General features: G+C 54.8%; 68 protein-coding genes (1 of these 68 cut by a window edge). 36 read left to right on the top strand and 32 right to left on the bottom strand.

Annotated features, from left to right (window positions below):
* Window positions 1-392 precede the first annotated feature (392 nt).
* The 3 genes from KJ970_14465 to KJ970_14455 are packed head-to-tail and all read left to right on the top strand — an operon-like array spanning window position 393 to window position 8,612.
* Entirely contained in the window at window positions 393-4,028 is a 3,636-nt protein-coding gene (locus tag KJ970_14465) for a PD-(D/E)XK nuclease family protein (GenBank protein MBU2692121.1), read from the top strand.
* Window positions 4,021-7,908, top strand: coding sequence for a UvrD-helicase domain-containing protein (locus KJ970_14460; protein MBU2692120.1), 3,888 nt, complete (start codon window positions 4,021-4,023; stop codon window positions 7,906-7,908). The genes KJ970_14465 and KJ970_14460 overlap by 8 nt, the downstream gene beginning before the upstream one ends.
* Complete coding sequence (locus KJ970_14455) at window positions 7,905-8,612, top strand: MBL fold metallo-hydrolase (protein MBU2692119.1); 708 nt, start codon at window positions 7,905-7,907, stop codon at window positions 8,610-8,612. Before KJ970_14460 ends, KJ970_14455 begins: the two co-directional genes overlap by 4 nt.
* Before the next feature lie 19 nt (window positions 8,613-8,631).
* On the opposite strand, the gene KJ970_14450 is transcribed toward KJ970_14455, so the two are convergent.
* Window positions 8,632-9,006 (bottom strand): CPBP family intramembrane metalloprotease, encoded by a 375-nt coding sequence (locus KJ970_14450; GenBank protein ID MBU2692118.1) that lies wholly within the window; start codon window positions 9,004-9,006, stop codon window positions 8,632-8,634.
* 761 nt (window positions 9,007-9,767) lie between these two features.
* Here KJ970_14450 and KJ970_14445 point away from each other — a divergent pair.
* The 9 genes from KJ970_14445 (at window position 9,768) to KJ970_14405 (ending at window position 22,559) form a co-directional block, all read left to right on the top strand.
* On the top strand, window positions 9,768-11,915 hold the full coding sequence (locus KJ970_14445; protein MBU2692117.1) for a VWA domain-containing protein: 2,148 nt from the start codon (window positions 9,768-9,770) through the stop codon (window positions 11,913-11,915).
* Window positions 11,916-11,925: 10 nt separating this feature from the next.
* Entirely contained in the window at window positions 11,926-13,026 is a 1,101-nt protein-coding gene (locus tag KJ970_14440; GenBank protein MBU2692116.1) for a VWA domain-containing protein, read from the top strand.
* A 226-nt stretch (window positions 13,027-13,252) separates the two neighbouring features.
* Window positions 13,253-16,258, top strand: coding sequence for a chemotaxis protein CheW (locus KJ970_14435; GenBank protein MBU2692115.1), 3,006 nt, complete (start codon window positions 13,253-13,255; stop codon window positions 16,256-16,258).
* Window positions 16,207-16,722: a chemotaxis protein CheW gene (locus tag KJ970_14430; GenBank protein ID MBU2692114.1), complete on the top strand. Its 516-nt coding sequence runs from the start codon at window positions 16,207-16,209 to the stop codon at window positions 16,720-16,722. Before KJ970_14435 ends, KJ970_14430 begins: the two co-directional genes overlap by 52 nt.
* Window positions 16,723-16,818: 96 nt before the next feature.
* A complete protein-coding gene (cheB, locus tag KJ970_14425) occupies window positions 16,819-17,934 on the top strand; it encodes a chemotaxis-specific protein-glutamate methyltransferase CheB (GenBank protein ID MBU2692113.1) in 1,116 nt (371 codons plus the stop codon).
* A 73-nt stretch (window positions 17,935-18,007) separates the two neighbouring features.
* Window positions 18,008-18,910, top strand: coding sequence for a protein-glutamate O-methyltransferase CheR (locus tag KJ970_14420; GenBank protein MBU2692112.1), 903 nt, complete (start codon window positions 18,008-18,010; stop codon window positions 18,908-18,910).
* An 18-nt stretch (window positions 18,911-18,928) separates the two neighbouring features.
* Window positions 18,929-19,306 carry a response regulator gene (locus KJ970_14415; GenBank protein MBU2692111.1) on the top strand — a complete coding sequence of 126 codons (378 nt, stop codon included), beginning with the start codon at window positions 18,929-18,931 and terminating at the stop codon, window positions 19,304-19,306.
* Window positions 19,303-19,926, top strand: a complete 624-nt coding sequence (locus KJ970_14410) for a hypothetical protein (protein MBU2692110.1) — start codon at window positions 19,303-19,305, stop codon at window positions 19,924-19,926. The genes KJ970_14415 and KJ970_14410 overlap by 4 nt, the downstream gene beginning before the upstream one ends.
* Before the next feature lie 35 nt (window positions 19,927-19,961).
* The gene (locus KJ970_14405; protein ID MBU2692109.1) at window positions 19,962-22,559 is read left to right on the top strand and encodes a methyl-accepting chemotaxis protein; all 2,598 of its coding nucleotides are present in this window, start codon (window positions 19,962-19,964) and stop codon (window positions 22,557-22,559) included.
* A 19-nt stretch (window positions 22,560-22,578) separates the two neighbouring features.
* Here KJ970_14405 and KJ970_14400 read toward each other — a convergent pair whose 3' ends face one another.
* The gene (locus KJ970_14400; protein ID MBU2692108.1) at window positions 22,579-23,796 is read right to left on the bottom strand and encodes a hypothetical protein; all 1,218 of its coding nucleotides are present in this window, start codon (window positions 23,794-23,796) and stop codon (window positions 22,579-22,581) included.
* Window positions 23,797-23,890: 94 nt separating this feature from the next.
* Between KJ970_14400 and KJ970_14395 the strand changes: the two genes are divergently transcribed.
* From KJ970_14395 to KJ970_14385, 3 genes are all read left to right on the top strand, one after another.
* Window positions 23,891-25,633, top strand: a complete 1,743-nt coding sequence (locus KJ970_14395) for a methyltransferase domain-containing protein (GenBank protein MBU2692107.1) — start codon at window positions 23,891-23,893, stop codon at window positions 25,631-25,633.
* Window positions 25,634-25,856: 223 nt separating this feature from the next.
* Entirely contained in the window at window positions 25,857-28,547 is a 2,691-nt protein-coding gene (locus KJ970_14390; GenBank protein MBU2692106.1) for a GreA/GreB family elongation factor, read from the top strand.
* Between the two features lie 46 nt (window positions 28,548-28,593).
* Window positions 28,594-29,328 carry an HAD hydrolase-like protein gene (locus KJ970_14385; GenBank protein MBU2692105.1) on the top strand — a complete coding sequence of 245 codons (735 nt, stop codon included), beginning with the start codon at window positions 28,594-28,596 and terminating at the stop codon, window positions 29,326-29,328.
* Here the strand turns inward: KJ970_14385 and KJ970_14380 are convergent, their stop codons facing one another.
* Window positions 29,329-29,472 (bottom strand): Rdx family protein, encoded by a 144-nt coding sequence (locus tag KJ970_14380; protein ID MBU2692104.1) that lies wholly within the window; start codon window positions 29,470-29,472, stop codon window positions 29,329-29,331.
* Window positions 29,473-29,667: 195 nt separating this feature from the next.
* Between KJ970_14380 and pabB the strand changes: the two genes are divergently transcribed.
* Both pabB and KJ970_14370 read left to right on the top strand, forming a co-directional pair.
* Window positions 29,668-31,239, top strand: coding sequence for an aminodeoxychorismate synthase component I (pabB, locus tag KJ970_14375; protein ID MBU2692103.1), 1,572 nt, complete (start codon window positions 29,668-29,670; stop codon window positions 31,237-31,239).
* A gap of 10 nt (window positions 31,240-31,249) precedes the next feature.
* Window positions 31,250-32,095 (top strand): aminotransferase class IV, encoded by an 846-nt coding sequence (locus tag KJ970_14370; GenBank protein ID MBU2692102.1) that lies wholly within the window; start codon window positions 31,250-31,252, stop codon window positions 32,093-32,095.
* Here KJ970_14370 and KJ970_14365 read toward each other — a convergent pair.
* Window positions 32,092-33,255 carry a hypothetical protein gene (locus tag KJ970_14365; GenBank protein MBU2692101.1) on the bottom strand — a complete coding sequence of 388 codons (1,164 nt, stop codon included), beginning with the start codon at window positions 33,253-33,255 and terminating at the stop codon, window positions 32,092-32,094. The genes KJ970_14370 and KJ970_14365 overlap by 4 nt on opposite strands.
* A 174-nt stretch (window positions 33,256-33,429) precedes the next feature.
* Here KJ970_14365 and KJ970_14360 point away from each other — a divergent pair, with 174 nt between their 5' ends.
* Window positions 33,430-34,983, top strand: a complete 1,554-nt coding sequence (locus KJ970_14360) for a flippase (protein ID MBU2692100.1) — start codon at window positions 33,430-33,432, stop codon at window positions 34,981-34,983.
* Window positions 34,984-34,998: 15 nt separating this feature from the next.
* Here the strand turns inward: KJ970_14360 and KJ970_14355 are convergent, their stop codons facing one another.
* Both KJ970_14355 and KJ970_14350 read right to left on the bottom strand, forming a co-directional pair.
* Entirely contained in the window at window positions 34,999-36,327 is a 1,329-nt protein-coding gene (locus KJ970_14355; protein ID MBU2692099.1) for a formylglycine-generating enzyme family protein, read from the bottom strand.
* A gap of 61 nt (window positions 36,328-36,388) precedes the next feature.
* Entirely contained in the window at window positions 36,389-37,864 is a 1,476-nt protein-coding gene (locus KJ970_14350; protein ID MBU2692098.1) for a VCBS repeat-containing protein, read from the bottom strand.
* Between the two features lie 328 nt (window positions 37,865-38,192).
* On the opposite strand from KJ970_14350, the gene KJ970_14345 reads away from it, so the two are divergent.
* The 5 genes from KJ970_14345 (at window position 38,193) to KJ970_14325 (ending at window position 44,089) form a co-directional block, all read left to right on the top strand.
* A complete protein-coding gene (locus KJ970_14345) occupies window positions 38,193-38,402 on the top strand; it encodes a zinc ribbon domain-containing protein (protein MBU2692097.1) in 210 nt (69 codons plus the stop codon).
* A 57-nt stretch (window positions 38,403-38,459) separates the two neighbouring features.
* Window positions 38,460-39,002, top strand: a complete 543-nt coding sequence (locus KJ970_14340) for a DUF456 domain-containing protein (protein ID MBU2692096.1) — start codon at window positions 38,460-38,462, stop codon at window positions 39,000-39,002.
* A 144-nt stretch (window positions 39,003-39,146) separates the two neighbouring features.
* A complete protein-coding gene (locus tag KJ970_14335) occupies window positions 39,147-40,358 on the top strand; it encodes a hypothetical protein (protein MBU2692095.1) in 1,212 nt (403 codons plus the stop codon).
* A 176-nt stretch (window positions 40,359-40,534) separates the two neighbouring features.
* Window positions 40,535-42,784 carry a CehA/McbA family metallohydrolase gene (locus tag KJ970_14330; protein ID MBU2692094.1) on the top strand — a complete coding sequence of 750 codons (2,250 nt, stop codon included), beginning with the start codon at window positions 40,535-40,537 and terminating at the stop codon, window positions 42,782-42,784.
* 9 nt (window positions 42,785-42,793) lie between these two features.
* Window positions 42,794-44,089 (top strand): hypothetical protein, encoded by a 1,296-nt coding sequence (locus KJ970_14325; protein ID MBU2692093.1) that lies wholly within the window; start codon window positions 42,794-42,796, stop codon window positions 44,087-44,089.
* On the opposite strand, the gene KJ970_14320 is transcribed toward KJ970_14325, so the two are convergent.
* Both KJ970_14320 and KJ970_14315 read right to left on the bottom strand, forming a co-directional pair.
* The gene (locus KJ970_14320) at window positions 44,076-44,309 is read right to left on the bottom strand and encodes a DUF3343 domain-containing protein (protein MBU2692092.1); all 234 of its coding nucleotides are present in this window, start codon (window positions 44,307-44,309) and stop codon (window positions 44,076-44,078) included. The two genes, KJ970_14325 and KJ970_14320, sit on opposite strands and share 14 nt — an antisense overlap.
* 51 nt (window positions 44,310-44,360) lie before the next feature.
* Window positions 44,361-45,506 (bottom strand): aminotransferase class V-fold PLP-dependent enzyme, encoded by a 1,146-nt coding sequence (locus KJ970_14315; GenBank protein ID MBU2692091.1) that lies wholly within the window; start codon window positions 45,504-45,506, stop codon window positions 44,361-44,363.
* Between the two features lie 481 nt (window positions 45,507-45,987).
* Here KJ970_14315 and gdhA point away from each other — a divergent pair, with 481 nt between their 5' ends.
* On the top strand, window positions 45,988-47,349 hold the full coding sequence (gdhA, locus tag KJ970_14310; GenBank protein MBU2692090.1) for an NADP-specific glutamate dehydrogenase: 1,362 nt from the start codon (window positions 45,988-45,990) through the stop codon (window positions 47,347-47,349).
* 200 nt (window positions 47,350-47,549) lie between these two features.
* On the opposite strand, the gene KJ970_14305 is transcribed toward gdhA, so the two are convergent.
* From KJ970_14305 to KJ970_14285, 5 genes are all read right to left on the bottom strand, one after another.
* Window positions 47,550-48,923, bottom strand: a complete 1,374-nt coding sequence (locus KJ970_14305) for a fibronectin type III domain-containing protein (protein MBU2692089.1) — start codon at window positions 48,921-48,923, stop codon at window positions 47,550-47,552.
* 330 nt (window positions 48,924-49,253) lie between these two features.
* The gene (locus KJ970_14300) at window positions 49,254-52,268 is read right to left on the bottom strand and encodes a histidine kinase (protein ID MBU2692088.1); all 3,015 of its coding nucleotides are present in this window, start codon (window positions 52,266-52,268) and stop codon (window positions 49,254-49,256) included.
* 232 nt (window positions 52,269-52,500) lie between these two features.
* Window positions 52,501-52,725 carry a DUF2892 domain-containing protein gene (locus tag KJ970_14295; GenBank protein ID MBU2692087.1) on the bottom strand — a complete coding sequence of 75 codons (225 nt, stop codon included), beginning with the start codon at window positions 52,723-52,725 and terminating at the stop codon, window positions 52,501-52,503.
* Between the two features lie 72 nt (window positions 52,726-52,797).
* The gene (locus KJ970_14290) at window positions 52,798-54,072 is read right to left on the bottom strand and encodes a hypothetical protein (GenBank protein MBU2692086.1); all 1,275 of its coding nucleotides are present in this window, start codon (window positions 54,070-54,072) and stop codon (window positions 52,798-52,800) included.
* Between the two features lie 59 nt (window positions 54,073-54,131).
* Window positions 54,132-57,260: an outer membrane lipoprotein-sorting protein gene (locus KJ970_14285; GenBank protein ID MBU2692085.1), complete on the bottom strand. Its 3,129-nt coding sequence runs from the start codon at window positions 57,258-57,260 to the stop codon at window positions 54,132-54,134.
* Window positions 57,261-57,576: 316 nt separating this feature from the next.
* Here KJ970_14285 and KJ970_14280 point away from each other — a divergent pair, with 316 nt between their 5' ends.
* The 4 genes from KJ970_14280 (at window position 57,577) to KJ970_14265 (ending at window position 60,415) form a co-directional block, all read left to right on the top strand.
* Window positions 57,577-58,146: a hypothetical protein gene (locus KJ970_14280; GenBank protein MBU2692084.1), complete on the top strand. Its 570-nt coding sequence runs from the start codon at window positions 57,577-57,579 to the stop codon at window positions 58,144-58,146.
* A 279-nt stretch (window positions 58,147-58,425) separates the two neighbouring features.
* Complete coding sequence (locus KJ970_14275; protein MBU2692083.1) at window positions 58,426-58,758, top strand: hydrogenase maturation nickel metallochaperone HypA; 333 nt, start codon at window positions 58,426-58,428, stop codon at window positions 58,756-58,758.
* A 26-nt stretch (window positions 58,759-58,784) separates the two neighbouring features.
* Complete coding sequence (gene hypB, locus KJ970_14270; protein MBU2692082.1) at window positions 58,785-59,627, top strand: hydrogenase nickel incorporation protein HypB; 843 nt, start codon at window positions 58,785-58,787, stop codon at window positions 59,625-59,627.
* Window positions 59,628-59,857: 230 nt separating this feature from the next.
* Window positions 59,858-60,415 carry a hypothetical protein gene (locus tag KJ970_14265; protein MBU2692081.1) on the top strand — a complete coding sequence of 186 codons (558 nt, stop codon included), beginning with the start codon at window positions 59,858-59,860 and terminating at the stop codon, window positions 60,413-60,415.
* A 1-nt stretch (window position 60,416) separates the two neighbouring features.
* Here the strand turns inward: KJ970_14265 and KJ970_14260 are convergent, their stop codons facing one another.
* Genes KJ970_14260 through KJ970_14230 form a run of 7 tightly spaced genes read right to left on the bottom strand, consistent with a single transcriptional unit; the run spans window position 60,417 to window position 67,065 of the window.
* A complete protein-coding gene (locus KJ970_14260) occupies window positions 60,417-60,896 on the bottom strand; it encodes a hypothetical protein (protein MBU2692080.1) in 480 nt (159 codons plus the stop codon).
* Entirely contained in the window at window positions 60,893-62,257 is a 1,365-nt protein-coding gene (locus tag KJ970_14255) for a HAMP domain-containing histidine kinase (GenBank protein ID MBU2692079.1), read from the bottom strand. The genes KJ970_14260 and KJ970_14255 overlap by 4 nt, the downstream gene beginning before the upstream one ends.
* The gene (locus KJ970_14250) at window positions 62,254-62,646 is read right to left on the bottom strand and encodes a response regulator (protein MBU2692078.1); all 393 of its coding nucleotides are present in this window, start codon (window positions 62,644-62,646) and stop codon (window positions 62,254-62,256) included. The genes KJ970_14255 and KJ970_14250 overlap by 4 nt, the downstream gene beginning before the upstream one ends.
* Complete coding sequence (locus KJ970_14245; GenBank protein ID MBU2692077.1) at window positions 62,621-63,106, bottom strand: hydrogenase maturation protease; 486 nt, start codon at window positions 63,104-63,106, stop codon at window positions 62,621-62,623. Before KJ970_14245 ends, KJ970_14250 begins: the two co-directional genes overlap by 26 nt.
* An 8-nt stretch (window positions 63,107-63,114) precedes the next feature.
* Entirely contained in the window at window positions 63,115-64,419 is a 1,305-nt protein-coding gene (locus KJ970_14240) for a Ni/Fe hydrogenase subunit alpha (protein ID MBU2692076.1), read from the bottom strand.
* Window positions 64,416-65,231 carry an NADH:ubiquinone oxidoreductase gene (locus KJ970_14235; GenBank protein MBU2692075.1) on the bottom strand — a complete coding sequence of 272 codons (816 nt, stop codon included), beginning with the start codon at window positions 65,229-65,231 and terminating at the stop codon, window positions 64,416-64,418. The genes KJ970_14240 and KJ970_14235 overlap by 4 nt, the downstream gene beginning before the upstream one ends.
* Entirely contained in the window at window positions 65,167-67,065 is a 1,899-nt protein-coding gene (locus KJ970_14230) for a 4Fe-4S dicluster domain-containing protein (protein ID MBU2692074.1), read from the bottom strand. The genes KJ970_14235 and KJ970_14230 overlap by 65 nt, the downstream gene beginning before the upstream one ends.
* Window positions 67,066-67,817: 752 nt before the next feature.
* On the opposite strand from KJ970_14230, the gene KJ970_14225 reads away from it, so the two are divergent.
* Window positions 67,818-70,151 (top strand): TonB-dependent receptor, encoded by a 2,334-nt coding sequence (locus KJ970_14225; GenBank protein MBU2692073.1) that lies wholly within the window; start codon window positions 67,818-67,820, stop codon window positions 70,149-70,151.
* Window positions 70,152-70,248: 97 nt separating this feature from the next.
* Here KJ970_14225 and KJ970_14220 read toward each other — a convergent pair whose 3' ends face one another.
* From KJ970_14220 to sppA, 4 genes are read right to left on the bottom strand one after another with little or no spacing between them, the layout of a single operon-like run.
* Window positions 70,249-71,622, bottom strand: a complete 1,374-nt coding sequence (locus KJ970_14220; GenBank protein MBU2692072.1) for a sigma 54-interacting transcriptional regulator — start codon at window positions 71,620-71,622, stop codon at window positions 70,249-70,251.
* Between the two features lie 52 nt (window positions 71,623-71,674).
* The gene (locus tag KJ970_14215) at window positions 71,675-72,688 is read right to left on the bottom strand and encodes a potassium channel protein (protein MBU2692071.1); all 1,014 of its coding nucleotides are present in this window, start codon (window positions 72,686-72,688) and stop codon (window positions 71,675-71,677) included.
* A gap of 4 nt (window positions 72,689-72,692) precedes the next feature.
* Window positions 72,693-73,124 (bottom strand): GNAT family acetyltransferase, encoded by a 432-nt coding sequence (locus tag KJ970_14210; GenBank protein MBU2692070.1) that lies wholly within the window; start codon window positions 73,122-73,124, stop codon window positions 72,693-72,695.
* Between the two features lie 59 nt (window positions 73,125-73,183).
* Window positions 73,184-75,730, bottom strand: coding sequence for a signal peptide peptidase SppA (gene sppA, locus KJ970_14205; GenBank protein ID MBU2692069.1), 2,547 nt, complete (start codon window positions 75,728-75,730; stop codon window positions 73,184-73,186).
* A gap of 263 nt (window positions 75,731-75,993) precedes the next feature.
* On the opposite strand from sppA, the gene KJ970_14200 reads away from it, so the two are divergent.
* The gene (locus KJ970_14200; protein ID MBU2692068.1) at window positions 75,994-78,138 is read left to right on the top strand and encodes a S9 family peptidase; all 2,145 of its coding nucleotides are present in this window, start codon (window positions 75,994-75,996) and stop codon (window positions 78,136-78,138) included.
* Window positions 78,139-78,145: 7 nt separating this feature from the next.
* Here the strand turns inward: KJ970_14200 and KJ970_14195 are convergent, their stop codons facing one another.
* Complete coding sequence (locus KJ970_14195; protein ID MBU2692067.1) at window positions 78,146-79,933, bottom strand: aminopeptidase P family protein; 1,788 nt, start codon at window positions 79,931-79,933, stop codon at window positions 78,146-78,148.
* A 422-nt stretch (window positions 79,934-80,355) separates the two neighbouring features.
* On the opposite strand from KJ970_14195, the gene KJ970_14190 reads away from it, so the two are divergent.
* From KJ970_14190 to KJ970_14170, 5 genes are all read left to right on the top strand, one after another.
* The gene (locus tag KJ970_14190) at window positions 80,356-82,149 is read left to right on the top strand and encodes a hypothetical protein (GenBank protein MBU2692066.1); all 1,794 of its coding nucleotides are present in this window, start codon (window positions 80,356-80,358) and stop codon (window positions 82,147-82,149) included.
* Window positions 82,150-82,216: 67 nt separating this feature from the next.
* Window positions 82,217-83,419 carry an MFS transporter gene (locus KJ970_14185; protein MBU2692065.1) on the top strand — a complete coding sequence of 401 codons (1,203 nt, stop codon included), beginning with the start codon at window positions 82,217-82,219 and terminating at the stop codon, window positions 83,417-83,419.
* Between the two features lie 58 nt (window positions 83,420-83,477).
* Complete coding sequence (locus KJ970_14180; GenBank protein MBU2692064.1) at window positions 83,478-85,394, top strand: glutamate synthase; 1,917 nt, start codon at window positions 83,478-83,480, stop codon at window positions 85,392-85,394.
* Window positions 85,384-86,553 (top strand): knotted carbamoyltransferase YgeW, encoded by a 1,170-nt coding sequence (locus KJ970_14175; GenBank protein MBU2692063.1) that lies wholly within the window; start codon window positions 85,384-85,386, stop codon window positions 86,551-86,553. Before KJ970_14180 ends, KJ970_14175 begins: the two co-directional genes overlap by 11 nt.
* Window positions 86,554-86,567: 14 nt before the next feature.
* Window positions 86,568-88,118: a peptidase dimerization domain-containing protein gene (locus tag KJ970_14170; protein ID MBU2692062.1), complete on the top strand. Its 1,551-nt coding sequence runs from the start codon at window positions 86,568-86,570 to the stop codon at window positions 88,116-88,118.
* Here the strand turns inward: KJ970_14170 and KJ970_14165 are convergent.
* The 7 genes from KJ970_14165 to KJ970_14135 are packed head-to-tail and all read right to left on the bottom strand — an operon-like array spanning window position 88,094 to window position 98,371.
* Window positions 88,094-89,566 carry a PLP-dependent lyase/thiolase gene (locus KJ970_14165; GenBank protein MBU2692061.1) on the bottom strand — a complete coding sequence of 491 codons (1,473 nt, stop codon included), beginning with the start codon at window positions 89,564-89,566 and terminating at the stop codon, window positions 88,094-88,096. The two genes, KJ970_14170 and KJ970_14165, sit on opposite strands and share 25 nt — an antisense overlap.
* Window positions 89,563-91,080: a pyridoxal-5'-phosphate-dependent protein subunit beta gene (locus KJ970_14160; protein ID MBU2692060.1), complete on the bottom strand. Its 1,518-nt coding sequence runs from the start codon at window positions 91,078-91,080 to the stop codon at window positions 89,563-89,565. The genes KJ970_14165 and KJ970_14160 overlap by 4 nt, the downstream gene beginning before the upstream one ends.
* 60 nt (window positions 91,081-91,140) lie before the next feature.
* Window positions 91,141-92,217 (bottom strand): amidohydrolase family protein, encoded by a 1,077-nt coding sequence (locus KJ970_14155; GenBank protein MBU2692059.1) that lies wholly within the window; start codon window positions 92,215-92,217, stop codon window positions 91,141-91,143.
* The gene (gene xdh / locus KJ970_14150) at window positions 92,214-94,838 is read right to left on the bottom strand and encodes a selenium-dependent xanthine dehydrogenase (protein ID MBU2692058.1); all 2,625 of its coding nucleotides are present in this window, start codon (window positions 94,836-94,838) and stop codon (window positions 92,214-92,216) included. The genes KJ970_14155 and xdh overlap by 4 nt, the downstream gene beginning before the upstream one ends.
* A 14-nt stretch (window positions 94,839-94,852) precedes the next feature.
* The gene (locus KJ970_14145; GenBank protein MBU2692057.1) at window positions 94,853-95,701 is read right to left on the bottom strand and encodes a xanthine dehydrogenase family protein subunit M; all 849 of its coding nucleotides are present in this window, start codon (window positions 95,699-95,701) and stop codon (window positions 94,853-94,855) included.
* Window positions 95,698-96,153, bottom strand: coding sequence for a (2Fe-2S)-binding protein (locus tag KJ970_14140; GenBank protein ID MBU2692056.1), 456 nt, complete (start codon window positions 96,151-96,153; stop codon window positions 95,698-95,700). Before KJ970_14140 ends, KJ970_14145 begins: the two co-directional genes overlap by 4 nt.
* Complete coding sequence (locus KJ970_14135; GenBank protein MBU2692055.1) at window positions 96,143-98,371, bottom strand: xanthine dehydrogenase family protein molybdopterin-binding subunit; 2,229 nt, start codon at window positions 98,369-98,371, stop codon at window positions 96,143-96,145. Before KJ970_14135 ends, KJ970_14140 begins: the two co-directional genes overlap by 11 nt.
* Window positions 98,372-98,590: 219 nt before the next feature.
* Between KJ970_14135 and KJ970_14130 the strand changes: the two genes are divergently transcribed.
* A protein-coding gene (locus tag KJ970_14130; GenBank protein MBU2692054.1) for a SpoIIE family protein phosphatase crosses the window boundary here: on the top strand, window positions 98,591-100,692 show its 5' portion. 406 nt of this gene lie beyond the right edge of the window; only the first 2,102 of its 2,508 coding nucleotides appear in the window; the start codon lies at window positions 98,591-98,593; its stop codon lies beyond the right edge, outside the window.

Raw genomic sequence — 100,692 nt, 5'->3', positions numbered from 1 at the left:
GAGAACGAGAGGCGCCGTGTTTATTCCATCCGGAACGCGCTTCGGCCACTCGTCATTTTCTGGCAACCAAGCATAGTCTGAACTGGTTGTGGCTTCACCTCCGCAGTCCAATCTATCGCATGCTTTTACCATGAAAGTGTAAATCCTGTTGGGAGAGTCCGAGATCTAATCTTCGTTTTCGAACATGATCCCCGATTGTCCGAAGTTCCGTAGGGTATTCTCTACCAACAGGTTTCGGCGCTTTCAGAGCTAGATCACAAAATGGCAACGCGGGGATGTGGGTTCAGCGCAGCGCACAAGACAATCTTGATGGGCGCTTTTCGCAGTTTCAACTCATGCCCTGAATTCCCTCCTTCACTTTCCGCTGATTCCGCACCACCATAAGCAGCACGATGCCTGTCGAATTCTTGATCGGCCCCGCGGGATCGGGAAAAACCGCCCGCTGTCTCGACACGCTCCGGCAACGGGAGCGCGAGGGCCGGGCGACGATCTTTCTCGTCCCCGAGCAGTTCACCTATACCGCCGACCGCCTGCTGCTCTCCGGTGATCTGGAGGGATCCCGCCACGTTCGGATCCTCAGCTTCAATCGCCTGACCCATCTGCTCGAAGCCGCCGGTGATCCCTTTCCGAAAACCGTCGAACCGGGCGGACGGGAGATGCTGCTCCGGCTCGTGATGGAGCGGGTGTCGGCTGAAAATCTGGGTCCACTGGCGTCGCAGAAGGGGAAAGAGGGGTTCATCCGGGTTCTGGCGACAACCATCCGGGATCTCCGGGGGCATGCGCGGGATCCAGAACAGCCATTGGCGCAGCGGCTGATAAGTTTTGACGTGACGGATGACCCCACGGGCGAGGGATCAACCCTTCAGAAACTCCGTGGCTTGGGCCGGATCCTCGAAGCCTACGAGCAGCTCCTGGCCGAGCAGGGTTTAAGGGATCCGGAAGACCGCCTCGATATGGCGGTGGAGCGGATCGAGGAAAGCGGGGCCCTCGTATCCGGCAAAGAGATTGTCGTTGATGGATTTATGAGCTTCACAGCGCCGGAGATCCGGATGCTCTGCACCCTGGCGCAAAAGGCTTCCCGGCTGGTGGTCGCCCTCTGTCTCGATCCAGCCGATCTAAAGATCTATCGTGAAGAGGCCGCCGCCGCGGAGGCGATGGGGCTCTACCCCGAAACCGGTTTTCCATCCTTGGTTTATCGCAAGCTGAACCGGCCTATCTTCAGCCCGACCGCCCGGACCTTCCTCATTCTCGAGGAAGCGCTCCGTGAGATAGGGGGGGCGCCGGCCCTGGTGCCGCTGCCGGGGCGGCCGCGCTTTCTGAAGAACGACCTCGAGAGGGTCGAGAGGGAAGCGATTGGACCCGGTCAGCCGGGCATAACCCTCGGCGATACCGAAGCGGTCATCGAAGCGGTCGCTGCGGTCCATCCGGCCGATGAGGTTTTACATTGGGCGCGGCGTATTGACCGCTGGATCCGTCTGGGGGATCTGCCCCGGGGTCCCAATGCAGCGCCCCCCCGCTACCGGGATGTTGTGATTCTTGTTCAGGAACCGGAAGGCTACATCGGCCTTCTGCGGGAGATCTTTCCCAGGTATAACATTCCTTTCTTTCTCGATATTCCTATCGATATCACATCCCATCCCTTTCCCGCGGCCCTTCTGTCGATCCTCGCGGTTATCGAACGGCGGTGGAGCCGTGACGCCGTGATGTCGCTGCTTCGTTCGCCCTTGCTGGAGATGACGCCTTTCGAGGCCGATCTCGTCGAAAATCTTTCGCTGCAGTACGGCATCGAGTTCCATCGCTGGACCGCCAAGCCCTGGGAGGCCATGATCCTGCCGCGCCGCCGCCGCGTTGAGGAGGATAATCCGGACGAAACAGAGGAGATCGAAGAGCCGGATGATGAAGAGCGGCGCTATGAATCCGTCGAGCAGGAACTTGAGATTCAAAGAATACAGTGCGATTTGGGGAACCGGGTGCGTGAAGAGATCCTGCTGCGGGTTGAGGATTACGAGAAACGCTGGAGTCAGGAGACGATTCCTTTTCGCGAGGCGGCTTCCGGTCTCACTGAGCTGGTTGATCAATTAAACCTCATCGAAACGTTGTACAATAAGAAGCGGCGCAATGGTGAGTTATACAATGAAGACCGGCCTCATGCCGGGGAAACGCCCGCAGAAAAGATTTTGGCGCGTCAGGTCGTCGACCGCACCGCGGCCTTTCTTGAAGAAGGCGTCCGCCTTATGGGCGATGTTCCCGTCACGCCGGCCCTTTTCTCTGCCCTCCTCCGGGAAGGTTTGCAGGCCTTGCGCCTCGGGCGGACACCGCAGTCGCTTGATGCGGTCACGATCGGGGATTTTCAACGCAGCCGCGTGAATGAGGCGCGGGCCGCCATTCTCGGCGGATTTACGGCGGAAGCCGTACCGCGCACCGTGTCCGACCGGCCGCTCTTTTCGGAGGATGAAGAGGCGGATCTCGCCCGGAAAGGCTTGTCCATGGGCCCTTCCCCGCAGGCGCGCCAGGATGAAGAGGCCTATCTCGTTTATATCGCCCTGACACGCGCCCGCGAACGGCTCTGCCTGACCTATCCGGCGGCGACGGCGACCGGGGATTCGCTGCATGCCTCGCCCTACCTGACCGGCCTGGCCCGGAGGCTGGGCTTGAAAATCGCTTCTCCCGGCGGTGATGGAGAGATCCTCGACCCGCAGACATTAGAGGAGCTGACAACCTTGGTGGGGAGCGGCCTTTCTGAGCGGATCGAAGCGGAGGAGGCGGGAGAAGCGGCGCCAACAGCGGGAATGATGCCGCCACAGGTTGGCGCGGCGGCCGGATCAGCCCGCGCGGTAATGGGATCGGCGCCCATGAATCTCGATCGCTTGTACAATGAATTCTGCGCCGGCGCATCGTCCCATCCGCAGTCCTTTGAAATTCTACGCCGGTCCCTCATCTATCAACGCCCCTGGAAACTTGATCGTGAGATCCTCTCCCTGCTTTATCCCGGCTCAAAGCTTAAGACCTCCGCCAGCGGATTGGAAACCTTCGCCCGCTGTCCCTATCAACTCTTTGTCCGCAAGATTTTGAGAATCGAACCCCGTCCTGAAGCGGTGCCCCGTCCGCGTGACACGGGCAACGCCCTGCATAAAGCCCTGGAAATCCTCTTCGGCCGTCCCGGCGCCACCCCGGATCCCAATAATGTCGAGGAACTGCTGTCGCGCATTTTCAAGACCCTGCGGGATTCGCAGGAGTTCCTCGCCTTCACCCTCGACGCCCCATCCCGCTATCAGTGGGACCGCGGGCGGCGGGGCCTGACCCATTACGCCCGGGCCGAGGCGCACCGGCTCGCCGAATCTTTGTACAAGCCGTTGCTGGCCGAAGCGGCCTTTGGTTTTCCACAGGAAGAGGGCGGCAAGCCGGCCCTTGTCATCCGCGCGGCGGGCGGACGATCGATCGAGTTAAGGGGACGGATCGACCGGCTCGACACCCAGGCCGGCAGGCGGGCCGTCGTGCTTGATTACAAAACGGGCCGCCAACATGAGACCATCCGGACCGTTCTGGAAAGAGGCGAAAAACTGCAGGCCGGATTGTATATGCTGGCCCTTCAGGAGGTTTTCGAACTCAGACCGGCCGGCGCATTCTATGTGGGGATCCTTCCCGGACCGATCGGTGAGGAGAAACAGGGGGATCCGGAGAATCCGCTCGATATCCGCCAGCGGGGTGTCATTCTCGACGAAGAGGCGGAAGCTTATGATCCGCGCCATTGCTTTGTTCACGGCCTGAGCCGCGGCGGAAAAACGGGCCTCGGCGCCGAAGAGATGACCCAGTTGTTAAACCTGACGCGCGCTTATACAGCCCAATTCGGCGGGCGGATCCTGGACGGGGAAATCGGAGCCGTTCCCTACGGCATCGCCAGCCAAGGCGATCCAAAGCCCTGCCAGTATTGCGAGGCCCGCTCGCTCTGCCGTTTCGATCCGCTGCGCAGCCCCATCCGGCATCGCCACCCGGAACCCGCAATGCCTCCGGAGGCGGATCATGAGTGAGAAATGGACCGATGCCCAGCGATTCGCCATCGAGGTCCTGGACCGGAACCTTCTCGTGACGGCCGGGGCGGGAACCGGAAAAACCGCCGTATTGGTCGAGCATGCCCTGCAGATTCTCCGCACCGGCACCCATCCGCATCGGCTCCTCGTCATAACCTTCACACGCAAGGCGGCCGACCAGCTTCGGGACCGATTGTACAAAGAGGTGGCGCAGGCCGATGATCCCGTCCTGCGGGCCGTACTGCCGCTGCTTCCCCGCGCCTATATCTCCACAATTCACAGCTTCTGTTCACGGCTTCTCCGCGAATCGGCTGTGACGGCGGGCATCGACCCGGGCTTCCACCTCCTCGATGAGACGGCGCGCGACCTTTTGCTGAGCGAGACGATACGCGAGGTGGTCGACCGCCGTTACGAAGATGAGCACGGCGCGCTCTTCGCCCGGCTGGCGGACCTCTGCCCGGCCCGTGATGACGGTATTCACGGCCTTTTACAAAAACTCCTTCATACGGTCCGCGCTTCCGAAGATCCCGGGGCGGTTCTGGATCTCTATGGCAGAGGAGACCCTGTCTATTATCGCGGCCTTTATCGCGGGCTCGCCGTCGGGGACCTGGAATGGATCCGGCGGACGGGACGGGAGTTGGCGGAACAGCTGCGGAATGAAGCAAAGTTGACCCCGAAGTCGATTGAGCTTCAGGAGGCCGCGGCCGGCCTGGCCGCGCTCCCGGAGCCGGATGATTCCTTTGAGGATTTGTGGCGTCTGCGCGATGTCCTCCTTTCAACCGGGTGCGCCGTCGCCGAAGCGGGGTGGAAAGCCCGCCTCCCGAACACCAGGAATCTCTCCCCCGCGGCGAAGGATAAAAAGGAGGCGTTCAAAAGAGCGATAGAAAAGAGCGCTTTCGCCTGGCTGCCGGCGGCGCCTGCAGATCTTTTGGAGCAGGAGAAAAAAATCGCACGCTTCAGCGCCCTGCTCTCCGATGTGCTTCGTGAGATCATGAAGCAATACGATTGTGTAAAAACCCGGCGCGGGATTCTCGACTTCGCTGATCTTGAGCTGCGCGCGGCCCGTCTGCTGGATGATGAGCGGCGCATGGGACTCGATCCGGCGCGCCGTTTCGATCATGTTCTCGTTGACGAGTTTCAGGATATCAATCCCCTGCAAGCGAGGATCATCAATCGCCTGACGCGCGGCCGGATCCAGTTTCTCGTCGGCGATCTGAAGCAGTGCATTTATCAATTCCGCCAATCGGCGCCCGAGATCTTCAGCCGGCTCATCGAAGAGAACACCTCGATTCAGATCAACGATTCCTTCCGATCCCGGCCGCCGGTTCTGGATTTTGTGAATACGCTCTTCAGCCATCTCTTTAACAAAACAACCCTGGGCGCTCCCTGGAAAGGGCAGGCGCTCAACCCGGGAATCCGGTACGAACGGCTCGGAATCCATCCGCCGGGAGAATCATCAGCGGGTCCGCCGGAGAATCCACCCGAGGATCCACTTGTAGAACTTCATATGATTGTCCCACCGCCGCGCGGCGAGGCGCAGAATGAGGGCGTGAACGGCGATAAAGAGGATCCGCCCATCCGGCCTCGCAGCGGACCGGAACGCGAGGCGCTGCTGATCGCCCGCCGGATAAAGGAGCTGGTGAATCTGGAAAGACGCCGGATTTGGGATCCGGAAAAGAAAATCTGGCGCGAAACCCGCTGGGGAGATATCGCCGTTCTCATGCGCAGTCCGGGCACGGGCTGGGGGCAGACATTCCTGAAAATCTTCCGCCGCGAAGGGATCCCCGCGATCGTCGGCCGGGGGGCGGGATTCTTCCAAACCGATGAAATCGACACGGCGCTGAATCTCATCCGCACCCTGGACAATACGCTGAATGATATACCCCTTGCCGCCACCCTCCGCTCGCCTTCGTTCGGCTGGGAAGACAATGATCTGGCCCTTCTCAGAATCGCCTTCCCGAAGGCCCGGCATCTTTGGCCGGCCATGCACCGGCTGGTTGATGGTGATGAAAAGTCCCACTCCCCCACGAATTCCCCAAGAAAGGCGATGGCCGCCAAGGTCGAGCGGAAACTGGTGGGCAAGGAGGGCAAGCTCCCGCCGCAAGCCCGCGATCGGTTGGCAGGCCTGTGCCGGGTCGCCGTCATGAAGCTGAGGGATTGGCGCGGGCGTCTGGGCCGCGATGAACTCGGCATTGTCGTGGCCGGGATCCTGCAGGAAGCCGGCCTGCCCGCCGTGATGGGAACACGCTCGCAGGGCCGGTTGCGCCAGGCGAATCTTCAGAAGCTGGTCGATCTTGTACAATCCTACACAATCGATCACGGTCATTCCCTCACCGGCCTGCTCTCCTGGCTGGACGCCGTTCAGGTGGAAGCGGGCGAACTGCCGCAGACACCCGGCGCGGCGGAAGAGGGCGACACGGTGCGGATCCTCTCGGTTCACATGGCGAAGGGTTTGGAGTTTCCCGTTGTCTTTGTGGCGCAACTCGGCCGGCGCCTGCAGGGCCGGCGCGATGGGGCGCCGCTTGTCGCCACCGCGCACGGTCTCGGCATGGATATTTTGGAACCGGACAGTTTTGTTAAGCTACCGACCGTCGCTCATAGGGCGTTAAAAGAGATCGAGAAACGACGGAGTACCTATGAGGAGATGAGGATCCTCTATGTCGCCCTCACCCGGGCCAGGGAACAACTGATCCTTGTCGGATCACCCATCAGCGACAAGCACCTGGATCAACCGGAGCCCCTGCCCCTGTCCCCCGAAGCCCTCTCGAACCCTGCCGGCAATTCAGCGCTGACGGGGTGGATTCTTCCCGTTCTCCTCGGCGCGCCGGTGGATGTCGACCGGCGCCTCACTTTTACAACGGAGATCGACCGCCTCTTTCCCGCTCAGCCGGCGAATCCCCTGCCCTCCCCGACCCGCGAACGGATACGGCGCCGCGAGGCGCTGCCGTCCCGGACGGAGGGGGACCCTTCCGATCAAGAGCGGGAAGAGCGCTGGAAGTCGGCGATTCAAACCGTCTATGACGCGCCCTGGCTTCACAATGTACAAGGACGCTACTGGGTGACCGAGCTGAAGCAGAAGGCCGATGAATGGCGCCGCCGGGAGGCCTGGGAGGAAGGCGCCGCGCTCCCCTTTGCGGATCAAGATACCACCGGGGTTTGGCCCCCGACTTTTATTAAGCCCGCGGGCGAAGCGCCTGCGGCGGGCCGGAATGATAAAGACCGGGACATCGCCCCCCGGCATCTCGGTTCGGATATTCATACCATCCTCGAACAGCTTGATTTGGATCAACTGGCCCGCACCCTTGCGCTTGACGGCGCCATAACGAACGAAACCCTCGCCGGCCCGGTGCAGGAAATAGTTCAACAGCATCACCTCGGTTCGCGGATTCTGGATGAGGATCTCCTGGATTGGCTGACATCCTTTTACAATTCAGAACAAGGCCTCTCCCTACTTCGGGCGTGGAATAAAAATCCGTCGGATGTCCACCGCGAAACCAGTTTTACGCTCAAACTGAATCTCTTCGAACTTCAGACGATTCTCGGGCCCCGGATGCCGGATCTCTTTGGATTGCCGGCAAGGTCCTGGCCCGATGTTCCTGAAGAAATTCTGAGGAAAGAATGGACGATGCTCCAGGGGCAGATCGATCTCCTCTGGCCCGATACATCGGGGGATTGGAATCTCTTGGATTACAAATCCGACCTCATTAAGAACGATGATGAATTGACGAGACGGGTTCAGACTTATACGCTCCAGATCAATCTTTATGAGCTTGCCGCCCGGAAACTCTGGGGGGCGGAAAAGATCCATTCATACCTGCATTTCGTGCGCCTGGGCCGGGCCGTGGAAGTCACTGCTGAGGGGAGCGCTGGCAAGAAATGATTATCGATGTCATCCCTGTCGGACCGATTCAATGCAATTGCGTTATCCTGGGTGATGCCGCGACCCGGGAGGCATTGGTCATCGATCCGGGTGAAGAGCCCGAAACGATTCTAGACGCCTTGGCGCGCCACCATCTTGAGGTGAAAGCCATTATTCTGACACACGCCCATCTGGATCATATCGGCGCCGTGGCGCCCGTGCGGGAAGCCCTCGGAGTCGATGTTTTTCTTCACCCGGATGATCAGCCCCTCTATGACATGAAGCAGGCTCAGGCCGAATGGCTGGGATGCGCCCCGCCTCCGGACACGCCGATCACCGCAAGGCTGGCGGACAACCAGGCCATTTCCCTCGGGGAGAACATGGGCAAGATCATCCACACCCCCGGGCACTCTCCCGGTGGTGTCTGCCTCTATTTTGAAAGTGTCACGATTGAAGAGGCCGAAGGAACTTGGACCGGCGCCAAAGCGGGGTTGTCATCCGCGGCCGGCCTCCCACTCCAGCGCCATCCCCTTCTCATCTGCGGAGATGTTCTTTTCATGGGCAGTATCGGACGCACCGATCTATGGGGAGGCTCATACGAACAGCTGATGCAATCGATCCGGGAGCGGCTTCTCATCCTCCCGGATGAGACATTGATCATACCGGGGCATGGTCCGGTCACTATCCTCAAGGATGAGAAGGAGCATAATCCTTATCTTCAGTGAATTTCATCTTCGATAGTTCTCACTGTGTTCCCATAAAGAAAGAAAACATATTGTAGACCGCGTGAAAGAGTATGCAGGTTGTTGTATCGGTTTTTTTTCTGAGATATCCCAAGCCCAAACCCAAAAGAAATATCCACGCGAAGGCTGGAGAAAGGCCGTAATAAGAATGTATCACTGCAAAGAGTATCGATGTCGGAAGAAGACCCAGTTTGGGCTGTATCGCGCCCCGATACAGTATCTCTTCCCCGATCCCGGCGGCCAATCCAACCGTCAGAAGGCCCCAGGTCGAGTGGAAAGCCTCAAAAAACCTCCCGAAATGTTCCTCGAAGACGGCGAATCCCGCGGCATCAAGACTCCGCCACACCGTATCCATAACCCCACTCAATAGAACCATGACCGCCGCCGCGACGATCGCCAATAATATCCTTCGCGGACGCGGCGGGAGACAACCCAAACGCTGCAACGAATCCCGGAGATTCCGTCTCAGGGGAAACCCGACACCCACCCATCCGAGAAGAATAAAGCTGAGGCTCTGGACCCAAATCCGGGTGGGCGTAATCAGCGTGCTCAGTGAGAGTGTGAAGAGGGCGGGCAACGTGATGAGCTGAGCGACACTCACACCGATGAGATCAACAGAAAGGACCATCGCCGCCGCGGACACCGGCCCCTCCGCCTCGAGCGGGATCGCCCGGCTGACGATCCGGCGGATCGCGGGGCTGAGAAACAATCCGGCTGAAATGCCGGTGAGCAGAAGACAGAGACCCAGCGGCGCCGAGATGAAGGCCGCATCGATTCCGCTGAAGCCCTCTTCCAGAATCGCGGGAGGGATCGGATGGAGGGAAATCGACAAGAGGGCGAGCCCAAAGATCGCGAGGATCAGATTGGCCAGTCCCAAGAGGATTTGACTGATCACCCCGGCGGGCCGCCAGAGAAGACCCAGATCGGCCATAAAGACAAGTGCCAAAAGAGGCACGAATAGCAGGATGTCGCTCAATCCGCCCCCCGTTTCATGAATCGAGACACCATCTTAGCCTCAGTCCCGCAATGATGCGAGATTTAACCCCGTCATGGTAAACGAATCGGCCGGCGTTGGAGACTCCATGGGTAGAAGAACACTCATGGGGCAGGGGAATGGGGGAAATAAGGAGAATAAAGATGAAACCAACCGTCCATCGTCAACGTTTCCCGCTCCTGCAGGCCGCAGGAATTTTGATGCTTTGGTGCACCGTGGTTCTTGCCGACGGCATCCTCATTCCACAGTCGGAACCAGGAGTATATGACAATGCCGAACCGTTCGCGATCAAATATCATCGCGTTCAGGTGGAGATCGACCGTCAGGCGGCGATAACCTCCATCGATCAAGTCTTTATCAATGAGAACGACCGGGATCTTGAAGGGATCTATATCTTTCCCATTCCGGAGAATGTCTCTATCTCGGACTTTTCGATGTGGATGAACGACAAGCAGATTCATGCTGAACTTCTCGATGCCGGGAGCGCCCGCCAAATCTACGAGGATATCGTCCGCCGCCGGCGCGATCCCGCACTATTGGAATATGCCGGGCGTGACCTCTTCCGAGCCCGTGTCTATCCGATCCCAAAACACAGCGAGGTCCGCATCGAAATCCAGTACCAGGAGCTCCTCAAATATGACGGTGGGTTGATCGGATATCGATATCCTCTCAATACCGAGAAATTCTCATCGAGAGATCTCCAGGAAGTCACCGTCTCCGTCAACATCAAATCGGACACGCCCATTAAGAGTCTCTATTGTCCAAGCCACGAAACAGACATCCGTATCGAAAAAACGGCGGCGACATGCGGTTTTGAGGAAAAGAATGTCAAGCCGGACCGGGATTTCCTGCTGTACTACTCCGTTTCCGAAGAGGATGTCGGCCTGAGTCTCATCACATACAAGCCGGATGAAGAGGACGGTTACTTTATTCTGCTTCTCGCGCCGGGAGAGTTTCAGAACAAAGAAAAAGCCTTGCAGAAGGATGTCATCTTTGTGGTCGATACTTCCGGTTCCATGCGGGGCGAGAAGATCGAGCAGACCAGAGCGGCCCTTGAATTCTGCCTGAAGAAACTTCAAACGAATGATCGGTTTAACATTATTACCTTTGCAACGGGCATCACAAAATTCAGCGAGACACCATTAAACGCCGACTCAGACAATATCTCCAAAGCTCTGAGATTCGTGTCAAAAATCCAGGCGCGCGGAGGCACCGCCATCGATGAAGCCCTTCAAGCGGCCTTGAATATCCCTGATTCCGGCCACGCGCGGATGATTATCTTTATGACCGATGGGGAGCCGACGGTCGGCGAAACGGACATTTCTAAAATTCTCGCCCATACGATCGACAGAAACTCATCGCGACTGCGCATCTTCCCCTTCGGCGTTGGTTATGACGTTAACACCCATCTTCTCGACCAATTATCGATCGATAACAGGGGGGTCGTGGAATATATCAAGCCCGAAGAGAATATCGAGACAAAAGTCGCGATGTTTTTCAATAAGTTCAGCTACCCCGTCCTTTCCGACATCTCATTGGATTTCGGCCGGATCCATGTAGCCGACACCTATCCCAGCAGCCTGCCCGATATTTTTCACGGATCGCAACTCGTGCTATTGGGGCGCTATGAGAGTGATGGAGCGGTCGCCATACAGCTGAGCGGTCGATCCGGTGATCGGACGGAGAGTTTCACCTATGAAGGCCGCTTCACGAACCAGGATGACGGGAATGATTTCATACCCCGTCTTTGGGCTTCCAGAAAAATCGCCTATCTGCTGAGTGAAATCCGCCTTCATGGAGAAAACCGCGAACTGGTCGACGAAGTCATTCAGCTCTCTAAAGAGCACGGAATCATAACACCCTATACTTCTTACCTGATTGTGGAAGAAGGACCGCAGGAGTATGCGGAGATGATGCTGGATGAATCGGACGCCGCCCCCAGCTCCATCCGAACCTATTCAGGCGCCATGAAGAGCTCGAAAGGTGAAGCCGCCTTTGATGCGAGCCGGGAGATCGCCGCAGAGAAGCAAAGCAGTGTGCTCTCACGTCCGAAGGCGGAAAAGGTGAAATATGTCGGCGGCAAGACATTCTACCGAACTGATCATGGATGGCGCGATGCCGATGTGCGGGACGCCGACATGCGTCATGGGGCCGGAGTCATTGAAATCCCATTCTTGAGCGGCCGCTACTTCGACTTATTGAATAAGTATCCGGAGACCGGCAAATACCTGTCGCTGGGCGTTAATACGACCTTCAGCTACAACAACAATGTCTATCACATCACGACTTAGGAGGTGCCTCATGAAAGCGATCATATTCATGTCTTTCATTCTACTTTTCCAAACCGCTGCTCTTACGGCGGATGACGCGCAGCCGGCGAATGTACCGCAAGTTGAGATCGTTTTCACACTCGATACCACCGGCAGTATGTCGGGACTAATTGAGGGCGCGAAACAGAAAATCTGGTGGATTGCGAACCAGGTCATCCAGGGCCAGCCGAGGCCGGAATTCAAGATTGGTCTGGTCGGTTACAGGGACAAGGGCGACACTTACATCACACAGGTGTACGATCTGAATGATGACCTGGATGAAGTTTATCAAAACCTTCTCTCCTTCCAGGCCGAGGGCGGCGGCGACACACCAGAGCATGTTAATCAAGCTCTTCACGAGTCGTTGAACAATATCAGCTGGAGCGCAAGCCGCGATGTCCTGAAAATGGTCTTTCTTGTCGGTGACGCGCCTCCACACACCGATTACGATGATGGTTTCAATCACCAAGCGACCTGCCGCGATGCCGCGACGCGTGACATCATCATTAATACAATTCAATGCGGCAGCGATCCGGAGACAGAAAATTATTGGAATGAGATCGCAAAGCTGAGTGAAGGTGAATTTGCACGGGTTGATCAATCCGGCGGAATGAGAATGATCCCCACCCCGATGGATGGAGATCTCGCCGCTTTGGGCGCTGAATTGAACAGCACGTTTCTCATATGGGGAAACGAAGAGCTGCGCGACGATGAGGCCCTAAAATGTACAGCCGTGGCCGCCCTCCCTGTCCCCATGGCCGCCGAGCGGGCCGCATATATCAGCCGGAAGGGCAAACTAGGCGACGCGGATCTGATCGATGCGGTTGAATCCGGGGAGGTGAATCTGGCAACCGTTAAGGCCGAGCTTCTTCCTGAGCAGCTAAGGGGATTATCTCACGAGCAAATGGAAAACTACCTTCAGGACATTTCCAATAAAAGAAGGGTGATTGAGGAGAAGATCGAATCACTGCGACAGAACCGCGATGAGTATCTCCGTCATCAGCTGGCTAAGATCGATTCAGAAGATGCTTTTGATTTAAGAATCGTGAAAATGATCCGCCATCAGGCTGGAAGGAAAGGGATTGCCTACTGATATCTTTCCTTGAGGGTGATTCTGACGCCGGGGTCGGAAAAATCCCCCGATCCCGGCCTTCCATTCTTTCAATATTCACTCCCAGGCAGGTCCAAATCAAGGCCAAATGTTTCTAGCCTATTGCAGGATAACAAGATAGCGAATTCCCTTCCGCCCCAATTTTCAATCGGGATCTGCTTAATGACGCTCCTTTATTTCCGATACTTCATCAGAGGGGGATTTTTCTATGCCATTCGAAGATGAAGATCTCTTAGAAGAGTTAATTGTAGAGTCAAACGAACACTTGACCAGCATCGAACCGGATCTCCTTGTTTTGGAGAAAGAAGGAGATCAGGTCGACGACGAATTGATCAACCGGATCTTTCGGGCGATGCACAGCATCAAGGGCGGATTCTCATTCTTTGGTCTATCGAGAATCGTCGATCTGAGTCATGCCATGGAAAGTGTGCTGATGAGGATCCGGGACGGGGAGATGAAAGTCACCCCCGTCGCCACGGATGCGCTGCTGGTGGGTATTGATAAACTTCGAGTCCTGCTGAGTGATGTCTATATATCCGAAGCGATCTCCATCACTGAAGAACTTGGACCACTCAATGCCGTTCTTGAGGGACACACCGGCAAGGCGCCGGGGAAGATAAAGGCCGACAAGAATGAACCGGCAAGCAAGAAAAAAAGCGAACCCGTGGCCAAGCCGGATACCACATTGGTGGATGAGACCGCCGAGCCGGACATCGAAGAACCTGATCCGGCGAATGAGAAACCCCTGCTGGAACTGGTAAAGCCCCCTGACAAGCCGAATAAACAGACCGCAAAGGAAACGCCGTCAACACAAACCGCCAAAAAAGACAAGCATGCCGAAGGCAGTGAATCAATCCGGGTCAAAGTTGAGTTGTTGGACAAATTAATGAATTTGGCCGGCGAGCTCGTGCTGGGACGGAATCAAATCAAGTTGGCTCTCAGCAACCGATACTCGGCATCAGCCGCTTCCAGCTCTGCGTTCAAGCATCTTGAAGACGAAATGGCGCGATCCCGGGAATCGGTCCATTCGCTCCTGCATTTCAGGGGAAACATCGGAAATGATTCCGAGCAAATAAAAACCGCGGTGGATAATGAGTTTAATAAAGTAAAAGAGGCCTTTTTTCAGGCGATGTCGCTCCGCTTAATTGAAATGCCGGGCATATCGGCGGTTATGCAGGATGTCGACCTTGTGACCAGCGAACTGCAGAGCAACATCATGAACACCAGAATGCAACCGGTGGGTTCGGTCTTTGCAAAGTTTCCCCGTATCATGCGGGATCTGGCAAAGAAAATGAATAAGGAGATCGAACTGACCCTTGTCGGCCAGGAAGTCGAACTTGATAAATCGATTATCGAAGTGCTGGCTGATCCTCTAACCCATCTTGTCCGTAATTGCGCCGATCACGGCATCGAATCCCCCAGCGAACGTGAGCAAAAGGGAAAACCCTCTCAGGGCAAAGTCCGGATCCGCGCTTATCACGAAGGCGGCCAGGTCAACATCGATATCACAGACGACGGTAATGGCATCGATCCCGAGAAGATGAAGCGAAAAGCGCTGGAGCGTGGGCTCCTGACAGAAGAAGAAGCCGAAAAGATGGGTGACCGGGAAGCGACAAGACTCATTTTTGCTCCGGGTTTCTCAACCGCTGAAAAGGTCAGTGACGTTTCCGGACGTGGTGTTGGAATGGATGTCGTTAGAACGAATATCGAGAAGCTGGGCGGCACCGTAGAGATTGAATCGACCTGCGGTGAGGGAACACGAATTAATCTTCGGTTGCCTCTCACGCTCGCCATCATCCCATCTCTTATTGTAGGAGCGGCGGGAAGGCGCTACGCCATGCCACAGGTCAACCTTGAGGAACTTGTGCGCGTCCGCGAGCAGGACAATGACAAACGCATTGAGGAGTTGCGCGGCCATAGCGTTCTCCGTCTGCGCGGTCAACTTCTTCCCCTCGTTTCACTGACTGATGTCTTGAACACAACACATCTCAAGAAGAAAGAAAACGAAATCGGCGGCGCCTCTGAAACATCAGAAGAGATGGATCTCCAGACCATTCGGGGTTCAAAGGACGCCAAAAACATCCTCATCTTGAAAGTCGGTTCCAACCGTTACGGTCTGATTGTCGATGAACTTCTCAACAACGAAGAGATCGTCGTCAAACCTCTTTCAGACAGCCTGAAGGAATGCAAGCATTACGCCGGATCCACCATCATGGGTGATGGAAGGGTCGCCATGATATTGGATGCCGCCGGTATCTCCAATGTCGCCCAATTGAATTTTGCGGAAGTGCGGGATGAGAATGCCCAGGCAAGAACGCAGAGTGACGCTTCCGGTGAAACCCAATCATTGCTCCTCTTCCGGAATAGCGACTCGGAACTCTTCGCACTCAATCTGGGGCTTGTGGCGCGCATCGAAAAGGTCAGAGCCGAGGATGTCGAGAAGGTCGGAGCAAAGGAGTATGTGAAATACGATGACAGTTCGATGCGAATCCTTTGGTTACACGATCTCCTTCCCGTCGAACCGCCCGCTGAAAGACCCTCTACATTCTTTATTATTGTACCAAAGCTCGTAAAGCGTCCGATGGGTATTATCGCGACTAAAGTGGAAGATATCCTTCACACAAATGCGACCATCGATCGCGCCAATGTCAGCGGCCCGGGGATTCTTGGATCCGCCGTTCTCAGCGGCCGGTTGGCGGTGCTGCTGGATATTTACGGCTTGTTGGAGGCGGCCGAACCCGAGAAACCACATTCTATCGACGAGGTGGACTCATCCATGCTGCACGGGAAGCGGGTTCTTCTGGCCGAAGACGCCGCATTTTTCAGGAGTCTCGAGTCGGAATATCTTAAGAGCTTTGGCTGCCTTGTGGAAACAGCCAATGACGGTAGTGAGGCTTGGGAGAAGCTGTCACGAGGGTCGTATGACCTGCTCGTTACCGATCTTCATATGCCCAAGATGGATGGATTTGAACTCACACAGCGTGTACGCACATCAGAAACCTTGAAATCTATGCCGGTTGTCGCCGTCACCGCTCTCACTTCGGAGAAGAATAGAGAGAAAGGCGAGGGAGCCGGGGTTGACATATATGAACTCAAATTGGACAAAGACGGTCTGCGTAGATCATTGATCAAGGCTCTACAGATGCGTCAAGGGGACGAAACATGGAGCGACAATTCGCAACATTCTTCATTGGAAACTCACGCTTTGGCATAGATATCCTGATGGTCCGCGAGATCAACAGGCATTTGGATATTACGCCAACCGAACGGTCACCGGAATGCGTCCGCGGACTTCTCAATCTGAGGGGGCAATTGGTCACAGTGATTGATCTTGGAATTCGGCTCGGTCTCGGTCCCCAAAAGATTGGCCCGGAATCGCGTTGTCTGGTATTAAAAACATCCGCCGATTTAGCGTCCCTTCAAGAATCCGGAATACTCGATGACGATACGGCAAATGATGTAACCGGATTGCTGATCGACCGGGTCGGCGACATGATTACCATCGATGAGAAAGAGCTCGAACCGCCGCCTGCGAATATGACCGGTGTGGACAGCAAATACTTGTCAAATGTCGTCAAGCTGGAAGATGACTTGATGATCGCACTCCGAGTGGGAGAAATCCTCCAACTCGGTTCAGCCCAGAAAGAAGTGAGCGCATCTTCCGGCATGCATCGGTGATAATCCGGCGCTCATTATTGAACGGCCTTGCGACGTGAATCGGATTGATTCAGCAAATAGGCGCAATACTCAACATTTGAAAGGGAAAATCAATCCATGGCGTTGAATGTTCTCGTCGTTGATGACATGGCGACTTATCGCAAGATACTCCACGATATTGTTTCGCCGCTGGACGGCGTAGCCTCTGTCTCCACAGCGCGTTCTGGACCTCTTGCGTTAAAAAAACTCTCTGAGAATACTTACGATCTCATTCTTCTGGATGTTCAGATGCCGGAAATGGATGGAATCGAGACTTTGGAGCGAATCAGCAAGAGTCATCCCGAATGCAGCGTTGTTTTGGTGAGCGCAGCAACCGAGAAGGGCTCTGAAACGGCGATTCATGCGCTCAATTTGGGCGCCCTGGATATTATTGAAAAACCTCATGGCAAAAGTGTCGAGGAAAATATCGCCAAGTTGCAAACGGAATTGAATTCGGTTTTAAAAATGCTGGAAACTCGAATTCATACCCGTTCGATTATGGGGAAACTGAAAACAATCACCCAACCATCATCCCTTGAGGTGATGGGAAAACCAAAGATTGTTACCTTCCCACCAAAAAGAAGACATCCGTTTCTTATCAAGCATAGTTTTGGCCTCCTAGCGATCGGTTCATCCACCGGCGGCCCCGTGGCTCTGGCACATGTCATTCCCCACCTTCCGCCCGATTTGCCCGTTCCTGTCGTACTCGTACAACACATGCCGCCCGTCTTTACCGAGGCATTGGCAAAGGATTTAAACAAGAAATCGAAGATATATGTAAAAGAAGCCACTCAAGGAGACTTGTTGTCGCCGGGAACGGTCTATATCGCCCCTGGTGGACGCCATATGACCATTGGGCGGGGCCCCGAAGGCTTCGCCGTGGATTTGTCTGACGGCCCCCCCGTTAATAGCTGCAGACCGGCGATCGACGTGCTTTTTCAATCACTGACCAAATTCCAGGATACCAAAAGTGTCCTTGCTGTCATCATGACGGGCATGGGAGCGGATGGCTTGAACGGCGTCGAAACTCTTAAGGGTAATGGCTGCTACTGCCTGGCTCAATCTGCAAAGACCTGCGTCGTTTACGGTATGCCACAGGCCGTAGACAATGCCGGATTGACGGATGAATCCATTGATTTGGATGAACTCGGCCCCCGGATTGTAGAACTACTTATCGGAGGCCTAAAAAGATGAAGATCCTCCGGCTGTCCCTATCATCATTGCCCGGACCATCGGCATATATAGTGTAGCGTTTCGAGGATATTAAATGCCCATTAAGCTGAAACCGGATGAATTTATTCTGCTGAGGGATCTGATTGAAAAGATCAGCTGCATCCGCGTCGGCGATGGCAAGGCATACTTAATCGAAAGCCGCCTCTCCAAGGTTCTCGAGGAATACAAATGCGAATCATTCACCGAATTTCATAAAAAAGTCGTGACCAGCAAAGATGCCGATCTATTAACCAAAATCGTAGATGCTATGTCGACACAGGAAACATTGTGGTTCCGTGACGTCCACCCGTTCAAAATATTCGGCGAATACCTGCTTCCGCAATACGCCGCTGAAATCAAGGAAGGAAAGCGACAACGGGTCAAAATTTGGTCTGCGGCCTCCTCGACCGGCCAAGAAGCCTATTCCATCTCCATGACTATCTTGGAAAAAATGAAAGTATTTCCACATCTTCGATCCCAAATGTTTGAAATATTGGCGACCGATATTGCCCCATCCGCACTCAAGATCGCCTCCAACGGTCTTTATGACAGGATTGCGATGGGAAGAGGATTGCCTCCACCTCTGAGAGAGCGTTACTTCTCTGACGAGGGAAGATATACACGCATTATCGATCAAGTTAAATCTTTTGTGACATTCAAACAGCTCAATCTGCGGAGTGACTTCGGTGCTCTTGGGTTATTTGACATCATTTTGTGCAGAAATGTTGCCATCTATTTTGCGGATGATTTCAAACGTGATCTGTATGCAAGAATCAGGAGAGCTTTAGCACCTCATGGTCATCTTATCCTTGGCTCTTCTGAATCGATCAGCGCATACAGCAAGGAGTTTGACCTTATGGAGTTTGGTGGCGGAATCTATTACCGTGCAAAATCAGCTAACGGGATAAACACAAGTCACGCTGGTGGCGAACAAGAGGCCAAGCGAAAGATCGCTTGATTGGCGGGAGGATTTAAAATGGCCAAAATTCTTGTTGTTGACGATTCTTCTTTTCAACGCAAGAAAGTTGGAAGGTTGTTGGAGCGGATAGGATTTGAAATATGTGAAGCTGAAGACGGACTGGGGGCGTTGAGAGCCGTCGAGGAGACCAAGTTCGATCTTGTGATTACAGATCTGAATATGCCTAAAATGGACGGCTTGGAGTTCCTGGAGAGGCTCAGAGAAGGGGAACACGATCTCCCTGTTATCGTTCTCACTTCAGATGTTCAGGAGTCAACCCGCGAGTTATGTCTTGAATTCGGCGCGGCCGAATTCTTAAACAAACCGATCGTGGCTGATCGTCTCAGACTTGCCGTTGAATCCTTTCTCGGTCCGCAAGGGGAGGCTGCTGCGTGATCTTGAACGAAACTCAGAATGATATTATAACCGAGTTGATTACTATCGGTCTTGGCCATGCCGGCGGCCAACTCAACGAAATGTTCGGCTTCCACGTTCGGTTAAATATTCCGCTAATAGAGCAGATTCCCCCCAGCAAGCTCGCCCCGCGGCTGCCGGATCACCTGGGTGATTGGATAACATCTGTTCACATGGATTTCTCAGGTGGGATCGATGGATCCGCGTATTTCATCGCCAATCCGGATTCCTCAAAAAAGCTAATCGCCGCTCTCTATGGAGAAGATAACCCAGCGCCGGAAGACGGAACCGACGGCTCGATATTCGATCCTGAGGGGGCCTTTGCGGAAGTCGGCAATATTCTTATCAACAGTATCCTCGGCTCCGTTGCCAACGGCCTCCAACGGCGATTCATCTTCACCATTCCCAAAACAGAATTCTGCAATATCCACACCGTGATTCAGGAGATCGGCGCGGAATCGATGGACAATCCGATTCTGGTGGCCAGAACCGGCTTTACTATCGAGGAGTTGCTCCTGTCGGATTCAGTGTGTCTGCTTTTCAAAATCGGGTCGATGATCAAATTTATAGAGGCTTTGGATAATGTTCAGATGGACCTATAACTCGGAACAACATTCTCTGCTCGGGGGAGGAAGCGATGTTTACCAAACACATTCATAATATGAAACTCAGTCACAGAATGATGGCCGTATTTCTATTTATTGGGATCACGCCCTTGGCCGTATCAGGATATTTCAGTCTTTCCCGGTTCAACGGAGCCATCAGCGAACAAGCCAAAGCACAACTCACCACTGTACGAGATCAAAAGATCGCAAGGCTCAACGCCTATTTCACAGAAGCCGAAAACAGCATGAAAATTCTGGGTGACGCCATTTTAGTCATCCAAAATGATGCGTCCGAGGATATATCAGCACTCCTTGAGTACAAGGCCAAAATGTCAGAAACATGGTTCGATGCAAGAAAAGCAGATTTAATCAACTATTCTCATGCTCCGCATTTTATGCATGCGTTGAGCGAGCCTCCGAATTCTGAGAGCACCTCCGCGACCGAAGCGCGGGAACAAATCAGGCAGGAATTTATTACCGCCAAGCGTTATCAAGATTGCTACTATAACTTCAAGCTTCTAGACCTGGAAGGCAATTCAAGGGTCTGCCTTCAAGGAACCAACGAGAGCGAAGCCGGCAAAAGTTGGTTCCAAAAATTCATAAAAGCCACCCAGACAGATTCCAATCAAAATTCATTTTGCAGCTCTATTGAGCCGGATCCGTCAACAGGAGCCCCTATATGCCATGTCGCGGGAGTGATCAGAAACCCCGAAACGAAGAACGCTCTTGGTATAGTTGTCGCATATTGTAATGCTGAAAACATTACAGACCTTAATGAGAACAACGGCGGCGCGGTGAAAATGAGTCAAGGTGATTCCCAAGGAATACAAGCCGCCGGAACGAATCTTATTGACGCCGATGGAGTGATCTCAGAGAAAGCTGCTCTTTTCTTTAAATCCTTCCAAAAGCATTATGAAGTCTATGATGTGCTTCTCATTAATCCCGACGGTTTGGTAGTTTATACAGGGGAGCATAGAGCCGATTCACAAACGAATCTCATCGATGGTCCCTACGCCGCCACCGGTCTAGGTCGCGCTTTCAGGAAGGCGGTTGAAACCCACGAACTCTACACAACTGATTTTGAATCCTATCCCCCGAACGACAATCGACCGGCGTCTTTTATGGCTCAACCGGTCATGGAGGGGGGGAAAGTCCGATTCGTAGCCGCCATCCAACTCAATCTTGAAAAAATCAATGCCCTTGTCTCCGAACGCTCCGGACTTGGCTCAACCGGTGAAACCTATCTGGTCGGCCGCGACTATCTCATGAGATCAGATTCCTACAATGATCCCCAAAACAGAACGGTCTTCGCATCATTCTCAAATCCCCAAAAGGGCAGGATTGAAACGGATATTGTGAAACAAGCTATCGCCGGTAATTCAGGAATAAAAGCCTCCAAAAATTACAAAAACAAAAATGTATTGAGTTCCTATGCACCTTTCGGACTTGGGGAATTCCAATGGGCGATGATTTCTGAAATAGAAGCGAATGAAGCCCTTGCTTCCGTCAAAGGCATGCAAATGACAATGACGATTATCGCAGTGTTAGGGATACTCGGCACCATCTTCTTGTCACTCAGCTTTACAAAGCAAATTACCGGACAGCTAAAGAAGGGCGTCGATTTTGCCAGGAAAATCGCTCAAGGAGATCTGACGTTGCATCTTGAAGTCGACCGGGAAGATGAACTCGGCGAACTGATCGGCGCCTTGAATACAATGTCGGTGGAAATCAACAAAACAATCACAAAACTCGATACAAATGCCTCTGAGTCCGGAGAATTCGCCCAGGATCTCATGATGACTTCAAACGATTTGGCTTCCGGCGCGGAACAGATGGCATCCCAATCCTCAAACATTGTATCAGCTACGGAAGGCCTGAGCTCCCGGATCGGAACAGTGGCTGCTGCATCCGAGCAAATGTCCTCATCGGTCAATACTGTGGCCACCGCTATTGAGGAGATGAGCGCCTCGTTGAACGAAGTGGCAAAGATCTGTACAAGGGCAACACAGATCGCCTCCAATGCCGATAGCCAGGCGAACCAGGCCGCGGAGACGATGAACCGGTTGAACACTTCTGCCACCGAGATTAATACCGTTCTTGATACGATCAGCGATATCGCCGATCAAACGAATCTCTTGGCTCTCAACGCCACCATTGAGGCGGCCTCCGCCGGTGAAGCCGGGAAGGGCTTCGCCGTCGTCGCCAATGAAGTCAAGGAGCTGGCAAAACAGACGGCTCAGGCCACGGAGGAAATAGCCCGCCAGATCAAGGGGATGCAAGGGAATACCTCCGGCGCAGTAAAAGCCATTAATGAGATCACAAAGGTTATCGCGGAAACCAACTTAATCGTTCAAAACATCGCCGGAGCGGTTGAGGAACAATCATCAACGACGAATGAAATCGCTCAAAGCGTTTCCGGCGCATCTCAAGCGGCGCAGGAAATCGCAAAGAACATGGAAGAAGCCGCCAGTGGCGCACACGATATCAATTCGAACATCCACGGCATGGATGATGTGTCAAAAGCCGCGGCGGCTGGTGCGGCGAAGGTCGACACCAATTCGACGCGTATGGCCGAGCTGAGCATGGAGCTTCTCGACCTTGTCAGGAAATTCAAGCTGACAAACGATTAATTCTCAGAGGCAAGTCGATTCAAACCGATAAAGTTCCGTAGATTTCACTCGGGAATAGATATGGGAGCAATCCCTGCAGAAACTGCCGGTGCTTGAAATGTTGATGGCTTGCATAATGCTCAGTATGTATCGTCCTCAAATAGGATTCCAAAGTATAAATTTGGATCTCGACCGTGAAAAGACTCGGCGGCCCGGTTAATTCCGGACCGCTGGGATAGAGCAGATCCACCTCTGACTTGAAGACCTTGTATCCGGCCGCCGAATAGCGGCCAAGCCGGCCCTTGTCTTCCATCCGAATCAAGGTATCGGTCACATGGCGGAATCGCAGGGGTCCCCCGAATATATCCATCAAGATCGTCTTTAATCGCTCAACCTCAACTAAATCCGCCACAATGAACATGGCGCCGAGGATGTCACCGATTCGCCTGGGGTTGCTTTCTTTCTTCCGGATCATTTTGCTGACGATTGAGCCGCTCCGGCGTTCCTTGAGCCGCCCCCAAATCTCCACCGGCTGAAGATTGTAATGTTCTTGGCCTCTCATATATTGGTAAGGAATGATCTCACGCTTAAAGCGGCAGCTATAGAAATAGACATTCAGTGGGAATGTATGACCGTCAATTGGAAGGGCCAACTCCAATTTGTGAAAACTCCAGCACTCCTTGTCGGGTCCGGCGCTCCCAACCGTATAGTCCATGGATACCCCGTCCGAACGGATATTGAAGCAGATCTCGACATCGGCCTCATCCACCGTATTCCGGAAAAGATACTCATCCATGAGCGATTCAAAATGACGTTTATGTATAAGTCCACGCTGAATTTCCCAAGTATGATCCACATCAAAAAAGAGTTTTGACAGATAGATTTTCCTCTGGGCTTCGAATTGCAATTTGGGGTCGGTCGAGTCGAAAACATACCTCATCAAATTTCTAAGATCGTCGCATTCATCAATTTCCTTTGCCGGCGCCAACGGCCCATGCGTTTTTTCTGGAAACAACCCAAGCAGGCCATCGAGATAAGGTCCGACCTCAGCAAGAAAACTCGAAACATGCCGAAGATTTTCCCGCAGGGGATACACTTGGCGATGGGGATGTAATAATTTATTCAAAAATGCATTGTAGGCCTCATCATTGTTTCGGATGATAAGGTATTGCCGATAGAGGGCGCGGAGCATTCTCGGTTCCCGGCTGGAGAATTGTGGATCCAGATAGGGGTGTGCGGCATAATCAATGGGTTCCATCCGTCGTCTCTCTCTTTGTACATTAACCAAGCAGTCTCGCGCCTCCAACAGGAATCCATCCAGCCGGATCCTAGCATAAAATCGGAGCAGACGGATGAGTGATCCTTCAATTGAGCCTACGGGTCGATCTCTCCTCAACTCTCCTTGGCCGCCCCGCGATCCCTTTCTTCCGGGGCCGATCCAATGGTCCCAATTGGTTGCCTTGAGATCGATCATCCTTGAACCACAACCGTTCTGCTGCGATCCCCTCTCAGGCGATCCCTACAGCGGCGATATCTGGCGACGCCATGGTTTCATACTTCTAGATCTTAGGGATCACGCGGCGTATGAAAAAGGACATGTGCCGGGATCCTGTCATATTCCGGCCGGGGAGCTTCCGATCCGCCGCCATGAGATCCCCCCCAAGTGGCGCCCTCTTCTTCTTACCACTGATACACCGGATGAAGGATCCTTCGCCGTCTCGTTTTTTAAAGGGACGCAGCACAGATTCATCCGGTGGATCAGTGAACCAACCTCGGCCTGGCCGCAGGAGATGGAGGCCGGTCCATCCCGTGTGCCCTCCTGGGAAATCCGACCTTGTTTGCACCATCCCTCTTTGCACCATCCCTCTCGCGCCGGCAACACCTCAACTGCAGCCGCGCTTGACCTCGCCTGTGGTTCGGGACGGAACGCCGTCTGGCTGGCTCTTTTGGGATGGAAGGTTTTGGCGGTGGATATCCTTCCCGAGGCATTGGAGATGACCCGAAATCTCGCGGCGAGGTGGGGTGCCGGGGTCACAACGCAGGCGATGAATCTTGCCAAGGAAGACCCCCTGGCGCCGGATCGGTTCGATCTTATCGTCGTCACCCGTTTTCTGGAACGCGCCCTCTTCCCCAGAATGACGGCCTCATTGAAACAGGGCGGACTTCTCATTTACGACACCTTCACTGAGGCCCAGGCGGGCAAAGGGCGCCCTCACAATCCCCGCCATTGGTTGAGACGAAATGAGTTGCGAGCCGCCTTTCCCGGTCTATCCCTTCTCGATTATGCTGAGGGGGCCGACACGGCAGGGGATGAGATCGCTGTTCTCATCGCCCGGAAACCCATACCCGATCCAGACCATGGATCCATTAGAAGGGCTCACAGGGAGGGTGCGAAGATGTCCCAGGAGACCAACAGCCATGGCCCGACCCATCCGTCGGTACCGATTCACCTCATTCCCGAAGCCGTTGGGCGGATTGTCCTTGGCGCCTTTTCGATGACCGGCGTGAATCCCCTGGCGCCGCAGGATCCGATCCATGAGGAGATTGAAAGGCAGGGACGGGATCTTCGGGCGGTCTATTCCAATCCCTCAGAAGCCGGTGTTCTGTTGCGCCCGGCCCGGGAGCTCTATCGGGCCATCGGCCTGGATCCCACCAAACGGCGGCCTTCATCGGAGGCCCTCTTTAGGCGTCTTATCTCGGGCAAAGGCCTCTACAGGGTGAACGCCGTTGTGGATACGATAAACCTATGTTCCCTCCGGATGATGCTCTCGATCGGTCTTTATGATCTGAAAGCGATTCAGGGACCGGTGCAGCTGCGCATCGGCAAAACCGGCGAATCATACGACGGCATCGGAAAAGGAACGATAACCGTCGAGGGGCGTTGGACTTTGGCCGACGCGGTGGGAGCTTTCGGGAATCCCAGTTCCGATTCGTGGCGGACACGCATCACAGAAGAGACGCGGGATCTTCTCTTTGTCGCCTTTGCCCCTTCAGGATATGACCCTGAAGCCCTCAAGATCCGGCTCGAGGAGTCGGCGGAGACCCTCAAGACCTTCTGCGGCGGCATACCGGGCTCTTTTGACATCACCCGCTGAAGCGACTCACCCGAATTCGATCGCCCCGGCAGGTCAGGTGTGGGTTCCCTGCCGGTATCAAAGTGCTATACTGTGTTGAATTCCGATTCGGATTTTCCAGATTATCGAAGTTGTCCGAAACGGGGGCCGGTGGATTTCTTTCATCGCGCCATGGGTTTGGTTTTGCCTCCCGCGGCGAGTTTTCACCTCGGGCTGCTATCGATTATTTGATGAGGAGGACCCCTTGGAACAAACAGGGACCTGGAAAGAGTGGATACCCCTTCTGCTGGACCCCGAGAATGATGAAGCACTCTATCTTCATTCGGGCGTCCGTGATTCGATCACCGAGATCCTGAATGAAGCGCAGGAAGAGTTGAGTCTCAACGAGGTCATCGAAACGACTCAATCGCATCTTCCAACATCGGGAATCCACCCTGCGGCGCACTCCCTTATGGGATTAGGTAACCTTCGGCTCGAGAATATCCCGGAAGCAACGGCTCAACTGACTTCGGTCTGCAACCGCCTCGAGAAGGAGCGCCGCTGGGATGCTCTGGGGTGGGTGGCGGAACAATTCTTCAACGGCACCGAATCGTTGAAAGCCGCTCGATTTTTAACAAAAGTCGCTGAGGAAGCGGGTCTGACGGCTCTTCCCGGGGATGTTCTCAATAATATCTATAACGCCTACCCCGATGAATACCGGCTGGCCTATTTAAAAGCCCAACAGGCCCGGGAAGCCAAGGATACAGAGAACTACCGCCGCTATTTGTTTCAGAGCCTCCAGGGATTCCTTCAAACATTCCGTGCTGACAGAATCGAAGAAATCTATCTGGAACTCGTCGGATCAGTGGACGATGAAACACACCAGCGCCTTTTCCGCGGAGCGATCCGCCTGGCGAAAAAAAAATGGGATATCGCCGAGCCGCTGCTCGATCTTCTTCTGCCCCACTTCAAGACGAGCGAATTGGCGAAGATGGGATGGGATACTTTCCTCGAGATGCTGGTTAAAATCCCCACGGCCACCCCTACCTTGCGCCGTTTTCTGCGGACCATCGCTCCCATGGCATTCCCTGAGGTTGACGATGTCGATTCCGTGCTGATGCAAAGCGGCCTGTTTGATGAGAGAACGAAACCGGAAACAGCGGTTCAAAATCTCAAGGCGCTTCTCGATCTCGCTCCCGGGTATTACGTTCTACATGCCGGATGGGGTGTCGGGAAGATCACGAACAATGACGGTGAATATCTGGTGATCGACTTCCTTCCCAACAAGCCGAATCACCGGATGGGCCTGCAACTCGCCCTCCGGGCCCTTGAAGTCCTGCCGCATGACGACTTGAGGGTCCTGGCGATGGCGCGCCCGGAAGAATTAGCGCGGCTTGTCCGGGAAGAGCCCGAGCAAATGATCTATCTGGCCTTGAGAGAGGCCGGTGGGCAGGCCACCACCACAGCCCTGCGCAAGCGCCTGAATGACACGGTCGCAAACGTGAAAAGTTGGGCGACCTGGTGGAAAGAGACAAAGCCGAGGCTTGAAAATCATCCGCGCATAGATCTTTCACTTTCATTCCGGAACACTTTTAGAATTATTGAAGGTCTTGGCGGCGAAGAGGAAGTTCCGCTTCCGTCGCTCGATCGCAAGCGCGGGATCCGCACCAATCTCAATCTTATCCGCCGTTTTCTCGAACAGCACCCCAGCTCGAAAACATCGTCCAGCCATATCCACGGTCCTATCTTAAAACAATGGATCATGGATGAGCGGACGCACTCCGACGAACGCGTCGCCCTTTATCTTTTCCTTGAAAGTGAATTGGAGATCCAGGAACAGGGGAAAGGCGATGTCATCCGAACCGCGCTGGCGGATGGACTTGAGCCATCCGATGTCGGGGAACAATCCCACCAGTTTGCGATTCTCGACGCCGGATTTTCTCATGGGGATTCAAAAACAGATGCCATCCTCTTCGGGCTCGCCAGCCGTCACAGCGCCGTACGGGAAAAGGCCGCCGCCGCCCTCCGCGAGAACGCGGAGGAAGGTAAAAACCTCCTCATCGATCTTCTGCGCAATCCCGGCCGGCGACCCGTTGCGGCTCTCGCTCTGATTCAACATTCCGTGAACGCGCCGGATAATGATCCTTTCTGGCCCGACCCTTGGGAGGCCGCCTTTGGCGCAGCTCTGCTGGCCGATGTCACAACACGCGACATGCTGCGGCGCCAAGCTGTGGCGATTCTTGATCCCAAAGGGACTCTGGCCCAAAAGGCCGGAAGAACAGAGCCCTCGGAAAATATTGCCTCCCGCTGGTCACATTTCCTCAAGCAGTGGCGCTCTTCCGAAAGAGCTCTCTTTCACGTTTATGCCTTTCTCTCCAAAGCCGGATTGGGCAGAGTGGTCGATGAGGTCAAGGGTGTCCGCGACGCCGCCACCAACCGGGCCCTTCAAGGAGAAGGTGAGAAGATCGAGATTCTTGGTATCCCGATGACCCAGGGGACATATGAAATGCTGATCGCAGAGCGCGATCGGACGGCTCTCGCCCTTCGAACAACGATACCTGAGGCGATAAAAACGGCGAGAGAGATGGGCGATCTGCGCGAGAACGCCGAATACGACGCGGCAAAACTTAAACAATCACAAGAGACGGACCGATTGGGATCCCTGAACCGGCGGATTCAACAGGCGGAGATCATTGAGGATATGACCCTGCCCGAGGATAAAGCCGGTCCCGGCACCGAGATTGTCTTGGAAGATACGCAGTCGGGGGAATGCCATACCCATTGGATCCTTGGTGAGGGTGATGCCCATCTGGGAGATGACGTGATCTCCGTCATGGCGCCCCTCGGCCAGGCCGTCTTGGGCAAGAGCGCCGGCGTCACCATCGAACTTGATGATCAGGATGGAGAGGGACGGCAGAGCTATCGATTGCTCGAGATCCGACGGCGCCTGCCATAGATACGTTGCCCACAGCGCCGATCGATTCCAGATTGGAGAAGCCGGTGTGAATCGACCCGTTGATCCGTCCATCCGTCCGCCCATCCGCGGCATCATTTTTGATCTCGACGGCACCCTGGTCGATTCCCGCCGGGATATCGTCTCCGGCGTCAATAGAATGCGGATGGAACGCGGCCTGCCGGCTCTTCCCGAGAACTGGGTTGCGTCGCATATCGGTTGGGGAGCCCGGAATCTTGTCGCCCGCTGTCTTCTTCCGAGGGGATCCTCAACCCCCAGTCCTTTACCCGACCCGCACAAACCGACCGATCTCGAGATCGATACCGCTCTATCCGATTTTCGCCGGCACTATGATGACTGCCTGCTGGAAACGACCGTCCCCTTCCCCGGGATTCGGGAACTGCTGGCCGAAGGGATGCACCGCGAAGTCGTCATGACCGTCGTCTCAAATAAGCCCGAGCGCTTCTGCCGGAAAATTCTGGCCGGATTGGGATTGTCCGACCCTTTCGCATGGATCGCGGGCAGCGACACCTTCGCCGAGAAAAAGCCGTCACCCTTGCCGCTGCTGGAAATGTTTAAGAGGATGAATGTGGCGCCCGCCGAGGGGGTGATGACAGGAGACGGCTCCACCGATTTTGACGCGGCGCGGTCGGCGGGATGCCCGATCTTCATGGTGACCTGGGGACTCTCTTCCCTGGAAAACATCCGGAAACTGAACCCGGATCGGATTGCGGCGGGAGCGGATCAACTCGCGGCGTTCCTCTGGGGACCGGGATCGATCTAATCACGACCCCTTGAGATCGTCAAGAAGATCCAGAATCTCTTGATCCTCCGGGAACCGTCCCTTCTGCAGCTTTGAGAAGATCAGTTTATTATCCACGGCGACTTCAAAGGCACCGCCGCCGCTCTCAATCAATTTCGCTTTCACATTGTGTTTTTCTTTTAGGACCGCCGCCAGACCGGCGGCTTTGGGACCGTAGTCTCAAACAACGCAGTATTCGATGGTAATCTTCATTTCAGGCACTCCTCATATTCCTGACCGCTTTTCTCCCGATCCACCGTAGAGACTAGCATAAGGGGTGGCGGTGGACAAAGACCCGAGGCGGATTTAGACTCTGTTCCTATGACCGTCCAAACGAACAAATGGAGCCGCACAGCTCGGGAATGCCGCGTCACGGCCTTCCCGTGTAACCCGGCGCCGGAGCCGGGGGCTCTGTTCCGAACCTTATCGCACGATGATCATCCGGCTTGGCTTGATTCCGCCGACGAAGGACATGAACTATCCAAATTCTCATATGTCGCATGGGACCCCTGGGGCGTCCTGACATATGAAAACGGATCGGCGGAATGGAGGCGAATGGCGGGGGGCCGGAGCATAAAGCATTCGAACATAAAGAATCCGATGGGAGCTTCGACCAATCTGGGACACGATCCCTTTGAAGCCCTCAGGACCCTACTCAACTGTTATCGATACCCTGACGCTGATGCGGAAACCTCGATCCCTTTCAAGGGCGGCGCGGTCGGCTTTTTCTCTTATGAGCTGGGGAGCTGTATCGAGACGCTCCCTCCGCCCCGCCCGCCGGACCTGGGATTTCCTGGAATGCTGTTCCGATTCTTTAACATTATTTATGCCTTCGATCATAATACCCGACAGGGCCATCTTCTGGTGGGAGAATTGCCGGATGACCCGGATCGGCGCGGGCCGGATTATGTTAAAGCGGTGCGGGAGGCCTACAATCTTCGTCTCAGTGGTATTTCAGACGACGCCGGCAGGCAATCCTTCCTGCCCCCCGCCGATAACCGGGCGGGCATGCCCGGAATTTCGGTCCCGCCACGATGCGATACGACACATGAGGAATATCTGGCCATGGTTCGGAAGGGCCGGGAATACATCGCCGCCGGCGATATTTTCCAGGTCAACCTGAGCCAAAGGTTTTCCTGGCCCGTATCAGAAAGCCCGCAGGATCTCTATCGCCGCCTTCGGGATCATCACCCGGCCCCCTACGCCGCCTATGTACAAGTCGACCCCGCGCATGCCGTTCTCTCCGTTTCTCCTGAGCTGTATTTAAGCATCCGGGGCAAAGATATAGAGACCCGTCCCATTAAGGGCACGGGACCGCGCTATCAGGATCCGGCCGAAGACGACCGCGCCCGCCGAAAATTGTTACAGAGTGAAAAGGACCGGGCCGAGCTGGTGATGATCGTTGATCTGATGCGGAACGATTTGGGCCGTGTCTGCGAATTCGGCACGGTCACCGTCCCCCGGTTGTACGATTTGGAGAGTTTTGCGACGGTTCACCATCTCGTGGCCCGGGTTTTGGGCGTGATGCGGGACGGCCTGGACCTCGTCGATGGGCTCCGCGCCTCCTTCCCCGGAGGATCCGTCACCGGCGCCCCCAAAATCCGCGCGATGGAGATCATCGCTGAGCTGGAGAAGACGGCGCGGTCGGTCTACACGGGGAGTGTGGGGTGGATCGGTCTCGACGGTTCAGCCGAACTTAACATTGCCATCCGGACCGTTCTCACCAGCGATCATCGGGCTGTCTACCGGGTTGGTGGAGCCGTCGTCGCCGATTCGGATCCGCAGGCCGAATACGAGGAGACTTTGCACAAAGGCCGCGCGCTCTACGAGATTCTCTCCCGTTCGACGGGCCTGGGATATGGCCACACGGCATCGGAAGGAACGCACCAGTGAAAGGCGCCCTATGAGATTAGGCCGAAAAAATCCTGTTTATGCTTCTCTAAACGGCAGGCTCCTTCTTCGGGAGAAGGCGGCCATCCCCGTCACGGACGCCGGATATCTACTCGGGCTCGGCGTTTTTGAGACGGTGAGGGTGGAGGACGGCGTCCCCCTCTTCTTGGAAGATCATCTGAAACGACTGGCTATCGGTCTTCACACGATCAAGATTGAGAAACCGGCATGGGATCCGGCCGGGGAGATTGATCGGGTCATTGAAAAAAACAGGATCGCAACCGCCGTCATCCGCATTACTGTTTCCGGGGGGCCGCCCGGAGGCCCATCCACACTCGTTATTGTGCCGCGCCCGATCCCGGAATTGAAGCTCCCCATTCATATTGGGATTTCCCCCTACCCCAAGGATCCGAAGGATGCCTTTGCCGGCCTGAAAACGACCTCACGTCTTCTCTATGGGCTGACCCATCGCTGGGCCGAATCGCATGGATGTTTTGACGCCCTGATCCCCAATCACCAGGGTGATCTTGCGGAGGGGTCGATCTCAAACCTCTTCTGCGTCATGAAGGGTTTGATCCTCACACCGCCCCTGTCCAGAGGGATTCTGGCCGGTGTCACCCGCGGACACCTCCTCTCCATCTGCAAACGCAGGAAGTTCCCCTTCAAGGAAAGCCCTCTCACCCTGAGAGATCTGGAGCGGGCCGATGAGATCTTCTTATCAAATACCAGCCGGGGCGTCCTGCCCGTTGACAGGATTCGCGGTCTTCGCCGGACGCTGCCGGGCCTGAAGGGACCGGTGGCCGTCAAGTTGCAGGAGCTGTACATCCGGCGCGTTGAATTGTACAAGAAACGGCATTAGTTATCGCTGATCGGCCTGATCCATGTTTCATACCAGAGATCGAAAGCAATTTTGGGAAATGTATTCTCATCATTCAGGCCCATAGAAACAAAATGATCCCTTGTTCCGTCATTCTCAATCGTTGCTGAGAAATCAAAAGGGTAGAACCAGGTAACCAATTGCACCGGAAGCAATTCCGCCGCCATAAGCAGCGTCTCGAGATACATTTCCTGCTCCCTCTCGCTCGTCGGCAGCCATTGTCCTTGTACAAAAATCATCTCGCTGGGATAGCCGGTCTCCGCGATGAGTACCGGCGCATCGATGGAGTTGAGCGCCTCTGAGACCGCATCATAAAAATATGATGTTTCTATCTCATCCGATCGCAAACCGAGAAGGCTGGGATAGGTCGAAAGCGCCAGGAAATCTTGCGGCGCCGTGAAATCATCCAACAGCCGCCACTGCGGCTCGGCGCCCAACGGCAGGCTGCCTTGAAGATATTCCATCTGGAAGGTCACAAAGACCGGGATATCTCCCAGCCTCTGTTTAATCGTTGCATAGATCCGGTCATAGAGGCTGGTGAGAAAGGGCCAATCCTCGGGATGGGCCTCTTCATAAATGTTCGCGTCAATGACGATGGCGAAGAGATCGGGCCGGTAAAGCTCCGCCAATAGAAGACACCACTCCGTATAAGCGACAATCACCGACGGATCGGCGAAGTTTTTATCCTCCCAACCGGACGGAAGAGAGCCGGTATTCCACTCCGGCGCGAGTCCATCCCGCGAATTATTCATCGGTGTCGTCGCGAGGAAAATCCCCAATCCCGCCCGGCGGGATTCGTAAACCCGCTCTTCGATCTCGAGCCTCAATCCCTCGGGGATATTCCCGCTCCCCTCCGGGGAGAGCTCCAGCCAAGGCACGCCCTCATCATGTTGATGCACCACCATATCGGCGTGTCCGGCGGCATAGTCGATCGACTGCAATACCGCATCCCAGGCCGGATAGGCCGGGAATGAGGATAGGGCCATGAGGAAGGGGCGGGACGGGCCGTAGGGGTCAGGCCGCGCCGGACCCTCATTGCAGGCCGGCAACAGAAGGCATAAGAAGAAGATACCGGTCAGTCTCCACCGTCTGGGGTTCAGGATCCCAGCGAGCCGAGACGATCTTTCTCTTAGACGGGGCATCGTTCGCGCCTCGCATGACCGCTCTTGGACGCCCCTTGAAGTGCCGGGGAGGGGCGCTCTTGAGGGAAGGCTGTCAGCACCTTGCCCGGGGATGAACGCCGGTGATAAGCTCACATCCCGTAGACCCGAAGGCCCGTAGACCCGAAGGGAACCCCACCTGAAGGGACCCCAGAAGTGGAACGATCCACCCTCCGCGATATATCTCGCGGCAGCCTTTATCTCGGCCTGGAGCAGCTCACCCAGGTCATCTTCGGCACCCTCTATTCAATGGCTATTCTACGCCTCTTGGGGCCGTCACTCTACGGTATCCTGAGCCTTGGCTTGGCGGTGGCCGGTATGGCGGGAATCGCGACCCTCAATCTCGACTCCTACCTCGAACGTTTTGTCGCCGAATTTCAGGCCTCCGGCCGATCCCACATTCTTCGGACTCTTGTGGGGAAGATCCTCGCCGTCAAAGGTTCGCTTGGTGTCGGCGGCATCTTTGCGGTGACCCTGCTGGCGGGAGTTCTGACCCGCTTTTATGAAAAGCCGGAACTGGCCGCCGTTCTCCCCGCCGTGGCGTGGATGATCTTCCTTGAAGCCTGCTATGTCGTCTTCCGCGCCACCCTCTTCGGTCTGCAGCGTTTTAAGTTGATCTGGATTCTGGCGCTCGTCAGCAATATCAGCAAGATGGTGATGGTCGGCCTCGTCGCGGCCTTCCACGGCGGTCTGGTTGAGTTGGCTTGGGGACTCATCGGCGCCGTGGGATTGATGACCATTACTGCCGGATTTCTGGTCTGGCGCCTCCTGCCGCCGGGCGAAAAGAAACCGGAGGACCCGCCGCCCGCTTTTCGTGAAATCTGGCGCTATGTCCTGCCGCTGCTCGGCGCCCGTTCCTTCTTCATGGCGGGACAGCATCTCACCCGCGCGATCCTCGGCGCCTTCCTCGGCTCCCGCGAGCTGGGCCTTATCTCTTTTGCCATCGTGACGACCGAGCGTTTTGTCGGCTTGGCCTACGCGATACCGATCTCGCTGCTGCCCTCGATGTCGCGTCTGCGCGGCCTCAAAGATCACGCCGGCATTGAGAAGATTCTTGTGGCCGGATTCCGCATCACCTCGGCCCTGGCCCTTATCTTTTCCGTCGTGCTTTTCACCTTGGCCCGCGAGATCATTGTCGTTCTCGGCGGCTTTGATTATATGGATGCGATGGTCGCCTTGCAGGTCATGTCCCTCGTCTTCCTCTTCAGAACGTTAAACCAGCCTTTCAATGTGACATTTTATACATTTGAGAAAACACGGATCGTTTTCTGGCTGGCCGGTGTCAAGCTGGTCGTCGAATTGGGCCTGTATCCCGTTTTGATTCCCATCTTCGGAATTACCGGCGTCGCCATCGCCAGCGTCGTCAGCTCCCTCGTAACATTAATCCCGGCGATGATCGCCGTCGGACGGATCTTCCCGGAGACACAGCGGGCCCGTGTCGGTGTGGCTCTCAAAACATGGGGAACGGCGGCCCTGCTCGTCATTTCCGCGGCGTTCGTCTTAAAATATGTTCCCTTGATATGGCCGAGTCTTCTGGTGAGGATCAATCTTGTTCTCATCGGATTGATTTTGGGGATTGTCCTGATGCGCCTCATCCGCTCGGAGGATTTCGCCCGCCTGCGCGCCGAAATCCAATCCCCCACGCAGCAAAAGATCCTCGCGGGGATGGAGGCTTTGTTAGAGCGGGCCGAAGGGGCGATGGGGAGCTGATGTTGCCGGGCGGTATCAGTCACCCGATCTCACGGGCCGCAAGCCGGTCCCTTCGTCCGAAAATATCGGGCTGCTGCTGTGCCGGCTGGCGGATCGGCAATTCCTCGAATTGTATCTCCAATCGCCTCCCCGAATGACCCTATGGCCGTTCGACTCATCAAGGAATACAGGATCCTGCTCCGCTAGAATTTCATAATCGCTGATGTAGCCGTCATAACACCACTCCCATAAATTGCCGTGCATGTCATAAAGACCCCACGCATTGGGAATCAGTTGTCCAACATCATGACGACTGAGATTGGAGTTGCCGCAGTACCAGCCGATCTCATTGAGTACTGTATCATTACAATTTGTATTGTTGATCCGGCCGTTCGCAAAGGGGGTCGCGCTGCCGGCCCGGCACGCGTATTCCCACTCCGCATCTGTCGGTAAACGGTAGCCGTTTGCCGTTTGATTCCATGTCACATATCCATTGGAACCATTGATGGTATAGACCGCCGTCAAGCCCTCCGCATTCGAAAGCGCGTTGCAAAAGGCCACGGCGTCGTCCCAGCTTAGATCATTCTTCGGCAGCGCTGAGGTCGAGGAGCCCGTTCCCATGACATCGTCCCACCATTGCTCCGTCACTTCATACTTTGATATGTAGAACCCCCGGGTCAAAGTAACAGGGTGTTCTGTTTCATCGTCGTCCCGTCCCGGTTCGTCGGCGGGGCTGCCCATGGTGAAGACACCGGCGGAAATGAGCACAAAGTCTCCTGAAACGCCTGAATCCGCGATATAGGCGACCCGGAATATCGTGGTATCCTCCGCCGCCAGCGTTCGCGTCTCATCCGAGGGGATATTCCATCCGGAAACGGTATTCCAGGAGACTGTATAATCACCCGGCGGCAGATCATTCAATATCTCGTCGCCGGCGCCGTTCTCGCTGTAACCGCCGGGCCCGGTGAGCGTCCATGGCGCATCGAGGTCGTCGGGCGAGGGGTCCATGATAATCGTGCCGGTGTTTTCAATATAAGCGCCAATGAATGTCAATGTTGAATCCGACATCAATGTTTGTGTTTCGCCGAAAGGTCTGATCCAACGCTCAACCGCGCCCCACGATATTGTATAGTCACCCAACGCCAGGTCAGCCACTGTCGAATCGCCCGCGCCACTTGCATTGTAGCCACCGGGCCCTGTCAGAGCCCAAGGGGCGTTGAGGCCGTCCGGCGAGGGGTCCATGACAATCGTACCCAACTGCAGTTCGGGCACTTCCGGGTTATCTTCTTCGCTGCAACCGGCAATAAATAATGGGATCGAGAGCATCAGCCCCATCCATAAAACACGATATAATAATTGAGTCATCGCGAAGCTCCAAAATATGAGTCGAATTCACCGCTGTCTAGATCATTACTTTCGGCGCCAATCACTTCAACATCAATATCCGACCCGCTGTCGCCTGATGGGCCTGAATCCATTTCACAAGATAGACCCCGCTGCCGACGCGGAGACCGCGGGCGTCAAGGCCGTCCCATTGGATCTCAGATCGGCCGCCGGAAAGGGGCAATGTGACAACTTCACGGCCGTCGGCGCGATAGATCACGACCTGTCCGGGATCCGTCAAGGGGAGACCGGGACGGCGCAGTGAAACCGAGCCGCGCGACGGTTGCGGTGAAATGATCAATCGTGTTGAGAAGAGATCCGTATTCACGCCGGGTGTTGATGACGACGGCAACGTATTCAGAAAAACCATCACCGGCTGGCGGGCGGTGGCGACGGCAAGATCGAGATGACCGTCGCGGTTCATATCCCCCACGGCGATCGCCGTTGCGCTGGACGAACAATCATAGGTCCAATCGGCCGTCGTCGAGAGCACGCCCTCATTGTTCAAGTAGACCCGCGCGTGTCCGTTCCCGAAATTGACCGTGAACAGGTCGGGGTCGTTATCTTCATCGATATCGCACCAGAAAAGCTCCTGGCAGCCGTGATAGCTGTCGGCCGATTCCCACACGGCCGGTGTGACGGGACCGGTGCCTGGATTTTCAAAGAGCTGGCAGGGAGCGCTGTTGCCGCCCACGGCCAGTTCCAGAACGCCGTCGCCGTCGACATCGGCCCAGCCGATCCCCTTATCCGAGCGATTCGGCTCGCCGGTCGACCACCCCTGGGTCGCATTCAGACCGCCGCCGGTATTGTAATAGACGCCGGTCGGCCAGTTGACCCATTTGGAAACGGCCAGATCGAGGTTGTCATCGCCGTCGGCGTCACCGAAATGAACGCTGTTGGAGATACCGAGATCATTGCTGGCCCAGGTCGGCGTCGTCGAGAGCGCGCCGCCGGTATTGGCGAAGATATAAACCGGGCGGGTGGGATCGGCCGAGTTGCCTTGATTCGCCGTGGCCAGATCGAGATCCCCATCCCCATCCACATCGCCGAAATCGCAGCCGATCGTCCAGGTGGCGTCGGCACTGAACCATCCGGGGCTGTTGGACAATCCGCCGGCTGAACCGAAATAGATGACGCTGGGTTGCAGCGATTCGCCGCCATTGGCGACAAAGAGGTCGTCATAATCATCATTGTTGATATCGATGACATAGAGATCGGTCGTGTGCCGCTCCGCCGTCGTCATCCAGGAGGGCGTCGTTTCCAGTGTTCCGCCGAGATTCATATAGATGTAATTGTAATAGTCGATGATCGGCGGATAGGCGTTGGCCCAGTAGCAGCCGACGGCGAGATCCTGCCATCCGTCATTGTTGGCATCGATCCAGGCCATCCCCCCGACAGCGCGCTCCAGATCGGCCTGCCAGTCGGGCGTCGCGGGAAGTGGAACCTCATCGGCCAGGACGCCACCGGGAATGAAAACGGGGGCAAGCACCAAAATAAGGACCCACTGCAATCGGCGCATAAAAAGCTCCATTTCATGGCAGCCAAGGCGGCAACCGAATCCCAGGCCGAACCGAAAGTCCGGCCTGTAGCCAAATTCGCGACTTGGTATCGTCCATAGAGTTACCAAGCACGGATATCGTATCATGAAGTCCTGACCGAAGGTATGGGCAGCACCCTGTAAACAGAATCTACCTTGAAACTTTTTCCCTCGCAAAGGTATAATGAACTGCTGGGGCCGCCAAAAAACGGCCCCTTCCCTGGGGAATGCCGGGCCCCTGTTTCTGTACGACGGTCTCCGTTGGACGGTTTTTGTATGATCTTTGTCTTTTGTATAAGGAGTTGTCAGGATGCCCTTCTATGATTATAAATGCCGCAAGTGCGACAACATCTTTGAAGAGATGGTTCCCATTGCAACGTCTGATGATGCGATCCGGTGCCCCCGTTGCGGCGCCCTTGATTCTGAACGGCAGATCTCGGCTCCCTCTATTTCAAAGGGCAAGAACGGAGCAGCGCCGATGTCGCCGGCAAGCTGCGCCCACTCGAAACGGTATTCATGAGGCTGATCCTGTCTGCGGTCGCAGACGCAAGCCGGATTCGATAATGATCGAACTCCCATGAATTGGCTTCTCCTTCCAAAAATCGCCGGGATGATCCTTCTTGATCTCATCCTGCTGGCCGGGCTCCTGGCCATCCCCCTCGGCCTCTCGGGAAACTTCATCATTCTCGGCGCCGCTCTGATCGTGGCGTTGATCAGCAAGTTTCAAATGATCGGCTGGCTGGCGTTACTCATTATGACCATTGGGGTTATCGTGGGCGAGATCGTGGAATCGTTTCTGTCTTCTCTCATGGCCAAGAAGTACGGCGCGACGGGCTGGGGCATGTCAGGGGCCTTCCTGGGCGGATGGGGCGGCGCGATTCTGGGGGGGGCGATCGGCGCCACCCTGGGCACCATCGCCCTACCCATTGTCGGCACCCTCATCGGCTCCTTCCTCGGGACCGCCATCGGCGCCATCCTTCTCGAACTGGGAAGGGGCTCGGGCAAAGAGAAGGGGATCCGGGCCGGCGCGGGCGCCTTTGTGGGAAAGGTCATGGCCTCCTCATTTAAAATCGCCATCGGACTCGCTATGGTGATCTATATCGTCATCCAGGTTCACTAGGCAGGGAGAGGCGCGGCACCGATGATTCTTCTGACACTGTCCTCTGAGATTCATATTAAATCCCCCCGAACACGGCACCGATTCATCCGGATCTTGGCGGAAAATCTCAAATCGCGGTTGTGTGAGGAGGCTCCGGGCGCCCAATTGAGCAGAACCTGGAACCGGATCGTCATCAGGGGCGAGGATCTGGATCAGGCGGCGCTTATTGCATCCGAAACCTTTGGGGTTCAACGCGTTGAGAAAATCCGCCCTGTCAGTAACGCCCCTCTTGAGGAGATGTCTGTAGCCGTCGCAGAGGCGTCCCGCGACCGTGTCGTGGGCAAAACCTTCGCCGTCCGCGTTCGTCGACGGGGAGGGCACGCATGGACATCCCTTGATGCTGAGCGTCTTATTGGATCCCATCTTTTTCCGTATGCCGCCGGCGTCGATCTGATCCATCCGCAGGTGACGGTGCAAGTCTATGTGCAGGGAGATCAAACATCCCTGGTGGAAGAAACGCTGGAGGGCCCGGACGGATTGCCCCTCGGTGTGCAAGGCCGCGCCTTGACCCTGATTTCCGGCGGATTCGATTCAGCGGTCGCCGCCTGGATGATCATGCGCCGCGGTGTACCGATGGATTTTCTCCACTTCTCCCTCGATTGCGCTCAAAGCGAGCACGCCACCGCCGTGACCTATGAGTTGGTCAAACGCTGGGGACACGGAAACCAGTCCTTTTATCACAGGATCGATTTCCAGCCGGTCAAGGAAGCCCTGCTCAAGTATGTCGATTCGAGCCTGCGGCAGGTTGTTTTGAAGCAGTTTATGGTCGCTGTCGCCGAACTGGTGTTAAAGTCGTTTGGGCACCTCGTTCTCGTGACGGGAGAATCGGTGGGACAGGTCTCAAGCCAGACGATAGCCCACCTCGCCGCGATCGACTGTCATTGTACAACAACAATCCTCCGCCCCCTTTCCGGTTTTTCAAAGATTGAAATTATCAATAGATCCCGGCTCGTGGGGACCCACAACCTCTCGGCCCGCGCGAAGGAGGTCTGCGACCTGTCGGATGGCCCTGTGGCGGTTGCGGCCCGCCGGTGGGAGTTGAACAATGCTCATGGGGCCCTCCCCCCCGATCTGATTCATTCGGTACTGACTTCCTGGAAGTTCATCGATATCAACGATTGGGAACCCGGATGCCCCATGATTCCGGTTCTTGGGGCCAGTCCATCAGATTATACCCCGGTTCATGCCGGGAAAACCCCGCCCCCCGATGAGGGACCGGTCGCTCTAACCGGAAGAAAGGCAGCATGGGCCGCTTCGAAGCTTCACCGCGCCGGACGGGAAGTCTGTGTGATAAAAGAGGATCCATCCCTGGGTTGAAAGCCCCACCCCCGCCCCATCAGCTGACCCGTAAACCGTTCGCTCTATTTGACTAAGCTACTATTTTAGTGTATACTAATCTTCTGTGTGCGATCTGTATGCGCCAACCGACATTTCCTGCGAATAGAATGGCAACTGGGGTATGACATCGGGCCGCGAGAATGAGGTATGACATTTTGGATAAGCACCTGATTGCTCGATTTTCATTCTTTTGTTTGTGGCTGGGAATATGTCTGACACTTCTCCCGCCATCCATCCTTTATGCCGCCGATTCCGTTTATGTCTATGTTCAGGTTCAAGACGCCAACCGAGAATTAATCCCTGCGAGGGTTCATGTTCTTGATTCTCATAACCACGCCTTTCCAGGCGTCTTTGATTCAACACTGATGGCTCACGGCCCCCTGGGCGGCTACTTTTACACAGAGGGAACATTCGAAATCTTTGTCCCCAAAGGCCCCACCAACATCGTCGTCGGACGTGGATTCGAGTGGCGGCCGATGCAGATCGTGCCGAATGTACAATCTGATACCAGCTTTGTCATATCATTAGAAAAGATCTTCGATATGCGCAGCCAGGGATGGTTCTCGGGCGATATACAAACCCATGTCAAGCATCCTCCACTTGATTATGACGTCTCTCCCGAGGAATTGCACTTCATCGCCCACTGCGAAGATCTACAGCAAACATGGTGTCTTGATCAGGAATACCAGTTCACCGGAACAGAACACGCGGTCAGCACCCCCGAAGCTTCAATTTATTTTACCGTCGAGTACAGAAACAATGCCTTGGGCCATGTGGCGTTACTGGGTCTCAAGGAGATCTTTGGCGTCTCCTGTTGCTGGCTGCCCGAACCGGCTTTTCCAACCTTGGAAGATATCCATGAGCAATGGGATCCTCAGTGGGACGAATCGATGGGTCTTCTTCATCCCCACAACGGCTCGGGTTTCTTCGATGATACCGGCGGGTGGCCGACAAATGGCCTGGGACGCGAGCTTCCGGTCATGGCCGCATTGGGACATCTCGACCATTTGGATATCGCCGCCTATTCCAATGATCCCTTCGTTTACCTTGATGATTGGTATCATCTTCTGAACTGCGGCTTGAAGGTACCGCCCTCCGCCGGAACGGATGGCGTCACGAATATGTACTGGAGTTACCCGATCGGCGGTTACAAGGTTTATGTCAGGGAGGTTCCCCCGGAAGATCACGATCCGTCGAAATGGGTCAGCGCGCTGAAACAGGGAAGATCCTTTGTCACCAACTACCCCCTCATCCCCGAATTCTCTGTCAACGGCGTGGGTTCCGGCGGTGAGCTGAAACTCTGCCATCCCGACACACTGGTCGATGTCAGCCTGCGGGTCGAATCAATCCTGCCGATCCAATTCGTTCGTATCATTCGAAACGGCGACATAGAAGTCGAGATCCCGGTTGAGACGCACTTCGGGGAAACAATCGTCGACACGACAGTTCAAATTCCGCTTCAGGAAAGCTCATGGCTCGCCCTGCGCGTCGATGGCGTGACCTCTCTGCGGCATGCGGCGGCACCCAATCTTTTCGCGCACACGGGAGCGGTCTATGTGGAATTGGATACAATACCTGTGCGCAGCCGTGAAAGTGCCGCCCATTTCCTCGATTGGATCAACGATATTGAAACATTTGTGGACACTCGGGACAATTGGGCGAACCCCTCCGATCGATTTCACGTTTTGCAACAGCTGGAGCTTGGCCGTGAGTACTATCGGGAGCCTTTTGTTATCCCTTCGGAGCCCTTCAATCTATTAAAGCCGGTCGAGGGAGACACCCTTTGGACAAATTACCCCCAACTCTTCAAATGGGAAGAGAGTACCGATTTCGAACCCTTTGACCAGATCACCTATCGTGTCGAAGTCGCTTCGGACAGCCTTTTTGAGAAAGCCTTTCCCATGCTTCCGACAATGGAGACGGAACAAGAGATCAGAATCAACTCGATGCCGGGATACCCTCTCTGGGTTCGTGTCGTCGCCATCGACCGCGGTAATAACCAGACCTATTCCATTCAGGATACAGTGAAGATTATCATGATAGCTACACCCGCTGAAGTGGATGATGAGACCGATGACGATGCGATCGAATTACCTGTTCGAACACATTTGAAAGTATGGCCGAATCCCGCCAATGATCAAGTCTGGTTCCGCCTGCTTCCTCCAAATGCCGAACCAACGCGCATTGAAGTCGTCAACGTCCTGGGACGCCGGATCGCCACGAATCACAATCAAGGAGCCTCCGGATCGTCCATCCATAGAACTGGCACCAACTTGTTCATCTGGGATGGGCGCGATGAAGCAGGGCGCCTTGTACCCAGCGGCCACTATTGGATCCGCGTCTTGTCCTCTATGGATGATGTAACGGGTAAGCAAACGGTCGCCCCGGTGCTCATCCTGCGTTGATAATTATTTATGACATTGTTTAAAAAACCACATTCGCTTCCACCGCCGACCCGCAACACGGCCGGGTTCTCCGGCATTCCATCCTTTTACATGATCTTGCTGCTTGCATTCGTTCTTATGGCTCTCTCCATCCCTTCATCCGCAACAATCCATTCCTTCAGGCTTATGACCTATAACATTTATTGGGGCGGCTTTGATCACGATCCTGTTGAAGGCCGGAATTATGAGTGGCTGGGAGTCATCAAGAGCCGCAACCCCGACATCCTGCTGATTGAAGAAGCCGTCGGCTGGACGGAGCAGGAGGACGGCGTCCTCGCCGCCGTTGTTGATTCACTCAACACGGCGTTTCCAGATCAGCTTCCTTATGAAGGACGGATCGGAACCGCCGGATCGGGATTCCATGTCGCCGTTCTAAGCCGGTTTCCGATCAACGATTTCGAATTCTATAACGTGGTCGATACGGGAGAGGAAGTCATCCCCATCTACCATGTCTTTATCCATGCCACTATTGAAATATATAATGAGACAGTTCACCTGATCGGCGTCCATTTTAAACCCGGCGATAACCGGCTGGATCGCGAGACGGAAAGCCGGGCCCTTGTTTCCATCCTTGAATCAATCCCCGCCGGCGAAACGATTTGGATCGGCGGAGATTTTAACAGCTATTCCCCGGTCGATACCGAACCCGGGAGCCCGACGCCGCCCTGGTATGATTGGGGCGCCCAGCCGCCGGAAATCAAGGGCTGGGAGCCGATGGAAGCGTTGTTAAACTTGGGCTACGAAGACGCCTTCCGCACATTGCATCCGCTGGAATTGGGGTACACCCAGGGCACGGAGGGGTTCTACGGGTTATGGCCCGTGCAGAGGGTCGATTTCATCCTCAAATCACCGGGCGGAATGTGGAATCTGGAAGCGGCTGAAACGGTGAATGACAGCCTGGGCCATATCGCTTCGGATCATTATGCCCTATCAATCGATTTTTCCCGGACAACTTCCGGTATCGAACCCCCGGACCCGCCGGTCATTTCCTCCAACACACTTCAAATGCGTCCCAATCCGATGCGCGGGGAGAAGGCCACCGTTGAATACAATTTGACGAGTTTATCAAGGATTAAGCTGCGCATCATCGCGCCATCCGGCCGTTGCCTTAAAACACTCGTTGATGAATTCCAAAGACCCGGTCACTATTCGGTGGGCTGGGATGGAACCGATCATTCCGGCGGAAACCTCCCATCAGGCGCCTACTTCATTGATCTCCAGCAAGGCTCCAGGCACACATCAAAACTGTGGATTAAGATTCGATAGCGCAGAGGTCCGCATATTCAACATTTAATTTTTCGAGTGTCTCACGAACCGATTCACTCTCTCGCCCGGGTATTCTGAGACAAACACCGCAGTCGGAACTGAGCTGGCGCGGCACGGGAATCAATTTGCAGATAAATCCAGCTTCTACAAGGAATTTTTCGGCTCGCAGCGCATGGCTGCTGGAGTGAAAAAGAACGACCGCATAATCAGCATCCGTCATGAGTTCCGCGCTCTCTTCCTCTAATCCTTCCGACACCGCAACCGTTCAATGTCATTCCTGCGCCAATCGCTCGACAGCCTTCAATGCGGCGCCCACTTCTTCTTCGGTCGTAAAGTGGCTGGGCGCAAAACGCACGGCACCCTCTGGAAAGGTGCCGATTGTCCGGTGCGCCGCAGGGGAGCAATGCAGCCCCACGCGGCAACAGATCCCAAATTCCTCATCAAGGCGCAGTCCCACCTCTGAACAGGGCTTGCCTAAAATGTTAAAGGATATGGCGGATGATTGCCGGGCGGCGTCGCGTGTCCCGTAGACCGTCACAGCGGGTATCGAGCAGAGCCCGTCGATGAATTTCTGCACAATCGATCGCGTGCCTTCCCGCAGTGAAGAAAGGCCCCGCTCCATGATCCAGCGAACACCCGCCTCGAGACCGGCCAGGCCCCCGACATTCAACGTTCCGCTTTCGAAAATATCCGGGACGAATTCCGGCTGGATCTCCTTTTCCGATAGGCTGCCGGTTCCGCCCCTTTTAATCGGTTGCATGCGCCTGACATCCACCCGGTCACCCAACACCAATCCTCCGGTTCCCATCGGGCCGAGAAGCGATTTGTGTCCGGTGAAGGCCAGAAGATCAATGGCGTCGGTTTCCATATTGATCGGCAGGGTTCCCGCGCCCGCGGCGGAATCGAGAAGAAAGAGGAGATCATGCCGCCGGGCGATCCCACCGACCTCTGCGACAGGAAGAACCGTTCCCATGACATTTGAGGCGTGATTTAGAATAATTAATCGCGTTTCAGGACGGATGGCTCTTTCAACATCCTGCGGATCCAATGTGCCGTCGGGCGCGCATTGAACGACATCGACTGTGACGCCGCCCAGCGCCCGGAGAGGCCGCATGACCGAGTTGTGCTCCACGGAACTGGTGATGACATGGTCACCCGGGTTTAACAATCCGCAGATGGCCAGATTCAGGGCTTCCGTTCCGTTGGAACCGAAGACGACACGCAGTGGATCCTTGGCGCCAAAGAATTCAGCCAGCACCTCTCTGGCCGCATTGACGATGCGTCCCGCCTCAATGGCCCGGCGGTGCCCTGCTCGGCCTGGGTTGGCGCCGATATCCTCCATAAACCGCACCATGGCCTGAATGACCCCGGGGGGTTTCGGCCAGGATGTCGCCGCATTATCCAAATAGAGACTCATTCCGCGCTCCATTTTTCTTTTTCCGAGCATTCTCGAGGAGTGAAATCCAAAAGCAGACAGAAGACCATAAGATAAGATACGCTCATTTTCTCTCTGCGCGGCGGGGACCATCCGGTTCGCTTCTGATAAAATCCGGGAGACTGCCGGGATTTTCAAATCTGGATCTGATTCTAGCGTGGATGCCCTGACCGGGCAACAGAGGGGTCCAATGGATTCTTCCCATCGGGCGGTGGGCCGGGCTTGCGCATAAAATGCCTCCTTCTCTACTGCATCTTATCGATTCGACGATTATAACTCTAACAATTACAAAGAGTTACATTGTCCGTCTTCTTCATTCTGCCCTCTGCCTTTCCCGATCCCCAGCGAAGATATAAGTTCAAAGATCTAATAAAATGCATCTTGGCGATGGAGGTCCACTGTGTATACAATCCGGATTGTGTCTCTTCGCGAAGTAACCTAGCTAGGCAGGAGGAAAACCAACATGTCGAAATCAATCGCTGACTTCATGGCGGCAATCAAAGCAAAGAACCCGGCGGAGCCGGAATTCCACCAGGCTGTTGAAGAGGTCACGGAGTCGGTGTGGCCCGTCCTCGAGAAACGGCCCGAATACCGCAAGGCGAAGATTTTTGAGCGGATCTGCGAGCCTGAGCGGGTAATTCTGTTCCGGGTACCCTGGGTTGATGATAAAGGTGAGGTTCAGGTCAATCGCGGATTCCGCATTGAGATGAACAGCGCGATCGGCCCCTATAAGGGCGGCCTCCGCTTCCACCCCAGCGTCAATCTTGGAATCCTTAAGTTCTTGGCCTTCGAGCAGGTCCTCAAGAACAGCCTCACAACGCTACCCATGGGCGGCGGTAAGGGCGGCTCCGATTTTGATCCCAAGGGCAAATCTGATCTCGAGGTTATGAGATTCACCCAGAGCTTCATGTCGGAATTGTTCCGGCACATCGGAGCCAACACGGATGTTCCCGCGGGCGACATCGGCGTCGGCGGCCGTGAAATCGGTTTCCTCTTCGGTCAGTACAAAAGGCTCCGGAACGAGTTTGTGGGCGTTTTGACCGGCAAGGGCCTCAACTGGGGCGGCAGCCTCATTCGTCCGGAAGCCACCGGTTATGGCTCGGTCTATTTCGCCGCTGAGATGCTCAGCACGCGCGGCCAGACACTCGAAGGCAAGACCTGCCTCGTCTCCGGCAGCGGAAATGTTTCCCAGTATACAATACAGAAACTCCTGGATATGGGCGCCAAGGTCGTCACCATGTCCGACTCCAGCGGCTGCATTTATGACGAAGCCGGTTTCACTCGCGAGAAACTCGCCTTTGCCATGGATCTCAAGAACAACCGGCGTGGCCGGATCAAAGAGTACGCCGATAAGTTTCCCAATGTCGTCTACACCCCGACCGATCCCAATCGGGATTGCGATCCGCTTTGGAACCACAAGGCTGATTGCGCATTCCCCAGCGCGACCCAGAACGAGATTAACGAAAAGGATGCCGCGAACCTGCTCAAGAACGGCGTCTACGTTGTCTCCGAGGGTGCGAATATGCCGACAGTTCCTGGTGGGGTCGAGCACTTCATCGAAGCCAAGATCCTCTACGGTCCCGGCAAAGCCGCCAACGCGGGTGGCGTCGCGGTATCCGGGCTCGAGATGAGCCAGAACAGCCTGCGGTTGAGCTGGACGCGCGAGGAAGTCGACAAGCGCCTCCAAGGCATCATGAAGAACATCCACGCCGCGTGCGTCGCCGCCTCCGCTGAATTCGGAACTCCCGGCAACTACGTGAACGGCGCCAACATCGCCGGCTTCCTCAAGGTCGCCGACACGATGCTGGATCAGGGTGTTGTGTAAGAGAGCTGCGTCACTGAACGATTTCTGTTCAGATGAATGGAATCCCGGCCGGAGTGATGCCGAGGCGAAGAAGTAGCAAGCGGGGAGGATGAAAATCCTCCCCGCCGCTTTTTTTGTTTAATTCGATCTAACATAACATGTCGCCTTGCCCCGTCCGGAGGTCCGGACGGAGCGCCTTACGACGATGGTTGAGATCGGAATCAGTTCTCCGGATAGAAGGGAGCCCAATCCGGCTCGTCATAGGAGAGAACGCCATACTGGTTCGAATGAGCGACCTCCCGCGAGTTAGAGACGGAGACGCTGGTGCCGGTGACGGTGTAGTCCGCCTTGTAGAGCGACGTCGCGCTCGCCATAAAACGATCAAAGGCGATCTCGTCGTCCAGAGGAGACGGCGCGATCCAATACGGCGCCGCCGGAGAAAGGCCTAGCGCGGCGGTGATCTCAGTCTCGATCCGCGAGTCGATATGAAGGGCGTAGATACTCCAATCGGCTCCTTCCAGTTGATTTATAAAGAGGAACTCGCCGTCCTGGGACCAACCACCGCGTCGGATGTCGGAGAAGCCATTGTAGACATTTACCACTTCCTTGTTGTTCCCGTCCGCATCCATCACAACCCAATCATAGTGCAGCGCCTTGCTCCTGGTGAGCGACCTCGCGAAGAAGGCGATCTTCGTTCCGTCCGGTGACCAGATCGGCATATAACCCCCATCAATGGTGACGTCGGTGCCGTCTGGCTCTTCCATCGCTTCCCCGCTGTGGGTGAGCTGGGTGAGACCGCTGCCACTCTCATTGATGACGAAGATATTCCGACCAGGGTAGTTCGATTCCGCACCCCCCCACGCCTGGAAGACAATCTTCTCTTCCGCCGGCGAGCCGTCGAGATGCTCCACATTCATCTGTGCGGCGTCAGTGAGCCTCTCCACATTGACTCCATCGAAGGCATCGCACCCGAAGATCGCCTTGGTGCCGCTTCCCGCCGGTTTAGCCATGAAGTAAACCCGGCGGCAACCATACCCGAATGCCCAATAATCCCCGTTTCCATCATACGTGCCGTTTGGCTCAACAATCACCGAATCCTCACCGGTCACGGGATCGATGATGGCGTACTTTCCGCCAGAGGAAGCGACCAACATCAAACTACTCGGGAGGGTTGTGTCTACCGCCGTGTTGGAGAGGTCGGACCAATTCGGCTCCTCGTCCGCAACCTTCAGGGCAAAGAAGTACTCTGTTCCTCCGCGAAGGTTCGTAACGGTGAAGGTCTGCGGCGTTCCTGCTGCGGCCGGATTCGGCTCGCCGGCCGCTTTTGTTGCGTTCGACCAATTCGCCACCGTGATGTCCGCGGTGGCAAAGCGGATGTCGTAGTCGCTTGCTGTACCGCTCGTATTGTCATCGCCCGTCGCGGTCCAGGTGAGCTGGATACTGTTTTCGGTTGCATCAGATGCGGCTAGATCGTTCACGGCCGAGGGAGCGATGGCGTCGCCCGGTCCGGACGGCTTGTCATCGTCGTTACAACCGAGACCAAGAAGGATGAAAATGAGCGTGATCGATGCGATCAACCATTTGTGGAGGTTCATGACCAATTCCTCTCGATGTCATATGTTTTTGCGCCTGCAAATCATACCGGCGCGCTGTGATTTTGCGGATAAACTTCTTAGGGAGGATACACGTTTTGAGGAGAGATTACTTGCAAAAAACGGGATCTATTGATTCATGGCCATCATTGACGCTAAGTAGTGACCTGTAGCGCCCAAACCAGACTCGGAGCAAAGAACCAGATCAGACAAGCAGACAATTTCATGAGATTCCTCCAGAACCTTTGAGCCATTGTACAGCTGATAACGGATCCTGCCCGCGATGTGGCTTTACCCGGCCTCGGCAGGCGCTGGTATTGGTTTGAATCAGATTCAGCTCGAGGAGCTTCCACTTTCCCGTGTCAGTGACCATCCCGGCTGGAAAACGGCGCCCTTTCCGCTCCGGCTATCAACGACAATTTCAAATGATTCGGAAAAGGCAATGTGACGGATTGTTTCCGTCTCCCACGCCGCCGGTTGCTCGTTTAGCCAAGTCTGATTGATAAATGATATAGGATCTTGGGAGTTCATGGTGAAATAGCCTATTCCAAACGAAGTTATATTCTGAAAGAAATGCGTTCCCTGAGAAGGAGCAATTTGGATATCTTTCATCTCCGATTCTACAATGCAGCGAACACCCGAAATCTGCGACCATGTAACGGGGATACCCAGCCAGGGATCGGCGCTACCCCAACGGCCCGGACCGATCAGCAGGTATGGACGCCCCGCCTGTCTCAATTGCCGGTTGAGCAGTCCCACCTCATTGGCGATCTCTTTGGTTTGGCTCCGATCGAAATCCTCATCGCGAATATATATGATATCGCGGATTCCAGTGAACCGGCCGTGGCCAAGGGCGCTTCCCGACATGCAGATAATTTGATCCTTTGGTGTTTCCCCGATATTTATCGCTTCGGACACCGTGCTGAAAACCAACGGCCGGATCTGCAGACAGGCGAATTCATGAGGCTCTTCTTTGGAAGGATGCAGCGTCACGGCAAATTCCATCTCTACATGACATGAAAATCCGGCGACGCCGACATCCAGAATAAACCGAAGGACCTCAGGTAAAGGGAAATGAGTCCCTGTCAAGACTCCCGCCATTGAAACCAGACTAATACCCTTCCGATGAACACCTTCATATATCTTGTCATTCTGCGGTGAGTAGACGGATCCCACCGCATCCAATGTCCCGTGTTTAAGCGCCGTGCCAAGATCGAGTAGCACCAGATTGCTTTTGACGGGTTCATCCGCCGACCCCGTAGGGCCTGGTCTTTGAAGATCCAATCCATAGAATTCACGCTGGGAATTTTTCAAATAATCCTTTGTCGAAGAAAACTGATACAACCTTTGCGGTTGAGAAGGGGAAAAGCGCACAGCCATTCCCCCATCGACCACCATACTGCCAAGGCCGAGAGCGATGGAGGCGACACCATCCTCCGCTTTCATCCCTTCCATGGGGTAATAATCATATGAGCGAGCGACGCCGGCGAAATTCGGGTAGACATAATGATCATGTTGTCTTCCAACAATCTGTTGAATTACAACAGCCATCTTTTCTTCTTCGAGTCGATTCGGAGTCGATTCGATATAGCTCTTGGAATCGTTATAGTAGGTCGATGCATAAACAAGACGAATAGCCCTGCAAAGTTCATCCAACCGGATTTCGATATCTTCATTATTGTTAGGCAGCATGAAAGTCTGAAAGATTCCGGCAAACGGTTGATAGGAAGCATCCTCTAGAAGACTGGAGGACCGGACCGCTAAAGGGTAGGTCACTTCCTGCAGGTAAGCCCGGAGCGCCTGCGAGGTTTTCTCAGGGAGCCTGGCTTTGAGAAAAGCCTCGCGTATTTTATCGTCATCGCTTTCATTGAGGGCAAGCTGCGTGAGGTTGGACTCCTCCATAAATTTGTCAAAGACGCCAGTGGCCAACACCGTTGATGGGGGAACCGAAATCTTGATACCGGCAAACCGATCCTCAATATCATAATCCTTTAACAATGAATTCAAGAATGCCAAACCCCGGCCCTTGCCGCCAAGCGATCCCGAGCCGATCTTGGTGAAACCCTCCTCGGCCTCGAACGAGTCCGTGGAAAACTCCTCGACAAGTCCGGCGCGACTCTGATCCCGATAATCTCTCAGCGTCTGAACAAGGTACTCGCGAAGCGCGGCCGGTGATTTGAATTCTTCCGGCTTGCGGGGACGCAAAGCCTTGGCCAAATCATACTCAGTTCTCGCCATAAGCCATGTTGAAAAGTCATTCCTTTGCGCATGATGCAGAATTGAATCATCAGGCACCCTTTTCAGGCCTCGTGTGAGGCCCCGGAGATCCGAGGCTCTCATGATTTCCGATTCATCCGGGTGTCTGAAAATGAAGTCCCCGAACCCAAGATAGTTCCTCATGAATTCCTGAACATCATGAAGCAGAGTGGGCGAGTTCTTATCGATAAATGTTGAACCGGTGGCGCTTGCCTTATCCCTATTCGACGTGTCGCTCGACTGCATCAACACGGGTGTCCGAATATCGTGGGTTTTAACCATTTTTGCGAATTGGAGGCCCGCCGAAGGATCGATCTTTCCATTTTTGGGGAACCTCGCATCAACAATCACTCCGAGAATGTGATCACGGTATCTTTCGTAAGATTCCAATCCCCCTTCGTAGCTGGCTGACCAAAGGATTTTGGGTCTCGCCCGCATGCGAAGAAGCCGCTGCATGCGATTGACGCCTTCCGTCATGAGTCCCTGCGTCTGCTCCATGATCTCGGTATAGAGCAGGGGCAGATACGACGAATAGAACCGGGCGTTATCTTCAATCAGGATAATCGTCTTTACGCCGGCCACCTCTGCATCATGGCGAGCATTCATAACATCTTCATAACACTTGATAATGGCGAGAAAGAGACGAACATCCCCCTGCCAGACGAAGATATGATCCACCCCCGGGATGGGTTCACGAGCCTTTAACATGGCAAGCTCACGGGTATCATATGCGAGCAGAACAAGGGGCAGGTCCGGGGCGATCTCACGCAGCGCCTTGCCGAACTCAAAGATGTCGGTGTCGCCAACGCGAAGCATTGAGATGATAAGATCGGGCTGCTCGGTGCGCACATTCTCCAGGGCCGCTTCCGCCGTAGAGACCCGGCTGATTGAGGGGGCATAGCTCAGATTCAAATCGAGATACTCTGAAAAGAGCATCTCCGTCAGATTCCCGTCTTCCTGAAAAGTAAATGAATCATAGAGGCTGGAAACGAGCAGGATATTGCTGATCCGCCAGGGCATCAGTGAAGAGAAAGAAATTCGTTTCTTCTCCAAATGTCCCGCGATTTCTTCGAGAGTCTTGTATCGCACCATCAGAGCTCCATTACAGCTTGCTTCTCATGTCAGTTCGCCAAACGGCTACGCGGCTCCGGCTGGCAGTCCCAGGAACATCGTCCATCTAGGGAATCTAACATCAGGAAGGGGGTGCGCCAAGATGAAGCTGAATGATGAAACTTGATGAGGAGAGGGTGGAACCGGGGGCGCTGATGAGCTGCCGTTCATTTTTGGATAACCCCCGGCCCCGGAAGAAGTAAGCTGATTCCCGCTACTGCAGCGACCCAGCGCTTTGCCCAACGCCGGCCTTGCGAAGCATCCTCTCCAGCGGGCAGAGCCCTGTTATACTGCTTTGGAATAGGTTTACTCCGACGAAGGCTGTGAAGAGAAACCAGCCGGGATGAACCCACCACCCCAAGGCCAGGCTGGCGAGTATAAAGACACCAGCAAAGCGGCGGATGACCATCTCCATGGATGAGCTTTGATGATTTTTCATCGGATCAACTCCTTTTTATTCGCACTCTGTTCCTTCGCATTATTCTTCCTCGTTCTGAGGTCCTGGCCTGTCTTAAAATGAATAACGCAGCCTAAGATAGACATTGTCATTATCTTCGAACTGGCCGAAGAGTGTTTGCTCGTACTCGCCGCCGAATAGATTCGCCCCCAGTGAGACTTCCATGGGATCGCTGAGCTTGTAGCTTGCATTGGCCCTCACATAGAAATCCTCATCAGTAGGCGAGTAGAAAGTGAACAATGACAGCATTATTGTCTGATACTTGAGCCAGCGCGTCAGACGCATCGTATAGAGCTGCCGAAGCTCTTCTTTTTCATAGGCCCCCGGCTGAATTCCGCCGGCGTACAGATCGTGATTCTGCATCTGCTCGAAATAACCCTGCAGACCGAGTTGAAGGTCCGTCATAAGCTGACGGTCGAATCCGGCCATTCCGCGCAGCGTACTGTTCTCAACGAAGGGATTGTCTCCGTCCTGGTCATCCCGGCTGTCGTAATAGCCGCCCTCTAAATTAAACACACCGCCCAACAGACCGCGACGCAAGCTGGCACCATAGACATTCAGTCTGGGGTAGAAAGTCTGTTGGGAGGTCGTGTTGAATCCAACCGGTTGGCGGAAATACCCCCGGTAGCCGTACAGAGCCGCTTCCCAGCCGCTGATCTGGCGGGAAAGGCGGATGGCGATTTCGCCCTTATCCAAATTGTTTTCAGGTTCCACCGGGATGATCGGCATGTTCATGGGATTATAGAAGGTCAACCGGTCGGGTGTCGGTAGGCGATCCGGCTCAAATCGCGGCATGGCGATGACATTGATATCGAACAGGCCGCTATAGACTCCGGCTCTGAAGACATCCATGGGAGCTTTGAGATATTGATCCTCGCGGCCGATGAAGAAGCTTTGCCAATCCTTGGGGAAGACATCATTGATAAAGAGAAGATCGCCTGTCCCCCATGTTGTTATCTGCCGGCCGATTTTGAAATCGACCGCTCCAAAACCGGTATAGGTGAAATAGGCTTCCCGAATCTCCAAATCACCGCCGCGATCATCGAAAGAATCAAAGAAATAATCGAGACGGGCGAAATATTCGCCGGTATCGCCGTAGTCATTGAGCCTCAATTGAAACCGTGTTTCACGCGCCGTATAGCTGCCCTCATCGAATCCCCCGCCTTCCGTCAAGCGCACACCATTGAGGCCTTCGATAAACCCATGGATCTCCTGCCCCCACCCCGCGGACGGAATCATAACGGCGGCCAGGACCAGAACGGTGAGGACTTTGCCCAGTAACTTTCCCCGGGGAGTTCTATCACTGATACGATCGCCTGCTGTATTCATGATTTCACCTTCTCTTCCCATGTTTGGTTCCGCCATTCGTTCTATCACACCCTTCGTGTTTACTTGATATATTCCCGTGGAGGATTCTTCAGATAGCGCTCCGCAAAGATATCCGGCTCGACACCGACGTTGTATTTAACCTCGCTGAAGGTGACGACGGTATGGTGATCCCGCTTGAGATCCTTCATTGTGCGGGTTGTCACCGTAGAGAATCCGTCAATCTCCTTGATTTCATCTGCGGTGAAGAGCCGGATCATTTCGTCCTTTTTGTCAAAGTACTCTTCCTTCAAAGGCAGGCGCCGCTCTCTATCGATGTAGGAAATCCGGTAGGCCCACTTGGCGCCGTCGTTTGGAGTGCTCTTGACGATGTAGACGGGGGTTCCGTCCAGCTCTCCCTCACCGGTCAACTCGTGTGCATCATCCAGCCAATGGCGGCCGGAGACATCTTCATAGCTGAAGTCGCTTCCAACAAAGCTGCTGTTTTTATCATTCGAGCTGATTCGGCGGACCAGGTCGACGGCCGGGATATAGATCCAGCGGTCATCGTCCTTATCTACTTGTTTGATCACCATGAAAGTTGTCCGGCGGACATCAGCCGGTTTATTAAAGTATGTATAATACCGCTGCTCACCACCGTCTTCGCCATCCCAACGGAGCATCGTAAACTCACGTTCACGCTCGCGGCCGTTCTTATCGACCAGAGTCATTTTCACCTCAGCGATACCATCATCTCCGGCATAGAAAAGATTCATATGAGCCTGCTTCATGATTTCCACGGCGTCGGTCTCTGCGGCTTCAACCGGAGAGATCAGCGGCATGAGAGCCTGCCCGGCGAAAAGGAGCAGAACAGCCGTCGCGGCTGCAGGCGCCAACCGGCTTTTCCGCTGCTTGGCCGCGGCCGCATAGAAAAGCGACGGCCTCAGGGCGGTGATGGCGGGCAGAAGAACCAGCGTCACAAGGCCGCTGACCATCATGATGAGAAAGAAGAATAAACCCACCGTGAAATACGGCGTTAATGAGGCGAAAAGCATCGGCACGAAGCCGATGGCCAGAACCATGACGTTCCGGAAAATCGCCCGTCCGGTACCCTCAAATGTTCTTATCATTGTCTCCTCGTAATTCTTTGTTTCTTTGTGTATCTCCCGACTTCGCTGAATGAAGTGGATGGCGAAATCAATGGAGAGCCCAAGCGTCAATGAGCTCAGAACAGCCACCGGCATGTCATAATCCTTGCCGAACCATCCCAGCAGACCATAGATAAAGGCGATGGTGCCGGTGAGGGGCAGCATTGAGACTAGACCCCAAATGAGCGACCGAAAGAGGATCGTCATCATGATGAAGACCGTGATGAAGCTTCCCAGCAACGCCTTGCCCATACCCTTGACCATCTTGTCCTGCCACACAATGTTCACATAACTAAGACCGGCCCAACCCTTCTCTAATCCGTCAGGAATGGGATTCGCCGCCATGTAGATTTCAGCCGACTCAACGACCGACTGAACAGCATTGTTATCGCCTTCATGCATCTGCACCCAGATGATGGCTTTGTTGGCTTCGGGTGTGATGAAATGATAAAGATCGTCGGGATTTCCACCGCTCATCTCGTAGAGGAATAGGTATTGAGCAACCGCCTCGCGACTATCCGGGATCACCATTTGCTCAGGATCCTCAAAGGCGAGTTCAAAACCAACTTTCTTGACGACATCCGCGACAGAGGAGGTGGCCCCGACATTAGAATGGTCCATGAGGTGCTTCTGCAGGGACTCAATATAGGTCATGACCTCGGGATCCTTAATCCGGCCTTCTTCATCCCCGCCGAGCTCCAGGTAGGCTATATAGGTTCCGGCAAGATGCTCGTTCATAATTCTATCAGCGACCCTCAGCGGATGATTTGATTTGAACCAGCGCACCGGATTGTCATTCACGCGAATCTTACTGAGGCCGATGATTGAAAAGATGAGAATCAATACCGAGACGCCTGTCACGGCCCAACGGCCTCTCATCGAAAGCCTGCGGACGGTCTGAAGGTAATTTGCCATTCCCGTCTTTTTCGCCGAGTGGCAAACCAAGGGATCCTTCCCCCGATGTGACTCGAGCATGACGAGCGCGGGAAGGAACGTCATCGACATCAACCAGGCCGCCAGAATGCCGGCCGCGACAAATCCGCCAAAGATCTGGACGGGAGGAATCGGTGTCAGCATAAGGCTGCCGAATCCCACAATTGTCGTGATGGTCGTGAACAGGATCGGCTTAAAGAGGTGTGTCAGCGACTGGCGCACGGCCTCTTCCGTGCTTCCGCAGCGGCCGCGGCGGTCATACATGTCGCTGAGAATATGAATGGATGGAAGGATCGCGATCGGGATTAGGAAAATGGGGATCATGGAGCTCATAATATGAACTGTAAATCCGGTGCCGATCAGAGCACCCATCCCCCAGATAACCGACATAACGGCCACCAGCATTGCGGTGCCGACCGTACGCGGTTCGCGGAAGAAGAAAAGCATCAACAAAAAGATAACAAGGCCGGCTAATGGCGCCGAGACAGCCATCTGCTTGAACATCGCCGCGCCGAATGTGTCCTGAGCCACCGGCTGTCCCGCAAGATAGTATTCTTCGTCGCCGCCCATATTGTTAGCGATCGTCGTGATTTTCTGGGCGATTTCGAAACTGATATCTTTACTTTCAAGAGGAATGAAAAGGGCGATAGCCCGTCCGTCATCGCTGGCCAGCTTGCCGCGAAGGATGGGATTCTGCCGGATCCGCTCCAGTATAAGGTCGGCGCCGGCTTGATCCTCAGGCGCTTCTCCCATGAGAGGAGAAACGCGCAGGATGCCACCCTCCTCGACCGTTATGTCATCGACGTCAGCCGGAGCGAGCAGATCGTCGGTGATAACGCCATCCAGCTCGCGGATCTCATTGGTCATCTCCTGCACCCGCGCAAGCCGTTCGGGGGTAAACATTCCCGCTTCATGAACGATTCCCAAGACGAGGAAATCGCGAAGGTTGAAGTTCTCCTTCACTTCAGAGTGGAAGACCCGAACCTGTTCATTCTCCGGCAGCATATTCTCGGGATCGGTGTCGATCTTGATGCGAGGAAATTGCGCCAAGAACGCCAGGGTGATCAAGGCAGTGATGATGAGAACCCACTTGGGTCGTCTGATGGCTATATTAATTAAAAAATCTCTCACGGCAGCCCCCCTCATAAGTGAAGTAAGTGTTTTGTTGCACACTATCCAGTAGTGCAATGGGCATGCCAAAGTAGAGAACCCATCAAAAAAGAAAGTTTCATTTTCAATACGTTGTTATAAATGGCTTTACAGCCCTACTCCTGTTTGATTTCTGAAGAGTTGGCGCAACATGATGTTGCAAACGATGCACCCAATTGCAGCATGTTGCGCAACGTTGCGCAACATACGCAACGGGCATATCGCCCTCCGTGACAGGTCATTAGCTATTGGTCGCGGGGTTTTTAGACTTGCTCTCCTGGTTTTCAGCTTCGTATTCGTGTTCTCATTTTCTTCCGCAGCTGTTGTCCAGGATTTTGGATCTTATGGGGATCCTCCCGCCGGAACGGTCATTTTCGGTGATCATCCTTATGGCATTCCCGCCGACGGAACCTTCTTTCCCGACTTCATCGTGAGCGCCGTCAATCATGGCAATGGCCCGCAATCCTTAATCATCTTTGATTCGAGCCACCCGACCGGTGATGACTTCGATCTGGGAACACCGAATGAAACCTGTGATCCCCCGGGACCGGGCCAGGGACAAGGCGGCGAACAAGGTCAGCAGGGCGAGAATTGTGAACCTTTGTACAATCTCCTCATCATTGCCGAGAATATTGTTGATGCCAACGGGGACGGTCGCGTGGATGATCCGGATGATGACGCCGGTGGTGGAGAGATTCTCTTCGAATTCGATTCTCCCTTCATCATTGACTACATCACCATTATGGATATTGACAAGGTCGCCTTTAGCAGCAGTGGCGCCATCGGCCGGATTGAGTACCATCCCGAAACACAGCCGACACCCATCAAGTTTAATACCTGGGGTACGATCAAGCCCAGTGACCGCTAGAATTTTGAAGATTGGCCTTTTATTGGGGAGAGCGGCGACGCTCTCCCCCTTTTTTTTACCGGCCTTAAGACCCGCTCATTTCGCTGCCGGTAAAATGCCCATCGCCGGGAGTGATACGGTGTTGCCGAAACACAGAACGTCTCGCGGCGAAACAACACATTTTGTTGATAAACAGGCCATTACGAGATAGGCTAGTGCCCAGTCGACCCTCCATGCAAAACCTGATACGATAAAGAGGTTATGGCTGATCCGGCGATCGAGGATGGTTCTATGCACGAGATGTCCATAGCTTTAAATATTATCAACATCGCCGGCAGGGAAGCCCAGGAGCACGGCGCGGCGGAAATTCGCTCTATCAATATAGAGATCGGCGCGCTGGCCGGCGTGGAAATTTCCGCATTGGAGTTCTGCTACCGGGTCGCGCGCAAAGGCACCGCCGCCGATCGAGCCGAGTTGGTGATTGACGAGATCCAAGCCCTGGGATTCTGCCGCCATTGTGAGAAGGAATTTCCGATCGATTTCTTCGTGTCGATTTGCCCCGATTGCGGAGAAGCGGTCAATGAGATCCGGAAAGGCAGGGAGTTGCGTGTTCGATCGATTCAGATTGTCTAACGAGGAGCTTTTCAGGAGGATGCGACATGTGTGATCATTGCGGATGCGGTCAGCCGGCCGACAGTGTCACGTACCGTAAGCCGGGTCACCATCACGATCATCACGATCACGATCATCACGATCACGATCATCACCATCATGATCATCACCATCATGGTCATCACGATCATGATCATCAGGCACCGACCGGCAGCCGGGAGGTGGCCGTCGAGCAGGATATCCTCCAGCTGAATAACCTTCTTGCACAAAGAAACCGGGGCTGGTTTGAGGCGAAGGAGATCCTTGCCTTGAATCTCGTCTCCTCTCCGGGTTCCGGCAAGACAACATTGCTCGAATGCACCATCTCCGGCCTTCAGAATGACCCAGCCGTCGCGGTGATCGAGGGAGATCAACAGACTTTGAGGGATGCCGAGCGAATCGCCGCAACCGGCGCTCCTGTATTACAAATCAACACTGGCCACGGCTGCCACCTCAATGCTGAAATGATTCACAAGGCCTGCCACGAACTGAATCCGGTCCACGGCTCTATTTTGATGATCGAAAATGTAGGAAATCTCGTCTGCCCGGCCTTATTCGATTTGGGCGAGGCGGCCAAGATTGTGATTATCAGCGTTACCGAGGGCGATGACAAACCGATGAAGTACCCCACCATGTTTGCGGTTTCATCCCTCTGCTTGATCAACAAGATCGATCTGCTTCCGTATGTGAATTTCAATGTACAAGCATGTAAAGAAGCCGCGCTAAAGGTCAATCCGTCATTGGAATTCATAGAAATTTCAGCAACGCAGGGCGATGGAATACAAGCTTGGTTGAAGTGGCTTCGGAATTATAAAGAAAGCCATCCCGCCGATCCCCCGCAGAGTCATTGATAGACTCCGCCCGGGCTATCGGATAAAACCGCCAGTTTCTGGGGTCGGCTGGCCAGAATCTGGCACATAAGCGCCTCTGATTCACAGCCGGTGCGACGAATCACCGGGCAGTAATCACACTATCTCCTATTCTCCCAATGAGTTACAACCAAAATCGCCGATTGGCACCTCTTTTGCCAAGTAGATAATGTTCGCTGAGAAGAACAGAATTTTAACAGAAGGAGAATCTCATGCAGCGCATACCAAGAACACTCGTACTCAGCATTGCTTTTTTTATGGCTTTCTTGACCGGGATGGCTTTATCGGATCATCATGATGCCGGATCTCACGCCATGGCCGAGAAATCTGCCGATGGAGAGATGGGTGAACATTCAGACAGTGTCGGACTTCATGGTGGAAAGCTCAGCATAACTGATCATCATCAGTTCGAGACACTCTTCGCAAAGGATGGGATACGGGTTTTCATTTACTCGGCCCAACAGGCCCCGATGATGATACAAAAATCAACCGGAACGGCCACTTTGATTTATAAGAATAAAACGAAGGAAGTGATCCCCTTGCTACAGCAAAAACCGGCTGACGATGAAACCTCCATCTATTTTTGCCCGATGCATCCGGATGTCGTTCAAATGGAGCCTGGCCAGTGCAAGCTCTGTGGCGGGATGACTCTCTTCATACAAGATTATCTCTTTGCACGGGCCGACCTTTCCACGATCGAACCGGGCTCAGTGAATGTTGAGATACAACTCAAGGATCTGAAAGGTATTGAATCTGAAGTGACATATTAGATCATTCCGGCCAGGAGATGCGTGTTTTCAAGCAGCGGATTGTCCGCTGGCAGTCATCCGCGTTGATGACAAAAGAGATACTGTTCACAGAGGAATTGATCGAATGAGTATAGATCTCCTCCCGGCGGAGCGCGCCATAGACAACGCCGGCAATCGATGCCTTTTCGTAGAAATGAGGACCGTAGATGGTGAGGACCATCGTGTTTTCTACAGTCTTCAGTCGCTGGGGGGCGCACCCTTTCTGGATGCCTTCCCTTAGATTGCGCAATTGATAGAGGTGTTCCAGGGGGACGCACAATGACATGTTCCGCAGTCCGTCAGCTCCATTGCTGACGGCAAGATAGGAAATGGGGATCTTCGCATCACCGAAGAGATCCAAAATATCGAATTTCCCGCATGCTTTCAGATCGTATCCCAGGATTTCGAGGAGGCAAAGGTCCTCGCGTCGAATCAGGCCGCCGCATTCGATTTTATCCGTCATAACTTCTTCGTTGTCGGCAGATAGATTGTAAAAGTGGACCCCTTGCCCTGCTCACTCTCCACCTGGACCGCTCCTCCCAATTGTTCCACAAATTGCTTCACGATATGCAACCCCAGACCGGTTCCAGCCGAGGAGATCTCTCTGGCCTCCGGTGAGCGGTAGAATTCTTCAAAAACGCGTTCCCGGTTCTCCGGCGCGATTCCGATTCCCGAATCGGCAACACTAATTGCGATCTGGACGCCGAGATCCCGCACCGTAATATCAATTTGGCCATCCGTACGATTATACCGTACGGCATTGCTGATGAGATTGCCAATCATCATCTCAATCATCGTCTCATTGCCCCGCAGAATAACCGTCGGCTGCGGCAGATGCGTTTCAACCCTGATTTGCTTCTCGGTGATCCTCTCCGTATGCTTCTGCAAAAGAAGGTCGATCATCTCGTTGAGATTGATTTCTTTAACATCCTGAACGGCATGCATCCTGGTTTTTGTTATTTCCGAAAGATCTTTAACAATATTGATCGCCTGATTTAGCCGCTTTACAGCGCGTAGCAGCATATCTCTGGATTTTTCGGGAAGCTCATCGCCGGAAAGCTGAAGGACTGCCTCAAGCGCACTTTGCGCTGTCACAATCGGCGTTTTCACCTCGTGCGAAACATAACGAAAGAAATCGATCTTCGCCTTGTCGGCGACAATGAGCTGCCGCTGGCGCAGGACCAGCTCATCCTTGATGGAGCGGTTATGCCTCATAATCCTGGCGCCGAGATAGGCTATACCGAAAAGCACGGGCCAAAAGACAACCAACGTCACCGTAATGTACGGTAGGCTGCTGGAGGCGGTCATCCCTTCCATAAGCTGATAATGGGGCAGGATCCCGGTGAATTCACCGATCACCAGCCCGGTAAACATGAGGGCGGCGGCAAATGTTATCTGATAAATCTCGCGGCCCTTAAACAGCAAGCTGGCGATCAATACATGCGGGGCATAAATGAAATAGAAGGGATTCTCCAATCCACCTGAAAAGTTCAATAAAACAGTGACAAACAATAGATCCAGAATCATTTCGATCTTGACCATCCGGATCTCCGCCTTGAACTCGGTTGGAGCAACGCGGCGATTGCGAATGACATAGGTGACATTGAGCAGAAGCAAGACAGCAAGTACTAAGATGATTTGAGGCAAGGGGAGCGGAATGTGATAAACCGCTTCGGCCAAAAGCACCAGGGCCATAATCCAGGCCCCAACCCCCCACCGGATCCGGTTAAACCAATCGGTGCGGATGCGAAGAGAGGTCGCAGAAACAAACTGCGCGGAATCCTCCGCAATCAGTTCGGTATCGGCCGTCTTATCATTCATCATGCATTCGCTGGCAAATGTTTCCTCACAAGGTCCACGAGCGCTTTAGGACTGACCGGCTTTTCGATGAACTCATCCACAGGAAGAAACTCTTGGTCCTTATCCCTATCGAAACTGTAGCCGGTTTGATCGGATACGGCCGACAGCATCAGGATAGGGATATCTTTGGTGTCATCACCCTTGCGCAGCTCGTAGGCCACCTGGAATCCCTCATCAATATCCTCCAGCATAACATCCAGCAAAATGATGTCAGGATTCTTTTGGCGCGCCAACTCAATCCCGCGAGCTCCGTTCTGCGCATCAATCACCTCGAAACCTTCCGCTTCGAGGGTCAGCCGGATGACCTCCACCAGGTCGATGTCGTCGTCAATGATCAGAATGGTCCGATTCATAGGACTGAACCTCCGCTTCGATACTCGCCAGAATCTCCGGAATGGCCGCAGCCACACTATTTGAGAGCCCTTGATCGATTTCCACGATCTCGGGTTCCACTCCGATAATCACCAAACGTTCCGGCACCTTGTCGATCCGCCGGGCCAATTCCAATGTCTCCGCCAGACCAAACCCGTGAAGCGAGAGCCGATCCCACCGGATCCTCTGGGAGACTTCATCCGGCAAAAAACGGGCGACGCCGCCGGGGGGCAAACCCATCTTCGCTGCATCAATGATGACATGTAATCCGTCGTTAGTGAAGTGTTCTACCAACGAAAGGGAATCGGTTTGCGCATCTATCAACTCGGCATTCGGGAAGAGGGATTCCTCCCGAATACGGGTCAAGACCGCGGCGCCAACCCCGTCATCCCCGTAATACGGATTTCCAACGGCGATGATCTTCACCATGTCGATTTCCACCGGACCGCCTATTCCACAAACTCGACATCAAGCATGTGGACGGAGCAGGAGATACACGGGTCATAAGCGCGAACCAACATCTCGAGCCCATGGATTATCTCTTTCTTTGGGCGATCGCATATTTCCGGAACGATCTTCTTCATGTCATCATCAATGTTGGCCAAATTCTGGCTCGTCGGAATGACACAATTCGCCGACATAATCCTTCCCTGCCGATCATACGCATACTCATGGTAGAGGATGCCTCGCGGGACTTCGGTCGCTCCCACACCCGAACCGTAGCGTGTCGGCTTCTGGTTCGGCAGCTCCGGCTTAATCCCCTTGGTGAGGAGACTGTCAATAAGCCGGATGGCATCTATGGCGCAATGCACCGACTCGACAACCTGGGCGATCGTATTCATAAAAGGATTTGTGCAAGGCGCCTTCAGCCCAAGTTTCTCTGCAACTGCCATCGCCTCCGGGCAGAGCCGGTCATGGTTATTGTTCCAGCGCGCCAGCGCACCGACCATGAATGACGAGCGATTCGCCCTGCTGTGCTTCGCGGTGCTATGCGGGACGATAAATTCATTCGTCATCGATCGATATTCCGAGTCGGGAACGCGCCCTGTGTCGGATGAGCAGATATCGCCGTCATAGAGGGCATAATCGTCATCGCTGCGCAGTGAAATATACTCGGTATCGCGGGTGAAGCCGGGGATCTCGGATGCCAACGAAGTCAGCACTTCCGCCGCAAAGGTAAGATCGGGGATCATCTCCTTTTCGAGCCGCCCCTTCAGCTCCGCGAGCTGAGCCGCGTCCGGCAGTTTTGTGAATCCACCGGGGACACAGGAAATCGGATGGACGGCCCGACCGGCGATCACCGAACTGATATCATTAGCCAGCCCTTTCATCCTTAGCGCCGCCTTGACTACTTCGGGATGGGTGCCGATCAGCGGGAAAACCGATCCGACTTTTAAAAAATCAGGGGCCGCCAGAAAGAGGGAGTGCAGGATGTTGGATTGAATGGTCGCGCCATGGATCAGGATCTTGCGCAGGGCGATGGTCTGCTCGCTGATTTCCAGCCCCAAGGCCTCTTCAGTCGTTTTGAACGAGGTCATTTGATGCCCAAGCGAACAGATTCCACAGATCCGTGATGTGATAATAGCCGCCTCGTGGAAGGACCGGCCCTTCAGCATCGCCTCGAAATAACGTGGCGCTTCAACAATATCAAGCTGCGCCTTCTCAAGGACCCCTTCCAGCATGTTCACGACGATGTTGCCGTGACCCTCCACCCTGGTCAGGTGTTTCACTTTGATTTCCAGATTTTGACTCACGAAGTCACCCCCTCAATCTGATTGGCGTTGAAAAGAAGCAGCCGTTTATGCGCTTCATCCATCGAGAGCCCATGATTCACAAGGATCTCTTCCATCGCCTTCAGATTCGGCTCCGACACGAGTCCCCGGCATCCGTAACAATACTGGCCGAAGCTCGGACAGTGGGCGTCGCATCCAGCCCGTGTTACCGGACCAAGACAGATCATCCCTTTATCATAAACGCATTCGTTTTCCTTCAGCTTGCACTCGACACAGACCGAATGATCGGGCTCAACCGGCATCTTCCCCATCACCAGAGCCGTGAAGACTTTGAGGAACTCGATCTGGGTCATGGGACAGCCGCGGACATTAAAATCAACCTTGACCACCGCGCTCAGGGGAAGCGCCGGAAGGCTTGGGAAGAGGTATTTATCTTTCCCATAAACCTCCTCGCGGATTTCCTCACTGGGCCGCGTATTCTTCATGGCATTGACGCCGCCGATCACCGCACAGGCGCCGACCGCGACGAGGAATTTAGCTTTGCGGCGGATCTTGTGGATGCGAGTGATGCAATCGGGTGTCGACAGCGACCCCTCGACAAAGGCGATGTCGTACCCGTCGGCCTTTTCATCCATCGCCTCACGCCATTCAACAATCTCGACATGCTCGAGGATATCCAGCAGCTGAGCCTCGAAGTTCAGATGGTTCAGCTCGCACCCTTCACATCCCGTAAAATCGAAGATGGCCACTCGTGCTTTCTTAGACATTTTAGAGCGCCTCCTTGAGGCCCTTGATAGCCGGATAGTGATAAACTGGGCCGTCTTGGCAGACATAGGAGTTATTGATCTGGCAATGGCCGCATTTGCCGACACCGCATTTCATCCGCCGCTCCAGCGACAGATAGATATTCTCTTCCGGGAATCGTTTTGATTTGAGGGCGAGGAGTACGAACCGATACATGATGGGCGGACCGCAAATACAGGCGATCGTTCTTTCAAGATCAAGCGCCAGCTCGGGGATGAGTGTCGTGATGACCCCTATTTTTCCGGTCCAATCGGGAGAACCCCTATCGACGGTGACATGAAACTCGATGGAGGGATCCTCATCCCACATCTTGCGCTCATTCCCAAAGAGCAGCTCTTGATCACTCTTGCTGCCGTAGCAGATGATGAGGCGTCCATAAGCTTCCCGGTCGGCAATGACAGTATTGATCAAAGAGCGCAGGGGCACCAAACCGATCCCCCCGGCAATGATCAGGACGTCTTTGCCTTTGAGTTTCTCCAGATCAAATCCATTGCCGAAAGGGCCCCGGATTCCGACGCGGTCACCCGGCTGCAAACGATGCATCATCTCCGTCAACCGGCCGACCTTCCGGATCCCCAAATCAAAGACACCCTTCTTTGCCGGGGATGAAGAGATCGAGATCGGCGCTTCACCCGCGCCAAAGAGAGAGAGTTCGACAAACTGACCCGGCTTGTGATTGAGTTCTGCGCCATCCGGCAGCTGTATTTCGAAGAGTTTCTCCAAATCGGTCATCTGTTGCACCGACTTGATTTCCGCCATGACCGGTGAATAGAGGTCTTTCGCCTCCCCGGCCGGATCGGAGTGTCCTTCCCGAGCCCTATCGATTATCGGCTGGGTCTGCGGGAGACGCGCTGTCGAGTCTTTTTCGTAATCGTTCACCAAGCGGTTCACAATGCTGACAATGCTGATATTCGCCGTGCAATATGCCGTGCAACGCCCGCAGCCGACACACCATGGCTCGCCGGTATGGTCAGAAATATACTTGAATTTCCGGTAGACACGATGCCGCTGGCGGGCCGCCGATTTATGGCGGAAAACCTCTCCACCGGCGACCTCCGTGAAATCGCGCAGCATGCAGGCGTCCCAACGCCGATTTCTAGTACCCTCAACGACTCTTACATCAACTTCATCTTCTACATCGAAACAGTAACAAGTCGGACAGACCATATTGCAGGTGCCGCAGCTCACGCACCGCGCAGCCTCCTCTTCCCAAACAGCGTTTTCCTGGCTGTGATCAAAGACTTCGGACAATTTACTCTGCGGCACATAAATATGTTGCTGAAATTCGCCGTGCGGAGGCAGAGGCACTCCCAACGCCGGAAGGTCGAAGCCGGATAGAAGCTTCTCCCCCATCGCGGTGATAATCTCCAAAGCGAAACCTTTGTCAACCTTATACAAAAAGAGATCGAAGCCGGTCGTGTCGTAGGGAGAGATACCCAAGGATCCCGAGAAATGAAACTTATCGGGCGAGAACGAGACCCCGATGAAGAGAGTTCCTTGCCGCCGGGCAAAGTAGTTTCGTTCTTTATTACCTTTGGCGAGGTTATAGTCCAACCTCAACACGGCATGCATATCATACGAATGAACACCCAGCATAATGGCATTCGCCGTCTCGATCTCCGGCTGTCCATAGGAATTCGCCTTTAAATTGAAGTTGAGCAACTCTTCCCTCGGGGGAAGAAAGTACTTCTTCACCGAGTGCAGGGTTCTGGGGTAATCGAGTACGACATCATTCGGGTCATCTACCGGCGCGAAGACATAGGAAGATTGTCCCTTGCGCCGCGGGGCATAAACGGGCCGCTGTGCCTGGAGATGCCTGATAAAATCGTCCACCCTGCCCTGTTCCAACATCAATCGAGTCATCCTGCGCTCCTCGTTATTCACTGAGGTTTTTGGGGGTGTCATTATTCAATGTTCCAATAATGCAAAAAACAGACGGCCAAAAAAAGTCCGTCACTATGTGACGGTGCGGCCGACACCCATATCATTAGGTGATTGCCCCGAAATTTCAAGGGGAAATCAGCCGTATCTTATTGTATTTAAATGCGTTGATCTACGAATAAGTATTGCTTACGATGTATGCTTTGGATGTTTCATTCATCTGGTGTTTTGATTGGAGTTACGGTAGATTGGCTTTGAATAAAGCTAGAGTCTAGCTGCCTTAGCTATCTGCCAATCGAGGAGATTGCCGGCGGGAAGCCAGCGGAGGTAACACCATGGGTAAGGACCAAGATAAGAAGAAGAAAGAGCCCCAGAAGAAGCCGACCAAGACGCTGAAAGAGAAACGGGCGGAAAAGAAAGCCAAGAAAGACGGCAAAAGCTCCTTTGATTGAGCTATCGCCCTAATTGCCAATATACGAACATACGGGCGTACAAACAGATAAGCGCCATCGGCCGAAATGCCGCTGGGGCTCCCTCCGTTTTCAAGTGCTATCGCCGCAATGATGAGCACCCGAGGGGTGATGTGCGCCCATAAACACCTCAAATGATGGAACCCCCCTAATATCCGACCCACAGACCGAAACTGGCGGCCGTCGCCCCAATCACATCAACGCTTATCATTCCCCTCTTTTCTCCCGATACCTTATATGGCCTACCAAGTCAGGAGAAAAACCATGACCTCAGCTTTAAAGAATGCCCGACTCTTAGCCATCCTGCTCATCATCATTGTCATTTTCAAATCAGGGGCGCTGCTGGCTGAAGAACCGTCGGAGATGCTGCTCTTTCAAGAGATTCCCATGGTCATCGGCGCCCTGGTTGAGACAGAGACCGACATGAATCCCGTATCAATCACTGTCATTGATGAGGAGATGATAAGGATAACACCGGCCAGGAATTTGTATGACCTCCTCGAAGTCTATGTGCCTGGTTTCCATTACATGACGCATTTCGATGCCTCCCACATGGGTTTGCGGGGTCTTATTGTCGACCGTGATTACTCGTTTCTCCTCTTGGTAAACGGCAGATGTGTGAACCAAAGATCCCATAATGGGGCTACGACCGAATTGGAGAATTGGGATCTTAACGATATCGAGTTGGTGGAAGTCATCCGGGGGCCCGGTTCGGTGACTTATGGTCCAGGCGCTGTTGCAGGCGTGATCAACATCACTACGAAGGGGCAAGCAGAACCACAGGGTTCTTCCGCGGGTTTCCAATATGTATCCGGCTATCATTCGCAGGGTGCATATGCCAGCCACTCATTAATCGGTTCAAACTATACCATCTTGTTTTATGGAAGTCTTACAAAAACAGGGGGATTTACCAACCCCAACATCTATGCTTTCGCGCCCCCATCACGAGAGGCGGGATATGTCGGCACCGAGGATGGAACAAATGTAAGCATGCAGACTCCCATTCTCGACTTTTATCCCGATTCACGCGATAAACCCCAGATGAAGCTTTATGGCCAGATGACCTTTCTCAGAGAATGGAAACTGTGGACGCGGTATGTCAATTCCGGAACATCACGTATTGTATGCTGGACAGATGATCCGCTCAATCCCGACCCTGAATTGCAAACGCGCTGGTTTCAAAAACGTTTGACGGAAAACGGCAAGTGGGAGAACAATCCATCCACGGGCGTACAGCAGGCGGAAATCACCCTGGAAAACAATCATATTTTTGCCCACAATCTGGATCTAAAGACCACGCTTAGTGCGCTCTCCACAGACCAGGAAAGAATTGATGATAAGACTTACGGCAAGGGCAACTACGTTGAGAATTATGCAGAGAGCAATCTGCTCTTCAAATCATTGCTAAGATTCAGCCCGACGGACAAGTTAAAAACCGCCGTCGGATGCGAGTTCTCCTATGACCATTTGGGGATGGGATGGGGTGATACCGACAAGGACGCTTTCATCATGGATGATGGGGTCCTTTTTGTAAGCGGTCCAAACTCGCCCGCGCTCCAAGCCCGTCCTTGGATTGGACCCGATCAGCAAGTCTATCGAACCGCATATAACATGTATAACTATGCATTGCTGGGTGAAATCAGCAGCATGGTATTCCACCGTTGCAACGTATTGCTCTCCGGCCGGCTCGACAAACATCAATTCTCAAAAATGGTCCTATCTCCCCGTCTCGCTGTTATTTACAATGCGGAGAATCTTGGATTGTTTAAACTTTCCCTACAGCGATCCATCCGGGAAAACACACTCATCCAGCTTGCCGCAACAGATTATTTTGGGAACATGGAGCCGGAGCAGGAAATGTTCAATGGCGCCGAGTTGATGTACGGCAGATCATTTAATAACTTCACCACTGACGTATCGCTTTTTTACAGTGCCGCTGATCTACTCGGTTGGAATGCCTCCGGCGGGGAAACCGATGCGGAACAATTCAGAACAACCTCAAAGGCCGGAAACCTGAAGGTCGGAGGCGTCGAAATGGCCGTGGAGTATGCAACTGATAAAGGAGACCTCAGGATCGGCATCAACCATGTATACTGCAAGCAGCTGGATTTCTCACTCGCTGAAGGTGAGCTTGGCAGTTATATCAGCCGGTCGGAATCACATGATACCGATTATGAAAGTGTCAGTCGTGAGGGTTATGGAAATGACCGCATGAACTGGGCCAATAACATGACAAAGTTCCACTCTATAGCCAGAATCACCGATCGGCTGATGGTTTATAACAGCATTCGCGCCACCTGGGGATACGAGGGCAATCAGAACTGGATGACAATGTATGAAAAGGGCGCCCAAGGGAAGGCTGTTGAAAGTCTGGTCGAAGAAAACATCGAGCACATGCGCAAGAATGATATATTTGAGGCCGATGTCAGGTTCGATATGTCAGTATCTTATAAGTTATCGAGTCCTCTCTCCGTGACGATTTTTGGACAGAATATAATAAAGCCGACAAAGAATTGGCGTTACATCTACATTCAGGAGGGTGGCGCCGCTATTGAGGAACCGACGGTGATTGGTCTTCGCGCCGGCTATCGCTTCTAGCGCCGATCGGCGAAGTGAAAATTACAGACCGCCGCCGGTCGCGTCTACTGATCCGATCGATGCGCTGAAGCCGGCATCTGTGAAGAAGCCTTCATAGTCATTCAAAGTTATGTTTCTTCATCCTTCGCCAAAATGTCGTTCGATGAATTCCAAGAATCTCCGCCGCGCGGCCCTTGTCACCGCCGGCTTCCTCAAGGGCCCGGCGAAGATCAGCTTCTTCGCTGTCAGAATGCCTAAAAGACCCACTCCGGCCCAAAATCTCAGATTCCCCCATTCCCACCAGCTCCGGCGGCAAATGCTCGCGATGAATAACCCTCCCACGAACGACAACCAGGGCGCGCTGAATCGCATTCTCGAGTTGACGAATATTGCCGTCCCAGCGGCAAGCCATGAGCGCCGCCATGGCGTCGGATGAAATCGTTGTCGCACTGCGCCCCATCCTCTCGGTATGCTGCGCCAAAAGGTGCTCGGCAAGGACGGGAATATCTTCCTTCCGCTCCCGCAGAGGAGGAAGATTGATCTCAACGACATGGAGTCTATAATACAGGTCCTCGCGAAACCGCCGCTCATCGACAAGACGGCGCAGATCTGCGTTGGTGGCGGCAATAACGCGCACATCCGCCTTCCGCGTTTGTGTATCCCCTACCCGCTCGAATTCACGCTCCTGAAGCACACGTAGAAGTCTTTGTTGCACAGCCTCACTCACCGAACCAATCTCATCCAAGAATATCGTGCCCTCGTTCGCCGCTTCAAACCGGCCGATACGATCATTCACCGCACCGGTGAAGGCGCCTTTAACATGCCCGAAGAGTTCACTCTCCAGTAATGTCTCAGAAAGCGCCGCGCAATTGACGCGAATAAAGGGGCCTTTTGACCGATGACTCGCACCATGAATCGCACCAGCCACTAGTTCTTTGCCCGTGCCGCTCTCGCCGGTGATAAGAACCGTCACGTCATTATCCGCAAGTTGATCGATCAATTCATATATCTCACGCATGCGAACATTGTTGCCGACCAGCTTGCCGCGGCCCTGAGCCCGCTTCAAGTCCTCCTCCAAAGCCCTTAGGCGGGTCATGTCGTGGAGGACGATAACGGCTCCACCCAACTCACGCTCACGATCGCGGAGAGGGGCTGATGAGAGGATCGCCAGGATAGTGCCCCCCTTTGGCGGTGTGATGCTGACTTCCAGACCATGCAGCGCTTCTCCTCCCAGTGTCCGGTCACAGACATCCCTCAGGGAATGATAACGGAGTTTTAATAGATCGTTTGGATCCTTGCCGATGGCATCCTGCTCTTTGATTCCGATCATTCTAAGGAAGGATTGGTTGGCGTTTCCGATTTTACAGGCGGCATCGACGGTAAAAATGGCATCCTCAACACTATCAAAAATAGCGCGGATATTATCGCGCTGGGCGACACAAAGCTCCAAAGTCTGATCGCCTTGAAGACGGGGCCGGTTATCCGATGTCATGATCGTGTCCGCCGTTCAATCCACTCATTCGCCCTTGATCCTCGAATCTTTTCTAACAAACCGGCGCCAGCTCATCCCGGAATTTTACAAATGCAGCCTCCGTACCGACAAGAATGAGGACATCATCATCCTGTATGACCACATCGGAGCCGGGATTGGGGATATAGGCCCCCGCCCGCCGAAGGGCAATGACAAAGAGTCCGAATCTTTCCCGGATACCGCTATCTTTGAGCTTTTGCCCGGCGAGCTTACATCCATCCGGTATCTGATAGGCCTCCAATCCAGCGCCTGTCGTCCCGGGTGTCAGCATCAGGTCGAGGAAATCAACCACCTCGGGTCTTAGCAATTGCTGAACCATCCGGCCCGCACCCATCTCCTCGGGAGAAATGACCTGATTGATGCCGGCCCGTTTTAAATGACTGACCGCTTTATCGGAGAGGACACGGCATACGATGGGAAGATTAGGGCGGATCATTTTGGCCGTCATTCCGATATATAGATTCTCCACATCATCACCAATTGCGGTGAGCAGTCCTTTAGCACGGGTCAGGCCGGCCTGACGCAAGACCTCTTCTTGCGTCGCCTCTCCCTCCAAGACGAGCATCCCGGATTCACGAATTTCCTCAATGAGCGTTGATTGTTTTTCAACGATGACAAAAGGAATGCCCGAGATTTTCAAAATGGCGGCGACTCGGCGGCCCATGGCACCATAGCCACATAGAATAATATGGTCCTTTAGTTTTTCGATTTGCTTTATCATTCTTCGAGCTCCGAAGTGGCGCAATAGACGCCCTTCAACAATAAATCCGACAAGGATACCGGCGGCGGCCAATGCCACGGATGCGCCCGCCACCATGAGGATAAGGCTGACAATCTTTCCTTCGCTTGTTTCGGGCGCGATATTGCCGTAGCCGACCGTGGATAGTGTCTCGGCGGTAAGATAGAGGGCGTCCAGAAGTGATAGGTTTTCAAAGTGAATAAAGATGGTCGTGCCACCCACCACAAAAATGAGGAGAAGAAGGAGTATCCAGATTATTCTTGCCGCGGGGAAGGAGATTCTAGCCATCCATTCACTCCAAGCGTTTTGAGAGACTCGCCCTCTCCTCTACGTTATAACCAAGTCTCCGGTAAAATGAAATGACCGTGTGATTATCAGCCCGAACCTGTAGATTCAATTTGGGACAACCGATCTCGATCAATCCCCTTTCAACCCTCTCCATCAGGGCTTTACCGATCCCTTTGCGCCTCAGCCTCGGGTTCACGGCGACATAATAGACCCAGCCCCGGTGGCCGTCAAAACCACCCATGGCTGTTCCAATGATTTCCGACTCCGATGCTGACTCCGGCTGCGCCTTCGCGACAAAGAACAACTCCCGTTGAACCGTGAGTTTTCTATGAATATCGGTTTCGGGATGATTCCAGAGCGGCGCATCGGGAAAGACCTCGCGCCATAGCGCGGCGACGCCCGCTTCATCCGATTCTTCATAGGGCCGGATAGTCACGCCGCTAAAATGGCTCAGATAGCCCCCATTATTTGTCTTGCTCTGATTGTCCATCCCCCTCATGGCTCCTCCGTCAATTTATCAAACCCCATCGGCGGAACCATCAGTACCGGTCTTCTCTTCGCCCGGAATAGAGTTTCCAAGTAATCCCTTTCACTCTGAGAAAGGGATTCCCAAATTCCACCCTCGAAGAGCCGGGCCGGCGCCTTTTCATCGGCGCCGTGCGCCCAAGGAAGTGAGATTCCGATTCCGTCATCCGAACCGAATATTTTTGGATTAATCCAGCCCAGGCCGGGTCCTTCCTGAATCGCTATCGTGCGCCATGCAGGCAGGCCGGCCGCATCCTTGGCCATCTCCAAACTCCGCCAAAGACCGCCCAATTCATCCACGAGGCCGATCTGAAGGCCGTCGGCTCCAGACCAAATACGGCCCTGGGCGATGGCGGCGACTTCTTCGGTCGTCATGCCGCGCCCTTCTGCAACCTGATTAAGAAAATCATTGTACAAATCATCGATGACATCTTTCATCCGGTTGCGTTCCTCCTCAGTCACCGGCCGATCGGGTATCTCGGCCCCAATCAGCGGCAGGATGACGCCGTCCTCCATGTCGGAATGCTCACCCCGCTTTACATTGTCATAATCGGTTCCGATCTTGTCACCAAGACTCTCATCCCAGAAGTGCCCGGAGATGACACCGATTGAACCGGTAATCGATACCGGTGTTGCGAGAATCGAATCACCGTGCATCGAAATCCAATACCCCCCCGATCCGGCGATAAAGCCCTGGGACACGATAACCGGCTTTATCTTGGCCGTTTCCCTCAGCTCTCTTGCCACCAGATCACTGGGAAGCGGATCACCGCCTGGTGAATCCGCCCGAAGGACAATGGCTTTGACATTTTTATCTTCGCGGGCTTGCCGGATTTTTTTAGAGAGCTCCCGGCCGCGGATACCGGTATCCATGTCACAAACTCCAATACCATAGAGAAGTGCGATCCGCAGCGGCTCGCCCCACTCCTCGGGCCCCCAAACCGGGTCTCCCTTGACGCCATAGAGGGTCGTGAGCGCGGCATCCCCCGATCCACGGCGCTCGGCTTCTTTTGCCGTTTTTCGCACCTCGTTAAAATCACCGACCTTGTCAATAAGCCCGTTCTCGAGGGCCTCTTTGGCAGTGAGGATCGCCTTTTCCCCCACCAGCCGATCCCAATCCCCGCGGCTCATTTCGCGGGCACTGGTGATCAGACGAACCGGCTCCTCATACAAATCATTAAGGACCGCATCGAGTTGCTCGCGATCAGCCTCCGACATCGAAGTGCGGGAAAAAGATTCCAGGGCGGATTTGTACGTATAGTAGCGCCATTCATCAAAACCGATCCCCACCTTATCCAAGAGTCGTTTAATATAGGTACGGCCGAGATTGAGACCGGAAATATCCAAATTGCCGTAGGGATCCATCCAGATCTCATCGGCCACCGAAGCGAGCATGAATCCCATGAGACCGAGCCGGTCAAAATAGACAATCACTTTCTTGTCACGTTCCCGCAGACCGGCCAACTGGCCGCGAATTTCCCAAAGCTGAGCGGGACTGGCTTTCAATCCGGATAGATTCAGAATCACCCCGTCAACCGTGCGATCATCAGCCAAGCCGTTGATCTGCTCCAGAATCCTGAGAAAACACAGGCGATCGTCAAAGAGGCGATACCGTCGGTAAGTGACCGGTGCCTTCAGTTCAATCTCAGGGTATTTGTTCTTCGGCGCAAAGAGCCGGCTGATTTCCGGACCATCGGTCAGCTCGACTGTATAAGTAGAGGAGACATGCTCATTGTCATCATCGATATGGTGGCGGTACCCCGGCCGGAAATCGGCAAATCCGAGATCCACACGGAAGCTGAGGAAATTTTCATCATCAACGCGGGCAGCCAAAGTTAAACCTGGAAGAATGTGAGTCTCTATCCCATATCCTACTTTTAGCTCATCAATATCGTCCCCATGCCGTAGCAGCGCCTCCGCAAAGAGGGTGAAGCGGGCATCTCCAAATTGAATCGGGCGCAGACCGGCATCCGCCTGCAGCACGCCCTCTTTGCTATCAAGATCCCAGGCACTCGACATTCCGATGGAAAACGGCCGCCACCGGAATATATCACCTACCGCAATCCGCTCACTGGGTGGGATGGCCGGACAGCCCCCATGGGTCCAGGAGTAGGAAATGCCTGAAGAGTGGGATCTGTTTCCGAACCCCATTCCTATTGTATAATCATATTGAATATGCTTCCCCGCACTGTCCTGGAATCCGGCGCGCTTCATGGCGAAGGCGAGGTTGTTAAGAGAGAGAACGGTGCGAAAATCTCTCACGCCGTCCGATTCGACAGGATCATCCCACGCGAGAAAGAGCCCGGGACGCTGCTGGATAGGCCAGGCGGCGGGGTTTATCAATCCGGCTTCAACGCTTCGCAGGATTCCCGGGGCGCCGACCAGACCTCCCATTCCAAAATGAGAATTCAAGGATTCCGGATTCTCCCCGGCCCCTGCTGACAGGATCGAGCACGGCAGTAGAACAGCCAGTGCGGCAAAGAGAACGAACATGGTATTGGGACGGCCGTGTCTCATAAGTTCCTCCTGGGGAATCATCAGAAATAGCCCCGGTCCACCGACCGAAGGGGCGGTTGCAGAATATATTACGTTCTTCCGGTTGCGGCCTGAAGAGAAAAGCGAAGGGGCGTCAGGAAAGGTGGTTATGGTTTTTTATCGGGCAGGGGATCCGATGCTTGACCTCCTCCTCATGGTCCTTAATCCTCAGAAAGGCGCTTTGAGCTGACGCGCGGGGAAGCGCTGCGCCCCAGAAAAGGGAAAGGATGAAACAAGGAGGTTCCATGGCCAGCAGGACTTTAACCGCAACCGACCTCTGGACAATTCCACGCGTTGGCGCCCCGGAACCCTCTCCCGACGGGAAGCAGATCCTGGTGACCGTCACCACCCATAACCTCGAACAGAATCAGGGTAAGAGCCGTTTGTGGCTGCTTCCATCCGATGCGCTCCATGCCGGCATGGAGCGAAAAGGGGATGCCGCCCGCCCCCTGACAGGCAATGAACAATCCAGCAACCAGCCGGCCTGGGCGCCGGACGGGCGCAGGATCCTCTTTGTCAGAAAGCCGGGTGGAACGGCGGGGCGGGGCGAAACATCCTCCAAAACCCATCCGAAAGGTGCCGGACTTTCAACGGCGTTCCCCGATCAACCCCAGCTTTACCTTCTCTCTCTCGACGGGGGTGAACCGGAACGTTTAACCGATTTTCCCTTCGGCATCGCGGCGCCCCGATTCTTCCCCGACGGGCGGCGTGTCGCCTTTCTCGCGCCGGTCTACTCCGATGCGCCGAAACTCAAAGCCACCGCAGAACAGGCCCGGCAAAGGGCAAAAGATCCGGTGAAGGCGCGGACGACTGAAGACCGTTTCTACCGCATCTGGGATCAATGGCTTACCGAGGGGAAGGTTCACCATATTTTTATTCTCGATTTAGAGACGGGGGACGTGCGCGACCTGACACCGAATTCCCGCCGCTGGTTTGATTGGATGGATTTGAGTGGTCAATTCCAAATATCTCCTGATGGTAAAGAGATCGCCTTCGCGGCGTCGCGGTCCACCCCTCCACATGATCCGGTTCAGTGGGGCGTCTTTACGGTCAAGGTGCCGTCAAGCATGACAAAGAGCGCCAAGGCAGGGCGAACTAAAAGTCTGACACCTCGCTTTGCCGCTGATGCCGTTCATCCAGTTTATTCGCCGGACGGCCGGTGGATTCTCTTTGGGTTTCAGAGAGAATATGATTTTTATGCCGATCGGGTTCGGTTGATCGCGCATGATCGCAGTACAGGCAGGCAAACGGTTCTGACCGAGGACTGGGATTGTTCAGCCATCGGTTGGACATTCGGCAATGACAGCCGGACTGTCTACCTTGAAGCAGAGGTCGCAGCGCGCATGGCGATCTTTTCTTTTAATTTTCAAGCAGCATTGAAGGACCCGCAATCGACCAAGCCATGGGAATTGGTGCGAGGCGGATCTTTCTCCCCCCCCAGACCAGCAGGCAAGCGGCTTTATACCAACGTTTCCACACTGAGCGCACCCCCCGAGATTGTGAGTTTCGACCTTCAAGGACGTGCTGAAAGGCGTCATACCGCTTTTACAAAACCGATTATGAACGGCATCCGGCTCGGCAAAGTTGAAGAATTTATCTTTGCCGGCGCCGAAGAACATCCGGTTCAGATGTTCCTGATTCACCCCCCTGAAACGGTAAAGATTGAAAAAGTCACAAAAAAGCCGGCCCGGGCGAAAAGGCTTCCTCTTGTTCATGTGATCCACGGTGGTCCGCATGGCACCTCTTCAGACTCCTGGCATTGGCGTTGGAACGGCCAAGTCTTTGCTGCTCCGGGTTATCTTGTCGCCATGGTGAACTTTCACGGTTCCACCAGCTGGGGACAGGGTTTCACCAGTTCGATTTTGGGACGCTGGGGTGATCAGCCTTACAAAGATATCATGGCGGCGACGGATGAGTTGATCTCCCGCGGCCTTGCCGACCCCAAACGGATGGCGGCGACCGGCGGATCCTACGGTGGATACCTGGTTTCTTGGATCGCATCGCAGACCGATCGATTCGCCTGCCTCATCAATCACGCCGGCGTCTGCGATTTCCAGACACAATACGCTTCCGATATCACACAGGGCCGGCGCCGGTCAATGGGCGGCGAGGTCTGGAACAATCAAGAGGGATTGGATCGCTATAATCCGATGCGTCAGGCCGCGGGATTTAAGTCACCGATGCTGATCATTCACGGCGAACAGGACTATCGCGTCCCCTATGTTCAGGGGATCCAAATATATAATGTCTATAAGGCGATGAAGCTGCCGGCGCGGCTTGTCTGTTATCCGGATGAAAACCATTGGATTTTAAAACCGCGCAACAGCATCTTCTGGTATGACGAATTTCTGTCGTGGCTTAAACGCTGGATCGGGAGAAAAAACCCGTAATACATCTTTAGAGAGTCCTACAGGCCTTTTTAAGCCAAGCGCGGTCTTTCAGATCGAGGCGACCTGATAGGTTTTTGTATACCGTTTTGTGATACTGATTGAGCCAATCCCGCTCGCCCTCATCAAGCAACCGGACATCCACCAACCGGGTATCAATCGGACACATCGTGATCGTCTCAAACCCCAGAAACGACCGGCCCTTCTTCGATCGCTGCTTGTCTTCGACGACCAAAATCAGGTTTTCAATACGCATCCCATACTCACCCTCTTTGTAAAAGCCGGGTTCATTCGAGAGGGTATTGCCCGGTTCCAGCGGCTTGCCGACGGTTCTGATACCGATATTCTGCGGCCCCTCATGAACACTGAGATAGGCGCCGACACCATGCCCCGTACCATGGTTATAATCAAGACCGGCATCCCAGAGAGGCAAACGCGCCAAAGTATCAAGCCGTCCGCCCAGGATCCCGGCGGGGAACCGGACGCTTGCCAAGGCTATATGTCCCTTGAGAACGCGGGTAAATCGGTCTTGCTGCTCCGCCGTCGCCCTGGGGCCCAGCAAAATCGTTCGGGTAATGTCGGTCGTTCCATCCAGATACTGCCCGCCGGAATCGATGAGATAGATCCCTTTCGGACGAAGCGGAAGATCGCTCTCAGGTGTCGGTCCATAGTGGATAATGGCTCCATGCGCCGCATAACCCGATATGGTCCTGAATCCGAGCCCTTGGAAGAGATCCTCTTCGGATCGGAAGCGGGCAAGCCGATCCGCGGCGCGGATTTCGGTCAGACCCCCTTTGGTCACTTCACGCTCAAGCCAATGGAGGAACCGGACCATCGCAACACCGTCACGGATATGGGCCGCCTTCATCCCCGCGACCTGCACGTCGTTCTTCTTCGCCTGCATGACCCTGATGGGCGACATTTCCATCACCAGATCGCACCCCTTCAACATGTCGATGACCCAGCGGGATACGGAAGCACCGTCAACCCAGATCTTCGTCTTCTTCTTCGCAAGATCCTTCAGCGCCGTCTGGATTTCCCCATAGGGACGGATCGTAATATGCCGCCTCAGTTTCGCTGCGACGCTTTTGGGAACCTTCTCCGTCTCCACAAAGAGCAAGGATTTTTTCTCCATGATGAGCGCATACGAGATAGCGACAGGATTAAAGTCGACATCATTTCCGCGGATATTGTATAACCACGCAATCGAATCCAGCGTGGTCAGAAGATGGGCCTTGGCCCCCCTATTCTTCATCTCAGTCCGCAAGCGGCCTAATTTGGAGGAGACCGTTTCACCAGCATACCTCGCCGGCAAGAGCCGAATCGGGTCTCGGGGGATGCTCGGTCGATCAGCCCAAACCTCATCGACAAGATTCGTATCGATGCATTTCAGGCGGGCGCCCGTCGGTTCCAAAGCCTTCTCGATCCCTTTTGACCTTTCAAGAGAGATCGTTCGGGGGTCGACACCCAGCAACTCGCCCTTCTTGAGAATCCGGGCGAGATATTCGTCGATCTGGGGTACTCCCGGGAGTCCCATTTTGTAGAGTTGAATCCCGCTTCCCTTCAACTCATCCTCTGCCTGAAGGAAATAGCGCCCATCGGTCCACAAACCAGCCTCCGTCGCGCCGACAACAACATCACCCGCCGAGCCGGTAAAACCGCTGATCCACGGCCTGCGCTGCCAGCACTCGGGGACATATTCACTCTGGTGCGGGTCCGTGCTGGGGACGAGGTAAGCGCTAATGTTGTGTTTTTTCATCTGTTGCCGGAGCGCTTGGACACGTTTCTTGACGGACATCTTCTCCTCCATGGATCGATCCGGTAGATACCCCCCAAGGGAAGGCGTGGAAACGGCAGTATAGCAAGAGAAATGAGCCCAAATCCACTAGGACAGCCCTTCTGAAAATCCCTCTTCACGGGTCGGATAAGAGCTGCGAACCCTTTGACAGAGAATCCGTTGCGAAATCTCCACTAAGGGACGCCCTGCTGGTATCCGACATATTGATAGCGGGATGACAGGTCCATCCAGAGGCTCAGCACACCCATTGTTGGAGGGAGTCTTGATGGTCTAACCTTCTTTGAAAAAATAAGATGCTTTAACGGAATAGATGCAAGTATCTAAAGTTGCCACCATTATTTTTTCTAGTAACTTATTGTAAGACAAGATATTACAGGAATACTAGATTCGTTTTTAGGTTTTCAAGGAGAGTCCGGTTGAGCATGCCCCAGCCCCAGCAACCCTTGTTGCTCAATGCCCAGGCGACCCTTCAATGGCGGGCCGACAAAGAACTCCGCGACCGCTCTTTCGCAGGATTTATTCTCTATATTTCCTTCCTATTCCTCATCCCCTTCGCCACCCCTTTCATGCATGATCACCCCACCATGATGGGGCTTCTGATCGCCACGACCTGTCTCACTGTGGCTTTCCGCCTTGGTGTCACCCTCTGGTTTCGACGACTCTACCCCGCCAATCCCGAGTTATGGCGAAGGCTCTTTTCCACCGGCGTCTATCTTTCTTGTATCGTGTGGGGACTCTTCGGAGGTTTCGCCACCTACATATACAAAATCTCCTGGACCACGACCTTCGTTGTCATCATTTCGACGGGCATGTGCGCCGGTGCATCCGTCTCCCTGTCGCCAAGTCTCAGATTGATTCGCGCCTTTTTAATTATTTATCTGGCGCCCTTGGCCGTTGTTTGTTTTCTGACAATGGAAAATGAAGGGATTGCAATTTTTTTCTGTGTTATTCTTTATTCTTCTTTTCTCCTTTACCAGACGACAAAGCAAAATGCAGAATACTGGCGGTCCTTGAAGGCAAATGTCATGTTGAAGATAAAAACACAGGAATTGGAGAGGGCAAAGTCAAATGCGGAAGAGGCGAGTCTCGCAAAAAGCCAATTCCTGGCCAATATGAGTCATGAAATCCGGACACCAATGAACGGCATTATGGGGATGACGGACCTCGCTTTGACGACTGAACTGACCGAAGAGCAATATGAATACTTAAAGCTTGTGAAAGCCTCCGCTTCCAGCCTCCTCAGCATCATCAATGATATCCTCGATCTTTCGAAGATCGAGGTCGGGAAGTTTCAACTGGATTCCAAGGTATTCGACCTTGAAGATTGCATCATGGAAAGGGCGCGATCCCTATCCATCAATGCACACCAAAAGGGCCTGGAACTCATCATCGAAATCCATGCCGATGGACCCTCTCGCATTGTCGGCGATCCTATCCGGATCGGTCAGATTTTTACAAACTTATTGGGGAATGCAATAAAGTTCACTGAAAAAGGCGAGATACTCGTCCGGCTTCATTCCAAAGCTTTGCCCAATGGACATGTCCACAACCACATCGAGGTCATCGATTCGGGGATTGGAATTCCTCAGGAACTCCAACAAATAATTTTCTCCGCCTTCTCGCAGGCGGATGGATCCATATCCAGAAAATTCGGTGGAACGGGGCTCGGCTTAACAATTTCAACAGAGCTCACAGCCCTGATGGGCGGGGAAATCCGGGTTGACAGCGAACCCGGCCTGGGTAGTACATTCCATCTCTTTTTTGATCTTCCCGCCGACAAGCATGCACCGGCGACATCGCACGCCGGATCAAAGAACTGTCTTGCCGGAGGTTCTGTTTTGATTGTCGATGATAACCAAACGACCCTTCGTGTCCTTTCCCAGCTCACAAAAAATTGGGGAATGAAAACGGTTACCGCAACCAACGCCGACGAGGCCGTTCAAGTTCTGATGGAGGCAAAACGTGAGGGGGCGCCCTTTGAGGGGCTCATCCTGGATGATCAAATCATGTGGGATCAGAGCATTTCACTGCCCGACTTCATCCTTGGACGAATGTTGCACTCAGGTCTTTCCATCCTCCTCTCTTCCTCATCGCTAAGGCGGCCGGGAAGCAGAGCGCTGAACCGGACCGGAAGTTATGTTCACATGACAAAACCCGTTCAGCAGCATGAATTACTAAGCACTTTCCTTGAATTCCGCGAGAAAATGGCCGCCTAAATGCCTGTTTGGACCGTTGCCGGCGATCGCGCTGGAGATTGAGACCGTCCAGGGGTAAACTCCGGTCATGGCGGTTGAATCCAAGACCCAGAATGATCGCTTTGATTCAGGCGGTGTATTGGCGATCAGCGCCGGTCATGCACTGCATGACACCTATACCGCTTTTCTCCCACCACTGCTCCCTGCATTCATCCAAAAATTCGCCCTCTCAAGAACGGAAGCCGGCTTGCTGTCGGTCTTTATTCAAGGCGCATCACTGTTGCAGCCCTTTATCGGGCATCTGGCCGATCGTGTCAGTCTTCGCTATTTCGTCATTCTGACTCCCGCTCTATCCGCCATCCTGATGAGCCTGCTCGGCATTGCCCCAGGGTACGGCTGGCTGGCCCTTCTCCTTCTCCTCGCAGGGATCAGCTCCGCCGGCCTTCACGCCGTCGGTCCCGTCCTCGCGGGTCATCTCTCTGGATCCAATTTGGGCCGCGGGATGGGATTTTGGATGGTCGGTGGGGAACTCGGCCGAACCTTGGGACCCATCATCATTGTCAGCGCCGTCGGTGTTCTCTCCCTTAATGGAACACCCTGGTTGATGACCGGCGGCCTGGCGATATCGATACTGCTCTTTTACAAATTGCGGCGTATCCCTGAACGCCCGGCCGCGGCGCGAGAGGGACGCCCCTGGAGGCAGACACTTGTCTCAATGAGGGCATTTCTGCTTCCGCTTTCGGCGATTGTCTTCACCCGCGCTTTCGCCCTGGTAGCACTCACAATTTATCTTCCCACCTTTCTCATTGACCAAGGGAGCGATCTCTGGACGGCGGGGGCATCCCTTTCGATACTGGAGGGCGCCGGTGTCGCAGGCGCCCTGCTCGGTGGGACTTTGAGCGATCGGATAGGGCGCCGGGCCATCCTCTTTCTTTCCTTGGGGGCCACACCTCCCCTGATGATGCTCTTCCTCTTCAGCGGCGGATGGCTTCGCCTGCTGAGCCTTGTGCTGATGGGCTTCACGGCCCTTTCAACGACGCCCGTCATTATGGCGATGGTACAAGAACAGAATCCTGAGAACCGCGCCTTGGCAAACGGCATCTACATGGCCATGAGTTTCAGCCTTCGCGCGTTGGTGGTCATCATCTATGGCGGCCTGGGTGATTCCTTCGGCATGCGAACAGCCTTTACAATCAGCGCCGTCATGCCCCTGATCGGATGTCCCTTTATCATGCGTCTTCCGCTTAACGGACCCTCCGCGTCGAAAAGCAGCGTCCTCCACCGCTCCTAAATTCCGGAATCGGACTTTATCCTCCCCATTTTTCCGTAATTCTGGCAATATACGGATCATGGCGATGCTGAAACCTTATCCATTTGAAGCCCTCGTATCCCGCATCTTTCGAGAATGCGAACGGGATCAAGCTGTTTTTGGCCTGCCGCTGCGAAAGGCCTTACAAAGTCATCCGCGGATGGATCTTTCCATTTCCTACTTCGGACGCAGGGCGACCAGCCCGCTGGGACCCGCCGCAGGGCCGCATACGCAGATGGCGCAGAATATCGTTCTTGCCTGGCTCGCCGGTGCGGGGATCTTGGAGCTTAAAACGATCCAGGTTATGGATCGATTGGAGCTGTCCCGTCCCTGCATCGACATGCGGACTGTCGGATTCAATACCGAGTGGTCACAGGAGCTGAGTCTCGACGAATCGCTCGATGAGTATATCAAAGGATACATGCTCATTGAGATGCTGAGACAGAGCGCTCCCTGGAGCCAGGATCCGAACCGCGGGCCGGTGCTCTACGATCTGAGCGTCGGATATGATCTCGCGGGCATCAGCGGTGGAAAGGTCCGGAATTTCATTGATGGAATGTTAAACACAAAAACGCGGGCGGATTATTTCCGCCGGTCCATTCCGGCGGAATTCAGACATCATGCCGAACTCGATGTCCCGGATCGGCTTGCCGATTCCGTGACCCTCAGCACCTTTCACGGGTGCCCGCCCGATGAGATCGAAAGCATCATCGACTTTCTTTTTAGGGAGTACCGGCTGAATTGCGTTATCAAGTTCAACCCCACTCTTCTCGGCAAACGCGAAACCCGGGAGTTGATCAATAACCAACTCGGATATGAGCGCATCATCATACGGGATGAGGCTTTTGACGACGATCTCTCCTGGGACCGCGCTATCAACTTGGTGGAACGGCTGGGAAGGACGGCCGACGAACTGGGGCTTCAACTCGGTGTAAAATTCACAAATACACTCATCGTTAAAAACACCGGCACATCTCTTCCGGAAAGCGAAGAGACCGCCTATCTTTCCGGCCCCCCGCTGCACCCGCTGGCCATGCGGCTGATCTCCCGCTTCAGAAAAATATTTCGAGACCGCTTCCCTATCTCTTTATCCGCGGGAATCGACCGGAAAAATTTCCCCGATGCCGTCGCGCTCGGACTGAAGCCGATTACAGCTTGCACCGATCTTTTAAAACCCGGAGGTTATTCGCGGTTTCCGCTCTATTACGGGGAACTGTACCGCCGGATGGAGGCCGTGGGCGCGACGACAGTGGATGAATTTAAAAAAAAGGCTTATGCTCCGGAGGGATCTTCGGGGGACGTTTCAGCGAATACGGAATATTATTTAAAGCAGGTTGCGGCCGACTCCCGCTATTCACACACACGCAACAACAAGCCGCCTCGCAAAATTCAACGCAAATTGGAACTCTTTGATTGCTTGACGTGTGATATTTGTCTCGCCGTCTGTCCCAACAACGCTTTGTTTGCTTTTGCCGACGGCGAAACCGAAGTCCCCAGCGCCGGGATTGGATCCCTGGCCGAAAAGCATCAAATCGGTCTTTTCGGCGATTTCTGCAATCAATGCGGAAATTGCGATGTCTTTTGCCCGGAGGACGGCGGCCCGCAATTCATGAAACCGGCATTCTACGGGAGTGAAACGTCTTGGAGAGAATCCCGGCACGCCAGCGCGTTTTATCTTGCCGGCGGATCGGCGACAACGACCGTTCTCGGCCGCATCGCGGGCCGTGAATACCGATTGGAAAAAACCGGCGACAGGGTCTCTTTCTCTGGAACAGGTTTCAATATTCGCTTTCAGGCGTCGCATCCCCAAGGCACAATCTCAGGAAACGTTCCCGAGAAATTGGACCTTAGGCCCTATTTCATTATGGATTTTTTCCGCCGGGTTCTACTGGAAACAGGTCGGATCAATTACATAAACACCCTTGTTCACATCAAGGAGTCTAAAGATGGATTATGATTATTTACTGAAAAAAATCGACCAACTCGATGAAAAGATCCTCTCGCGCCTGGCCCATCGCAGCATGCTCCTCACGCAGGATTGGACCACTGGCGAGATAAAAACACTCTGTCAGCTGATCGAGTTCTTCGAAGAAGCCGACCGCGAGGGATGTTCTTTTCCGCTCTTCCCTGACGAACTCGCCTATGCCCTTTTCTTTGACGGCTCCACGCGCACAAAGTCAAGTTGGGCGGGGGCCGCGGCGCGGCTTGGAGCTCATCCGGTCATCGTGGATGGTTCCACGACCCAGGTCGCGCATGGAGAAACGGCGGAAGAGACGGGCGCCATGCTCGGAATGAACGCCCACGCCATGGGCATCCGCCATGATTTGATTCTCGGCGAGGGCAACCGGTTCATGCGGGATGCCAAGAAAGGAATCGATGACTATCTCAAATCGGTGGGCAGCCAGCGGGCTGTGCCGATCGTAAATCTCCAGTGTGATATCGATCACCCGACGCAGACGCTGGCCGATCTTTGCTGGCTCCGGGAAAAGTTTCCAAAGGGACTCTCGGGGAGAACGATCGCCGTCAGCTGGGCTTATTCTCCCAGTTACGCCAAGCCCCTTTCTGTGCCTCAGGGTTTGATTACTTTATTAACCCGGTTCGGTATGAATGTCCGGCTGGCTCACCCAGAGGGTTACGGATTGATGCCGGAATGCCTCGACACCGCGCAAAGCAATGCCAAGGCGGCCGGTGGCAGTTTTGTACAATCGAACGTCATGGACGAAGTTTTTAGCGAGGCCGATATTGTTTATCCAAAAAGTTGGGGGCCTTATGACCTGATGCTGGAACGGGTCGAGGCCAACCGCCGAAAAGATCATGAAGGGCTGCGGCGGATCGAAGCGGCGGCGCTGGAGAGGAACGCCCTTCACACCGATTGGATTTGCGATGAGCGGCGGATGAAATCCACCGCAAAGGGCGGTGCCCTCTACATGCATTGCCTGCCTGCAGATATTGGAGCTGAAGTGAGCCGGGGCGTATTGGAGCGCTTTCGGTTTGACCTTGCCCGCGAGGCGAATAAAAAGGTCTATGCTATTATGGCTTTGCTTGCCGCGGCCAAGGAGCCGGATCTGAAGGAATTGCTTACTGAATACCTTGCCGCACTATCCAGCGACATTTAACAAGGGGTACAGAGATGGATGGTAAAATTATTGAATTGGCGGAGCGGTATAAATCTCTGGCCGTCGAGATACTCCAGGAGGCCATCCGTATCCCCGACGACTATATCAATCGGCCCATCGCTGAGGGTGGTGATCCTGAATGTGGACTTTCTAATCATGAGGGGCCGCGGTTGGAGTATTTTCGGAGGCGTATTCTCGAGATCGGCGCCGTCCGGAGCCCCGCCGATGTCGGCAGCGACGCTTTCGGCAATCTCTGGTGGAGAGTCCATGATCCATCCGACGGCATTCCGGAAGATGAAAAAACCATCATCTATATGGACGGGCATACCGACACCGTTCAGGCATTGAGACAGCGGTGGCATGAATCTCTGGGCGGCGGCTTGGATCCCTATCTTGGACTCACAAATATATCTCAGGTTGACTGGGCGGTGCTCTCGCAGGAATTGGGCTATCTACCGCCGGAAGAGGAACGTTCACATTTAATCTGGGGCAGGGGCGCCGCTGATCAGTTGGGCGGCGTGGTCTGCCAAATCATCGCGGCAAAGATTCTCCGGGAACTTCGTTCCGAGGGAACCCTGCGTGGTGTCATCATCCAATCCTATGGAACCGTGTCCGAAGAAGATAATGACGGCGGCGGACCGATCTATATCCTCCACAATGAGGTACCCCTCAAAGAGACTTCAGGTATGGGTTCGGGCCGGATACCCGACGTGGTTCTGCTGACCGAAGGAACGGGGTGTGCGAAAAAGGGGGCCCTGGGACTTTACCGGGGACAACGGGGACGGATGCAGATCGAGGTCGAGATCACGGGAAGGTCATGCCATGGATCGATGCCATGGGAAGGGCGCAATCCTCTTGAATACGGCGCCGCGATTATCGCGGAGGCGGCGGACCGGCATGCGCGCGGCGAGGGATTCGGTGACGATCCTTTCCTGGGACGCGGGACCCGGACAGCCAGTGATGCCGTCCTGCAAACACCCAGCGATTGCGCTGTTCCCGAACGTTTCACATTCCGTTTTGACCGCCGTTTGACGGCGGGAGAAGATCCCATCGAGGCTCTGGCTGATGTAAAATCAATGTCGACCGTGAGGAGAGCCATCGAGGCGGGGCTCCACCTTCATATTCACGCACCGATATACTGCGAACCAACCTGGCGAGGATATGCGCCCAATAATCCTCAAATTTATCCCGGCTGGGCGACCCCGGAGAATCATCTTGTTGTAAAAACAGCGGTGGAAACCTATGAAAAGGTCGCGTCGCCCCTCGTTCACCCATTCGGTGAAACCGGATTATTCCGCAAAAAGGCCCGTGTGGATCGCTGGGTTTTTTCAACGGACGGCGTCGGCTATTGCATCCCGGTCAGTGATTACAGCTTCTCTCTGCCGCCGGGAAAAGGCTGGGTCACCTCCGGCAGTTATCATCACCCCGCCATGATCGGTATCGGCCCGGGCATTGAACAAAACACACATAAGATCGGGGAATGCGTCGATTCAAGAGAACTGGCCCCCGTCATCGCTTTTCTCGCCCGCTTCCCGAGCCTCTACCGCGGGGCGCTGGGGTCTTGACGATCGAGCCCGGTGAAGAGAAGGGCGACGGTTTCACCCGCCGCCGTTTCTTTGGACCGGAGCAGCCGGATATAGCCGGCCAAACCCGCTATCCCGGTATAGCCGGCCGGAATTCCAGTGGCGCGATGAGCGACGGCCTGCGCTTTCGTGAGATCGCTCTCGGAAACCACAACCGGATACCCGCCTGTCAGCAGCATCCCCCGAATCACAGCCATCCAGTCATAGGTTTCATCGTCCAGAATCCCCTCGGCCAGGCTTTTGGGCGTTACCGGCCAGGGGAACATGAATTTTGAGCGATGCGTGACGGCGTAGTAAAGAGCTTCATCCAAAACCACCTCGGGAACCCGCTCCCGGATCAATGCCGTTCGCTCATAGTTGCCCCGCGGGATGGCAAAGGATTCACCCGATTCTCTGCGGTAGCGCTCCAAGATATTTTTTGTTAAACCTTGAAAAGCACGTTGCAGTGGATAGGCGCCGCGGGTCTGAACGGTATGGATAATGGGAAGACTCCTGATAAGACCGATCTCTCTGGCTTCCCGGAAGGCCTGAATACAGGAGGCCGCCAAGGCTCCGCCCCCAACTTGAATGATCAAGCGGTCCAAACGTTTCTTCTTTTGAATCAGCGTTGAGATCATCTCCCATCCAAGTGTTTCACCCCCTTCGATCGCCAGGCCGTTTTCGCTTCCCTGCACGGTGAAGGGTAACGCGCCGCGGGAAAGCGACCGATGAAACTCCCTGATACAGGGGTCGCCCGCCTCATTCTTCCGCCGCCGGCAGATCGTGCATTGTGCGCCGAGCTCTTTAAGGAGTTGAATCGTCGAGCGCTTTGCTGATGCGGGAACATATACATTGAGGGGATACCCGGCGGCGGCGGCGACAACCGCCGCGGCCAATGCGGCATTCCCGCAACTGGCGATCGAAAGGGTCGGCCGGATGCCGGGCTTCACCATGGCAATCCCAAGTTTGCGGACGATCTCCAGCCAGATCATCAATCCCATGAGATGCCGGGCTTTATGCGAACCGGAGACATTGCCGGTCTCATCTTTGATCCAGACGGCGGCGCCGGGTGGACAATTCAGACGCACCGCCAGCTCCGTATGCTCAAGCAAGGGCGTCGCTTCGAACCCCCGTCCATCGGCCTTCGAAACCGCCGAATCGAGTTTCTTTACAATGCCGACATACTCCGCATCCTTCAGTCCTCCGGCGCGGGCGGCATGATAGGAATGAAAAAGCTTCCGGTATTTAACAAAAGGATTCGCCTCCGGATGAGTGAAGATCGCTTTCCATTCCTTCTTCGTTGCGATCTCATCCGTGCTCAGCACGCGGGTCAGTACATGATCGATATCATCGGATCCATCTTGTTGGGGGCATCGAAAGGGATATGGGCTTCCGGGTGGGAGTTCATATCCACATCCGGCGCAGATCATTGTGGATACGGGTAGCGTCACACTTTGCTCTCCGCGCCGGTGGATTTTCTCAGCCCCGTTTTCGAGTTGAATTCCGCGATCATCTCGTCCCATACCGGGATAAGTTCCCGCAGACCGGTCCAGAAATGATTTTCTCTCCGCGCGGTGAATTCCTCGATTGTCACTCCCTGCTGCTCAACCCAGGTATAATATCCCAGATTAAAGATCCGCTGCCGGTCGAGATGGGAAAGCTCCAGTAGGTGATCCGTTGTAATACCCATGAGATCCCGACCGAAAACCTCCGCTGCATCAAGATCCGAAAATCCCGTCGAGTACGTTTCTTTGAGAACCTTGTCCCGCTCTGTTCTGTATAATTCGGCGCCATCAGTCGCCACCGTCATAATGACATCATCGGGTCCCATATCGTAATGCTTGGCGATTTTCACAGCGGCCATGATATTGCATATACTCGAGAGGCCGAATCGCCCCAGAGCCTCCACAACCGACCATGGGATTTCCTTCCGCTCGACGAGGTAGTCGCGCCCCGTCTTTGTATTGAAAAGGACGTTCAACGCATCGGTGCTGACCTCTGAAACAGCCATGGCAAGATCGGTCTTCATCACATTATGAATAAATGGAATATGCTTATCGCCGATTCCCTGAATATTGTGTTCCCCAAAACCATTATACAATATTGTAGGACATTCCAGCGCCTCGACGACCGCCGTGAGACTGCCGAACTTCTCCTTTAAGTAATCTCCCGCGGCCAGCGTCCCCGCGGATCCCGACGAGGCGACAAAGGCCCGCAGACGCGATCCGGGGCGCGTCCCGGCCGCCGTCTCATAAACGGATTCCATGGCCCGGCCGGTGCAGAGGTAGTGCGAAAGGCTGTTTCCAAACTCGCAAAACTGGTTAAATATTATATTTTGCGCGTCGGCATCCAGCTCATTGCATTTATCGTATATCTCCTTAACATTACTTTCCGATCCCGGAGTCTTGATGATATCTTCAGGCTCCATGACCCAATTTTCGAGCCACTGGAACCTCTCGCGACTCATCCCCGCGGGGAGGACCGCCACCCCGCGGCATCCCATGATCTTTGAGATGGCGACGCCCCCGCGGCAGTAATTTCCCGTTGACGGCCATACGGCTCGATGTGTGATCGGGTCAAATTGTCCCGTGATGATCCGCGGCGCCAAACAACCGTACGCCGCAAGAACCTTGTGCGTTTGGATCATCGGAAAGAGGTCCCCGAAGAGAACGATAATTCGAGCGGAAACCCCGGTGAGTGATTTCGGCAGCACGATATGATCCGGGATCTTCTGCGTGCCCCGCCCCCCCGCCTCGTTGAACCAATGTACACGGAAAAGATTCAATGACGCGGCGGCGCCGGGATCCACATCCACGAGGGCCTGAGTGATCGATTGCGGGATTTGGGATGGATCGGCCAGCTCCGCAAAAGAGGGGAGGATTATCCCCGCATCTTTAAAGCGTTTAACACTGTTCTTATAGACATTATTATCGACAACATGCGTTTCCAATCCAAGTTTGGGCATCGTTTCCTCTCAGGTTAGATCATCAGGCGCACGACCAGATTTTAAAATCCTATCGATATCCTACAGAAAATCCATTCTATCCCACAGCCGTTCCGCTTCTTGGCGGGCGTGGAATTGAATCTCCTCCCAATCCGCTGTATGCAGCCGGCCACATTCGATAACCGCACGGTTATCGACAAAGAGGCTCATGACGCGGCCTTCCTCATGGTAGACCGCATCTTTCATTTCCACGTCAGGATCATCGAAGCGCTCGGCGGTCAATCTATACCCCCCGGCCAAACGTTCTTCCAGTAATTCCCGGGCCTCATGCGGAAGCCCCGTTTCAAAGAGGGCTTCTTCCTCCTCATCCATCCGGGCGGGATAACCATCGGTCCCCAAGGCGGTCCGATCGCTGTTCCCAAGCGCCTTGGGGTAACCAACCCGGTTCCCACGATTCGAGCGCGGGTTTTGTACAATCCAACAGCCATGCTCTTGCGTTCGGCGGACCTGCGCCGCGGTCAGATGAACGCCGTGGGCGAGAATCGATCCCTTGGGCAAGGCGCCAAGCTGGATCAACCTTTCCAGTGGACCCTCGTACCCCCGCGACCGGGCATCCTCAACATCCGCTCTATCTTCGGCCAGATGGATATGCAGGACCGTTCCCAAATCACGGCACAAATCGCCCGCCTCCCGGATCGTTTCGTCGGAAACGGTGAAGGAGGCATGCAGGCCGACGACACCCCGGACCAAGGGCCGATTGTTTTCTTTGATAAAGCGGCGGGATTCTTCCAAGCCGCGCCGGGCTTCAGTCCTTCCGCCGTTGCGTTCCGTAGCCCCATAGCAGAGAACCGCTCTCATGCCCAGCATCTGGCAGGTATCCGCCAGCAGATCGAGGGAGCCCTCAATCAGATTCGGGGATTCATGGTGATCTATCAATGTCGACGTGCCGGCATACAGGGCATCGGCGACATAATAGCGCGCCGCAGCGAGTAGGCCCCTTTCATCGAGCGCGCCATCAAGCTTCCACCAAACGTGTTCGAGAATCTCAAGAAAGTTTTCGGGTTCCTTTTTCGGCGGCGGCATTCCCAATGAAGCCAACCCGCTGTAGAGGTGGGTGTGGGCGTTGACCCGCCCCGGCTTTCTCGCGGGGGAACTCATGACGAGCGGCCCCGCCGGGCGCGGATCCGGCCGACACTCATGGCGTGGGCCGCCGGCGAATCCTTCATCGGAAGACGGGTCCGGCGGATCCCATCATAAGCTTCCAGGGCCCCGGCCACGGCCGCCGCCGTCGGAACGAGGCCGATTTCCCCCACTCCCTTGGCGCCGAAAGGCCCCTCGGGTTCGTGCTCCTCAATTAGGATCACCTTGATTTCGGGCATATCCTTCGCCCGCAGCACGCCCAGCTCCCGTAATGTGAAAGTCGCCGGCATCCCATCGGGACAGGGCAATTCCTCCGTCAGGGCGTATCCGAGCCCCATGTGGATCGCTCCCTGAATCTGCCCCTCGCACAGAGCCGGATTGATCACCCGGCCCACATCATGCGCCGCTACCATCCGCTTCACTCGCCCCGTTTCATCAAGGATGCAAAGCTGCGTCGCATAACCGTAGGCCGTATGCGTTTTGATCTTGGGGACCGGCGCTCCCAGCGCTGTCGTATCATCGACAAGGACATCGGCCGCATAGACACGGCCGGTCAGAAGACTCAATGATCCCTCCCGGTCGAGATCCTTCTTCAACTTTTCAGCCGCGCTCTTGACGGCCCGGCCGCCGAAGAGGGTCGCCCGCGAACCGGTCGTCTGGCCGCATCCCAGCGCATAGGTCGTATCGACTCTTGGACGGAATCGCGCGGCGGGAAGTCCGGTTACCTCGACGGCGCATTGGATAAGAACGGTCAGCAAGCCCTGGCCCATTTCAGTGTATCCATTGTATAAGGTAATCGTACCATCCTTCTCGACAACAAGGCGGGCCTTCCCCCATTCCAAAACGCCGTTCCCAATCCCGCTGTTCTTGATCCCACAGGCAATACCCACCGCGCGGCCCTGTGCCCGGGCCTCATCGTAATCGCCTTTCACGGCTGTCAGTGTTTTCTTCACCCCCACCGATGCCTCAAGGATCTGGCCGGTAGAGAGCATATCTCCAACTTCGACGGCGTTCCGCCAGCGCATGTCCCAAGGATCGATCCCTGTTTTGCTGCACAACTGGTCAATGCACCCCTCCATCGCAAAATGGGCCTGGTTGGCGCCGAAACCGCGCATGGCCCCTGAGGGCGGATTGTTTGTACAAACGGCCGTCGCTTCCAAATCGACCGCAGGCACGCGATACGGACCGCAGGCATGGCCGGCGGCGCGCTCTAAAACCTTGTCTCCGACAGAGGCATAGGCGCCGGTGTCGCCGACGATTTTCGCCTTCAAAGCGGTGAAATGACCTTCGTTATCGCATCCCAATGTATAATGCAGCGTCAGTGGATGCCTTTTGGGATGGATACGGATTGATTCCTCGCGGCTGAGCGCCAGCATGACCGGTTTTTGGGTCATCCAGGCCAGCAGGGCGGCATGGGTCTGAATCGAGATATCCTCTTTCCCGCCGAAAGCGCCGCCATTGGGAACCAACTCGACAAACACATCATCCTCAGGAATGTTCAAAAAGCCGGCGACCTGGCGGCGGTCGTCGAAAATCCCCTGGCCCTGCGTATAGAGCGTCAGTTTGCCGCCGGGTCGAACCTCGGCCAGGGCGCACTCGGTCTCCAGAAAGAGATGTTCAATTCTCTGTGTTTCCCAAGTTCCGCAGGCAACATGAGCTGATGCCTTCAGCGCCTCTTCCACATTCCCGCGTTTGATTTCAGTGCGGGAAAGGATATTCGCATGTCGCGGATTGACCCGATGGCATTCATCCCGCATGGCGGATATGGGGTCCAGCACCGGTTCCAACACTTCATATTCGACCGCAATCAAGTCACGCGCTTCGCGGGCGGTTGCTTCATCAATCGCGGCGACCGCGGCCAGAATATCCCCCACGCAGCGGACCTCTTCGCCGATGGAGACAAAACCGGGCCAATCATTATGGATGAGGCCGTACCACCGTTCTCCCGGCACATCGGCGGCCGTGATCACAGCTTTCACACCGGGAAGAGCTTCGGCGCGCGAGGTCTCGATCTTCAACACCTTCGCCCGGGCGTGGGGGGATAGCAGAACGGCTCCGTGCAACATACCGGGTTTGTGCAGATCGGCGACATAGGGACGCTGCCCCAGCACCAGATCCTCCCCACGGTAGCGGGCCAGAGGATCACCCACGCGGCCGTCGGCGCATGGTTCGGGCAAAAACTCCTCCCGTCGCGCCCGGGCCATAAGCTCCACGGCGTCGATGATTTTTGTATAACCAGTGCACCGGCAGAGGTGTCCGTCAAGCGCCAGAGCGATTTCCGCCCGCGTGGGATTCGGATTCTTGTCGATGAGAACCTTGGCGCGAAGGGCGATTCCGGGAATACAGAAGCCACACTGAAGCCCGGCCGCCGCGACAAAGGACCGGGCGATCCAGCGGCGCTCCTCTTCGGGGAGTCCTTCGAGAGTGAGGATCTCTTTCCCTTGAATCCGTTCTGTCGGCAGAGCGCAGGTCGTCCGCGGGTGTCCATTGATCAGCACGAGACAGCATCCGCATTGGCCCTGAGGGCTGCAACCGTCTTTGATCGACCGGATGCCGCACCGGTTTCGCAGAGTATCGAGAAGAGTTTCTCCAGGCCGCGTCGTGACCCGTTGAACGGCGCCGTTGAGGAGAAACTCTATGTGATTAGCGCTCACTAGAGATACCCGCCCAGACGAAGAACCATCCGGCGCACGAGGCGCCCCAGGACGTAGCGGCGGTATTCCGCCGTGGAGCGGACGTCGTCGATCGGGGTGACCTCATTCATCGCGGCCGCCGCCGCTTCATCCGCCGCCGCCGGATCACCCGGCCGGCCCGTCAGCAGTTGCTCTGTTTTGTACAGGCGGATCGGCACCGGCGCGATACTGCCCGCGCCGATGCGCACCGATTCGATCCGGCCGTTCCGATAAGCAGCGCAAAGCGCCAGCGCGATTTTGCTGATCGATTGGGCTTGGCGCGTACCGACTTTGCGGAAAAATTGGATCGACTCCGGCAGCGGATCGGGAATATGGACCCAGGCGATGATCTCACCCTTGCTCAAAGCCGTCTTACGATAGCCGGTATGAAAGGACTCATAGGGGATTTCGCGCAGCCCCTCACTGCCGGCCGCAACAATCCGGGCGCCGAGGGACAGCAGAACGGGCAGGGAATCCCCCGCGGGACTGGCATTGGCGATATTACCGCCCAGTGTGGCCCGATTTTGAATCTGCCAGGCGCCGATGTGCGACGCGGCGACGGTCAATGCGGGAAGCGCTGCATGCAACCGCCGCGAACGGCTGATGTCAGAGAAGGTCGTCGTCGCGCCGATCTCCCATCCACCGGGGTAGCGGCGGATACCGCGGAGACGGGGTATCCGCAGCAGATCCATCACACCCGTCGCATCGAGTCCCATGACATGCTGTGTCACCATGAGGTCCGTGCAACCAGCGGCGGGAATCAAATCCGGATTCTCGGTTAGACAATAAATCGCTTCTTCGAGCGAGCGCGGAGCCAGGGCGCGTATCATGAGGGACTCTCCCGCTCCAGCGCCCGCACGATCGCTTCATAACCTGTGCAGCGGCAGAGATTCCCGGCCAGGGCGTTTTTAATCTCGCCCCGGCGCAACCGCGCTTTATTTTGAGACAGCTTCCATCCCGTAACGATAATGCCCGGCGTACAAGCCCCGCACTGAACGCCGCCCTCTTGCACAAAGCGCTCAAGAAAGGCTTGCGCCTCGGGATCGGCGGCGACCCCCTCCACCGTCATAACCTCGCGGCCTTGGCACTGGAAGATCGGGACCAGGCATGAGAGAACCGGCTCTCCGTCGAGTAAAACCGTGCAGGCGCCGCATTCGCCTTCACCGCATCCCTCCTTGGTCCCGGTGAGCTTGAACTTTTCACGCAGCAAATCGAGAAGCCGATCCATCGGATCGCCTTCAGCCGACACTTTCCGCCCGTTCAGCACGAAATCAATCTTCACCCGTTGTTCTCCCCTCCATCATCCATCGATAGAGCCGCTCCGGCGTGGACGGTAAGGCGACCGGTATGATGCCGGTGGCGTTTTCGATCGCTTGAATGACTGCGGGCGCCGCGCCATTCATCGGCAACTCGCCGATCCCTTTGGCTCCAAAAGCCCCTCCCTGCCAGGGCCGGTCCAGAAAAGTGACCTCCATCTTGGGGCTGTCCTTCATTGTCGGAATGATATAGGTCGTGAGGCGGTCATTGAGATATTTCCCTTGCTTCATTTTCATCTCTTCGGTCAGGGCATAACCGATGGCCTGCAGTGTCCCCCCCTCAAACTGCCCCTTGCACATTGTAGGATGAATCACACGGCCCACTTCGGCGACCCCCGTCGCCTTCAGCGGACGCGGTTCCAGCGTATCGGGATCGATATCCACTTCGATCACATGCGCCGCCCACCCATAGGTCGCATAGGCGACCCCCCGGTACGTTGATTCATCGAACTCCTGCCATGCGGGGGGCTCATGATGGAGCGTCACCTCACGGGGCCCTCCCTGTTCATAGCATGCGCGGCCGATATCACGAAATGGCGAGACCGATCCTTTCGGACCCCTGACCTCACTGTCGCGGATCTCGAGATCCGGCCCCGTTCCCAGATGCTCCTGCGCCCAATGTATAACCCGGTCACGGAGTTCCCGCGCGGCGCGCTCCACCGTTCCACCCACGATCATCGTCGTTCGCGACGCCACGGTGGGCCCCGAATCGGGAACGACGGCCGTATCGGGCTCGTGAGCGATAACATCCTCGAGCCGGAGGCCCGCGGCGGCCGCGGCGATTTGCGGCAGGATCGTGGAACAACCCTGGCCCATCTCAGTTTGCGCCGTCAATACCTCCATCCGTCCATCGGCGGTAAGCCGCACCGTTGCAGGAGAACGCATCCGGTGCTCTCCCAAACCGGTGAACCCGGCCCCGTGGAAACTGAGGCTCAATCCGATGCCGCGCATCGGCTCGTCACCCTGCCGGCGCGCACGGGCCCGCTCCATCGAGCGCCACCGGCGCCGGAATTTTGTGATCTTTTCCACTTCCTCCAGAACAAGATGCGCCGAGGTCGACTCATCCAGAACCTGACCGGTGGCCAGACGATCCTCCGGGTGCACCACATTGATCTTCCGGATATCAAAGGGATTCATTTTCAGGGCCCGGGCGACATGGTCGATCATCCGCTCCACCGCAAAGTGAACTTGAGGTGCTCCAAATCCGCGGAAGGCCGCGTTGGGCACCGTGTGCGTTCTCAGCACACGTCCAAAAATTTGTACATTCGGGCAACGATAGGGTCCCGTTGCGTGCAGAACGGCCCGCGAGAGAACGACGGGTGATAGCGTTTGGAACGCCCCCCCATCCAAATCAATCTTGATCTCCATCGCCAAAAGACGTCCCTCTTTGCTGACGCCGGTCCGGTGACGGATACGGGAGGGATGCCGCTTTGGGGTGACCATGAGATCTTCATGGCGGTCATAGACCATTTTGACGGGATGCCCGCTGTGACGCGCCAGCAGGGCCGCATGGATCGCGAGAAGACTGGGGAAATCTTCTTTGCCCCCGAACGCCCCACCGACAGCCGCCGGTTTAACGCTGATCTTATCCTCGGGGATTTGCAGGGTGTGCATCAAGGCTTTTTGCACATAGTACGGACATTGCATCGAGCCGATGATCTTTAACATGCCATCATCGTCGAACCAGGCGATCATTCCCTGGCACTCAATATAAAGCTGTTCTTGATGCCCCGTGCGGTACTCTTCTTCAAAAATGCTGTCGGCCTGAGTGAATGCCTGTTGAATATCCCCATGGTTCAGCGAGAGCGTATAAAGGGGTTCGAGTTGCTCCGCCTCCTCCCAACTCAACGCGGGTGGGAGAGGTTCGTATTCGATCTCAATGGCCTGCAAAGCCCGTTGCGCGGCTTCCCTCGTCGCCGCTGCGGTCAAAGCCACCGGCTCGCCGATATGGTGCACGATCTTATCCGCCAGAACCGGCCAGGAATCATCGAGAAGCTGAACCCCGTTGGGACCAGGGATATCGCCCGATGTTATACAGATAGCGCCGTCAGGGGCGGAAGCGGACTTCCATCGCACCCTCTTGATGCGGGCATGCGGGTGGGGACTTCTTAATGTGGCTCCAAAGATCATCCCGGGCAGGGTGAGATCGTCGGTATACAGGGCCTCTCCCGTGACCTTATCCATTCCATCCCGGCGAGGCGGGCTTTTCCCTATAGGGGTCATAGCACTGATAGTGCCGCAGAAAAGGTTGTTTTTGCAAGGATTTGCAAGGAATCCTCAGGGTGGGCGGGACATCAGGGCGATTGCAACGGACCGGATTTCGCTCAATAATAAGCTCCAAATGTCTTCAGAAAGACAGCTCCGTAAGGGGTCGAATGGGTTGAATGATGAGGAGCCGGCCGAATGTCAGATCCTGAAGTCGCACTGAAACCGTGGCGGGTCCAACCTTCGCCGATTAATCAACCGGCTTGGCGTTTATCCCTCATGATCGTCCTCGGTTCGATCCTGGCCTGGGGGGTCCACCGACTGCTCGGTGGACACAATGCTTTCAGTGTTTGGATCGCCGCCCTCGTCCTGACCGGGACCTGGTTCACGGCGATTCGCTTCCTTCTTCTGGAAACACGTTTCCGGATCTTCTGGATGATCTATCTCGTCCTTGCCGGCGCGACACTGGTCGCATTTGGGCCGAATGAAGCAGGGCGGTATATCGCTATTCCGACATTCGGCGTTTTTTTGTTTTTCCGGACATATGCTCCCTATCAAAGGATGCTCTCCGCCCGGCGCGCCAAAATTTTCTTTCTCGGCCTTATTGCGGCCGGATTTGTTTCTGTCGGATGGGGATTCAGCGGCGGCGAGGTGTCGGATCTTCCCTGGCTGCATGGACTGGCTGAGAACCTGGCCCGTACCGCCCTCGGCGCCCTGCGCCTGTTCTGGATCTTTTCTCTTCTCAATCTCTTTTTTAGGATTCGTCTTCATTTCATGCGCCTGAAACCAAAGCTGGCGGTCAGCGCCCTCTTCATCGCCGGTGTCCCCCTCGTGCTGGTATTGATTTTCATGATCCTCCTGTTGTACGGCACGCTCGGCGGAAGTCTCGCCACCCGCGGACGCGGTATCCTCGAGGATTGGTCGGCCCAGACAGCGGCCGGCAAAGATCTCTCAGGAACAACCTTTACCGATTATTTTACTTTAACAATTCCGGAAGATCCCTCAACCGGACCCGAAGTCCCTGAGCCGCCCAAGTGGATCGGCCTCTTTGTGACCGCGCTGCAGACACCCCTTAAAGACGCCGAGGCCTTGAACGATGATGAAACAGGTACCGGCGTTCCCAAACCCAACTGGGCGCCGGCCGATACGACCGCCTATTTTCTCATCGAATCGGAAATCTGGCTTATCAATGTGCGGGGACTCAGCGCCGGCCCGCTCCGCTTGAGCGGTTATCATGTCAATCAGGACCCCCTCGATTATCTCGCAAAAATGCTTCGCTGCGATGTCGGTCTCTACACGAGCCAAGCGGTTACCGTTGATTCGGACGATCCAAGGTATATCGAATCCCCCGAGGACACATCCCGTCTCTCGATCGACATCAAGGGGTTCCAGAACAGGGCTGAAAGCGGGGCCGACTCAGCGCTCTCTATCTGGAACCGGCCCATGAAGTTCGGGGGGGATCTGTTGCAGACACTTCGTCTGGTGCCGGGAGGCTTCCGCCATAAAGAGATCGTTTTTCACCTCCAGGCCCGTCTCGCAAACCTCGTTAAGGAATTCGCCACAGAGAATTCCAAAATCAATCAGGCCGTCATCGCTGTCCTGGCTTTTCTCGGCATCCTTTTTCTGATACTCGAGGGGTTTGCTCTCTTCCTCGGCATCCGTATCACCACGGGAATTACATCCGCCGTAAATTCGCTGCATTCCAGAACACTGCGTCTGGCCGCAGGGGATTTGGATTCGTATGTTCAAATATCGAACGAGGATGAATTCGGCGTACTGGCCGACTCCTTTAATGACATGACCGTCGCGGTCAGACACGGCCGCGAAGAGGCGGTGGCCCGCGAACGTCTCGAGCGGGAGCTGCAGATGGCCCGGGAAATCCAAGAGCGCCTTCTGCCCCACGACTCGCCGACCATCTCAGGATTCGAGGTGACCGGGATCAGCCTGCCGTCTCTTCAGGTCGGCGGAGACTATTTCGATTTCCTCACACAGGGCGACGGCCGGCTGGGCATCGCTATCGGCGACGTCTCCGGCAAGGGCATACCGGCCGCGCTGCTCATGTCGAATCTTCAGGCGAGCCTTCAGGGGCAGGTTATACACCCCAGTAGCGTGGGTGAAATCGTCAACCGCGTGAATGATCTAATGGTTCACTCGACACACTCGCAGAGATTCGTGACCTTCTTTTATGGCGTGTTGGATATCAATAGTTGTACATTTACATCGACCAACGCGGGACACAATCCGCCGATCCTCCTGCGCGCCGATGGGGCGGTTGAATATCTCGAGAAAGGCGGACTGCT

The organism is Candidatus Eisenbacteria bacterium, from assembly GCA_018831195.1.
In the GTDB taxonomy this organism is placed as follows: Bacteria; Eisenbacteria; RBG-16-71-46; order CAIMUX01; family JAHJDP01; genus JAHJDP01.
Note: the sequence above shows the minus strand (reverse complement) of the source record. Positions and strands in the feature narration are given on the sequence as shown.

What these genes read in the sequence shown, in the direction of transcription:
- hypB (MBU2692082.1), top strand. Translation starts at nt 58,785, where the DNA reads ATGTGTGATCATTGCGGATGCGGTCAGCCGGCCGACAGTGTCACGTAC.
- KJ970_14315 (MBU2692091.1), bottom strand. Translation starts at nt 45,506, where the DNA reads ATGAGTCTCTATTTGGATAATGCGGCGACATCCTGGCCGAAACCCCCC.
- KJ970_14265 (MBU2692081.1), top strand. Translation starts at nt 59,858, where the DNA reads ATGCAGCGCATACCAAGAACACTCGTACTCAGCATTGCTTTTTTTATG.
- KJ970_14440 (MBU2692116.1), top strand. Translation starts at nt 11,926, where the DNA reads ATGAAAGCGATCATATTCATGTCTTTCATTCTACTTTTCCAAACCGCT.
- KJ970_14460 (MBU2692120.1), top strand. Translation starts at nt 4,021, where the DNA reads ATGAGTGAGAAATGGACCGATGCCCAGCGATTCGCCATCGAGGTCCTG.
- KJ970_14250 (MBU2692078.1), bottom strand. Translation starts at nt 62,646, where the DNA reads ATGAATCGGACCATTCTGATCATTGACGACGACATCGACCTGGTGGAG.
- KJ970_14465 (MBU2692121.1), top strand. Translation starts at nt 393, where the DNA reads ATGCCTGTCGAATTCTTGATCGGCCCCGCGGGATCGGGAAAAACCGCC.
- KJ970_14145 (MBU2692057.1), bottom strand. Translation starts at nt 95,701, where the DNA reads ATGATACGCGCCCTGGCTCCGCGCTCGCTCGAAGAAGCGATTTATTGT.
- KJ970_14445 (MBU2692117.1), top strand. Translation starts at nt 9,768, where the DNA reads ATGAAACCAACCGTCCATCGTCAACGTTTCCCGCTCCTGCAGGCCGCA.
- KJ970_14220 (MBU2692072.1), bottom strand. Translation starts at nt 71,622, where the DNA reads ATGACATCGGATAACCGGCCCCGTCTTCAAGGCGATCAGACTTTGGAG.
- pabB (MBU2692103.1), top strand. Translation starts at nt 29,668, where the DNA reads ATGACCGTCCAAACGAACAAATGGAGCCGCACAGCTCGGGAATGCCGC.
- KJ970_14295 (MBU2692087.1), bottom strand. Translation starts at nt 52,725, where the DNA reads ATGAAAAATCATCAAAGCTCATCCATGGAGATGGTCATCCGCCGCTTT.
- KJ970_14430 (MBU2692114.1), top strand. Translation starts at nt 16,207, where the DNA reads ATGGAGCGACAATTCGCAACATTCTTCATTGGAAACTCACGCTTTGGC.
- KJ970_14185 (MBU2692065.1), top strand. Translation starts at nt 82,217, where the DNA reads ATGGCGGTTGAATCCAAGACCCAGAATGATCGCTTTGATTCAGGCGGT.
- KJ970_14415 (MBU2692111.1), top strand. Translation starts at nt 18,929, where the DNA reads ATGGCCAAAATTCTTGTTGTTGACGATTCTTCTTTTCAACGCAAGAAA.
- KJ970_14350 (MBU2692098.1), bottom strand. Translation starts at nt 37,864, where the DNA reads ATGCGCCGATTGCAGTGGGTCCTTATTTTGGTGCTTGCCCCCGTTTTC.
- KJ970_14345 (MBU2692097.1), top strand. Translation starts at nt 38,193, where the DNA reads ATGCCCTTCTATGATTATAAATGCCGCAAGTGCGACAACATCTTTGAA.
- KJ970_14395 (MBU2692107.1), top strand. Translation starts at nt 23,891, where the DNA reads ATGAGTGATCCTTCAATTGAGCCTACGGGTCGATCTCTCCTCAACTCT.
- KJ970_14215 (MBU2692071.1), bottom strand. Translation starts at nt 72,688, where the DNA reads ATGGCTAGAATCTCCTTCCCCGCGGCAAGAATAATCTGGATACTCCTT.
- KJ970_14370 (MBU2692102.1), top strand. Translation starts at nt 31,250, where the DNA reads ATGAGATTAGGCCGAAAAAATCCTGTTTATGCTTCTCTAAACGGCAGG.
- KJ970_14365 (MBU2692101.1), bottom strand. Translation starts at nt 33,255, where the DNA reads ATGCCCCGTCTAAGAGAAAGATCGTCTCGGCTCGCTGGGATCCTGAAC.
- KJ970_14435 (MBU2692115.1), top strand. Translation starts at nt 13,253, where the DNA reads ATGCCATTCGAAGATGAAGATCTCTTAGAAGAGTTAATTGTAGAGTCA.
- KJ970_14355 (MBU2692099.1), bottom strand. Translation starts at nt 36,327, where the DNA reads ATGACTCAATTATTATATCGTGTTTTATGGATGGGGCTGATGCTCTCG.
- KJ970_14305 (MBU2692089.1), bottom strand. Translation starts at nt 48,923, where the DNA reads ATGAACCTCCACAAATGGTTGATCGCATCGATCACGCTCATTTTCATC.
- KJ970_14400 (MBU2692108.1), bottom strand. Translation starts at nt 23,796, where the DNA reads ATGGAACCCATTGATTATGCCGCACACCCCTATCTGGATCCACAATTC.
- KJ970_14255 (MBU2692079.1), bottom strand. Translation starts at nt 62,257, where the DNA reads ATGATGAATGATAAGACGGCCGATACCGAACTGATTGCGGAGGATTCC.
- KJ970_14200 (MBU2692068.1), top strand. Translation starts at nt 75,994, where the DNA reads ATGGCCAGCAGGACTTTAACCGCAACCGACCTCTGGACAATTCCACGC.
- KJ970_14455 (MBU2692119.1), top strand. Translation starts at nt 7,905, where the DNA reads ATGATTATCGATGTCATCCCTGTCGGACCGATTCAATGCAATTGCGTT.
- KJ970_14405 (MBU2692109.1), top strand. Translation starts at nt 19,962, where the DNA reads ATGTTTACCAAACACATTCATAATATGAAACTCAGTCACAGAATGATG.
- KJ970_14235 (MBU2692075.1), bottom strand. Translation starts at nt 65,231, where the DNA reads ATGTCTGCCAAGACGGCCCAGTTTATCACTATCCGGCTATCAAGGGCC.
- cheB (MBU2692113.1), top strand. Translation starts at nt 16,819, where the DNA reads ATGGCGTTGAATGTTCTCGTCGTTGATGACATGGCGACTTATCGCAAG.
- gdhA (MBU2692090.1), top strand. Translation starts at nt 45,988, where the DNA reads ATGTCGAAATCAATCGCTGACTTCATGGCGGCAATCAAAGCAAAGAAC.
- KJ970_14340 (MBU2692096.1), top strand. Translation starts at nt 38,460, where the DNA reads ATGAATTGGCTTCTCCTTCCAAAAATCGCCGGGATGATCCTTCTTGAT.
- KJ970_14180 (MBU2692064.1), top strand. Translation starts at nt 83,478, where the DNA reads ATGGCGATGCTGAAACCTTATCCATTTGAAGCCCTCGTATCCCGCATC.
- KJ970_14325 (MBU2692093.1), top strand. Translation starts at nt 42,794, where the DNA reads ATGACATTGTTTAAAAAACCACATTCGCTTCCACCGCCGACCCGCAAC.
- KJ970_14155 (MBU2692059.1), bottom strand. Translation starts at nt 92,217, where the DNA reads ATGAGTTCCCCCGCGAGAAAGCCGGGGCGGGTCAACGCCCACACCCAC.
- KJ970_14190 (MBU2692066.1), top strand. Translation starts at nt 80,356, where the DNA reads ATGCCCCAGCCCCAGCAACCCTTGTTGCTCAATGCCCAGGCGACCCTT.
- KJ970_14160 (MBU2692060.1), bottom strand. Translation starts at nt 91,080, where the DNA reads ATGCCCAAACTTGGATTGGAAACGCATGTTGTCGATAATAATGTCTAT.
- KJ970_14300 (MBU2692088.1), bottom strand. Translation starts at nt 52,268, where the DNA reads ATGGTGCGATACAAGACTCTCGAAGAAATCGCGGGACATTTGGAGAAG.
- KJ970_14225 (MBU2692073.1), top strand. Translation starts at nt 67,818, where the DNA reads ATGACCTCAGCTTTAAAGAATGCCCGACTCTTAGCCATCCTGCTCATC.
- KJ970_14195 (MBU2692067.1), bottom strand. Translation starts at nt 79,933, where the DNA reads ATGTCCGTCAAGAAACGTGTCCAAGCGCTCCGGCAACAGATGAAAAAA.
- KJ970_14260 (MBU2692080.1), bottom strand. Translation starts at nt 60,896, where the DNA reads ATGACGGATAAAATCGAATGCGGCGGCCTGATTCGACGCGAGGACCTT.
- KJ970_14290 (MBU2692086.1), bottom strand. Translation starts at nt 54,072, where the DNA reads ATGAATACAGCAGGCGATCGTATCAGTGATAGAACTCCCCGGGGAAAG.
- KJ970_14420 (MBU2692112.1), top strand. Translation starts at nt 18,008, where the DNA reads ATGCCCATTAAGCTGAAACCGGATGAATTTATTCTGCTGAGGGATCTG.
- KJ970_14275 (MBU2692083.1), top strand. Translation starts at nt 58,426, where the DNA reads ATGTCCATAGCTTTAAATATTATCAACATCGCCGGCAGGGAAGCCCAG.
- KJ970_14230 (MBU2692074.1), bottom strand. Translation starts at nt 67,065, where the DNA reads ATGACTCGATTGATGTTGGAACAGGGCAGGGTGGACGATTTTATCAGG.
- sppA (MBU2692069.1), bottom strand. Translation starts at nt 75,730, where the DNA reads ATGAGACACGGCCGTCCCAATACCATGTTCGTTCTCTTTGCCGCACTG.
- KJ970_14450 (MBU2692118.1), bottom strand. Translation starts at nt 9,006, where the DNA reads ATGGTTCTATTGAGTGGGGTTATGGATACGGTGTGGCGGAGTCTTGAT.
- KJ970_14175 (MBU2692063.1), top strand. Translation starts at nt 85,384, where the DNA reads ATGGATTATGATTATTTACTGAAAAAAATCGACCAACTCGATGAAAAG.
- KJ970_14320 (MBU2692092.1), bottom strand. Translation starts at nt 44,309, where the DNA reads ATGACGGATGCTGATTATGCGGTCGTTCTTTTTCACTCCAGCAGCCAT.
- KJ970_14135 (MBU2692055.1), bottom strand. Translation starts at nt 98,371, where the DNA reads ATGGATAAGGTCACGGGAGAGGCCCTGTATACCGACGATCTCACCCTG.
- KJ970_14170 (MBU2692062.1), top strand. Translation starts at nt 86,568, where the DNA reads ATGGATGGTAAAATTATTGAATTGGCGGAGCGGTATAAATCTCTGGCC.